At 53.6% G+C, this 113265-nt stretch carries 123 protein-coding genes and 2 pseudogenes; 51 read left to right on the forward strand and 74 right to left on the reverse strand.

The genetic code is table 11. The features are described 5' to 3' along the window. The 10 genes from DFO56_RS00005 to DFO56_RS00050 form a co-directional block, all read right to left on the reverse strand. Positions 1 to 240, reverse strand: a 240-nt coding sequence (locus DFO56_RS00005; protein WP_233500349.1) for a putative holin, incomplete at its 3' end; no start/stop codon positions are given. Positions 241 to 450: 210 nt separating this feature from the next. Then, positions 451 to 1209, reverse strand: a complete 759-nt coding sequence (locus tag DFO56_RS00010) for an antitermination protein (protein WP_045507203.1) — start codon at positions 1207 to 1209, stop codon at positions 451 to 453. A gap of 12 nt (positions 1210 to 1221) precedes the next feature. Next, on the reverse strand, positions 1222 to 2214 hold the full coding sequence (locus tag DFO56_RS00015) for a DUF968 domain-containing protein (RefSeq protein ID WP_045507201.1): 993 nt from the start codon (positions 2212 to 2214) through the stop codon (positions 1222 to 1224). Beyond that, positions 2211 to 2924, reverse strand: coding sequence for a phage antirepressor KilAC domain-containing protein (locus tag DFO56_RS00020; protein WP_114413827.1), 714 nt, complete (start codon positions 2922 to 2924; stop codon positions 2211 to 2213). The genes DFO56_RS00015 and DFO56_RS00020 overlap by 4 nt, the downstream gene beginning before the upstream one ends. A 20-nt stretch (positions 2925 to 2944) precedes the next feature. Next, complete coding sequence (locus tag DFO56_RS00025) at positions 2945 to 3334, reverse strand: RusA family crossover junction endodeoxyribonuclease (RefSeq protein ID WP_045507196.1); 390 nt, start codon at positions 3332 to 3334, stop codon at positions 2945 to 2947. Continuing rightward, positions 3331 to 3669, reverse strand: coding sequence for a hypothetical protein (locus DFO56_RS00030; protein WP_072051610.1), 339 nt, complete (start codon positions 3667 to 3669; stop codon positions 3331 to 3333). Before DFO56_RS00030 ends, DFO56_RS00025 begins: the two co-directional genes overlap by 4 nt. Positions 3670 to 3737: 68 nt before the next feature. Then, positions 3738 to 4610 carry a conserved phage C-terminal domain-containing protein gene (locus DFO56_RS00035; protein WP_045507193.1) on the reverse strand — a complete coding sequence of 291 codons (873 nt, stop codon included), beginning with the start codon at positions 4608 to 4610 and terminating at the stop codon, positions 3738 to 3740. Further along, the gene (locus DFO56_RS00040; RefSeq protein ID WP_072051609.1) at positions 4600 to 4779 is read right to left on the reverse strand and encodes a DUF4222 domain-containing protein; all 180 of its coding nucleotides are present in this window, start codon (positions 4777 to 4779) and stop codon (positions 4600 to 4602) included. The genes DFO56_RS00035 and DFO56_RS00040 overlap by 11 nt, the downstream gene beginning before the upstream one ends. 163 nt (positions 4780 to 4942) lie before the next feature. Continuing rightward, positions 4943 to 5494: a YmfL family putative regulatory protein gene (locus DFO56_RS00045; protein WP_045507268.1), complete on the reverse strand. Its 552-nt coding sequence runs from the start codon at positions 5492 to 5494 to the stop codon at positions 4943 to 4945. A gap of 40 nt (positions 5495 to 5534) precedes the next feature. Then, positions 5535 to 5720 carry a Cro/CI family transcriptional regulator gene (locus tag DFO56_RS00050; RefSeq protein WP_072051608.1) on the reverse strand — a complete coding sequence of 62 codons (186 nt, stop codon included), beginning with the start codon at positions 5718 to 5720 and terminating at the stop codon, positions 5535 to 5537. A 92-nt stretch (positions 5721 to 5812) separates the two neighbouring features. Between DFO56_RS00050 and DFO56_RS00055 the strand changes: the two genes are divergently transcribed. Then, entirely contained in the window at positions 5813 to 6472 is a 660-nt protein-coding gene (locus DFO56_RS00055; RefSeq protein ID WP_199496491.1) for a LexA family transcriptional regulator, read from the forward strand. A gap of 42 nt (positions 6473 to 6514) precedes the next feature. On the opposite strand, the gene DFO56_RS00060 is transcribed toward DFO56_RS00055, so the two are convergent. Together DFO56_RS00060 and DFO56_RS24545 are read right to left on the reverse strand one after the other, a co-directional pair. Then, a complete protein-coding gene (locus DFO56_RS00060) occupies positions 6515 to 6937 on the reverse strand; it encodes a hypothetical protein (protein WP_045507187.1) in 423 nt (140 codons plus the stop codon). A 9-nt stretch (positions 6938 to 6946) separates the two neighbouring features. Next, positions 6947 to 7423, reverse strand: a complete 477-nt coding sequence (locus tag DFO56_RS24545; protein WP_141402856.1) for a L,D-transpeptidase — start codon at positions 7421 to 7423, stop codon at positions 6947 to 6949. A 556-nt stretch (positions 7424 to 7979) separates the two neighbouring features. On the opposite strand from DFO56_RS24545, the gene DFO56_RS00070 reads away from it, so the two are divergent. The 7 genes and pseudogenes from DFO56_RS00070 (at position 7980) to DFO56_RS00100 (ending at position 11397) form a co-directional block, all read left to right on the forward strand. Continuing rightward, complete coding sequence (locus DFO56_RS00070) at positions 7980 to 8342, forward strand: hypothetical protein (RefSeq protein WP_045507184.1); 363 nt, start codon at positions 7980 to 7982, stop codon at positions 8340 to 8342. Positions 8343 to 8380: 38 nt separating this feature from the next. Next, the gene (locus tag DFO56_RS00075; protein WP_045507182.1) at positions 8381 to 9205 is read left to right on the forward strand and encodes a YfdQ family protein; all 825 of its coding nucleotides are present in this window, start codon (positions 8381 to 8383) and stop codon (positions 9203 to 9205) included. A gap of 163 nt (positions 9206 to 9368) precedes the next feature. After that, positions 9369 to 9533, forward strand: a pseudogene (locus DFO56_RS00080) (hypothetical protein); the annotation flags it as partial. After that, complete coding sequence (locus DFO56_RS00085; RefSeq protein WP_045507178.1) at positions 9523 to 9744, forward strand: TraR/DksA C4-type zinc finger protein; 222 nt, start codon at positions 9523 to 9525, stop codon at positions 9742 to 9744. The pseudogene DFO56_RS00080 and the gene DFO56_RS00085, both read left to right, overlap by 11 nt. Further along, positions 9744 to 10013, forward strand: a complete 270-nt coding sequence (locus DFO56_RS00090) for a hypothetical protein (protein ID WP_045507176.1) — start codon at positions 9744 to 9746, stop codon at positions 10011 to 10013. The genes DFO56_RS00085 and DFO56_RS00090 overlap by 1 nt, the downstream gene beginning before the upstream one ends. A 30-nt stretch (positions 10014 to 10043) precedes the next feature. Continuing rightward, a complete protein-coding gene (locus DFO56_RS00095) occupies positions 10044 to 10289 on the forward strand; it encodes an excisionase (protein WP_072051607.1) in 246 nt (81 codons plus the stop codon). Beyond that, complete coding sequence (locus DFO56_RS00100) at positions 10270 to 11397, forward strand: site-specific integrase (RefSeq protein WP_045507173.1); 1128 nt, start codon at positions 10270 to 10272, stop codon at positions 11395 to 11397. The genes DFO56_RS00095 and DFO56_RS00100 overlap by 20 nt, the downstream gene beginning before the upstream one ends. A 33-nt stretch (positions 11398 to 11430) precedes the next feature. Here DFO56_RS00100 and DFO56_RS00105 read toward each other — a convergent pair whose 3' ends face one another. Further along, positions 11431 to 12279 carry a putative phage abortive infection protein gene (locus DFO56_RS00105; protein WP_045507170.1) on the reverse strand — a complete coding sequence of 283 codons (849 nt, stop codon included), beginning with the start codon at positions 12277 to 12279 and terminating at the stop codon, positions 11431 to 11433. A gap of 123 nt (positions 12280 to 12402) precedes the next feature. After that, entirely contained in the window at positions 12403 to 13653 is a 1251-nt protein-coding gene (gene icd, locus DFO56_RS00110) for an NADP-dependent isocitrate dehydrogenase (RefSeq protein ID WP_045507167.1), read from the reverse strand. A 185-nt stretch (positions 13654 to 13838) separates the two neighbouring features. Here icd and rluE point away from each other — a divergent pair, with 185 nt between their 5' ends. The 8 genes from rluE (at position 13839) to DFO56_RS00150 (ending at position 21759) form a co-directional block, all read left to right on the forward strand. Further along, complete coding sequence (gene rluE, locus DFO56_RS00115) at positions 13839 to 14486, forward strand: 23S rRNA pseudouridine(2457) synthase RluE (protein ID WP_044489834.1); 648 nt, start codon at positions 13839 to 13841, stop codon at positions 14484 to 14486. Between the two features lie 14 nt (positions 14487 to 14500). After that, complete coding sequence (locus tag DFO56_RS00120; RefSeq protein ID WP_020457490.1) at positions 14501 to 14959, forward strand: NUDIX hydrolase; 459 nt, start codon at positions 14501 to 14503, stop codon at positions 14957 to 14959. A 55-nt stretch (positions 14960 to 15014) separates the two neighbouring features. Beyond that, the gene (mnmA, locus tag DFO56_RS00125; protein WP_020457489.1) at positions 15015 to 16121 is read left to right on the forward strand and encodes a tRNA 2-thiouridine(34) synthase MnmA; all 1107 of its coding nucleotides are present in this window, start codon (positions 15015 to 15017) and stop codon (positions 16119 to 16121) included. A gap of 72 nt (positions 16122 to 16193) precedes the next feature. Next, complete coding sequence (hflD, locus tag DFO56_RS00130; protein ID WP_045507163.1) at positions 16194 to 16823, forward strand: high frequency lysogenization protein HflD; 630 nt, start codon at positions 16194 to 16196, stop codon at positions 16821 to 16823. 19 nt (positions 16824 to 16842) lie between these two features. Next, positions 16843 to 18213, forward strand: coding sequence for an adenylosuccinate lyase (purB, locus tag DFO56_RS00135; RefSeq protein WP_020457487.1), 1371 nt, complete (start codon positions 16843 to 16845; stop codon positions 18211 to 18213). 139 nt (positions 18214 to 18352) lie between these two features. Further along, complete coding sequence (gene phoP / locus DFO56_RS00140; protein WP_017456462.1) at positions 18353 to 19027, forward strand: two-component system response regulator PhoP; 675 nt, start codon at positions 18353 to 18355, stop codon at positions 19025 to 19027. Further along, positions 19024 to 20487 (forward strand): two-component system sensor histidine kinase PhoQ, encoded by a 1464-nt coding sequence (phoQ, locus tag DFO56_RS00145; RefSeq protein ID WP_020457486.1) that lies wholly within the window; start codon positions 19024 to 19026, stop codon positions 20485 to 20487. Before phoP ends, phoQ begins: the two co-directional genes overlap by 4 nt. A gap of 150 nt (positions 20488 to 20637) precedes the next feature. Next, positions 20638 to 21759 carry a cupin domain-containing protein gene (locus tag DFO56_RS00150; protein WP_045507159.1) on the forward strand — a complete coding sequence of 374 codons (1122 nt, stop codon included), beginning with the start codon at positions 20638 to 20640 and terminating at the stop codon, positions 21757 to 21759. A gap of 48 nt (positions 21760 to 21807) precedes the next feature. Here DFO56_RS00150 and pepT read toward each other — a convergent pair whose 3' ends face one another. Then, positions 21808 to 23034, reverse strand: coding sequence for a peptidase T (gene pepT / locus DFO56_RS00155; RefSeq protein WP_045507156.1), 1227 nt, complete (start codon positions 23032 to 23034; stop codon positions 21808 to 21810). Between the two features lie 290 nt (positions 23035 to 23324). On the opposite strand from pepT, the gene potA reads away from it, so the two are divergent. The 4 genes from potA to potD all read left to right on the forward strand — a co-directional run bounded on the left by potA (position 23325) and on the right by potD (position 27252). Next, positions 23325 to 24443 (forward strand): spermidine/putrescine ABC transporter ATP-binding protein PotA, encoded by a 1119-nt coding sequence (potA, locus tag DFO56_RS00160; RefSeq protein WP_020457483.1) that lies wholly within the window; start codon positions 23325 to 23327, stop codon positions 24441 to 24443. Then, the gene (gene potB, locus DFO56_RS00165; RefSeq protein WP_045507153.1) at positions 24427 to 25284 is read left to right on the forward strand and encodes a spermidine/putrescine ABC transporter permease PotB; all 858 of its coding nucleotides are present in this window, start codon (positions 24427 to 24429) and stop codon (positions 25282 to 25284) included. The genes potA and potB overlap by 17 nt, the downstream gene beginning before the upstream one ends. Next, the gene (potC, locus tag DFO56_RS00170; protein WP_020457481.1) at positions 25281 to 26078 is read left to right on the forward strand and encodes a spermidine/putrescine ABC transporter permease PotC; all 798 of its coding nucleotides are present in this window, start codon (positions 25281 to 25283) and stop codon (positions 26076 to 26078) included. The genes potB and potC overlap by 4 nt, the downstream gene beginning before the upstream one ends. A gap of 127 nt (positions 26079 to 26205) precedes the next feature. Further along, the gene (potD, locus tag DFO56_RS00175; protein ID WP_045507150.1) at positions 26206 to 27252 is read left to right on the forward strand and encodes a spermidine/putrescine ABC transporter substrate-binding protein PotD; all 1047 of its coding nucleotides are present in this window, start codon (positions 26206 to 26208) and stop codon (positions 27250 to 27252) included. A gap of 22 nt (positions 27253 to 27274) precedes the next feature. Here potD and DFO56_RS00180 read toward each other — a convergent pair whose 3' ends face one another. The 8 genes from DFO56_RS00180 to lolC form a co-directional block, all read right to left on the reverse strand. After that, positions 27275 to 28621, reverse strand: a complete 1347-nt coding sequence (locus tag DFO56_RS00180; protein WP_045507147.1) for an ATP-binding protein — start codon at positions 28619 to 28621, stop codon at positions 27275 to 27277. After that, on the reverse strand, positions 28590 to 29276 hold the full coding sequence (locus DFO56_RS00185) for a response regulator transcription factor (RefSeq protein ID WP_045507144.1): 687 nt from the start codon (positions 29274 to 29276) through the stop codon (positions 28590 to 28592). Before DFO56_RS00185 ends, DFO56_RS00180 begins: the two co-directional genes overlap by 32 nt. Continuing rightward, the gene (locus DFO56_RS00190; RefSeq protein ID WP_045507141.1) at positions 29276 to 30037 is read right to left on the reverse strand and encodes a MipA/OmpV family protein; all 762 of its coding nucleotides are present in this window, start codon (positions 30035 to 30037) and stop codon (positions 29276 to 29278) included. The genes DFO56_RS00185 and DFO56_RS00190 overlap by 1 nt, the downstream gene beginning before the upstream one ends. 162 nt (positions 30038 to 30199) lie before the next feature. Then, on the reverse strand, positions 30200 to 31021 hold the full coding sequence (cobB, locus tag DFO56_RS00195) for a Sir2 family NAD+-dependent deacetylase (protein WP_020457476.1): 822 nt from the start codon (positions 31019 to 31021) through the stop codon (positions 30200 to 30202). 14 nt (positions 31022 to 31035) lie between these two features. Then, positions 31036 to 31947 (reverse strand): N-acetylglucosamine kinase, encoded by a 912-nt coding sequence (gene nagK, locus DFO56_RS00200; RefSeq protein ID WP_045507138.1) that lies wholly within the window; start codon positions 31945 to 31947, stop codon positions 31036 to 31038. A gap of 35 nt (positions 31948 to 31982) precedes the next feature. Next, positions 31983 to 33227, reverse strand: a complete 1245-nt coding sequence (gene lolE / locus DFO56_RS00205) for a lipoprotein-releasing ABC transporter permease subunit LolE (RefSeq protein WP_020457474.1) — start codon at positions 33225 to 33227, stop codon at positions 31983 to 31985. Then, on the reverse strand, positions 33227 to 33928 hold the full coding sequence (lolD, locus tag DFO56_RS00210) for a lipoprotein-releasing ABC transporter ATP-binding protein LolD (RefSeq protein ID WP_045507135.1): 702 nt from the start codon (positions 33926 to 33928) through the stop codon (positions 33227 to 33229). The genes lolE and lolD overlap by 1 nt, the downstream gene beginning before the upstream one ends. Beyond that, complete coding sequence (lolC, locus tag DFO56_RS00215; protein WP_020457472.1) at positions 33921 to 35120, reverse strand: lipoprotein-releasing ABC transporter permease subunit LolC; 1200 nt, start codon at positions 35118 to 35120, stop codon at positions 33921 to 33923. Before lolC ends, lolD begins: the two co-directional genes overlap by 8 nt. Positions 35121 to 35413: 293 nt before the next feature. Here lolC and DFO56_RS00220 point away from each other — a divergent pair, with 293 nt between their 5' ends. The 3 genes from DFO56_RS00220 to DFO56_RS00230 all read left to right on the forward strand — a co-directional run bounded on the left by DFO56_RS00220 (position 35414) and on the right by DFO56_RS00230 (position 41166). Then, positions 35414 to 36487 carry an acyltransferase family protein gene (locus tag DFO56_RS00220; protein ID WP_045507132.1) on the forward strand — a complete coding sequence of 358 codons (1074 nt, stop codon included), beginning with the start codon at positions 35414 to 35416 and terminating at the stop codon, positions 36485 to 36487. A 113-nt stretch (positions 36488 to 36600) separates the two neighbouring features. After that, positions 36601 to 40047, forward strand: coding sequence for a transcription-repair coupling factor (gene mfd, locus DFO56_RS00225; RefSeq protein ID WP_045507129.1), 3447 nt, complete (start codon positions 36601 to 36603; stop codon positions 40045 to 40047). 159 nt (positions 40048 to 40206) lie between these two features. Then, a complete protein-coding gene (locus DFO56_RS00230; RefSeq protein WP_045507126.1) occupies positions 40207 to 41166 on the forward strand; it encodes a L,D-transpeptidase family protein in 960 nt (319 codons plus the stop codon). A 77-nt stretch (positions 41167 to 41243) separates the two neighbouring features. Here the strand turns inward: DFO56_RS00230 and DFO56_RS00235 are convergent, their stop codons facing one another. Next, positions 41244 to 41501, reverse strand: a complete 258-nt coding sequence (locus DFO56_RS00235; RefSeq protein ID WP_045507123.1) for a DUF1471 domain-containing protein — start codon at positions 41499 to 41501, stop codon at positions 41244 to 41246. 243 nt (positions 41502 to 41744) lie between these two features. Between DFO56_RS00235 and DFO56_RS00240 the strand changes: the two genes are divergently transcribed. Next, positions 41745 to 42380 carry a TetR/AcrR family transcriptional regulator gene (locus tag DFO56_RS00240; protein WP_045507121.1) on the forward strand — a complete coding sequence of 212 codons (636 nt, stop codon included), beginning with the start codon at positions 41745 to 41747 and terminating at the stop codon, positions 42378 to 42380. 522 nt (positions 42381 to 42902) lie between these two features. Here the strand turns inward: DFO56_RS00240 and DFO56_RS00245 are convergent. The 8 genes from DFO56_RS00245 to hinT form a co-directional block, all read right to left on the reverse strand. Then, the gene (locus tag DFO56_RS00245; protein ID WP_020457466.1) at positions 42903 to 43442 is read right to left on the reverse strand and encodes a glycine zipper 2TM domain-containing protein; all 540 of its coding nucleotides are present in this window, start codon (positions 43440 to 43442) and stop codon (positions 42903 to 42905) included. A 194-nt stretch (positions 43443 to 43636) separates the two neighbouring features. After that, positions 43637 to 44941 carry an NAD(P)/FAD-dependent oxidoreductase gene (locus DFO56_RS00250; protein ID WP_045507119.1) on the reverse strand — a complete coding sequence of 435 codons (1305 nt, stop codon included), beginning with the start codon at positions 44939 to 44941 and terminating at the stop codon, positions 43637 to 43639. Positions 44942 to 45200: 259 nt separating this feature from the next. Continuing rightward, entirely contained in the window at positions 45201 to 45743 is a 543-nt protein-coding gene (gene ycfP, locus DFO56_RS00255) for an alpha/beta hydrolase YcfP (protein WP_020457464.1), read from the reverse strand. A 36-nt stretch (positions 45744 to 45779) separates the two neighbouring features. Beyond that, positions 45780 to 46805, reverse strand: coding sequence for a beta-N-acetylhexosaminidase (nagZ, locus tag DFO56_RS00260; protein ID WP_045507117.1), 1026 nt, complete (start codon positions 46803 to 46805; stop codon positions 45780 to 45782). 2 nt (positions 46806 to 46807) lie between these two features. Next, positions 46808 to 47632, reverse strand: coding sequence for a thiamine kinase (thiK, locus tag DFO56_RS00265; RefSeq protein ID WP_045507115.1), 825 nt, complete (start codon positions 47630 to 47632; stop codon positions 46808 to 46810). After that, positions 47613 to 48272, reverse strand: coding sequence for a penicillin-binding protein activator LpoB (gene lpoB, locus DFO56_RS00270; RefSeq protein ID WP_020457461.1), 660 nt, complete (start codon positions 48270 to 48272; stop codon positions 47613 to 47615). Before lpoB ends, thiK begins: the two co-directional genes overlap by 20 nt. A 10-nt stretch (positions 48273 to 48282) precedes the next feature. Next, positions 48283 to 48657, reverse strand: coding sequence for a YcfL family protein (locus DFO56_RS00275; RefSeq protein WP_045507112.1), 375 nt, complete (start codon positions 48655 to 48657; stop codon positions 48283 to 48285). Position 48658: 1 nt separating this feature from the next. Then, positions 48659 to 49018 carry a purine nucleoside phosphoramidase gene (hinT, locus tag DFO56_RS00280; RefSeq protein WP_045507109.1) on the reverse strand — a complete coding sequence of 120 codons (360 nt, stop codon included), beginning with the start codon at positions 49016 to 49018 and terminating at the stop codon, positions 48659 to 48661. 338 nt (positions 49019 to 49356) lie between these two features. On the opposite strand from hinT, the gene fhuE reads away from it, so the two are divergent. Further along, positions 49357 to 51570, forward strand: a complete 2214-nt coding sequence (gene fhuE, locus DFO56_RS00285; protein WP_045507106.1) for a ferric-rhodotorulic acid/ferric-coprogen receptor FhuE — start codon at positions 49357 to 49359, stop codon at positions 51568 to 51570. Between the two features lie 235 nt (positions 51571 to 51805). Next, positions 51806 to 52000, forward strand: a complete 195-nt coding sequence (locus tag DFO56_RS24550; protein WP_147271659.1) for a hypothetical protein — start codon at positions 51806 to 51808, stop codon at positions 51998 to 52000. A 60-nt stretch (positions 52001 to 52060) separates the two neighbouring features. Here DFO56_RS24550 and ptsG read toward each other — a convergent pair whose 3' ends face one another. The 14 genes from ptsG to yceD form a co-directional block, all read right to left on the reverse strand. Beyond that, on the reverse strand, positions 52061 to 53494 hold the full coding sequence (gene ptsG, locus DFO56_RS00290; protein WP_017456430.1) for a PTS glucose transporter subunit IIBC: 1434 nt from the start codon (positions 53492 to 53494) through the stop codon (positions 52061 to 52063). Positions 53495 to 53793: 299 nt separating this feature from the next. Beyond that, complete coding sequence (locus DFO56_RS00295) at positions 53794 to 54588, reverse strand: metal-dependent hydrolase (protein WP_045507103.1); 795 nt, start codon at positions 54586 to 54588, stop codon at positions 53794 to 53796. Positions 54589 to 54597: 9 nt separating this feature from the next. After that, entirely contained in the window at positions 54598 to 55602 is a 1005-nt protein-coding gene (holB, locus tag DFO56_RS00300) for a DNA polymerase III subunit delta' (protein WP_045507099.1), read from the reverse strand. Beyond that, positions 55599 to 56240: a dTMP kinase gene (gene tmk, locus DFO56_RS00305; protein ID WP_045507097.1), complete on the reverse strand. Its 642-nt coding sequence runs from the start codon at positions 56238 to 56240 to the stop codon at positions 55599 to 55601. The genes holB and tmk overlap by 4 nt, the downstream gene beginning before the upstream one ends. Then, complete coding sequence (yceG, locus tag DFO56_RS00310) at positions 56230 to 57252, reverse strand: cell division protein YceG (RefSeq protein ID WP_045507095.1); 1023 nt, start codon at positions 57250 to 57252, stop codon at positions 56230 to 56232. Before yceG ends, tmk begins: the two co-directional genes overlap by 11 nt. Next, positions 57249 to 58064, reverse strand: coding sequence for an aminodeoxychorismate lyase (gene pabC / locus DFO56_RS00315; RefSeq protein WP_045507093.1), 816 nt, complete (start codon positions 58062 to 58064; stop codon positions 57249 to 57251). Before pabC ends, yceG begins: the two co-directional genes overlap by 4 nt. Positions 58065 to 58180: 116 nt before the next feature. Then, positions 58181 to 59422, reverse strand: coding sequence for a beta-ketoacyl-ACP synthase II (fabF, locus tag DFO56_RS00320; protein ID WP_044489622.1), 1242 nt, complete (start codon positions 59420 to 59422; stop codon positions 58181 to 58183). Between the two features lie 91 nt (positions 59423 to 59513). Further along, entirely contained in the window at positions 59514 to 59750 is a 237-nt protein-coding gene (gene acpP, locus DFO56_RS00325) for an acyl carrier protein (protein WP_000103754.1), read from the reverse strand. 154 nt (positions 59751 to 59904) lie between these two features. After that, complete coding sequence (fabG, locus tag DFO56_RS00330; protein ID WP_020457450.1) at positions 59905 to 60639, reverse strand: 3-oxoacyl-ACP reductase FabG; 735 nt, start codon at positions 60637 to 60639, stop codon at positions 59905 to 59907. A 12-nt stretch (positions 60640 to 60651) separates the two neighbouring features. Further along, positions 60652 to 61581, reverse strand: coding sequence for an ACP S-malonyltransferase (fabD, locus tag DFO56_RS00335; RefSeq protein WP_045507087.1), 930 nt, complete (start codon positions 61579 to 61581; stop codon positions 60652 to 60654). A 16-nt stretch (positions 61582 to 61597) separates the two neighbouring features. Further along, complete coding sequence (locus DFO56_RS00340; protein WP_045507084.1) at positions 61598 to 62551, reverse strand: beta-ketoacyl-ACP synthase III; 954 nt, start codon at positions 62549 to 62551, stop codon at positions 61598 to 61600. A gap of 6 nt (positions 62552 to 62557) precedes the next feature. After that, positions 62558 to 63646: a phosphate acyltransferase PlsX gene (gene plsX, locus DFO56_RS00345; protein WP_082071750.1), complete on the reverse strand. Its 1089-nt coding sequence runs from the start codon at positions 63644 to 63646 to the stop codon at positions 62558 to 62560. 79 nt (positions 63647 to 63725) lie between these two features. Beyond that, complete coding sequence (rpmF, locus tag DFO56_RS00350; protein ID WP_020457446.1) at positions 63726 to 63899, reverse strand: 50S ribosomal protein L32; 174 nt, start codon at positions 63897 to 63899, stop codon at positions 63726 to 63728. A 16-nt stretch (positions 63900 to 63915) separates the two neighbouring features. After that, positions 63916 to 64437, reverse strand: a complete 522-nt coding sequence (gene yceD / locus DFO56_RS00355; RefSeq protein WP_045507078.1) for a 23S rRNA accumulation protein YceD — start codon at positions 64435 to 64437, stop codon at positions 63916 to 63918. Positions 64438 to 64578: 141 nt separating this feature from the next. Here yceD and DFO56_RS00360 point away from each other — a divergent pair, with 141 nt between their 5' ends. Together DFO56_RS00360 and DFO56_RS00365 are read left to right on the forward strand one after the other, a co-directional pair. Next, complete coding sequence (locus tag DFO56_RS00360; protein ID WP_020457444.1) at positions 64579 to 65163, forward strand: nucleoside triphosphate pyrophosphatase; 585 nt, start codon at positions 64579 to 64581, stop codon at positions 65161 to 65163. Between the two features lie 85 nt (positions 65164 to 65248). Beyond that, positions 65249 to 66400 carry a dienelactone hydrolase family protein gene (locus tag DFO56_RS00365; RefSeq protein WP_045507075.1) on the forward strand — a complete coding sequence of 384 codons (1152 nt, stop codon included), beginning with the start codon at positions 65249 to 65251 and terminating at the stop codon, positions 66398 to 66400. Between the two features lie 41 nt (positions 66401 to 66441). Here the strand turns inward: DFO56_RS00365 and rluC are convergent, their stop codons facing one another. Beyond that, complete coding sequence (rluC, locus tag DFO56_RS00370; RefSeq protein ID WP_045507072.1) at positions 66442 to 67395, reverse strand: 23S rRNA pseudouridine(955/2504/2580) synthase RluC; 954 nt, start codon at positions 67393 to 67395, stop codon at positions 66442 to 66444. Positions 67396 to 67965: 570 nt separating this feature from the next. Here rluC and rne point away from each other — a divergent pair. After that, positions 67966 to 71112, forward strand: coding sequence for a ribonuclease E (rne, locus tag DFO56_RS00380; protein WP_045507069.1), 3147 nt, complete (start codon positions 67966 to 67968; stop codon positions 71110 to 71112). Positions 71113 to 71152: 40 nt separating this feature from the next. On the opposite strand, the gene DFO56_RS00385 is transcribed toward rne, so the two are convergent. After that, complete coding sequence (locus DFO56_RS00385) at positions 71153 to 72055, reverse strand: LysR family transcriptional regulator (RefSeq protein WP_020457440.1); 903 nt, start codon at positions 72053 to 72055, stop codon at positions 71153 to 71155. A gap of 161 nt (positions 72056 to 72216) precedes the next feature. Here DFO56_RS00385 and DFO56_RS00390 point away from each other — a divergent pair, with 161 nt between their 5' ends. Next, entirely contained in the window at positions 72217 to 73428 is a 1212-nt protein-coding gene (locus DFO56_RS00390; RefSeq protein ID WP_020457439.1) for an MFS transporter, read from the forward strand. Between the two features lie 81 nt (positions 73429 to 73509). Here DFO56_RS00390 and flgL read toward each other — a convergent pair whose 3' ends face one another. The 11 genes from flgL to flgB all read right to left on the reverse strand — a co-directional run bounded on the left by flgL (position 73510) and on the right by flgB (position 83436). Next, entirely contained in the window at positions 73510 to 74478 is a 969-nt protein-coding gene (gene flgL / locus DFO56_RS00395) for a flagellar hook-associated protein FlgL (protein WP_045507066.1), read from the reverse strand. 14 nt (positions 74479 to 74492) lie between these two features. Then, the gene (gene flgK, locus DFO56_RS00400) at positions 74493 to 76142 is read right to left on the reverse strand and encodes a flagellar hook-associated protein FlgK (RefSeq protein ID WP_020457437.1); all 1650 of its coding nucleotides are present in this window, start codon (positions 76140 to 76142) and stop codon (positions 74493 to 74495) included. 75 nt (positions 76143 to 76217) lie between these two features. Continuing rightward, complete coding sequence (gene flgJ, locus DFO56_RS00405; RefSeq protein ID WP_017456410.1) at positions 76218 to 77174, reverse strand: flagellar assembly peptidoglycan hydrolase FlgJ; 957 nt, start codon at positions 77172 to 77174, stop codon at positions 76218 to 76220. After that, positions 77174 to 78271 (reverse strand): flagellar basal body P-ring protein FlgI, encoded by a 1098-nt coding sequence (locus DFO56_RS00410; protein WP_020457436.1) that lies wholly within the window; start codon positions 78269 to 78271, stop codon positions 77174 to 77176. Before DFO56_RS00410 ends, flgJ begins: the two co-directional genes overlap by 1 nt. 12 nt (positions 78272 to 78283) lie before the next feature. Next, the gene (flgH, locus tag DFO56_RS00415; RefSeq protein ID WP_020457435.1) at positions 78284 to 78982 is read right to left on the reverse strand and encodes a flagellar basal body L-ring protein FlgH; all 699 of its coding nucleotides are present in this window, start codon (positions 78980 to 78982) and stop codon (positions 78284 to 78286) included. A 57-nt stretch (positions 78983 to 79039) separates the two neighbouring features. Then, on the reverse strand, positions 79040 to 79822 hold the full coding sequence (gene flgG, locus DFO56_RS00420) for a flagellar basal-body rod protein FlgG (protein WP_017456407.1): 783 nt from the start codon (positions 79820 to 79822) through the stop codon (positions 79040 to 79042). A gap of 16 nt (positions 79823 to 79838) precedes the next feature. After that, entirely contained in the window at positions 79839 to 80594 is a 756-nt protein-coding gene (locus DFO56_RS00425) for a flagellar basal body rod protein FlgF (protein WP_020457433.1), read from the reverse strand. 20 nt (positions 80595 to 80614) lie between these two features. After that, the gene (flgE, locus tag DFO56_RS00430; RefSeq protein ID WP_017456405.1) at positions 80615 to 81892 is read right to left on the reverse strand and encodes a flagellar hook protein FlgE; all 1278 of its coding nucleotides are present in this window, start codon (positions 81890 to 81892) and stop codon (positions 80615 to 80617) included. 26 nt (positions 81893 to 81918) lie between these two features. Continuing rightward, positions 81919 to 82599: a flagellar hook assembly protein FlgD gene (gene flgD / locus DFO56_RS00435; protein WP_020457432.1), complete on the reverse strand. Its 681-nt coding sequence runs from the start codon at positions 82597 to 82599 to the stop codon at positions 81919 to 81921. A gap of 11 nt (positions 82600 to 82610) precedes the next feature. Next, complete coding sequence (gene flgC / locus DFO56_RS00440) at positions 82611 to 83015, reverse strand: flagellar basal body rod protein FlgC (protein WP_020457431.1); 405 nt, start codon at positions 83013 to 83015, stop codon at positions 82611 to 82613. Between the two features lie 4 nt (positions 83016 to 83019). Further along, positions 83020 to 83436: a flagellar basal body rod protein FlgB gene (gene flgB / locus DFO56_RS00445; RefSeq protein ID WP_017456402.1), complete on the reverse strand. Its 417-nt coding sequence runs from the start codon at positions 83434 to 83436 to the stop codon at positions 83020 to 83022. A 157-nt stretch (positions 83437 to 83593) separates the two neighbouring features. Between flgB and flgA the strand changes: the two genes are divergently transcribed. The 3 genes from flgA (at position 83594) to flgN (ending at position 85068) form a co-directional block, all read left to right on the forward strand. Then, positions 83594 to 84253, forward strand: coding sequence for a flagellar basal body P-ring formation chaperone FlgA (flgA, locus tag DFO56_RS00450; RefSeq protein WP_045507063.1), 660 nt, complete (start codon positions 83594 to 83596; stop codon positions 84251 to 84253). A gap of 94 nt (positions 84254 to 84347) precedes the next feature. Continuing rightward, positions 84348 to 84641, forward strand: a complete 294-nt coding sequence (gene flgM, locus DFO56_RS00455) for a flagellar biosynthesis anti-sigma factor FlgM (RefSeq protein ID WP_017456400.1) — start codon at positions 84348 to 84350, stop codon at positions 84639 to 84641. Positions 84642 to 84645: 4 nt separating this feature from the next. Then, positions 84646 to 85068: a flagella biosynthesis chaperone FlgN gene (gene flgN / locus DFO56_RS00460; protein WP_020457429.1), complete on the forward strand. Its 423-nt coding sequence runs from the start codon at positions 84646 to 84648 to the stop codon at positions 85066 to 85068. An 80-nt stretch (positions 85069 to 85148) separates the two neighbouring features. Here the strand turns inward: flgN and murJ are convergent, their stop codons facing one another. The 4 genes from murJ to rimJ form a co-directional block, all read right to left on the reverse strand. Continuing rightward, complete coding sequence (gene murJ / locus DFO56_RS00465; RefSeq protein ID WP_045507060.1) at positions 85149 to 86687, reverse strand: murein biosynthesis integral membrane protein MurJ; 1539 nt, start codon at positions 86685 to 86687, stop codon at positions 85149 to 85151. A gap of 107 nt (positions 86688 to 86794) precedes the next feature. After that, positions 86795 to 87718 carry a Gfo/Idh/MocA family protein gene (locus DFO56_RS00470; protein WP_045507057.1) on the reverse strand — a complete coding sequence of 308 codons (924 nt, stop codon included), beginning with the start codon at positions 87716 to 87718 and terminating at the stop codon, positions 86795 to 86797. Positions 87719 to 87720: 2 nt separating this feature from the next. Further along, a complete protein-coding gene (locus DFO56_RS00475) occupies positions 87721 to 88368 on the reverse strand; it encodes a YceH family protein (protein ID WP_045507054.1) in 648 nt (215 codons plus the stop codon). A gap of 9 nt (positions 88369 to 88377) precedes the next feature. After that, positions 88378 to 88962, reverse strand: a complete 585-nt coding sequence (rimJ, locus tag DFO56_RS00480; protein WP_020457425.1) for a ribosomal protein S5-alanine N-acetyltransferase — start codon at positions 88960 to 88962, stop codon at positions 88378 to 88380. A 237-nt stretch (positions 88963 to 89199) separates the two neighbouring features. Here rimJ and mdtH point away from each other — a divergent pair, with 237 nt between their 5' ends. The 10 genes from mdtH to DFO56_RS00530 all read left to right on the forward strand — a co-directional run bounded on the left by mdtH (position 89200) and on the right by DFO56_RS00530 (position 96625). Beyond that, entirely contained in the window at positions 89200 to 90408 is a 1209-nt protein-coding gene (mdtH, locus tag DFO56_RS00485) for a multidrug efflux MFS transporter MdtH (protein WP_017456394.1), read from the forward strand. A 65-nt stretch (positions 90409 to 90473) separates the two neighbouring features. Further along, positions 90474 to 91121: a glutaredoxin 2 gene (gene grxB / locus DFO56_RS00490; RefSeq protein WP_020457423.1), complete on the forward strand. Its 648-nt coding sequence runs from the start codon at positions 90474 to 90476 to the stop codon at positions 91119 to 91121. A 123-nt stretch (positions 91122 to 91244) separates the two neighbouring features. Continuing rightward, positions 91245 to 91805, forward strand: coding sequence for a lipoprotein (locus DFO56_RS00495; protein ID WP_045507051.1), 561 nt, complete (start codon positions 91245 to 91247; stop codon positions 91803 to 91805). Between the two features lie 116 nt (positions 91806 to 91921). Then, on the forward strand, positions 91922 to 92962 hold the full coding sequence (gene pyrC / locus DFO56_RS00500; RefSeq protein ID WP_045507048.1) for a dihydroorotase: 1041 nt from the start codon (positions 91922 to 91924) through the stop codon (positions 92960 to 92962). A 75-nt stretch (positions 92963 to 93037) separates the two neighbouring features. Continuing rightward, positions 93038 to 93283, forward strand: a complete 246-nt coding sequence (gene dinI / locus DFO56_RS00505) for a DNA damage-inducible protein I (RefSeq protein WP_017456390.1) — start codon at positions 93038 to 93040, stop codon at positions 93281 to 93283. A gap of 277 nt (positions 93284 to 93560) precedes the next feature. Beyond that, positions 93561 to 93815 (forward strand): biofilm formation regulator BssS, encoded by a 255-nt coding sequence (bssS, locus tag DFO56_RS00510; protein ID WP_017456389.1) that lies wholly within the window; start codon positions 93561 to 93563, stop codon positions 93813 to 93815. 120 nt (positions 93816 to 93935) lie between these two features. Continuing rightward, positions 93936 to 95054: an N-methyl-L-tryptophan oxidase gene (gene solA, locus DFO56_RS00515; protein ID WP_045507045.1), complete on the forward strand. Its 1119-nt coding sequence runs from the start codon at positions 93936 to 93938 to the stop codon at positions 95052 to 95054. Positions 95055 to 95105: 51 nt separating this feature from the next. Next, positions 95106 to 95222: a YceO family protein gene (locus DFO56_RS00520; protein ID WP_020457419.1), complete on the forward strand. Its 117-nt coding sequence runs from the start codon at positions 95106 to 95108 to the stop codon at positions 95220 to 95222. Positions 95223 to 95481: 259 nt separating this feature from the next. Continuing rightward, on the forward strand, positions 95482 to 96048 hold the full coding sequence (locus tag DFO56_RS00525; RefSeq protein WP_020457418.1) for a cytochrome b: 567 nt from the start codon (positions 95482 to 95484) through the stop codon (positions 96046 to 96048). A gap of 1 nt (position 96049) precedes the next feature. Further along, positions 96050 to 96625: a YceI family protein gene (locus tag DFO56_RS00530; protein WP_020457417.1), complete on the forward strand. Its 576-nt coding sequence runs from the start codon at positions 96050 to 96052 to the stop codon at positions 96623 to 96625. 34 nt (positions 96626 to 96659) lie between these two features. Here DFO56_RS00530 and DFO56_RS00535 read toward each other — a convergent pair whose 3' ends face one another. Next, entirely contained in the window at positions 96660 to 97709 is a 1050-nt protein-coding gene (locus DFO56_RS00535) for a rhodanese-related sulfurtransferase (protein WP_045507042.1), read from the reverse strand. Between the two features lie 217 nt (positions 97710 to 97926). On the opposite strand from DFO56_RS00535, the gene DFO56_RS00540 reads away from it, so the two are divergent. The 3 genes from DFO56_RS00540 to DFO56_RS00550 all read left to right on the forward strand — a co-directional run bounded on the left by DFO56_RS00540 (position 97927) and on the right by DFO56_RS00550 (position 100965). Further along, positions 97927 to 98847, forward strand: coding sequence for a Kdo(2)-lipid IV(A) acyltransferase (locus DFO56_RS00540; protein ID WP_020457415.1), 921 nt, complete (start codon positions 97927 to 97929; stop codon positions 98845 to 98847). Positions 98848 to 98985: 138 nt separating this feature from the next. Continuing rightward, positions 98986 to 100233, forward strand: coding sequence for a multidrug efflux MFS transporter MdtG (gene mdtG, locus DFO56_RS00545; protein ID WP_045507039.1), 1248 nt, complete (start codon positions 98986 to 98988; stop codon positions 100231 to 100233). Positions 100234 to 100575: 342 nt separating this feature from the next. Beyond that, positions 100576 to 100965, forward strand: a complete 390-nt coding sequence (locus DFO56_RS00550; protein WP_020457413.1) for a MysB family protein — start codon at positions 100576 to 100578, stop codon at positions 100963 to 100965. On the opposite strand, the gene DFO56_RS00555 is transcribed toward DFO56_RS00550, so the two are convergent. From DFO56_RS00555 to mdoG, 3 genes are all read right to left on the reverse strand, one after another. Beyond that, the gene (locus DFO56_RS00555; protein WP_071925280.1) at positions 100966 to 101193 is read right to left on the reverse strand and encodes a YceK/YidQ family lipoprotein; all 228 of its coding nucleotides are present in this window, start codon (positions 101191 to 101193) and stop codon (positions 100966 to 100968) included. A 72-nt stretch (positions 101194 to 101265) separates the two neighbouring features. Continuing rightward, positions 101266 to 103794, reverse strand: a complete 2529-nt coding sequence (gene mdoH, locus DFO56_RS00560; RefSeq protein ID WP_045507036.1) for a glucans biosynthesis glucosyltransferase MdoH — start codon at positions 103792 to 103794, stop codon at positions 101266 to 101268. Next, entirely contained in the window at positions 103787 to 105322 is a 1536-nt protein-coding gene (mdoG, locus tag DFO56_RS00565) for a glucans biosynthesis protein MdoG (RefSeq protein ID WP_020457411.1), read from the reverse strand. The genes mdoH and mdoG overlap by 8 nt, the downstream gene beginning before the upstream one ends. Before the next feature lie 273 nt (positions 105323 to 105595). Between mdoG and mdoC the strand changes: the two genes are divergently transcribed. Beyond that, positions 105596 to 106744 carry a glucans biosynthesis protein MdoC gene (gene mdoC, locus DFO56_RS00575; RefSeq protein WP_045507033.1) on the forward strand — a complete coding sequence of 383 codons (1149 nt, stop codon included), beginning with the start codon at positions 105596 to 105598 and terminating at the stop codon, positions 106742 to 106744. A 36-nt stretch (positions 106745 to 106780) separates the two neighbouring features. Here the strand turns inward: mdoC and ymdB are convergent, their stop codons facing one another. From ymdB to csgB, 5 genes and pseudogenes are all read right to left on the reverse strand, one after another. After that, positions 106781 to 107311 carry an O-acetyl-ADP-ribose deacetylase gene (gene ymdB / locus DFO56_RS00580; protein WP_044489619.1) on the reverse strand — a complete coding sequence of 177 codons (531 nt, stop codon included), beginning with the start codon at positions 107309 to 107311 and terminating at the stop codon, positions 106781 to 106783. An 80-nt stretch (positions 107312 to 107391) separates the two neighbouring features. Continuing rightward, positions 107392 to 107718 (reverse strand): hypothetical protein, encoded by a 327-nt coding sequence (locus DFO56_RS00585; protein ID WP_052679783.1) that lies wholly within the window; start codon positions 107716 to 107718, stop codon positions 107392 to 107394. A 124-nt stretch (positions 107719 to 107842) separates the two neighbouring features. Further along, a complete protein-coding gene (gene csgC, locus DFO56_RS00590; protein ID WP_020457407.1) occupies positions 107843 to 108163 on the reverse strand; it encodes a curli assembly chaperone CsgC in 321 nt (106 codons plus the stop codon). Between the two features lie 53 nt (positions 108164 to 108216). After that, positions 108217 to 108666, reverse strand: coding sequence for a curli major subunit CsgA (gene csgA, locus DFO56_RS00595; RefSeq protein ID WP_017456373.1), 450 nt, complete (start codon positions 108664 to 108666; stop codon positions 108217 to 108219). Positions 108667 to 108706: 40 nt separating this feature from the next. Further along, positions 108707 to 109162: pseudogene (gene csgB, locus DFO56_RS00600) on the reverse strand (curli minor subunit CsgB). A 591-nt stretch (positions 109163 to 109753) separates the two neighbouring features. On the opposite strand from csgB, the gene csgD reads away from it, so the two are divergent. Genes csgD through csgG form a run of 4 tightly spaced genes read left to right on the forward strand, consistent with a single transcriptional unit; the run spans position 109754 to position 112097 of the window. Continuing rightward, on the forward strand, positions 109754 to 110404 hold the full coding sequence (gene csgD, locus DFO56_RS00605) for a biofilm master transcriptional regulator CsgD (RefSeq protein WP_020457405.1): 651 nt from the start codon (positions 109754 to 109756) through the stop codon (positions 110402 to 110404). Positions 110405 to 110408: 4 nt separating this feature from the next. Further along, positions 110409 to 110798, forward strand: a complete 390-nt coding sequence (csgE, locus tag DFO56_RS00610; protein ID WP_020457404.1) for a curli production assembly/transport protein CsgE — start codon at positions 110409 to 110411, stop codon at positions 110796 to 110798. A 26-nt stretch (positions 110799 to 110824) separates the two neighbouring features. Then, positions 110825 to 111238 (forward strand): curli production assembly/transport protein CsgF, encoded by a 414-nt coding sequence (csgF, locus tag DFO56_RS00615; RefSeq protein WP_017456369.1) that lies wholly within the window; start codon positions 110825 to 110827, stop codon positions 111236 to 111238. A 25-nt stretch (positions 111239 to 111263) separates the two neighbouring features. Next, positions 111264 to 112097, forward strand: coding sequence for a curli production assembly/transport protein CsgG (gene csgG, locus DFO56_RS00620; protein WP_020457402.1), 834 nt, complete (start codon positions 111264 to 111266; stop codon positions 112095 to 112097). Between the two features lie 23 nt (positions 112098 to 112120). Here csgG and DFO56_RS00625 read toward each other — a convergent pair whose 3' ends face one another. After that, entirely contained in the window at positions 112121 to 112603 is a 483-nt protein-coding gene (locus tag DFO56_RS00625; RefSeq protein ID WP_202819292.1) for a DUF1097 domain-containing protein, read from the reverse strand. A gap of 102 nt (positions 112604 to 112705) precedes the next feature. After that, complete coding sequence (locus DFO56_RS00630; RefSeq protein WP_045507029.1) at positions 112706 to 113260, reverse strand: molecular chaperone; 555 nt, start codon at positions 113258 to 113260, stop codon at positions 112706 to 112708. Positions 113261 to 113265: the final 5 nt, after the last annotated feature.

Here is a 113265-nt window from a genome sequence, read left to right on the forward strand (position 1 = left end):
GGTGATGCTCGCAAGCATTGAACCCACCAGCCCGGAGCCGTACACGCCAGCGAAGTAAGAAACGATGAAGTAGGCAGAACGGCGGAGAATCGTCAAATCGGCAGCGGTGGCGACATAGAACACGGCGCCAGCGAACGCACCGAAAACAACACCGTAATCGGTACCAGTTAACAAGCCATACAAACTGGCACCGGTTAAAGCGCTTGCCGCCGCAGCGGAACCGGAAACAGGTTCGGACATTTAGCCCCCTCGTATATGCTGTGAGTCCTCTCAGAATGAGGGGAATAAAAAAGGCCGCCGGATGGCAGCCAAATAAAGAAAAACCCCGCCTTGGCGAGGTCTTGAATATTGTTTTTAACGGTAGACATACATTGCCCATCGTTGGGAAAATCCTAACCATTTTTTTCGAATATTGCAAGCATCATGACGGTATAAGTCGCGAAAATGTGGCTAACGTGTCACTTTTCTTAAATGCATCTCTGCGTTAGCCTCTTCTAGCCAGCATTTAGTCACCAGCGCGTTAATTACATCGGCATAACCGCTATACCATTCGTAATTGGTCAGGTCTGGCACAACCTTTTTGACCAGTGCGCGGGCAAGCGTAGTCGGAACGCGGCTGTAGCGATTGCCATTACAGCGACCGCATACCTTATTAACGGGCACACCGTGCAGTTTGGTGCGTTTTTCATCGAGCACTTCACCCTTGCCTTTGCAGCCACGGCACGCTGTTCTCACCTCTCCTTTACCGCCGCAGTGATGGCAGATCTCTTGAACCTCTTCATACCTGACCTTTGCCTCAACGCCTTTAACGCCGGGGTGCTTGACCACATCGCGCATAACATGCAATACACCAAGGCCATTACAATGCGGGCACCGCGCCTTACTTGCCGCCGATCGGGAATAATCGGCATAGGCGAACTGCACCAGCACCGGCAGAATTTCGAGGCGGGCTTTCTCGCTGAGTTTCATCAGCACCGGATTTTTGAGCGCCAGCGCATAGCTCATCAGTCCATCAATCGCCGGTGCCGGATCCTGAATCCCCATCTTTGCCAGGAACAGATTAAAACCAAGCGATGCTTTTGACTGCACCATGCCTTGTGCCGCCATTACATCGGTAATGGTTAACGCGATGCCAGCCGTCGCCGGTGTCTCGTCGTTATACTTCTGGGACTTTGGCGAATAGAATTTTGGTAATGATTCGAGGTTCATAGCGTCTCCACTTTACGCCAGCACGCCGATGGACAGCGCGCGATCTAAAAAACGAAACAGCAGCACAAGCTGGCTACCATATTTTTCTTCAAAGGCCACGGTGTCAGCGTGCAACGCGTCGTGATGCGCTCTGCAAAGCGGGATCACAAACAGGTCGTGCGCCTTTGTACCCATTCCACCATTACCGTGGCCGATAAGGTGATGGGGATCGTCTGCCGGGTTGTTGCAGCACATGCATTGCTGCGCTTTAACCCAGCGGGTGTACTTCTCGTTTTCCCAGCGGCGGCGTTTAGGGCGCAGCATGAAGGATTCCGGCGTCTCCGGATCGATACGCAGCGCCAGCACCTGCTTCGCCACTTCCTCAACAATTTCCCGCGCCTGCGGCATACCGGGCACCAGATCAAGCTCGCGCGTTACCGATTTAATGACCGGCTTAGGCATAAGGAGAACCTGCCGGGCGGCTTCCTCCGGAAGCACGTCGGCGAGGCCGTAACGCGCCAGCCACCAGCAGAACTCCGGCAGCGTCAGTGAATGGGAGTCGTCGAAGCCAAGCTCACGGCGGGCGGTCGTGAGGATGTATGCAGCGCAATTTGCGCGGGCAATACCCGCCAGTTGCTCGGTGCTGTGCTCCCGAAGGATGTTGTCGCAGTGCCAGCACAACCGGATCGCGCCCGGCGCGTGACGCATGGTAGTCATGTTCTCTGCGTGCCAGCTTTCGTGTGGCCACTGGCAGCCAGTACCGGATTCAAGCCAGCTTTCCAGGCCGTTAATGCCGCCAGCGCGGCGCAACACCGCATCATTTTCGAACACGCCAGCCAGTGCAGGATCTTCCGCCAGCGGTTGCTCTGCCGGTGGCAGTTCACCGTTCGGCATACCCGCCAGGCGCTCGGGTTCGTTCTCAAGCAACATGCGGCCGCGGCGAAAATATGGAAGCAGGGCCACGCCGGGTCGGAACATAACGAGGCCAAGCTCAGTTACTACGACGGGGTTTAACAGCGCCCTCACTCTGCGCCCTCCTTCGCGATATGTGCCGCCCACAGACCTCCAATCCACTGCACACCTTTTGCCGTAAATCGTGCCTGGCTGAATGCATGATTGTTTTCGGTGCTGGTACCGGTTTTCACTTCGAACCGACCAAGGGCGATATGACGGTGGCGCGGTGTCAGCGTGCCGCCCAGGCGATACAGAATGTCGTTATCCAGCAGGAAGCATCGAAACTCGGGCTCTTTGGCGTTAAGCAGCTTCGCCACCTGCCGGAATGACATTGAGCCTTTCGCGGAGCAATAACGGTCGACAAATTCAACTTTCGGCGCGGCGATGGCCAGTTCCTGTTTTAGCCGTTGCTGCTGCTCAGCCAGATCAGCAGCGAGGCGCAACGCTTCAGGCAATGACGTTGGTACCGGCATAGCCTGCTGGTTCTCCAGTTCCTGCCAGCGATCCACCAGGCGGGCAGTAAACTCCGGCGATAATTGCGCCACAACCACATAGCTGTCGCGCTTACCTACCAGATACACGGCGACCGCCTGCCCGAGGTGGTTTCTAACTTCCCCCATTGGAGGAAGTTGAATAACCCCGCGCTCTGCCAGACGTTCGATTGACCGTTTAACATGGTCGTGACGCGACTCAACCAGATCGGCGATTTCCTGGCTGCTCATCGTCAGTTCCTGCCCGGCCAGAAATGAGTGATGTTGTGAACAAAGCTGTGTTGCGTTCATCTGTTGCATGCGTATCTCCTTTAAGCGGCTGCAACCGCTTTTTGTTCAAACCTTGTGATCGTGATCTCCACCCTGCCGCCCTTCACTACCGGCCCCCACTCCACCAGCAGGCGTTTAACCTGGCTGTCGTCCTCCCACACTCCGGCATGCGTTAAAGAATCCAGCAGCGCCTTGTTGTAGTTGTCGATGTCCCGGTTTCGGGAGTCCGGCGGGTAAAGAAGAATTTCCACTGCAGCCGGTTGAGTAGAAGGTTTAGGCAGACGGCGTAACTGATCGATGATGGCCGCACAGGCTTCACTACGGAATTTTCGCCCGGCTTCGCTGATAAGATGGCGGCCTTTCAATGGTCCCTTATTAGGTGCGCGCCAGTAAGAATTGACGCTTGGCGGGAAAGGTAAAATCAGCTTCATGCCGTGGACCCTCTGCGTTTGAGCCATTCCTGAGCCAGATCAGCCGAGCTTTCCTCGCCCTCCAGGAGCGACCGGATAACTTGTTCGGCTTCATCGAGCGCCAGCGTGTCGTTTACACCCAGCACTTTGATTCCGCGCGCAGTGCCGCTGGCGATCGTGATGTAGCCTTTTTTCACCAGGGCGCGAAGGTGTTCAAAGGCAGCGTTGCCCGAGGTGACGCCAATCAGCGCCGCAAGCTCGGTATAGGTTGGCGGGTAGCCGTGCATGTTGTGAAAATCCACCAGCGCATTCAGAACCTGCTGCTGCCGGTCAGTCAGTGGTTTGCGTTCTTCCACGGTTCCCCCTCAGAGAATGGCCACGATATCGGTGGCGGTTTCAATGCCACTACAAACTGATCCGTATCTCATCCCCGAAACCCCGCTGGAATCGTTGTATCAGGGCGGCTAATCGCGTTGATATCTCGCCCCCGTTCCAGGTCCCATGTCTCACGGGGTGGCCTGCCCTTTTTATCCCAGGCGGTAGCACTCGACATGTACCCACTGAATTTGCCTGGAGTGAACAGCGTCTCAGGCCGCATGTACTGATACATTTTGATATTGTCGCGCCAGTGCTCATGCTTCAGGTCGATGACCCGTTTCAGATCCTCAACGCTATAACCGTCACGCAACCTGCCACGGATGTTCTCCAGCGATGTACGTGATTTCTGTCGGCGGGAACCACTGACCTGATTCAGGTAGGTAAGAACTTCAATCGCAGAATCGGTGATCACCACCTCGGGGTCGGGTTGCGCAGCAACCGGACGAGAAGGTTTTTTATCTGATGGATCTTGTTTTGAATTTACTGACGGATCCCCGCCAGATTCTGGGGGGTGAAAACTGCCGGTTTTGCTCGATTTCGACGCGTCGAATTTTGACGGGTCAGATTTTGATGCATCAGAATTTGATGCGTCAGATTTTGACGGGTCAGAATCTGACAGGTGAGAAAAGGCAGCAGCCTGGAGTTTTGCCACGTTAAGCTGGTAGACGTTTGATGCGTTACGGTTGCCGTTGCGGCGCTGTTTGCGTGACAGCCAGCCTTCATCCTCCAGCTTGCCAATGGCGGTGCGTACCGTGCTTACACCAGCACCAAGCTGGCGGGCAATCGTCTCGATGGACGGCCAGCACACGCCCTCGTCATTGCTGAAGTCGGCCAGGCGCGCCATGATCGCCACGCTGGACAGCTTCATGCCAGAAGCGGCACAGGCGTCCCAGACGTAACCAGTTAATTTAGTGCTCATGGTCGTCCTTTATTTCTCTGAATTTACGCTGGAACTGCTCAAGCGGGCTGAAGCATTCATGCTCGTAGCCTTGCCGCAGGTAGATGACGCGCTGCGTTTCCGGCTCCCATCTGATAACCCGAACAGGGATGCCGTACTGGTCTCTGAATCTGCGGTTAAGTTCGCGCATAGCTGCCTCGCCTTCCGGTAATACACCCCCACGATTGCCGCCGCCCGACTGTGGTTACATGACACCCAGCGGTTTGATAATCTGCGCTCATACCGAAACAGAGGGACGCCCGGAACGGGGATCATCCTCAGTTGCGGTAAGCGGCTTTTAGCCGTTAAACTGTTCATGCGTTGGTATCTCCACTTTGATCGACACGCCGCGACGCCGGGAGCTGCAACTCGCCGGCGTCACCCTTTTCTGGCGCGCAGAAAACACGAAACAGCAGCGTTAAATGCTCCTGCCACTTCGCCATTACCTGATAGCTGTTCTCTTCGATTTGTTCGCGTTCTGCCTGGTCAATAACCCCGTCAGCAGTTGCCTTTCTGAGATAGGTTGAGTGCTTGCCGATCCACTCGATTGATTCCATCAGGCGCTGGTTGATGTCGGCATTGTCTATGTCATCCACTGCCACCAGCGGCACGTTCACGCTGTTTGACTGGCGCGATACGGCATCAGCGATATGTTTCGTGTCGCTTGCCTGCTGAAGTACCATCGCCCAGCCCATCGGGAACACCTGATCGCCGCCGTCACGCAGGCGGTTAAACAGCGCGTCAGTTGTTACATCGAGTATTTCAGCCGCTTCCGCATAGCCGCCCGGCAACGCCGCGATAGTCTTGCGTATTGCCGCCACCAGCCACGCCGGTTGCTTTTCTACTTTCCAATGTTGGTTACCCACGGTTAACCCCTTAATTCTGTGGTTAATATTGATCGCTTTGTCAGTTACCTTTTTTATACAAGGACGGGTCATACACTAATTTGCCTTTAGTTATCCTCTCGATTACAAATGCCTGTTTTTGTGGAATTACTTCACCCCATCGGCATACTGCAGGGTGGGTAATACCTAGGATTGTTGCTGTCTTAGAAGTACCGCCAAAAAAACTAATTACGTCTTTCTTACGCATAATGTGCCCCCTCTTATTAACGACCTAAAGGTAACAAAAGGTACATCATTTAGCAAACAATAGGTACATAGAATGCAGGTAACATTAGTTACATGAAAACGGAAATGAAAGACAGAATCAGAGCCCGACGTTTACAGTTAGACGTCACACAGCAGTCCCTAGCTAAAAAGCTTGGGGTTAGCCGTGTGTCAGTTACTAAATGGGAGAACGGTACAACCAAGCCGGATGGGGAGAATCTTCATCAACTCGCTTATGCTCTGGCGACAACACCTGAGTGGATCCTCTATGGGAAGGGCGAAGAACAGAAAGACGACACGAAAGTTATTCCGTTTATCAAATCACCCATTGCTATCCCTATAATTTCTGCAGTACAAGCTGGTCACTGGACCGAATCCTATGCGAGCTCCAAACTGACAGATGTTATATCCTGGACACAAACGACCGCAGAGGTTTCTGATGAGGCTTTTGCGCTGATTGTACGGGGGGAATCAATGACAAATCCAAATGGTCTGCCATCAATCCCTGAGGGGGCAATTGTCATTGTTGAGCCGCATTTTGGGCAGCTAGACGATTTATTCGGAAAGATTGTCGTGGCAGTTCTGGACGGAACATCGGAAGCAACTGTCAAGAAACTTGTTTGGGATAGTCCTTTTTCTTATTTGATGCCTCTTAATCCAGCTTTCAAACCAATTCCAATCGATGGCAATTGCCGTATTGTTGGAAGGGTTGTGCAAATTACTCAGAATTTATAACGGTGCCAATCCATGGCACCGCACAATTTATCTTGCAGCAGTTTATTCTTCCGCTGCTTTTTTGGCGGCTACTTTGATCTCCCCACAAAGCTCTTCCTGTTTTGCAGGGCAAAAACGCTCAGCCTGATTCTGGATTTTGTCCAGATCCTTTGTATCAAGCGTCGAGTCAATATGACGAAGAACATATTTCTTTAAAGCAGGAGCTTTACGGATCTGGCTCCCTAACTCGGGTAAAGTGTCCCAGTGATCTGCCAAGAGACGTGCAACTGATTCTGAAATACCTTCCGAAATATCACCATCATCGCAATGACCAAACTTAACCCGGTTTTGGTTAACAGAAGTCCATGAGTTTAATGAATCTACTGCCATATCAGCAGCTTCGGCATCCGCGGGGGAGCATGTTTTGGCCCAAGATACATTTGCTGCCAGCAGTCCACTAAGCATCAGAAAAATTATTTGTTTCATTGCGAATATTTACCCGTAATGTCGGTTGTGAAGCGACTGATGATGATTTCTTTTTGTAGCTGCATGTGCCGCACGTCCAGTATTACCAATCACTTCGATTGTTGTAAGCGGTGAAGTACTGGCCATTTTTATTACTGCGGCTATTCCCTCATCTGACGTTCTTATGCATCCCATAGTTGCATGTTGAGGGCCTGGCGCATGGCGAGCATGCGCACGTCCAGAATGAAGGCCAATTCCTGGATGACCAGGGACTGAAAAACGGTAAATGCCATACATTCCATAAGGGCCATCTGTTGTATCAGCAGTTGCTGAATGATGACGGTGTGGATGAACTCTGTCTTGGAATATGTACGTCCCGTTTTTGATATGCGTTAAAGTAGCATGGCTATCTACATTGTTATATGCAGCCCATGAACCGATATTGTTTCCATTGCCATCAACTAAGGTAATTTGGTGTGTAGAACCATTAAATATTATTTTCGACATATGCGACTGATCTTATGGTGAAAATTTTTTCAGATGTTAACCCTACACCTTCTAAGGCATATAGGCGGAATCTGAAAAACACCCCCCATTTTTTGACAGTTTAATCTACGAGTCATTCCTTCCTTCCCACTTCTTTCGTTAAAAAAGGTACCTTTTATTTGCATTGACTGGTAACTAAAGGTACATTCATATCAAACAGTGGTAACACTTGTTCCGTTGTGATGTTCGTAAGCGCGATGCAGCGCCGGCCGACGCAAAGACCCGGAAATCGGCTGAGTAGCAGCAACTGGCTACCAATACCTAAAACAGAGCGGCGGGAAGTAAGCGGGAGTAGCGCCCCGGTGTCACAACCAAAAAAATGCCAGCTGTAATTTTGGCGGCGTCGGATCTTATTTTCCCGTGATGGCGCCGCAATTTTTTACGCAACACACAAGAGCATCACCGGGCGACGGGCTCATAACCCAATCCACCCGGGCGATTGCAGTCGCAGATGCTCTTTTGTGTTGTGTGGAGATACTAACCGGCGGTGTCTGCCGCCATTCTGAGGGTAAGACCGATGGACAAAGAACGTTTGACCAATATCCCCGACTTCTTCGGGGAACTCGACGGCGGCGTGTTCGAAACCAAAGTGGCAGCAGCACTGAATGAAGTTGCCCTTGGCGTGCTGAACAACGGCAACAAAGGCAAGGTGACACTCACTTTCGACATTTCCCGCCTCAGCAATTCGATGGAAGAAAAGCGCGTGGGCATCGTCCATAAGCTGGCATACGTTAAGCCAACGCCGCGCGGTAAAACGTCCGAAGAGGACACCACCGAAACCCCAATGTACGTCAACCGCGGCGGGAAGCTCACCGTGTTGCAGGAAGACCAGGGGCAACTGTTCACCCTTCAGGGCCAGCCGAACCAGGCACAGCGCTAACCGGCCCGGTTTCATAACCATTCACGTAAGGAAAAAACATGTCTCAACAAGTCGACTCAACCGCCATTAGTCAGATCCGCGATCTGGTTTTCAGTCAGTTGGTTGAAGAAAAGCTCGCTGGCGCTGACTGCCCGGCTGTCGCGCTGCCGAAAGACGTAAGCGTGGAAAGTCTGGAAAAGCTTTATACCACCCGTTTTCGGTTTCGCGGAAAGATGGAAACCCAGAGTATCGAAGATTTCGTCCGCTACTCCAGCGACTATGCTGCTGACGGCACCCGCTGTTTTATCAATGCCGACAACATGACAGCGGTATCGGTATTCAACCTGGGCACGCTGGAAAACCCCGGTCATGCAGATAACAAAGCTGTTCTGGCACTGAAACGCACCTCACCGTATACCGCACTGCTGAAAATTAACGGCGATCGCAACAGCCAGAAGCAATTGGCTGAGTGGCTGGAAGACTGGTCTGATTATGTCACCGGGTTCGATGCCGACGGGCAGGTTATCGAAGCCAAGCGCGCGGCGGCGGCAGTTCGCAAAATTACGATCGACGCTATCCGCAGCGCTGAATATGAAGATCAGGACTTCAGCGGCAAACGTTCTGTGATGGAAAGTGTTGAAGCCAAGAGCAAAGACATTATGCCGACGGCGTTCGAATTTAAGTGCATCCCTTATGAAGGGCTCGGCGAGTACCGCATCAAGTTACGTATGAGCATTCTTGCCAGCGACAGTCCGGTTCTTGTTCTTCGTATCACGCAACTGGAAAGCTACGAAGAAGAAATGGCCGCCGAATTCCGCGATCTGCTGGTTGAAAAATTCAAAGATAGCGCGGTGGAAACTTTTATCGGTACCTTCAACGCCTAATTTCTCTGCTGCAAATGCCCCTCCGGGGGCATTTATGGAAGCGAAATCAATTTAATTATCGCCACCCGGCGAGGGATTCCTGCATCCAAAAATCGCGCGTTGCAGCGCGCAAAGGAGATACAACGCAATGAGACAACAACTGGCATCAATGACCATTATCGAACAACCAGAAGCGCCTTCTGGTGATGGCTGGTTTGTTGGTTCCATTCACGACACGGAAGATGGTGCGGTTTGCATCTGGCTTCGCAATAAATCCGCACCATCGCCTGAAGCAGCTGCTGTCGCCCGTCAGTTTGAGCAGATGAAGGAGATGCATGATGGCGGCTGAAATCATCGATCAGGCCAACGAACTGGTAGAGCAGAACATCAGCCAGGCCATTCAGCGCATGCGTATCGACCGCAACGCTATATCAGCGGAGCAATGTAGCGAGTGCGGCGAAGATATCCCTGCACAACGCCGTGCTGCTGTTCCCGGCTGCCAGACGTGCGCAGAGTGTCAGGGAATTATCGAATTAAAGCGCAGGCAAAGGGGGATTTGATGCCCAGCAAACTAAAACTGCGGCGACAACGGAGGCTGCGTGAAGATGTCGCATGGTGGCGCGCTGAGGCAATGGACTGCAAAGCGCGGCTGCTGGAACTGGCAAAATTACTGGAGGAAGCCAGGCGCCAGCGAGTTCCAATGCCGGTGCTGGTCCCTGCCCCGATCATGAAACTGGTGGCTCCGGCCACCAGCGAACCTGAAATTTGTTTGAAATGTAACGACGGAGCCAGGCTTGGCTGCTCGTCATGTGCGTACCGATTGAAATAGCCGGTTGCAGCCGGCAGTGGAGAACCGACCATGATTCAGATGTTGACGCTTGAGGAATGGGCAGCAGATAAATATCGCAGCAATCCGCCGAGTGTTTCCACTCTTCGCCGTTATGCAAAACAAAACCTTTTTTCGCCGCCAGCGATGAAGCAAGGGAGATTGTGGCGTGTACGTGAAGACGCGGAACTGGTTGGTGAATTAGCTTCGCCCATTATCAAGAATTCTGATTCACCAAAGTTATTAAGGATCCTTAACGATGGCTGCCAGACCACGTAAAAATAATGTCAGCGTACCGAATCTATATCCGCTGTATAGCCGGAAGGTCAACAAGGTTTACTGGCGTTATAAGCACCCTATCACGGGAAAATTTCACGCCCTCGGTACTGACGAAGCAGAGGCAATAGCAATTGCTACCGAGGCGAATACTCGCCTGGCTGAACAACGCTCTCGCCAGATCATGGCGATTAGCGACAAAATCGCGACCAGCAAAGGTAAAGCTATAACCGCAAACACCTGGCTCGACCGTTACTGGAAGATCCAGGGTGAAAGACTGGATAGCGGCGATATTAAGCTGAACACCTATAAGCAAAAGGCAAAACCAGTAGCTTTGCTCCGTGAGCGAGTAGGTATGAAGCTGATTTCGTCGGTAGATGTGCGAGATATAGCTGAAATACTGGAAGCCTACATTTCAGATGGGCAACCCAGAATGGCGCAGGTCATCCGCTCAGTTTTAATCGATGTATTCAAAGAAGCTCAACATTATGGGGAGGTTCCACCCGGGTACAACCCTGCCCTTGCTACAAAGCAGCCGCGCCGGCGAATAACGCGGCAACGACTGAACCTGGAAGAATGGCAGATAATTTTCGATATTGCCGACGCAAAACACAAGTATATGGGTAACGCTATGCTTTTAGCACTTGTTACTGGTCAGCGTTTGGGGGATATCTCGAACATGAAGTTCAGCGATATTTGGGATGACCACCTTCATATTATCCAAGAGAAAACCGGAAGCAAGATCGCCATTCCCCTCGCGCTGAGGTTAAACGCAATTAACTGGAGCTTACGTGAAGTAATCGCACGGTGCCGAGATTATGCAGTAAGTCCGTATCTTGTTCATTTTTTCCGAACCACTTCTCAGGCAGAACGTGGTGCTCAGGTGAAATCGAATACCATTACAATGAATTTCAGCAAAGCGCGGGATAAAGCAGAACTTGATTGGGGAGATGGAACGGCAGCCTCTTTTCACGAACAACGTTCTTTAGCAGAACGTCTTTATGAGGCTCAGGGTATCGATACGCAGAGACTTCTGGGGCATAAATCACCAAAACAGACTGCAAGATATCACGATGATAGAGGTAAAGACTGGACTACCGTAGCTATTTAATATTAGCGGGCATTAACTTGATGCCCGTTAATATCATATCAGCCGTTTCAATTTCGCAGATTCCAATAATAAGAGAGCATCTCTATTCTCACCCCAAGCCTTAAGATCATAAAATAACACGTGCGCATCGCTAATAAGCCTATCAATTGGAAGATTATCAAAAATAGAATATTCCTCAATATAAAACTGAAACTTTAACCCATGTTTAGAAATTCCATTATAAAATAGCATCATCAATTCATTGTTTGAAATTTGCGCCCTTAATATATTAGCATACTTTTTTTTAGCATTATCATTAATAGATGACTCAGCTATGAATTTAAATAAATTATATAAATATCGATAATAATGTGAAAAATTATTAGACTTACCTTTAAAATAGTTAGCAAATCGCTCAGTAAACAAATCCCTCTCATTATTCAGTGAAAATATATTTTCATCAATATGCTTAAAATCATCAAATGCATACTCAGTTTGGCAGTGGATTTTAAATCTCAGATAATGATATGAAAATACAGAACGACCCTCTCTACCTTTTGAGTTCTTCCCTGCTGGTATTTTCATATCTTTTATTATTGTTTGCAAAATATTGAGCATGTTAAAGAATGAATTTTCGAAATCTCTCAATTTGTCAGATTCTTCTCTATTTTTTGAATCATTTTCTATGTTTCTGGTAGCATCTGTCTGCAATTTTATCGTCCATAATACCCCACAAAAACCAAGTGCTGAAAAAATTGATGTAAATGCTCCCCATGAATCTCCAAAAAGACCTTTTTGTTCAGGGGTCATACCCTTAAATAGCCATAAACTATTCGTTAAAAGGTAGCCATAGCCACAGCTAATGATTAACCCAACACTTATGAGTATCAAAGCACGAAACATGTTGCTTCCCATCCCTAGTAATTTTGATAAATTATTTTGATAAAATTTTGATAACCACTCAAATCTTTTTCAAAAAAAACGGGAACCAACCGGTTCCCGTTTTTGTTTAACCCGCGAGGCGGATTACATGTTCGCGATAATCGCGTCGCCAAACTCTGAGCATTTCAGCAGCTTAGCGCCTTCCATCAGACGTTCGAAATCGTAGGTCACGGTTTTGGCGTTAATCGCGCCGCTCATGCCTTTAACGATCAGGTCAGCCGCTTCAACCCAGCCCATGTGGCGCAGCATCATCTCTGCGGAAAGGATCACAGAACCCGGGTTCACTTTGTCCTGACCTGCGTACTTCGGCGCCGTGCCGTGAGTCGCTTCGAACAGCGCACACTCGTCGCCAATGTTCGCACCAGGAGCGATACCGATACCGCCAACCTGCGCCGCCAGGGCATCGGAGATGTAGTCACCGTTCAGGTTCATACAAGCGATAACGTCGTATTCTGCCGGGCGCAGCAGGATCTGTTGCAGGAACGCATCGGCAATCACATCTTTAATGATGATCTCTTTACCGGTTTTCGGGTTCTTGATTTTCTGCCACGGACCGCCATCGATCAGCTCGCCGCCGAACTCTTCGCGTGCCAACTGGTAACCCCAGTCTTTGAACGCGCCTTCGGTGAACTTCATGATGTTGCCTTTGTGCACCAGCGTTACAGAATCACGGTCATTAGTGATTGCGTATTCAATCGCGGCGCGCACCAGGCGCTTGGTGCCTTCTTCGGAGCACGGTTTGATGCCGATACCGCAATGTTCCGGGAAGCGAATTTTCTTCACGCCCATCTCTTCACGCAGGAATTTGATCACTTTCTCTGCCTCGGCAGAGTCGGCTTTCCACTCGATACCCGCGTAAATATCTTCTGAGTTTTCACGGAAGATGACCATGTCGGTCAGTTCCGGATGTTTTACCGGGCTCGGCGTGCCATCGTAGTAACGTACCGGGCGCAGGCAGATGTACAGATCCAGTTCCTGGCGCAGCGCAACGTTCAGAGAACGGATGCCGCCGCCAACTGGCGTAGTCAGGGGGCCTTTAATCGCAACGCGATACTCACGAATCAGATCAAGTGTTTCAGGCGGCAGCCAGACGTCCTGGCCGTAAACATGGGTAGATTTCTCACCGGTATAAATTTCCATCCAGGAAATTTTACGCTCGCCCTGATAGGCTTTCTCCACAGCGGCATCCACCACTTTCAGCATCGCCGGGGTCACGTCCACGCCGATACCGTCACCTTCAATGAACGGGATAATCGGGTTATTCGGAACGTTGAGCTTGCCATTTTGCAGGGTGATCTTTTTACCTTCCGCCGGAACAACTACTTTGCTTTCCATTCACCTCTCCTTCGAGCGCTTCTGGTTGTTTGCTCGCTGACTTCATGCCGGGGCGCTCAGACTGCGTCCGCTCACCTGTTACGTGAATCACACAGAGCAAACCGTTTTTGTTAATGAATTGTAATGAGCCCGAACATACTAACCGATACTCAGGCTCCATGAAAGGCAATCGTGATTCAGCTATAATGCGGCAATTGATAACTACTGAAAATACCATGAACAAAACTTCTTTTAGAAATCACCGCCTTAAGCGATTCAGCTCACGACAAGCCACCAGGTCTGAACCACAAAACCAACCAAAACGCGTGATTCTGTTCAATAAACCCTACGATGTTTTGCCACAATTCACCGATGAAGCCGGACGTAGCACGCTGAAAGATTTTATTCCGGTACAGGGCGTTTACGCCGCAGGCCGCCTGGATCGCGACAGTGAAGGGCTGCTGGTGTTGACAAATGATGGCGCGCTACAGGCAAGCCTGACGCAACCGGGCAAACGTACCGGCAAAATCTATTACGTGCAGGTGGAAGGCGAACCGACACCGGCTGCAATTGAAGCGCTGCGCACCGGGGTAACGCTGAACGACGGCCCGACACTGCCTGCTGGCGTTGAGCGCGTAGAGGAGCCGGGCTGGCTGTGGCCGCGTAATCCCCCCATTCGCGAGCGCAAATCGATTCCTACCGCCTGGCTGAAAATCACCCTGTATGAGGGTCGTAACCGCCAGGTGCGGCGCATGACGGCGCATGTTGGCTTCCCTACCCTGCGCCTCATCCGCTACGCTATGGGAAACTATACGCTGGATAACCTCGCCACTGGCGAATGGCGTGACGCTTAATCAGGGAGGCTATGATGTTTAAACCCCATGTAACTGTCGCTTGCGTGGTACACGCGCAGGGTAAATTTCTGGTCGTTGAAGAAACCATTCGCGGCAAGGCGCTGTGGAATCAGCCCGCAGGCCACCTCGAAGCCGACGAAACCCTGCTGCAAGCGGCAAAGCGTGAGCTGTGGGAAGAGACGGGTATTCACGCCGAACCGCAACACTTTATCCGGATGCACCAGTGGCTGGCGCCGGATCACACGCCGTTCCTGCGTTTTTTATTTGCCGTCGAGCTTAACGAAATGTGCGCCACTGAACCCCATGACAGCGATATCGATTGCTGCCACTGGGTCACCGCAGACGAGATCCTGAACGCGCGAAACCTGCGTTCGCCGCTGGTTGCGGAGAGCATTCGCTGCTACCAGACCGGCCAGCGTCTGCCGCTGGAAACCATCGCAGAATTTAACTGGCCGTTTACAGGGGATGCCTGAGCCGCCAGCCCGTGCTAGAATACGCCGCCCTGAAGTTCTTAGTCGCGAGTATTCTATGTCTGATAGCCCAAAAAAAGTGATCGTCGGCATGTCCGGCGGTGTCGACTCTTCCGTTTCCGCTTACCTGTTGCAACAACAAGGTTACAAGGTGGAAGGCCTGTTCATGAAGAACTGGGAAGAGGATGACGGCGAGGAATACTGCACTGCGGCGGCGGATCTTGCCGACGCGCAGGCCGTTTGCGACAAGCTCGGCATTGAGCTTCACACTGTCAATTTCGCCGCAGAATACTGGGACAACGTGTTCGAGCATTTCCTGGCTGAATATAAAGCTGGACGTACGCCGAACCCGGATATTCTGTGCAACAAAGAGATCAAATTTAAAGCCTTCCTTGAGTTCGCCGCCGAAGATTTGGGCGCCGACTATATTGCCACCGGCCACTACGTGCGCCGCGCCGACGTTGACGGCAAAAGCCGTCTGCTGCGCGGTCTTGATGGCAATAAGGATCAGAGCTACTTCCTGTATACGCTCGGTCACGAGCAAATCGCGCAGAGCCTGTTCCCGGTCGGCGAGCTGGAAAAACCGCAGGTGCGTAAAATCGCCGAAGAGCTGGGGTTGATTACAGCGAAGAAAAAAGACTCGACCGGTATCTGCTTTATTGGCGAGCGTAAATTCCGCGAATTCCTTGGACGCTATCTGCCCGCCCAGCCGGGTAAAATCCTTACCGTCGACGGGGAAGAGATCGGCGAGCACCAGGGTTTGATGTATCACACGCTCGGCCAGCGTAAAGGGCTGGGCATCGGCGGCACTAAAGAAGGCAGCGAAGAGCCGTGGTACGTGGTCGATAAAGATGTTGAGAACAACATTCTGATTGTCGCCCAGGGTCATGAACACCCGCGTCTGATGTCTGTCGGGCTGATCGCTCAACAGCTGCACTGGGTCGATCGCGAGCCGCTGAAAGGTACGCTGCGCTGCACGGTAAAAACGCGTTATCGTCAGGAAGATATTCCCTGCACGGTTACCGCGCTGGATGATGATCGCATTGATGTCCGCTTCGATGCACCGGTTGCCGCCGTTACACCGGGGCAATCTGCGGTGTTCTACCTGGGCGAAGTGTGCCTCGGCGGCGGTATTATTGAGCAGCGCCTGCCGCTGCCCCTTTAAAAGACCTTTTGCACAACCGGACTGGCCAACGCCCGCAGCAGTGATGTCTGGCGGGCAGATAAAGGAGTGAGTGTGGCGAAGAACTATTACGATATTACCCTGGCGCTGGCGGGGATTTGCCAGTCGGCTCGTCTGGTGCAGCAACTGGCGCACCAGGGACATTGCGACGCAGATGCGCTGCATGTCTCGTTAAATAGCGTAATCGACCTGAACCCGGACTCCACCTTAGGCGTCTTTGGCGGCAGCGAAACCAACCTGCGTACCGGGCTGGAAACGCTGCTCGGCGTGCTGAACGCCAGCAACCGCCAGGGGCTGAACGGTGAGCTGACCCGTTACACGCTCAGTATGATGGTGCTGGAGCGCAAGCTCGCCGCCAGCAAAGGCGCGATGGAGACGCTCGGTAACCTCATCGCCGGTTTGCAGCGCCAGTTAGAGCATTTTGACCTGCAGTCAGAAACGCTGCTGAGCGCAATGGCCGCCATCTATGTAGACGTTATCAGCCCGCTGGGACCGCGTATTCAGGTCACCGGCTCGCCTGCCGTGCTGCAAAGCCCGCAGGTGCAGGCGAAAGTCCGCGCCACCTTGCTGGCCGGTATCCGCGCTGCGGTGCTGTGGCACCAGGTTGGCGGCGGTCGTCTACAGTTAATGTTTTCCCGAAATCGCCTGTCGACGCAGGCCAAACAAATTCTCGCTCATTGTTAACCTCCCGGAGTTGTGACTTATGGAATTATCCTCCCTGACCGCCGTTTCCCCTGTCGATGGACGTTACGGCGATAAAGTCAGCGCACTGCGTGGCATCTTCAGCGAATTCGGTTTGCTGAAATTTCGCGTTCAGGTTGAAGTACGCTGGCTGCAAAAACTGGCGACCCACGCGGCGATCAAGGAAGTTCCTGCTTTTGCTGCCGACGCAAACGGTTACCTCGATAAAATCGTTGAAGACTTCAACGAAGAAGACGCCGCGCGCATCAAAACCATCGAACGCACCACCAACCATGACGTGAAAGCGGTGGAGTATTTCCTGAAAGAGAAAGTGGCAGGGATCCCGGCGCTGCACGCCGTTTCTGAATTTATCCACTTCGCTTGTACCTCGGAAGACATTAACAACCTGTCTCACGCGCTGATGCTGAAAACCGCGCGCGACGAAGTGATCCTGCCGTACTGGCGCAAGATCATCGAGGCGGTAAAAGATCTGGCCGTTCAGTACCGCGATATCCCGCTGCTTTCCCGTACTCACGGCCAGCCGGCAACGCCGTCGACGCTGGGTAAAGAGATGGCGAACGTGGCTTACCGCATGGAGCGCCAGTTCCGCCAGCTTAACCAGGTGGAAATTCTGGGCAAAATCAACGGTGCGGTCGGCAACTATAACGCCCATATCGCCGCTTACCCGGAAGTGGACTGGCATCAGTTCAGCGAAGAGTTTGTCACCTCGCTGGGTATTCAGTGGAACCCGTACACCACGCAGATTGAGCCGCATGACTATATTGCCGAGCTGTTTGACTGCATGGCGCGTTTCAACACGATCCTCATCGATTTCGACCGTGATATCTGGGGTTACATTGCGCTGAACCACTTCAAGCAGAAAACCATCGCCGGTGAAATTGGCTCTTCAACCATGCCGCACAAAGTTAACCCGATTGACTTTGAAAACTCAGAAGGCAACCTTGGGCTGTCCAACGCCGTGTTGCAGCATCTGGCCAGCAAATTGCCGGTTTCCCGCTGGCAGCGCGATCTGACCGATTCCACGGTGCTGCGTAACCTGGGTGTTGGTGTGGGTTATGCATTGATTGCCTACCAGTCAACGCTGAAAGGCGTGAGCAAACTGGAAGTGAACCGCGACCGCCTGCTTGATGAGCTGGATCATAACTGGGAAGTACTGGCCGAGCCGATCCAGACCGTCATGCGCCGCTACGGGATCGAAAAACCGTACGAAAAACTGAAAGAGCTGACGCGCGGTAAACGCGTTGATGCCGAAGGCATGAAGCAGTTTATCGATAGCCTGGCGCTGCCGGAAAACGAAAAAGAGCGCCTGAAAGCGATGACCCCGGCCAATTATATTGGTCGTGCCATTACTATGGTTGATGAATTGAAATAACCCCCCCGCCGTTGCTGTTAGCCCTCTTTCCGCCGCGAAAGAGGGTTTCTTTCTCCCCCGGTTTAAGAAATGTTTATCCCCTGCGCACCACAATCAGCGTTAAACTATTTATATCAAAAATATATGGAGAGTTCTGACGATGCGCGTACTCGTTGTGGAAGATAATGCTCTGTTGCGTCACCATTTAAAGGTTCAGTTGCAGGAGTTAGGACATCAGGTCGACGCCGCAGAAGATGCAAAGGAAGCGGATTACTTTCTTAACGAACATCTGCCGGACATCGCCATTGTCGATCTCGGTCTGCCGGATGAAGATGGTCTGTCGCTGATCCGCCGCTGGCGCAGCCATGACGTCACGCTGCCGGTGCTGGTGCTTACCGCACGCGAAGGCTGGCAGGATAAAGTGGAAGTGCTGAGCGCCGGTGCAGATGACTATGTCACCAAACCGTTCCACATCGAAGAAGTGGTCGCGCGTATCCAGGCGCTGATGCGCCGCAACAGCGGCCTCGCGTCTCAGTTGATCTCCATGCCGCCGTTCCAGGTCGATCTCTCCCGCCGCGAACTCTCTATTAATGACGACGTGGTAAAACTCACCGCTTTTGAATACACCATTATGGAAACGCTTATCCGCAACAGCGGCAAAGTGGTCAGCAAAGATTCGCTGATGCTGCAGCTTTACCCCGACGCTGAACTGCGCGAAAGCCACACAATCGACGTTTTGATGGGGCGGTTACGTAAGAAAATCCAGACGCTCTATCCTGACGACGTTATCACTACCGTGCGCGGCCAGGGCTACCTGTTCGAACTGCCGAAATGAGACGCCTGCTGCGGCATTTTCTGCCGCTCTCTCTGCGGGTTCGTTTTTTACTCGCCACGGCCGCCGTCGTGATGGTGCTTTCTCTGGCCTACGGTATGGTGGCGCTGGTGGGTTATAGCGTCAGCTTTGACAAAACGACCTTCCGCCTGCTGCGCGGCGAGAGCAACCTGTTTTATACCCTGGCGCACTGGGATAACAATAAACTCAGTGTGGATCTGCCTGACACCCTCAATTTGCAAAGCCCGACCGTGGCGCTGATTTACGATCAGCAGGGGAATCTTATCTGGTCGCAGAAAGACGTACCGTGGCTGCAAAATCTGATCGAGCCGGACTGGCTTACCGCTAACGGCTTTCATGAGATAGAAGCCGATGTCGATAACAGTAGTACGCTGGTTGATGACGACCACTCGATTGCCCAGAAGCTGAAAGAGATCCGCGAAGATGACAGCAGCTCAGAGATGACGCACTCGGTGGCGGTGAATATCTATCCGGCAACGGCACACATGCCGCAGTTAACCATTGTGGTGGTCGATACCATCCCCATTGAGCTTAAACGTTCTTATATGGTGTGGAGCTGGTTCGTTTACGTGCTCGCCGCCAACCTGCTGTTAGTGGTGCCGCTGTTATGGCTGGCGGCGTGGTGGAGCTTGCGGCCGATTGAAGATCTGGCGCGCGAAGTGCGCGAGCTGGAAGAGCACCATCGCGAACAGCTCAACCCGGAAACCACCCGCGAGCTCACCAGCCTGGTGAGCAACCTCAATCGGTTGTTAAAAAGTGAACGCGAGCGGTACGACAAATACCGCACTACCTTGACCGATCTGACGCACAGCCTGAAAACACCGTTAGCGGTGCTGCAAAGTACCCTGCGATCGCTGCGCGGCGAGAAAATGACCGTCAGCGACGCTGAGCCGGTGATGCTGGAGCAAATCAGCCGGATATCCCAGCAAATTGGCTACTACCTGCACCGGGCAACCATGCGCGGTTCCAGCGGTTTGCTCAGCCGTGAACTGCACCCGGTCGCGCCCCTGCTCGACAGCCTGACCTCGGCGCTGAATAAAGTGTATCAGCGCAAAGGCGTCAATATTACGCTCGATATTTCACCGGAAATCAGTTTTGTCGGCGAGAAAAACGATTTTATGGAAGTAATGGGCAACGTGCTGGATAACGCCTGCAAATACTGTCTGGAGTTTGTCGAAGTTTCTGCCCGGCAGACCGACGATACGCTGCATATTCTGGTGGAAGATGACGGGCCGGGAATTCCTGCGGCGAAACGCGAGATGGTGTTTGATCGCGGGCAGCGCGCCGACACGTTACGCCCCGGCCAGGGCGTCGGGCTTGCGGTGGCGCGAGAAATTGTTGATCAGTACGAAGGGCAGATCCTGACCGGTGAAAGCCTGCTCGGTGGCGCAAAAATGGAGGTAATTTTTGGCCGTCAGCAGACGATAACGGCCAACGATTAATCTTCCACCGTAACAACGCGGGCAAAAAGAACAAAAAGGAGCTATTACGGCTCCTTTTTACTTTTATGTCACATTGTTACGCAGACAAAATGACATATCAGCATTACTATGATCCTTTATTCAGCCACTGATTATTTGCCGGAAACGCATATGGAATATCACGTAGAGATAAACTGGCCAGACTTTATTCAACGCTACTGGCAAAAACGCCCGGTGGTGCTGAAGCGTGGCATTAAGAATTTCGTCGACCCGATAAGCCCCGATGAGCTGGCAGGGCTGGCAATGGAAAATGAAGTGGACAGCCGGCTGGTTAGCCACCTTGATGGCAAATGGCAGGTCGGGCACGGCCCTTTTGAAAGTTACGATCACCTGGGTGAGAGCAACTGGTCGCTGCTGGTACAAGCGGTGAATCACTGGCATCAACCGGCCGCCGCGTTGATGCGCCCGTTCCGGGTTCTGCCCGACTGGCGCACAGACGATCTGATGATCTCATTCTCCGTGCCCGGCGGCGGTGTTGGCCCGCATCTCGATCAGTATGATGTGTTTATCATTCAGGGAACAGGCCGTCGTCGCTGGCGTGTCGGCGAGAAAACGCCGCTCAAGCAGCACTGCCCGCATCCGGATCTGCTTCAGGTCGATCCGTTCGAGGCGATTATTGATGAAGAGATGGAGCCGGGCGATATTCTCTATATTCCGCCAGGATTTCCGCACGAAGGCTATTCGCTGGAAAACTCACTGAACTACTCGGTAGGTTTCCGTGCGCCAAGCGGTCGCGAGCTGATTAGCGGCTTCGCCGATTATGTTCTGCAATGCGAGCTGGGCAGCCAGCGTTACAGCGATCCGGACGTGCAGCTGCGCGACCATCCGGCAGATATTTTGCCGCACGAACTGGATAAACTGCGCGAAATGATGCTTGAGCTGATTAATCAACCGGAGCAGTTCAGGGAGTGGATGGGCGAATTTATCTCCCAGTCACGACACGAACTGGATGTTGCGCCGCCAGAGCCGCCTTATCAACCGGATGAGATTTATGATGCGCTGCAACAAGGCGACAAACTGGTGCGCCTTGGCGGCCTGCGCGTGTTGCGAATCGGGGAAGATGTGTTCGCCAACGGCGAGCGGATCAACTCTCCCCATCGCCCGGCGCTGGAGGCACTCGCCAGCCATATCGTGCTGACGGGAGATCTGCTCGGCGATGCGCTGGAAGATCCCTCGTTCCTCGCCATGCTTGCGGCGCTGGTTAACAGCGGTTACTGGTTCTTTGAAGATTAATGCCTGAGGTTGCCCGGTGGTGCTTGCCACCGGGCAATAGAAGAAGGTTTACTCAGCTTTGGCGGTCAGTTCGGCGATGCGTACAATCACCTGCACCGCTTTCTCCATCCCTTCCAGCGTCACAAACTCATGTTTACCGTGGTAGTTATAACCGCCGGTAAACAGGTTCGGACACGGTAATCCCATAAACGAGAGCTGCGCCCCGTCAGTGCCGCCGCGGATCGGTTTCAGATCCGGCTCAATATCGCAGTCGCGCATGGCCTGTTGCGCCACGTCCAGAATGTGCGGAAACTCGACCACTTTCTCGTGCATATTGTAGTAGCTGTCTTCAATCACCAGTTCGATATAGCAGTCCGGGTGCAGACCCTTGCCGACTTTTTTGGCGATCTCCATCATCTTACGTTTACGCGCTTCGAAGTTTTTGCGGTCAAAATCGCGGATGATGTAGTGCATGTCGGCGCGATCGACCGAGCCTTTAATGCTGGTGAGATGATAAAACCCTTCGTAGCCCTCGGTCTGTTCCGGACTCTCCTCTTCCGGCACCAGCGCGTGAATTTTGCTGGCGAGCGTCAAGGCGTTAACCATCACCCCTTTCGCCGTGCCGGGATGCACGTTGTTGCCAACAATTTTTATGTTCACCGACGCCGCGTTGAAGTTCTCAAATTCCAGCTCACCCACGCCGCCGCCATCAACGGTATAGGCCCATTTCGCGCCGAATTTCTCCACGTCGAAATGCTTCGCCCCTTTGCCCACTTCTTCATCCGGCGTGAACGCGACGCAAATATCGCCATGCGGAATATTTTTCTTTTTCAGTACCGCCAGCGCGGTCATGATTTCGGCGACGCCGGCTTTATCATCCGCGCCAAGCAACGTTTTGCCGTCGGTGGTGATCAGCGTCTGGCCCAGCATCTGGTGCAACACCGGGAACATCACCGGCGAGAGGATCTCATCGCCAATGCCCAGCGCAATATCGCCGCCGCGATAGTTTTCAACAAGTTGCGGGTTAACATTTTTGCCGCTGTAATCCGGCGAGGTGTCGACATGAGAAATAAAACCAATGGCCGGAACTGGCGTTTGCACATTCGACGGCAGTTTCGCCATCACCGTGCCTTTGTCGCTTAATGTCACATTTTCCAGCCCCATCTCTTCCAGCTGGTTCTGAAGTAAACGCAGGAGCTTCCATTGGCCGTCTGTGCTTGGCACCTGGCGGACGCCGGGCTTAGATTGAGTATCCAGAGAAACGTACTGCAAAAAACGCTCTAATAATTTGTCCATGAAGCCCCCCTACAAAATGTCACAACATTATCAGTAAGCGCGAAAAGACAAATATTGCGTCAGGTCACTTTTACCCCGTAAACGGCAATATTTTCAAAATTGCGCGCGGCGTAGTCAGTATTGTTGAGAACATGCGGTGTTGCGCGGTCAAAGGAGAACAACAATTGGCGATTTCATGGGTTTGCCGTAGAATGCCAGCCCTAAAATCGTGCACAACCCTGAAGGTGGTTCATCACAAACCCCGCATCGGATATCACTTTTGATGCGCAAACACGGGACAGAGTAAATAATTGAACACACAATCGCGTTCGCGTTCACCGCTGGTGCAACTGGCTGGTATTCGCAAAAGCTTTGATGGCAAAAATGTCATTTCTGATTTTAATCTCACCATCAATAACGGCGAATTTCTTACGCTGCTTGGCCCTTCGGGCTGCGGTAAAACGACGGTTCTTCGCCTGATCGCCGGGCTCGAAAGCGTTGATGTCGGCCATATCCATCTTGATGCCCAGGATATCACCCACGTTCCGGCAGAACACCGCCATGTGAATACCGTCTTTCAAAGTTACGCCCTCTTCCCGCATATGACCGTGTTCGAAAACGTGGCATTCGGCCTGCGGATGCAAAAAACTCCGGCGCAAGAAATTACCCCGCGCGTCACCGAAGCGCTGCGTATGGTGCAGCTTGACGAGTTCGCCCAGCGTAAACCGCACCAGCTCTCCGGCGGCCAGCAACAGCGTGTCGCCATTGCCCGCGCGGTAGTGAATAAACCGCGTTTACTGCTGCTGGATGAGTCCCTCTCCGCGCTTGACTATAAGCTGCGCAAACAGATGCAGAACGAACTGAAAGCGTTGCAGCGCAAGCTCGGTATCACGTTTGTCTTTGTGACCCACGATCAGGAAGAAGCGCTGACCATGTCAGATCGCATCGTGGTGATGCGCGACGGGCGCATCGAGCAGGACGGCACGCCGCGCGAAATTTATGAAGAGCCGAAAAACCTGTTCGTTGCCAGCTTTATTGGTGAAATCAATATTTTCAGCGCCACGGTGATTGAGCGTCTGGACGACAGCCGCGTGCGGGCAAACGTCGAAGGTCGCGAGTGCAATATCCATGTCAACTTCGCGGTGGAAAAAGGCCAGCAGCTGAACGTGCTGCTTCGCCCGGAAGATCTGCGTGTCGAAGAGATCCATGATATTGCCGAAACCGAAGGGCTGATTGGCTACGTGCGCGAACGTAACTATAAAGGGATGACGCTGGAATCGATGGTCGAGCTGGAAAACGGCAAAATGGTGATGGTCAGCGAGTTCTTTAATGAAGACGACCCGGATTTTGACCATTCGCTGGACCAGAAAATGGCCATCAACTGGGTAGAGAGCTGGGAGGTCGTGCTGGCTGATGAAGAGTACAAGTAAATTCCAGAAGGGCGTGATCGCGACCATCGTCGGTTGGCTTGTACTGTTTGTTTTTCTGCCCAACCTGATGATCATCGCCACCAGCTTTTTGACCCGCGACGACGATAACTTCGTCAAACTGGTCTTTACGCTGGATAACTACACCAGGCTGCTGGATCCGCTCTATTTCGACGTGCTACTGCATTCGCTCAACATGGCGTTTATCGCCACGCTGATGTGTCTGGCGCTGGGTTATCCGTTTGCCTGGTTTCTGGCGAAACTGCCCGCCAAGGTGCGTCCGTTACTGCTGTTCTTGCTGATTGTCCCCTTCTGGACCAACTCACTGATCCGCATCTACGGGCTGAAAATTTTCCTCAGCACGAAAGGGTATCTCAACGAGTTCCTGCTATGGCTGGGCGTTATCGATACGCCGCTGCGCATTATGTTTACCCCCGGCGCGGTGATTATCGGGCTGGTCTACATTCTGCTGCCGTTTATGGTCATGCCGCTCTACTCCAGTATTGAAAAACTCGATAAACCGCTGCTGGAAGCGGCAAAAGATCTCGGTGCCAGCAAGTTGCAAACCTTTATCCGCATCATTATTCCGCTGACGATGCCGGGGATTGTCGCCGGCTGTTTGCTGGTGATGCTGCCGGCCATGGGGCTGTTCTACGTCTCGGATTTGATGGGTGGCGCAAAAAATCTGCTGGTCGGCAACGTGATTAAGAGCCAGTTTCTGAACATCCGCGACTGGCCGTTTGGGTCAGCAACCAGCATCACGCTGACCATCGTGATGGGGCTGATGTTGCTGGTTTACTGGCGCGCCGCGCGATTGCTGAATAAAAAAGTGGAGCTCGAATGATCGGTCGACTGCTGCGCGGCGGTTTTATGACCGCGATTTACGCTTACCTTTATATCCCGATCATTATTTTGATCGTCAACTCCTTTAACAGCTCGCGCTTTGGCATCAACTGGCAGGGCTTCTCCACCCAGTGGTACAGCCTGTTGATGAATAACGACAGCCTGCTGCAGGCGGCGCAGCACTCGCTGACGATGGCGGTGCTGTCGGCAACGTTCGCGACGTTAATTGGCTCGCTGACTGCCGTGGCGCTTTACCGCTACCGTTTTCGCGGCAAACCATTTGTCAGCGGCATGCTGTTTGTGGTGATGATGTCACCGGATATCGTAATGGCAATTTCCCTGCTGGTGCTGTTTATGCTGCTCGGCGTACACCTGGGTTTCTGGTCGCTGCTGTTTTCGCATATCACCTTCTGCCTGCCGTTTGTGGTGGTCACGGTGTTCTCGCGGCTGAAAGGGTTTGATGTGCGGATGCTGGAAGCGGCCAAAGATCTGGGTGCCAGCGAGATGACCATCCTGCGCAAAATCATCCTGCCGCTGGCGATGCCTGCTGTCGCCGCAGGCTGGCTGCTGAGCTTTACCCTGTCGATGGATGACGTCGTGGTTTCCTCTTTCGTTACCGGGCCAGGATATGAAATTCTGCCGTTGAAGATCTACTCAATGGTCAAAGTCGGCGTATCGCCGGAAGTGAACGCGCTGGCGACGATCCTGCTGGTGCTGTCGCTGGTACTGGTGATTGCCAGCCAGTTGATTGCGCGTGATACGACGAAAACAAAAAGCCTGCCTCGCCAGGCGTAATGGACGCAGCCAGTTCGGGCAGACAGCACACAGAAGCCGCAGAACGTTAGGCGTTCGGGCACTGTCCGGACCCGAAATGGCAAATAAAATAGCCTGCAAGGCAGGCTCTAACTCAGGGGACGTTTGAATGAAAAAATGGTCACGCCACCTGCTCGCGGCGGGCGCACTTGCCCTCGGCATGAGCGCCGCACACGCTGACGACAACAAAACACTCTTCTTCTATAACTGGACCGAGTATGTGCCGCCGGGCCTGCTGGAGCAGTTCACCAAAGAGACCGGCATTAAGGTTATCTATTCGACGTATGAATCGAATGAAACGATGTACGCCAAGCTCAAAACCTATAAAGAAGGCGCGTACGACCTGGTCGTCCCGTCGACCTACTTCGTGGACAAAATGCGCAAAGAGGGCATGATCCAGAAGATCGACAAAACGAAGCTGACAAACTTCCACAATCTCGATCCCGAGATGCTTAACAAGCCATTCGACCCGAATAACGATTACTCCATTCCGTACATTTGGGGCGCGACGGCGATCGGCGTCAATACTGACGCCATCGATGCGAAAACCATCACCAGTTGGGCAGATCTGTGGAAACCGGAATACAAAAGCAGCCTGCTGTTAACTGATGACGCGCGCGAAGTGTTCCAGATGGCGCTGCGCAAACTCGGTTATTCCGGCAATACCACCGATGTGAAAGAGATTGAAGCGGCTTATAAAGAGCTGCAAAAACTGATGCCAAACGTGGCGGCGTTCAACTCCGATAACCCGGCGAACCCGTATATGGAAGGTGAAGTGAATCTCGGGATGGTGTGGAATGGCTCCGCCTGGGTTGCGCGCCAGGCGGGAACGCCGCTGAAGGTCGTGTGGCCGAAAGAAGGCGGTATTTTCTGGATGGACAGCTTATCGATTCCCGCAAACGCGAAAAACGTCGACGGTGCGCTGAAGTTGATTAACTTCCTGCTGCGCCCGGAAATCGCCAAACAGGTCGCGGAAACCATCGGTTACCCGACGCCAAACCTGGCGGCGCGTAAGCTGCTCAAACCTGAAGTGGCAAACGATAAATCCCTCTATCCGGATGCCGAAACCATCCAGAAAGGTGAATGGCAAAACGATGTCGGCAGCACCAGCGCCATTTATGAAGAGTACTACCAGAAGTTAAAAGCGGGCCGTTAACCGCTTTCGTCGACCGGGTCGCTCACCCGGTCGACACCGCCAGAAGCAACCCCGGTCTGGCATTTTCCGCCTGCAGCGTCCAGCCGTGTGCCAGCGCAATTTCATGGCAAATCGCCAGCCCCAGCCCCGCCCCGCTATCGCGTCGATGCGCGCCGCGCCAGAAGCGCGAAAACAGCAACGGCAATTCGCCTTCCGCCACGCCCGGCCCGACATCGCGCACCGTAAACCCATTTCCACTGACGGCAATATGCACGGACGTACCGGGCGGCGCGTGCTGGATAGCGTTCTCGATCAGGTTCTTAAGCAGGGTGAATAACGCCCCGCGATCGGCGCGCCAGCGCAGCGGATCGTCAGCCGTTGATAAGGTCAACGAAACCTGCGCATCTGAAGCGATACGCTGAAGAAACTGCACGCAATCGCGGGCAATCGCATGGACATCAACCTGAGCAAACTGGTAGCTCAGTGGTTCGCTGGCCTCAGCCAGCAGTAATAACTGCTGAACCTGACGCGCCAGATGTTCGACCTGCAACAACAGCGGCTCACGGGCCTCCTCCGTGGCCTCCATCATTTCTACTTCTGCACGAATCAGCGTCAGCGGTGTTTTTAACTCATGCGCCGCTTTCGCCAGAAAATCCTGCTGATTACGATACCCCTTCTCCAGTCGCGCCAGCGCCTGGTTGAAGCTGTCAATCAGCGGGGAGATCTCTGTCGGTACACCGCGTGTTTGCAGACGCGCATCCAGCGAGCGCGGCGAGATTAGCGCCGCCTCCGTCGACACATTGCGCAGCGGCTTGAGGGAATATTTCAGCGTCACCCACGCACAAAGCCCGAAGACCACCAGCAGCACCAGGCTGAACAACTCGATACCAAAGCGGATAAACGGTAAGGCAAAACCGCGATGCAGAAAATCGATAATCCGCGAGCTGGCAGCCATCTGGATCCACCAGGTTTTGCCTGCAAGAACATACGGTTCGGTCGCACCATCGTAAATCATGCCGTTAAGCGTGAATTTAAACTCTCGTGATACTCGCGGTGCAAGCGTCGGCCAGTGCTGCGTGCCAGGCGACATCAGCACGACTCGCCCTTCGCCATCCAGCACGCGATAAGCCACATCATCGGTGATGCTTTGGTAGATCCACAGTGGAAATTGGTCGCCGTTATTGAACCCGGTCGGCTGCCCGCGCGCGTCAAACTGCAAGTCCTGAGCCAGCCGGTGGGTGTAGTCAGAAAGATCCATCCCCGGTAAGCGCTCTTTCACCACCCGGCCAGACAGCACCAGCAACGCAATACTCAGCAGCGCCCCGGCGACAAACGCCAGCAGGATCTTCAGCGCAAGGCTATTCAGCCAACGTTTTTTCCCGGATGGCATAGCCTAATCCCCTGAGGTTAACAATCTGCAGGCGCGAACCAATCGCCGTTAACTTACGCCTTAACCGGTGCAGCGCGACGTCGAGCGCGTTCGGCGTTACCGCATCGCTTAACCCCCATCCGGCGGCTTCCATCCGGCTACGGCGCACTACGCCGCCCTGCTTTCCTACCAGCGCTAACATGATTTGCAGCTCAGCAGGTGCCAGCGCAATGTGCTGTTCGCCACACTGCATAATGCTGGCTTCCGGCGAAAGGATTAAATCGCCCCACGCCGGTTGCAGCGGCTGGCTTTGCACCGGACGGCGCAACAGGGCACGCACACGCGCCACCAGTTCCTCCATGGCAAACGGCTTGGCGAGATAGTCATCCGCGCCCGCCTCCAGCCCTTCGACGCGATCGTGCAGCGCATCGCGGGCGGTGAGGATCAAACACGGGATCGCGACCTGCGCCTGGCGCAGGCGATGCAATAGCTGGATACCGTCGCCATCGGGCAAACCGCGATCGAGCACCAGCCCCTGATAAGAGACCTGTGCTATCGCCGCCCAGGCCGCATCGCCGCGCCCGACAATATCCACAGCGATGCCCGCCGCTGCCAGCCCTTTGGCAATCAGGCGCGCCAGATGGTCGTGATCTTCAATCAGTAATATTCGGCTCATCAGAAATAGTACAGATAACTTATTAAGATGCGGTTTTCGTTAGTCCTGTTCACCAGCGGGCTGTCCTTAATTTCCGACGCCAGCAGCGTCATTTCCACGTCAACCATCAGCGTGTGATGTTCATTGAATGTGTACAGGCTGCGTACGCCCATTTCGGTGTTAATCGAGGCATCTGCACGGTATGCAGGCCGCCACGGACGTGCTTCGCTGCGGCGCACGCCGTAGTAGTAATCGACATAGCTGCTGTTATAACGGCTGACGACCAGCCGCGGCGTCAACGTAAATTGCTCACTCAGATGCCAGCGCTTTTCTGCGCCCAGGCGTAAACGCTGCCCGCGACTGTTACCGGAAAGATCGTGAGTCCAGTCGGTAAACAGATCCACCACCGGGTTTTGCCACCCGATGCCCGCTCCGCCCCAGAATCCCCCTTTGCGCTTGTCCATCCCTTTCAGGATATCGGCATCATCGGACGAATAGCCTGCGCCATCGTAACGGGCTATTAGACCGATATTGAGCTGTTGGGTTTCACTCAGATGTAGCGCGGGCAATTTGACTTCAGCCGCCGTGCCTGAAAAGCGGAAATAACGGTTTTCATAATGCAGAATCGGGATCGGGGTGTACTGACGGTCACTATCCTGGTAAGGCTTTTGCGTGCTAATGACGCCGACGCCAATTCCCCAAACCGGCGGTTCATCGGCCCGGGCGGCAAAGACAACAGACATAAGACTGGCTGCGACAACACAACGTGGCACAACACCCATGATGATGCTCCTGTTAGCGGTGGAAACGCTATCATCAGGGGGGTTGTCTTACGGGGAACTTACCAGGGATTTTCACGATAGTCACACGCTGGCGCGTGGCGAACAGGTCAGTAAAAAGCGCTAAACCGCCATCCCCTTAGCTAAAAAGGATGGCGGTCATGGTTAAAGCTTTTTCAGCAGCTTTTCAACGTATTCCGGTACGACCTGGCTTGCCAGCCCATAGTGTTTCTCTTCAAACTCGCTGCCAACCTGGCTCGGTTCGAGATTCAGCTCTACGGTGTGCGCACCCTGCAGTTTCGCTTCATGCACAAACCCGGCAGCCGGATAAACATGCCCGGAGGTGCCAATCGCGATAAACACATCCGCCATTGCCAGCGCGCTGTAAATCTCGTCCATCCCCAGCGGCATTTCGCCAAACCACACCACATGCGGGCGCAGCGGTGCCGGGAACTGGCAGCAGTGGCATTTGTCATCGTGCGTGACATCGCCCGTCCACGCCAGCACCTGCCCGCTTTGCGAACAGCGCACTTTCAGCAGCTCGCCGTGCATATGGATAATGTTTTTATTGCCCGCGCGTTCGTGCAGGTTGTCGATGTTTTGCGTGATCAGCAAAAAGCGATCGCCCAGCGCCTGCTCGAGCTTCGCCAGCGCCAGATGCGCGGCATTCGGCACAATCTCCGGCAGTTGCAGCTGCCTGCGCCGATCGTTATAGAAGGTTTGCACCAGTTGCGGGTTGCGGGCGAAGCCTTCCGGTGTCGCCACGTCTTCAACATGATGCTCTTCCCACAGCCCGTCTGCTGCGCGGAAGGTACGAATACCGGATTCAGCGGAAATGCCCGCTCCCGTCAGAACGACGACTCTTGGTTTTTCCATTACGCCTGGCACCATTGTGTCTCTGAAAAAAATTCGCTGACGCAAGCGCTCGCGCAAACGGCGCTTGTTACGGCGAAAACGGCTGAGACGATGTGAACGTCGCGATTGCATAGCATCCTCTCAGATTAGTCAGTGAGGTGAAGAAAGGCCGCGCCGCGCATCCCGCCCGCATCGCCATGGCGTGCGCGTTCGATACGTGGTACATCGCCTGCCGGTAACAGATGCGGCGCAATACGCGCTGGCAACCGCCGGGTCAGCGCGCTGAAATTTGATAAACCGCCGCCAATTACCAGCAGATCCGGGTCGACAATGGTCAGAATATTACCCAGACACACCGCCAGCAAATCCACATAACGTTCCACATGCGCCAGCGCCTTCGCCTCGCCCTGTTCCCAGCGCGTAATGATTTCCGGCGCTGACAAGGATTGATGATAGAAGTGTCGGTACAGCCAGGCAAAACCGCGCCCGGAGAGATAGTTTTCAATACAACCGATCTTTCCGCAGCCGCATCGGGTAAGCGGGAAATCAAAACCCATCAGCCCCAGCGCATCCACCGGCAGGCGGATATGACCGAACTCACCGGTGATAAAGCGACGGCCAGAGATGGATTTGCCATTCACCACCAGCCCACCGCCAACGCCGGTGCCGAGGATTAACCCCATCACCAGCGGATACTGGCGGAATTCGTCATCCCAGGCTTCGGAGAGCGTAAAGCAGTTGGCGTCGTTGTCGATACGCACATTTCGCTCAAGCAACGCAGTAAGGTCGGCGCGCAGCGGTTGACCGCTGGCGGCGGGGAGATTAGCGGCATACAGCGTGCCGTCGGCGGTTTCCGGCATGCCGGGAATACCAACGCCGACGCTGCCTTTGACACCGAAATGCGCATCCGCTTCGGCAACCAGATCGGCAATGGCGCGCAGAAACGCCTGATAGCTGTTGTGCGGGGTGGCGACGCGCTTTTCCCACTGTAAGCGCCGGTTGGCGTCAAAGACGCCCAACGCGATTTTACTGCCGCCGATATCAAATCCGTAATTCATTGCCACTCCTTCGTTGTGGCCCGTTCCACGCGGAATTACTGCCCGCTCAGCACTCGTGCAGGATCAATATTGCTCGCCCGGCGCGCCGGATACCAGCTTGCCAGCAGGCTTAGCGCCAACGCCGTCACCAGCACATAGACGACATCCAGCGGGTGCAGCTCCGATGGCAGGAAATCGATAAAGTAGATATCTCCCGACAGGAACTGATGGCCGATCAACTTTTCAATCACGTTAATGATTGGCGTTAATTGCAATGATACGACAACGCCGATCACCACACCGCTGATGCTGCCAAGCAGGCCTGCCAGCAGACCGTACCAGACGAAAATGGCGCGGATAAGCCCATCTTTCGCCCCGAGCGTACGCAGCACGGCAATATCACCACTCTTGTCTTTTACCGCCATGACCAGCGTCGAGACAATGTTAAAACAGGCCACGCCAATCACTAAGACCATCGCCAGATACATTATGGCGCGGATCATCTGAATGTCGCGATACATGTAGCCGTACTTACCAATCCAGCTTTTGATATAGACGTAGCTGTTGGTCACTTCACCCGCGTCGCGCACCAGTTTATTGGCGTTAAACACATCATTTACCTTGATGTCGATGCCGGTGACGCTGCCGCCCATATCCAGATATTGCTGCGCGTCCTGCATCGGGATCATCGCATAGCTGTGATCAAGCTGGCCGCTCAGTTGCAGAATGCCCGTGACATGCAAACGCACGCGTTTGGGTTGCAGCAGTTTATGCGCGTCATCGGAGTTGGGGATCATGATGGAAACCCAGTCGCCCTGCTTCACTTTTAGCGCATCGGCCACGCCTTTACCCAGAATGATCTGTTGCTCACCGGCACGGAAATTTTGCCAGGCGTCGCCCTGCACAAATTTCGGCAAGGCGCTAAGCTGCGTTTCCTGCGCCGGGTCAACGCCTTTCACCTGAATCGCGCGCAGGTTGGCACCGCTTTCCACCAGCCCGGTAAAATTAATATAGGGCGCAGCGGCGGCAATGCCCGGCACTTTTTTCACTTTTTCCAGCGCTGTGTCCCAGTTCGTCCACGGCTGATTCACCGGCTCGATTTCACCGTGCGGCACCACCGCCAGAATGCGGTTGTTCAGTTCACGTTCGAAACCATTCATCGCGCTTAAACCAACAATCAGCACCGCCACGCCCAGCGCGATGCCAACGGTGGAGATCACCGAAATCAGCGACACCATGCCGCCACGACGGCGACCACGACTAAAACGCAGCGCAATCAGTAAAGAGAGGGGTGAGGCCATTACTCGGCCCCCATCAGGGTGACTTCAGTGTTCAGACGACCATCGCGCATTTCTAACTGGCGATTCATACGCTTCGCCAGTTGTAAATCATGGGTCACCACGAGGAAAGCCGTGCCCTGCATTTTGTTCAGTTCGCCCAGCAGTTCGAAAATGCTGTCCGCGTTACGCGCATCGAGGTTCCCTGTCGGTTCATCTGCCAGCACCAGGCGCGGATTGTTGACCAGCGCGCGGGCAATCGCCACACGCTGGCGTTCGCCGCCGGAAAGCTCGGAAGGACGGTGGCTGGCGCGATGTTCAAGCCCAACCGCGCGCAGCATTTCCCGGGCACGCTCATTAATTTCCGCTGGTTTCTTTTTGCCAATCAACAGCGGCATTGCCACGTTTTCCAGCGCGGTGAAGTCCGGCAACAAATGATGGAACTGGTAGATAAAGCCTAATTCCCGGTTACGCAGCTCCGCTTTGGCGGTCGAGGTGAGTTTGCTCATTGGCTGGTCACGGAAAATCACATCGCCAGAGGTTGGCGTATCCAGCCCGCCTAACAGGTGCAACAGCGTACTTTTACCGGAGCCGGAGCTGCCGACAATCGCCATTAACTCCCCTTCCGCCATGCTAAAGCTGACATCATGCAGTACGTCGGTTTGCACACTGCCTTCCTGATAGCGTTTGCACAGGTTGTCGCATTGCAACAGGATCTTATTCATAACGTAAAGCCTCAGCGGGTTGAGTGGCGGCGGCGCGCCAGGAAGGATAAAGCGTAGAGAGCAGCGCGATGGCCATCGCCACCAGCGCAATACCAATCACCTGCAGCGGTTCAATCGCCACCGGCAGGGCTGCGCCATCAAGGAAGGCGCCGATAATCGGCATCAGGTTATTTAACTGGCTGGCGAGCAGTGCGCCCAGCCCGGCACCCAGCAACGCGCCAATAATCCCGGCGCTGGCCCCCTGCACCATAAACACGGCCATGATTTGACGTGGGGTTAAGCCCTGGGTTTGTAAAATCGCTACCTCGCCCTGCTTTTCCATCACCATCAGACCCAGCGAGGTAATAATGTTGAATGCCGCAACGGCGATGATCAGGCTCAGCAGCAGCCCCATCATGTTTTTTTCCATCCGCACGGCCTGGAACAGCTCGCCTTTACGATCGCGCCAGTCCTGCCATTTGGTGCCTTCCGGCAATGTCTGCTGGCTGAGCACATCGACTTTCAGCGGCTCATTCAACCATAAACGCCAGCCAGTGATATTCCCCGCCGGGTAGCGCATCAGGCGTGAAGCGTCATCAATATTGACCAGCATCTGGTATTCGTCGACTTCACTGTTCGCCGCAAATGTACCCACCACGGTGAACAGACGCTGGCTCGGCAAACGGCCCATCGGCGTAAACTGGCTGGCAGAGGGCACCATCACGCGAATTTGATCGCCACGGTTCACGCCCAACTGACCGGCCAGTTGCTCACCGAGGATAATGTTGTATTTGCCCGCTTGCAGATCGCTTTGTTTGACATTCACCAGATATGGCGTCAGTGGATCGTTTTGCGCCGGATCGATGCCCATCATCACCCCCACCGCCACGCTGCGCGCGCTCTGGAGCACTACATCGCCAGTGGTGAGCGGCGCAATTCGCGTCACGCCCTGTAATTTGATCTGGCTTGCCGGCAGCTGCGCTGGATTCAGTGAGCCGTTTTGCGTGGTAAGAGTGGCCTGTGGCATCAGCCCCAGAATGTTGTTTTGCAGCTCGCGCTCAAAGCCATTCATCACCGATAACACCGTTACCAGCGCCATAACACCGAGGGTGATGCCAATGGTTGACAGCCAGGAGACAAAGCGACCGAAGCGGTCCGCTGCGCGCCCGCGCATATAGCGCAGGCCTATGAAAAGAGTGACAGGCTGGTACATGAAATCCGTCTGGTTGCTGATAGCAGAGTGAGGAGTATATAAGCGAAAGCACAGAGCGTAAATGAGTGAAACGGTAAGTATTCGTCAGACAGATAAGGAAAAATTCCGTGAAATCAAACCAATAAACAACTGTCAGCCAGTTTGCATTTCCGTTTGTTTGTACGGCTGTTGACCGTTAACGCCCTCTCGCCTTAATCCGAAAATGAACAAATACAGACACTTCCCCAATACATCCCTCTCCCGTCAGCCCAGGATCAACGCCCAGGATTTTGGCAAAACAGGCAACAGTGTGAATGAAGCAGAAAACATTATGGATTAATCAAATCAAGGGGTTATGTATTTGTCTGGTTGTGGTTTATCACTCCGTCATCACGTTTTACCCGCACCTGTCCACTTTCCAGCATCCGTGGTCGCAAACGCTCACTAAATGCTGGATTTATTTCAACCTTTACCTCGCGCCGTTTCGTATGCCGGTGTTCTTTTTTATCTCCGGCTACCTCATTCGCCGATATATAGACGATGTGCCGTGGAAAGAAACGCTCGATAAGCGTATCTGGAGCATCGTCTATGTGCTGGCGCTGTGGGGCCTCCTGCAATGGGCTGGGTTACGCCAGATAAATGACTGGCTCGCGCCGCAGCGCGATCTGAGTGATGCCGCCAACGCGGCTTATGCGGAGAACTGGCGCGAGTTCGCGCAGGGCATGCTCACCGCCAGTACCAGCTTGTGGTATCTCTATGCGCTGGTGGTCTATTTCACGCTTTGTAAGCTGCTCAGTAACTGGAAAGTGCCACTATTAGCGCTAATGATCCTGGCAAGCCTGGCGATTAATTACCTGCCACTGCCGTGGTGGGGGATGAACAGCGTGGTGCGTAATATGATTTTCTATTCGCTCGGCGCCTGGTATGGGGCAAGCGTAATGGAGTGGGTCAAAACCGTGTCGCTCCGCCGCTACGGATTACTGTTTGCGCTGGCGGCCGTGGTGGCTTTCGGGCTGTGGATGTTGAATATGCCACTGCCGCTGTGCCTGCTTTCTATTGTGGGCATTATGCGTTTGTTCCAGGTGCTGGAGCAGCGTTTTCCCCCCAACGAAAAGAGTCTGCTGAACGTAGTCGGCTCCAATACGCTGGCGATTTATACCACTCACCGCATTCTGATTGAGGCCATCAGCCTTGCGCTGCTCAAACCGATGAACGCAGGCGCATGGCCGCAAACGGTCGAACTGGCGCTGCTGTTAGTCTATCCGTTCGCCACGTTGCTGATTTGTACGCTGGCTGGACTGATGGTGAGAAAATTGTCGTCGGCACTGTTCGCCGATCTCTTTTTCACGCCACCGACGAAACATCTCACGGCGGTGCAAGCGCGTTAATCCTGCGCGTCGTATTGGCTAAACCCGCTTAATCACAGATAATAATGGTATTGCGTATCAGGGATATGCCCCCATAACGGGGGGTATATCCATAACGAGATCTTGATATCCCCATGCCTGAACAATACCGTTATTCCCTGCCTGTCAAAGCAGGCGACCAGCGCCAGTTTGGCGAACTGACAGGTGCTGCCTGCGCCACCGAAGTTGCGGAAATCATTGAGCGCCATCCGGGCCCGGTTGTGCTGATTGCGCCGGATATGCAAAACGCGCTGCGCTTGCAGGATGAGATTGGGCAGTTTACCGATAACCTGGTCATGAACCTCGCCGACTGGGAAACGCTGCCGTATGACAGCTTCTCACCACATCAGGAAATTATCTCTTCCCGCCTGTCGACCTTATATCAGCTCCCCTCCATGCAGCGCGGCGTGCTGATTGTTCCGGTAAATACGCTGATGCAACGCGTTTGCCCGCATAGCTACCTGCATGGCCATGCGCTGGTGATGAAAAAAGGGCAACGCTTGTCGCGCGATGAGCTGCGCAGCCAACTCGATAGCGCGGGTTATCGTCATGTTGATCAGGTTATGGAACATGGGGAGTACGCCACACGCGGCGCGCTGCTTGATCTTTTCCCGATGGGCAGCGAGCAGCCTTTCCGCCTCGATTTTTTCGATGACGAAATCGACAGTTTGCGTCTTTTCGACGCCGATACCCAGCGAACGCTGGAAGAAGTCGAAGCAATTAACTTACTGCCCGCGCACGAATTCCCGACCGATAAAAACGCCATTGAGCTGTTCCGCAGCCAGTGGCGCGATAAATTTGAGGTCAAACGCGACGCCGAGCATATTTACCAGCAAGTCAGCAAAGGTACGTTGCCTACCGGGATTGAATACTGGCAACCGCTGTTTTTCAGCGAACCGCTGCCGCCGCTGTTCAGCTATTTCCCGGCAAACACCTTGCTGGTTAACACCGGCAATCTGGAAAGCAGCGCCGAGCGCTTCCAGCAGGAGACGCAGGCGCGTTTTGAGAACCGCGGTGTTGACCCGATGCGCCCTTTACTGCCGCCGGAGACGCTGTGGCTTCGCGTTGATGAGCTCTACAGCGAGCTGAAGAAATGGCCGCGCATCCAGTTAAAAACCGAACAACTGGCCGATAAAGCCGCGCATGTTAACCTGGGTTACCGGTCGTTGCCGGATCTGGCGGTACAGGCGCAGCAGAAATCACCGCTGGATAACCTGCGTAAGTTCCTCGAATCGTTCGCCGGGCCGGTGGTGTTCTCCGTCGAGAGTGAAGGTCGTCGCGAGGCGTTAATTGAGCTGCTGGCACGCATCAAAGTTGCGCCTAAGCGTATTATGCGTCTCGATGAAGCCGAAGCGCCTGGCACATACCTGATGATCGGTGCCGCAGAACACGGCTTTATCGATACGTTACGCAGCCGGGCGCTAATTTGTGAAAGCGATCTGCTCGGTGAGCGCGTCGCGCGTCGTCGCCAAGATACACGGCGCACCATCAACCCGGATACTTTGATCCGTAACCTGGCCGAACTGCATGATGGCCAGCCGGTGGTGCACCTGGAACACGGCGTGGGCCGTTATGCCGGAATGACCACGCTGGAAGCGGGCGGCATCAAAGGCGAATATCTGATGCTGACCTACGCCGGTGACGCCAAACTGTACGTGCCCGTCTCGTCGCTGCATTTAATCAGCCGCTATGCAGGCGGTGCGGAAGAGAACGCGCCGCTGCATAAACTGGGGAGCGATGCCTGGTCGCGCGCGCGGCAAAAAGCGGCGGAAAAAGTGCGCGATGTCGCCGCAGAACTGCTGGATATTTACGCGCAGCGCGCCGCCAAAGCGGGCTTCGCCTTTAAACATGACAAAGAGCAGTATCAACTTTTCTGCGACAGTTTCCCGTTTGAAACCACGCCGGATCAGGCGCAGGCTATTAATGCGGTGCTCAGCGATATGTACCAGCCGCTGGCAATGGACCGGCTGGTGTGCGGCGATGTCGGCTTCGGTAAAACCGAAGTAGCGATGCGCGCCGCGTTTCTTGCGGTTGAAAACAATAAGCAGGTGGCGGTGCTGGTGCCAACCACCCTGCTCGCCCAACAGCATTTCGATAACTTCCGCGATCGCTTCGCCAACTGGCCGGTGCGCATCGAAATGCTTTCACGTTTTCGCAGCGCCAAAGAGCAGGCGCAGATCCTGGAGCAGGCCGCCGAAGGAAAAATCGATATTCTGATTGGCACACACAAGCTGTTGCAAAGCGATGTCAAACTGAAGGATCTCGGCCTGTTAATTGTCGATGAAGAGCACCGTTTCGGTGTGCGCCACAAAGAGCGTATTAAAGCGATGCGCGCCGATGTGGATATCCTGACGCTGACCGCCACGCCGATCCCCCGTACGCTGAATATGGCGATGAGCGGGATGCGCGATCTGTCGATTATCGCCACTCCGCCCGCGCGCCGCCTGGCGGTAAAAACCTTTGTACGCGAGTACGACAACCTGGTGGTTCGCGAGGCAATACTGCGCGAGATCCTGCGCGGTGGGCAGGTCTACTATCTCTACAATGATGTGGAAAATATCCAGAAAGCCGCCGACCGGCTGGCGGAACTGGTGCCGGAAGCGCGCATCGCCATCGGTCACGGCCAGATGCGTGAACGCGAGCTGGAGCGGGTGATGAATGATTTCCACCATCAACGTTTCAACGTGCTGGTGTGCACCACCATTATTGAAACCGGGATCGATATTCCGACCGCCAACACCATCATTATTGAACGCGCCGATCACTTCGGCCTTGCCCAGCTCCACCAGCTGCGCGGGCGAGTCGGGCGCTCGCACCACCAGGCCTACGCCTGGCTGCTGACGCCGCATCCCAAAGCGATGACTACCGATGCGCAAAAACGCCTGGAGGCCATCGCCTCGCTGGAAGATTTAGGCGCGGGCTTCGCGCTGGCAACGCATGACCTGGAGATCCGCGGCGCGGGAGAACTGCTGGGCGAAGACCAGAGTGGTCAGATGGAAACCATCGGCTTTTCGCTCTATATGGAACTGCTGGAAAATGCGGTCGATGCGCTGAAAGCGGGCCGCGAGCCGTCGCTGGAAGATCTCACCAGCCAGCAAACCGAAGTGGAATTACGTATGCCGTCGCTGCTGCCGGATGACTTTATTCCTGACGTCAACACGCGCTTGTCATTCTATAAACGCATCGCCAGCGCTAAAGATGAGAATGCGCTGGAGGAGATTAAAGTTGAGCTGATTGACCGTTTCGGCCTGTTGCCGGATGCAGCGCGTAACCTGCTGGATATTGCCCGCTTGCGCCAGCAGGCGCAAAAACTGGGGATCCGCAAGCTGGAAGGCAACGAAAAAGGCGGCATGATTGAGTTCAACGCGAAAAATCATGTCAATCCGGCGTGGCTGATTGGCTTGCTGCAGAAACAACCGCAGCATTTCCGCCTCGATGGCCCAACGCGGCTGAAATTTATGCAGGATCTCAGCGAGCGCAAAGTGCGGATGGATTGGGTTCGTAACTTTATGCAGCAGCTCGCCGAAAACGCGGTAGCCTGAAAAAATGCGTTACGCCGGGTCGCATGGCCCGGCACCTTTACTTTCCTCAACATTTACAAATATTTTGCAATACTCCAGGATTTCCCTACACGCTGACCTACCATAATTCCATCACACAGCTTTATAGCAATAACATTATGATTTACATGGATTATGGTAATGATAAAAATGTCGCGTTTCGTTCACTGGCTCGCGCTGCTGGCCGCCGCCGCCACTGTCGCTCTCCCCGCACACGCTAACACCTGGCCTTTACCCCCTTCCGGCAGTAACCTCGTTGGCGAGAACCGTTTTCATGTCGTGCAGAACGACGGCGGTTCACTGGAGGCGATTGCCAAGAAATACAATGTAGGATTTCTTGCGCTTTTGCAGGCCAACCCCGGTATCGATCCGTATGTCCCGCGCGCGGGCAGTGTACTGACCATTCCGCTGCAAACGCTGCTGCCCGATGTGCCGCGCAAAGGCATTGTGATCAACCTCGCCGAACTGCGCCTCTATTACTATCCGCCGGGTAAAAACGAAGTCACGGTTTACCCGATCGGCATTGGCCAACTGGGTGGCGACACGCTGACGCCCACCATGGTCACCACGGTTTCCGATAAACGCGCGAACCCCACCTGGACACCGACCGCGAATATTCGTGCGCGCTATAAAGCGCAGGGAATAGATCTGCCAGCGGTGATGCCTGCCGGGCCAGATAACCCGATGGGCCACCATGCCATTCGCCTTGCCGCGTTTGGTGGCGTCTATTTGCTGCACGGTACTAACGCCGATTTCGGTATCGGTATGCGCGTTAGCTCCGGCTGCATTCGTCTGCGGGATAAAGACATCTCTAACCTGTTCGCCCAGGTTTCCCCGGGTACGCCAGTGAATATCATCAATACGCCGATCAAAGCGTCAGTTGAACCTGATGGCAGACGGCTGGTGGAAGTGCATCAGCCGCTATCGAAATCGATTAACGATGATCCCAAAACCTTACCCATCGTGTTGAACGCTGCGATGCAAGCGTTCAAAGATGATGCGCGCAGCGATGCAGCAGTGATGAGCCATGCGATGGAAGTGCGTTCAGGGATGCCGGTCGATGTCACCCGCCACATTGAAAACGACCCGCAGGTGATGTAACTGCCCTGCTGGCGTAAAAAAAGGCCCTGCGATAATTCGCGGGGCCTTTTTTATCACCGTGGCGTAATGTGTTGCGCTTATTTGTAAAGAACAGCAGTGCCGTGCAGGTTGTCAGAGCCGGTTACCGAGGTGATGCGAAACGACTTTGCGCCCATCTCATCGGCTTTCTGAGCCAGCTGATCTTCTACGGAGGCAAGGTTGGAGTTCGCACGTACTCCAACGGTCGCCACTTCCTGCTGGCCTGTCGGAGCAGATTGCACTTCAACAGCAGCGACGCTGGCAAAAGAGAGAGAACTCAGTACAGCAGCAGTAAACAGCGCAGTGATATTTTTCATGATGTCATTCCTGGATGCAGATGAAGGATGCCGTTAAACATTTAATTAACGATCGATACACAAATCGTAGATGTGATCTGCATCAGGCGTTAATGTTTTTTATAACGATCATTAAATAAAATGAAATTTATTTAAAATTCATAACGATATGATTTATCGATATGTGCTAATTTGCTGCTGGTTATCTGTCGGGAATATTTTTATAATGGTCATTCAACAAACTAACAAAGGTTAGGCGGCGATATGACCAGTGAAGTCAGCAGTTGCACCAAAAAAAGCCGTGGCCGACCGAAAGTGTTCGACAGGGAAGCGGCGCTCGACAAAGCCATGACGCTATTTTGGCAACATGGTTACGAAGCCACATCATTATCCGATCTCGTCGAAGCGACCGGGGCGAAAGCGCCGACGCTGTATGCCGAGTTCACTAACAAAGAGGGGCTGTTTCGCGCCGTCCTCGATCGTTACATCACCCGTTTCGCGCGCCAGCACGAAGCGCAGTTGTTGTGCGAAGAAAAATCTGTGGAAAGTGCGCTGCGGGATTACTTCACCGCCGTGGCGAAGTGCTTTACCAGTACGGATACGCCCGCCGGGTGCTTTATGATCAACACCTCGGCGACGCTGGCGGCATCGTCACAGGCCATTGCGAACACCATAAAATCGCGACACGCACAGCAGGAAGAGACGCTGCGTCAGTTTCTCACCGCTCGCCAGCTGCGCGGCGAAATTCCGCAGACGGTTGACACGCTCTCACTAGCGCAGTTTTTAGGATGTATCTTGCAGGGCATGTCGATCAGCGCGCGTGAAGGCGCGAGTTGTGAAAAACTGCTGCAAATCATTCAAACCACTCTGCGGTTGTGGCCGGATTTGATCAAAGCCTGAAAAAAAATGAGACGGGAAACCGTCTCATCTCGCCTCTGTGATTGAGATATCACATTTCAATAATAGGTAAAATCTATCAGCGTTTTCCCCCGCTTTGCTATTCTTAATTGTGATTATTGCGCGGCTAATGATTAGTCTGGATGATACAAATAATGAGCATCATGATGATGCAGCTATGTACTTGCTTTCCTTTGCTCTCACCCTAAGTGCTGTATTGAACGACTTCCGAGGATAAAGGGTATTTACCTTTACTTAACACATGCAGAAGGAAAATGGAGATGATTTTGCTATTACCATTCATTAAAGTGTTAATAGTAATAACATTATTATTTGGTCTGTGGGTTTTGTTGGGTGGTTCAGTACTGTTTGCATTTATTTCAATTGTGATAACAGGCCTGCTGCTGGTTCGCCAACACGACTTTATTTGACTTATTAAAGCCTTGCAGAAATGTGAGGCTTTTTTAATGAAAAAAGGCTCCTCAGCCTGAGCGATGAGGAGCCAACATGCAGAGTACTTCTGTTTTACGCTTTGTTATTCAAAACGAGTTGACCATTGCCATCCAGCGGAATTTGCGTACCGGGATCTTTATCCATACGGATTTTTCCCTGCTGGTCACCAATTTTATACGTCACGTCATAGCCGAGCATTTTTTCTGACTTGTCATACACAGTGCTGCAACGTTGCTGGGTCGTGGTGTAGGTATCCCTTTCTTGCATCCCACCCTGAATCTGATTACCGGCGTAACCGCCGCCTAATGCACCAACGACTGTGGCGACATCTTTACCGCGACCGCCACCAAACTGGTGCCCCAGCACGCCACCCGCTACCGCACCGAGTACAGAACCGGTAATACGGTTTTCATCTTGTACGGGACGACGATGCGTCACTGTCACATTTCGACACTCCTGACGTGGCGTTTTAACCGTTTCCTTGATTGGCGTCGCAGAAACCACTTGCGCGTACTGAGGACCGCGCTCAAACACGTTCAGGCTGGCAACTGCGGCAACGCCCAGTGCAGCGGCCACGCCAATACCGATACCCGCTAACATTGATTTGTTCATCAGGATTCTCTCCCTGTTTGCTATTGGTAACAATTTTGCAACTTCGCAAGCAAGGAAGCCAATCAGAAAGAACGTAAAAAGAGGGATAGTGGGCAGGAAAATGACGACATTCAGAGTTATCCGAGCGGTTTGACGCCATCACCAGAGGGATATGCTGCTCCCCGGGCAGATAAAGCGCAGGGAGCAGAACAGCGTTAGTGCAATTTGAGACGCGGGCGGATCACCCGGTTAATACTGCCGACCAGCATCATCAGGCCGGTTTTGAAATAACCATGCAGCGCGACCTGATGCATACGGTACAGCGAGATGTACACAAAGCGTGCAATACGGCCTTCAACCATCATCGAACCGCGCATCAGGTTGCCCATCAGGCTGCCAACGGTTGAGAAATTGGACAGAGAAACCAGTGAGCCATGATCTTTATAGACATACGGTTTCAGCGGCTTACCTTTGATCTGCGCCAGAATGTTATGCAAGGCAAGGCTTGCCATCTGGTGAGCGGCCTGCGCACGCGGCGGTACAAAGCCACCTTCCGGTCGGGCACACGACGCGCAATCGCCAATCGCGTAAATATCCGCATCGCGGGTGGTTTGCAATGTTGGTTCGACCACCAGCTGGTTAATACGGTTGGTTTCCAGACCGCCAATCTCTTTCATAAAGTCTGGCGCTTTGATACCCGCCGCCCACACCATCAGATCGGCGTTGATGTATTCGCCCTCTTTCGTGTGCAGACCACCTTCATCGGCGCTGGTCACCATCGTTTGGGTCAGTACGCGCACGCCCATTTTGGTCAACTCGTTATGCGCAGCACCGGAAATCCGTGGCGGCAGCGCAGGCAGAATGCGTTCGCCGGCTTCCACCAGCGTCACGTTCAGCGCTTCATTTGTCAGACCTTTATAACCATAACTGTGCAGCTGTTTCACCGCGTTGTGCAGCTCCGCAGAGAGTTCAACACCGGTTGCCCCACCGCCAACAATCGCAATATTGACTTTGCCGTTAGCGCCAAGGTTCGCTGAATATTTCAGGAACAGATTGAGCATTTCCTGGTGGAAACGGCGCGCCTGGTGTGGGTTGTCGAGGAAAATGCAGTGCTCTTTCACGCCAGGCGTGTTGAAGTCGTTCGACGTGCTGCCGAGCGCCATCACCAGCGTGTCATAGGCCAGTTTACGTTCCGGAACCAGCAATTCGCCCTTCTCATCGCGCAGTTCAGCAAGCGTAATGATTTTGTTTTCGCGATTAATATCAACGACAGAACCGAGCTGGAACTGAAAATGGTGATTACGCGCGTGCGCCAGGTAGCTCAGCGCATCAACCCCTTCATCCAGCGAACCCGTCGCTACTTCATGCAGCAACGGTTTCCACAAATGGCTGTGGTTACGATCGACAAGCGTGATTTTCGCTTTTTTGCCGCGGCCAAGCTTTTTACCTAACTGCGTCGCCAGTTCCAGACCACCAGCACCACCGCCTACAATCACAATTTTCTTCAATGGTGTAGTCAACGTGACCCCCTAAAATATTAACCAATTGTTAATTAAAAGTTATAAAAATAGCCTTTATTTAACAACAAGTTACGCACTTACGACCAGATATTGACGCTGAGAATAACACGAACGGTTCAATGGTCATACCAAAATTGATATGCATCAAGTTTTGATGCTTAAAAGATGAGCAAGTGTAGTCGACAGGCAAAATAATGCCCGGCGAAACGCAGAAATAAAAATAACGCCGGCAGGTTAGATAACCTGCCGGAATGGGGAATTAACCGAGGGTTTTAAAGGCCTTAATGCGCTGGAGATGCGGAGAGATATTCTTGAATTTATGCGACTGTTCTTCGTCCCAGACAATTTCGTAATAGGGGTGCAACTCCTCGGCTGAGCGCTGGCTGTTCAGTGCTTCATCCTGGCGCGAGAGGATCACCAGGCAGCGATCGCGATTTTTCTCACGAAAGTTGGAAACGCATTTGGTGGCAATATCCTGGTACTCTTCCGGGCGATCAATTTTCCCTTCCATGTTCTCGTAAGGAAACAGGTTAGGATTGAGGATCACCTGACGGATATCGCACAGGAAACCGATGCGCTCGGCCCAGTAACCGCCAAGGCCGACACCGCAAATCAGTGGACGCTCGTCGATATTGAGCTGCAACATTTTATCCACTTCTTTCAGCAGATGCTGCATATCATGCTTCGGGTGGCGCGTACTGTAGCTTATCAGACGCACATCCGGATCAATAAACTGCAGCTGCAACACTTTTTCATGGTTGCCGGGGCTGTTTGAGTCAAAACCGTGTAAATAGATAATCATGGTATCCTCACCACTTCGACATCGCGTCCGCAGGAATTAACGGGCCTCTTTGTGCTCCTGCCAGCGCGCATGCAGCTGCTCCAGTTCGTTATGAGCCGCCTTCCAGCGCGCTGAACTCATCAACTCCTGACGAGAATATGAACCTTTATGATACAAATGCGTAACACGTTGCGCATTGATCGGCGACAGGTTATCCAACACGCTTACTGCGCCTTTACGATTATTACAGACCAGGATCATATCGCAACCGGCATCCAGCGATGCCTGGCCACGTTCAGCATAACTTCCCATGATAGCTGCGCCTTCCATTGACAAATCATCCGAAAAAATCACGCCGTCAAAACCCAGCTCGCCGCGTAATATTGTTTTCAGCCAATATGGCGAGCCGCTGGCCGGACGCGGATCGGCGTCAGGATAGATAACGTGCGCGGGCATAATCGCATCGAGTTTGTTTTGCTCAATCAGGTTGCGGAAAATCATCATATCATGCGCGCGGATCTCGCCTTGTGGCCGCGGGTCGCGTGGTGTTTCTTTATGGGAATCGGCCGTAACCGCCCCGTGACCGGGAAAGTGTTTACCGGTGGTTTTCATCCCTGCGCTGTGCATCCCGTCGATAAAGCGCGTCGCCATAGCCAGCGCTTTCACCGGGTCTTCATGATACGAACGCTCGCCAATCGCCGCGCTGATATGCCCAATATCCAGCACCGGGGCAAAACTGATGTCGATATCCATGGCGATCATTTCGCTGGCCATTAGCCAACCCGCCTCCTGAGCCAGGCGTCCGCCCTCTTCCAGCCCATGCAAAGCAGCAAAAGATTGTGCGGCGGGTAAGCGAGTAAAGCCGTCGCGAAAACGCTGTACGCGCCCGCCTTCCTGATCAACTGCCACCACCAGACGATGATGCGAAGCGCTGCGGATCTGGCGCACCAGCTCCCGTAATTGCTCGGGATCGTGATAATTACGGGTAAAGAGGATCAGGCCACCAACCAGCGGGTGTGCCACAATCTCGCGCTCTTCCGCATCCAGTTCGTACCCTTCCACATCCAACATCACTGGGCCCACATTTACCTCTCTTGTTCTTTTTTCGCTAGCTGACGCCATATTTCATTCGCCAGCGTAATAAATTGTTGATCGCCCGTTTGCTGCCAGCGGCACTCATACCAGCCAGCCATCAGCATCAAAACCCACGGACGCCAGCGCCGGACCTGGCGCCACAGCAAAGCGGGATTAATGGCAGACTGATGCGCATAGCGATTCACCAGTTCCTGCCGCTCTGCCTCGTTTTTCGTCCATATCGCCGCCAATTCCAGCGCGACATCCCCATCGCCCGCATATTCCCAGTCGATCAGCCGCAACCCCCTGGCACTCTGCACCAGGTTTCCGGCGTGGACATCCATATGTAACGGTGCCAGCCGTAGCGGTACTGGCTCTTTTTGCTGGCGCAACTGCTTTAACTGGCGCAGCCAAAACGGCGTCCGCCGCGAACGCGCACTCTGCTGCCAGTAACCTTCAAACAGCGGCAATAATGTTATCCGCCAGCCAAACAGCGGCTGGCGGTGTAAATCGTACAGTAACGGCACCAGCACACTGGCCTGCGGCAGCACAGCGCAGACCTCGCCGGGTAGATAATCGACCGCCATCCACTCGCCGGTGAATAAGCGCGGGCGTGGAGCAATAGAATCCGGCAAGCGGCGGAGTAAGCGATACTGACGCACAAAAGGCGATGATGTCGCCTGGTGCCGTTTTCGCAGCACCAGCGTATGCCGTCCATCGCTAATAAGACAACTCCCGCCGCTGAGGCCGGTATTCTGGCTGGCGACGGGAGTATAGGTCGGAAAGTAGCGTGACAACACCTCGTCACGCGTCTGTTTATTGTTGCTGAACTGCACCTTTACCCGACCAGATAATTTCGCCGGTCTGTACCAGCATCAATTGCATTTGCAGCGCCGGTGCGTTGACATTCCCGGTCGCGTTGGAATAGAGCACATACTGCGCCCCGACGTTACGGGCAATACCGATGGCTTTACTGCGTGTACCGAGGCTGTCCTGTGGAGAGAGCCCCAGTTGTTGCTTCGCGACCGCCAGTTGCTGCTCGGTAACAAGCGTAAATTTACCGTTATTCGCTAACGCGTTGCGTACCACGCCCGTTGCTTCGCTCGTGTTAATGGAACCGTTGGTTCGGTTATTGACGCTATCCACTAACAGCACGCTGCCTGCGTTGGCGCCGCTGGCCTGCAACATTTTACCGACCATCGGCTGAACGGCGCCATTCCAGTCAAAATGACGCTCGCGCGGCGCGGGCTGCCCCGTTTGATCCTGATGCTCAATTGGCCCCGGTTGCTGCTGCGGCAGCGTCGGGACAGAAGGCACTTCCGGCACCGGTTGTTGCGGCTGTACCGGCGTGGGTTGTTGCGGCGTGCCTGCACCACCCGCCTGATCAACCGGCGCGGGTTGCTGATCGCTAATACAACCCGCAAGCAGCACGGCCAGGGTTGTCAGTAGCGCGTAGCGTCCAATAGTTTTAATCAAGAGTCACCCCTTACAGGTAAAGATAAAGTCTGACGCTGTGCGCACCCAAATAGTTGGCGCTGCCATACACCGTCACGCCCGAATTTCCCGGGATCGTGACGGTTCGCGGCGCTTCCAGCGGGTGCATTTCCAGACCTCTGGCGTCATACCAGAAAAAACGATAATGCACGGTAACGGGCTGCTGTCGTTCATTAAACAACCGTGAAGACGCGGAAGGCTGGAGTTCATGCGTACTTAACGTCGGCGGCTGCGCAATAATCCCGGAGGCCAGAATACTCGATTCCATCACTAACGTCTGGTCGTCGGCGACCGGGATCGTAGGACGTGAACTGCACCCCATCAGTACCAGCGCTGCCAGCCATAACGCGACACGCCCGTTCGTCATATTAAAGACCTTTATGAGCCAGCATCGGCCCCAGTGCGCGCCCGCCGAGCAGGTGCATATGAATATGATAAACCTCCTGCCCGCCATGACGATTACAGTTCATGATCAAACGGTAACCGTCTTCAGCAATCCCTTCATCGCGAGCAATTTTCGCCGCAACCGTCACCATGCGCCCCAGCGCCTGCTCGTGCGCTTCGGTCACCTCGTTGACGGTTGGGATCAGAATGTTTGGCACAATCAGAACATGGGTTGGAGCTTGCGGAGAGATATCGCGAAAAGCGGTAACCAGTTCATCCTGGTAAACAATATCCGAGGGAATTTCGCGGCGAATGATTTTACTGAAAATGGTTTCTTCGGCCATGACGTTTTCCTTTTATGTTCGCGGAGCCAGCCCGCAGCCGTCGTCAATTACGTGCCCTAGAGTATGATCGAGATTCTCTTGTTGTTTCAACCAAAACGCTGTTTTTCTTTCACCTTTCCGGCTTTGCTGGCACGCAATCGCCCGCGTTTAAGGCGCGCTGCGGTGAAATGGTATTTCAATGGTGAATATTACATCTGTTTACATTCATATGGTGAATGCGTATATTTCGCATTTGCATTTTCATGCGCGATTATTATCAGACGAATTACAAAACCCGCCTGACGCGACAACGTATCGCTGTAAGGCTTTCCCTCTAACGCACCATTAAGGGTTTATGCATGTCTTTCACTCATCACGCCAGGGACGAAGTGCGTCCGTTAGCCGCCACACCGTCTCTGCTTGCCGCCTGTATTGCAATGGCTTTAGTCCCTTCTGCTGCGTTTGCGGCAGAGATCGCCGCAGCATCTGAAGATACGATTGTGGTTGATGGCGCAGCATTAAGCACCTCTGACAGCCAGGCGCAAGACTACAGCGTAAAAACCACCACCACAGGCACCAAGCTGTTACTGGTCCCGCGAGACATTCCACAATCTGTGAGTGTAGTCAGCCAGCAGCGTATGCAGGATCAGCAGCTAAATACGATCGAACAAGTGCTGGATAACACGATTGGCGTCAGCGCATCGCGCATTGACAGCCACCGTACGAACTTTTTCGCCCGCGGCTTTTTCGTCAGTAACTTTGCTTATGAAGATATGCCGACATTCCTTGATAACCGCTGGAATTTTGGCGATACCGCAGGCGACACGGCAATTTATGACAAGATTGAAGTGGTGCGCGGCGCGGCCGGTCTGATGAGTGGAACAGGTAATCCCTCTGCTTATGTCAACATGGTGCGTAAACATGCCGACAGCAAAGAATTCAAAGGAACCGCCACCGCGACTTACGGTAGCTGGAACGATCAGCGCTATGTGCTGGATCTGCAAGCACCGCTGAGCGAATCGGGCAACGTGCGCGGCCGGGTTATCACTGGTTACCAGGATAAAGATTCCTGGGTTGAACGTAACCACTACCGCAAAAAATTCATTACCGGTGTAGTGGATGCAGATATCACTGATTCCACTACCCTTTCTCTCGGCTATGACTATCAGGAAAGTGAAGAAGACAGCCCGACCTGGGGCGGTTTCCCGTCGCTATACAGTGATGGCAGCCGCACGCATTTCCGCCGCGGTTTCAATACCGCTGCTGACTGGGCTTACTCCAATGTCGACTCTTCAAAAATTTTCGCCAACCTGACCCAGCGTTTTGACAACGGCTGGGAAGCGAAAGTTAACGCCATGCATGCGGAAACCAACTTCGACAGCAAGCTGATGTATATCGACGGTTACCCGGATAAGACCACCGGTCTGTATGATGCCTCACAGTGGCAAGGCGCATGGGGCGGCTGGAACCGTGGCGAGCGTAAACAAGACGCTATCGATGCGTTTGTTCGTGGTGGTTACGATTTGTTTGGTCGCCAGCACGAAGTGATGTTCGGTGGTAGCTACAGCCGCCAGCGCAACAATTATGACAACTCATACCCGGTGAATGATAATTCCGGCCTGATGGATGTCGGCAATATTCATAAATATAACGGCAACACGCTGGCCGACCCGAGCTGGTCTGACTGGACGCTCTACCAGCGCGATGTGATCCGCCAGAAATCGCTGTATGCGGCAACCCGTATCTCTTTGGCCGATCCGCTGCACTTGATCCTCGGCGCGCGTTATACCGAATGGCGTGCAAAATATAATCTGGAGCGTAAGCCGGACGAGATTCGTAACAGCAAGTCCGATGACGTCACGCCATACGCAGGCCTGATTTATGACATTGATGACACCTGGTCTGTTTATGGCAGTTACACCTCTATTTTCGAGCCGTCCAGTCAGCGCGATATCAACAGCGAATTTCTTGAACCTACCACCGGTAAAAGCTATGAAGCTGGCATCAAAGGTGACTGGTATAACACACGTCTGACGGCGACCCTGGCGGTATTCCGTACCGAGCAGGATCACGTTGCCGTATCGACCGGCGAGTACATTCCAAATTCCGGCGGCCAGACCGCGTATAAATCCGTCAACGGCACGGTAAGCAAAGGCGTCGAATTTGAGCTCAACGGGGCTCTCACCGACAACTTGCAGCTCACCTTTGGTGCCAGCCGTTTTATGGCTGAAGATGGTGACGGTGTAGCCGTTAACCCGGAACAGGCGCGCACCACGATGAAATTATTCACGCGCTACCAGTTGCCGATGCTGCCAGAGCTTTCCGTTGGCGGCGGTGCGCGCTGGCAGAATAAAACCTGGCAGGAGATCAAAGGCCCGAATGGAGACATGCGCATTACGCAAAGCGGTTATACTGTGGTGGATCTGTTCACCCGTTACCAGGCAACTAAAAACTTCGCTATCCAGGCCAATCTGAACAATGTGTTCGATAAAGACTATTACGACTATCTGGGCACTTACGGTGTGTACGATGCGCCGCGTAACTTCTCTGTAAGCGCCAGCTACAGCTTCTGATAATCGCAGCCGCGTGCCACTAAGCCCGCCGTCCTCCAGGCGGGCTTTTTTATTCTGTTTTCTTGCTCCCGAAAAACGGCCATTACCGATAACTGCCCGCCCCCAGTTCTCCCGCGATCGCTTATAGCAGACGTTTCCGCTGCACTTATCCTTGCGCATTTAACGCTGAATGTAGTGTGAGTGTGAGGCGCGTCTGTGAGTCACATGACAGCCAGCTTACCGGAGCGGAGTGGGAATGGCACACGGTCTGTGGGCAGCGACGGGTTTTGTCACTCTTTCTTTTCAGTACAGTAAAAATTCAGCGTTAGAAAAGGCGGCATTGATTGCGTCTGGCAGGGCATACCGACCTTCTGCAAAAGAAGGCTCTGCCTGCCCAGTGAAATTTAAATCAAGAGGCAAACCTGTTGCTGACCAGATCCACAGCACATAGTTTTCAGTGGACAATAAAAAAGGGAGCCATCAGGCTCCCTCAGTCTCCCCAGACTATGGCTTAGTTGTTACGGATGTACTCATCCATTTCGGTTTTCAGGTTATCGGATTTAGTACCGAAAATTGCCTGCACACCGGAACCAGCAACAACCACACCCGCAGCACCCAGTTTCTTCAGGCCAGCCTGATCCACTTTCGCTACGTCAGCCACGCTGACACGCAGACGCGTGATGCACGCATCCAGGTTGGTGATGTTCTCTTTACCGCCGAACGCCGTAACCAGAGCCGGAGCCATTTCGCTGGTAACGCCAGCTTTGCTCTCTTCAGTGGTGTCTTCACGACCCGGGGTTTTCAGATCCAGCGCTTTGATCAGCACGCGGAAGATGGTGTAGTAAACCACCGCGTAGCATGCACCGATAACCGGGAACAGCCACAGTTTGCTGCTGTTGCCGCTCAGCACGATGAAGTCAATCAGACCGTGAGAGAACGACGTACCGTCACGCATACCCAGCAGGATACAGATCGGGAATGCCAGGCCAGCCAGAATCGCGTGGATAACGTACAGGATCGGTGCAACGAACATGAAGGAGAACTCGATCGGCTCGGTGATACCGGTCAGGAACGAGGTCAGCGCTGCGGAGATCATGATACCGCCCACTTTCGCGCGGTTTTCCGGTTTTGCAGAGTGCCAGATAGCGATAGCAGCAGCCGGCAGACCGTACATTTTGAACAGGAAGCCGCCAGACAGTTTACCCGCAGTCGGGTCACCCGCCATATAACGCGGGATATCGCCGTGGAACACCTGACCTGCTGCGTTGGTGAACTCGCCAATCTGCATCTGGAAAGGTACGTTCCAGATATGGTGCAGACCAAACGGCACCAGGCAACGTTCAATGAAACCGTAGATACCGAACGCCACAACCGGGTTCTGGTAAGCGGCCCACTGGGAGAAGGTCTGAATCGCAGTACCGATCGGCGGCCAAATGAAGGAGAGGATCACGCCGGTGAAAATCGCAGCCAGACCGGAGATGATCGGCACGAAACGTTTACCAGCGAAGAAGCCCAGATACTCAGGCAGCTTGATGCGATAGAAGCGGTTAAACATATACGCGGCAATCGCGCCGGAGATAATACCGCCAAGCACACCGGTATCAGCCAGGTGTTTTGCGGCAATTTCTTCAGCAGGTAAATGCAGAACCAGAGGTGCAACCACTGCCATGGTTTTCACCATGATGCCGTAGGCAACAACGGAGGCCAGAGCCGAAACGCCGTCGTTATTGGTGAAGCCAAGCGCAACACCGATAGCGAAGATCAACGGCATGTTAGCAAAAACGGAACCGCCCGCTTCGGCCATAACGTGGGAAACCACTTCTGGCAGCCAGCTGAAGTTTGCAGAACCGACGCCCAGCAGGATACCTGCGATAGGCAGTACGGATACTGGCAGCATCAGCGATTTACCGACCTTCTGCAGGTTAGCAAATGCATTCTTAAACATAATTGAGAGTGCTCCTGAGTATTAGTGCTTTTTTCTACGCTTTCACGCATTGGCGAGGGGGGAGAACCGCGCCGTGGGAAGGGCATCTAAGCGCCCTTTATTTATTACACAGAGTAAAATAAATCAGTAAAAGTTTGTTTGACGGCTATCACGTTTCAGCTAGCGCCAGTTACGAAACTCACACTGATTTACAAAAGGTATCGGCTTCCGTATGAAAAACGACCGCCACCGCCTTTTTTATGGCGGTGAACTTTACTCCGATCGTTTATTAATTACGAGTACTAAAATAAGCTGACAGATCAGGCAGATTGCAGGCGGGATGGGTCAACATGGAACAAACGGGCAAAGTTCTGTGTCGTTTGTTGCGCAAGCTCTTCGACAGAAACGCCTTTCAGCACCGCCATATATTCCGCCACATCGCGCGTCATTGCTGGCTGGTTCTCTTTGCCACGATGCGGCACCGGGGCGAGATAAGGCGAATCGGTTTCGACCAGTAAGCGATCGAGCGGAATGTAACGTGCCGCATCACGCAACTGCTCCGCGTTGCGGAAGGTGACGATACCAGAAAACGAGATGTAAAAGCCCATATCCAGCAGCTTACCTGCCGTTTCGCGATCTTCAGTAAAGCAGTGCAACACACCACCGCAATCCGTCACGCGCTCTTCCTGCAAAATCGCAAGCGTGTCTTCTCGCGCATCGCGCGTATGGACAATCACCGGCTTGTTCAGTTCACGGCCAATACGGATGTGGTTACGGAAGGATTCCTGCTGGTGCGGCTTCGTTTCCGGCGTATAAAAATAGTCCAGCCCGGTTTCTCCCATCGCCACGACGCCCTCTTCCGCCGCCAGTTGGCGCAGCGTGTCGACATCGTACTCTTCATCCTGATTCAACGGGTGCACTCCGCAGGAAAAGACCACATTCGGGCGCTCCCCCACCAGCTCACGCATTGCGCGGTAACCCGGTAACGTCGTAGCCACCGCCAGACAAAACTTCACGTCGCGCGCGGCAGCTTTCGCCAGCACGTCATCAACGTCTTTGTGCAAAGAGTGGTAATCCAGGCCATCAAGATGGCAGTGCGAATCAACTAAAAACATAATCTTCTCTTACAGATGGGAGACAGGAAGCGTTACGCCTGTTTGCTGGTAACGTTCCAGCGTTAACAATAGATCGGTCAGCAGCAACTCGCGGTTAACCCCGACCACACTAAGCAACTGTTCACGACAGGTAAAAATAGCATGCAGTAACGCGTGCAGCGTTGGCGCTTGCACCTGGCGCGCCAGCTTTTCGACCAGCGCTAAGGCATCAACATTGCTGAGCAATGTCGCTCCTTGCTGCATTTTTAATGCATCAAGCAGCAACGCAGAGAGCCATTGCAAGCGCTCAGCCACCTTGTCGTGGTTCAGTGTCGGGAGCATCGCCAGCCAGTCACCGCTATTCAGCGCTGCGTCTGTCGCCTGGCAAAGCGTCTGCCGTTGCGTCCAGACATCGTTCTGAAGCAACGCTTCTGCCGCGCCAGGCGAACCGGCGCACAAACGTAGTGCGGTCAGAATCGTCTCTTGCGAGGCGGTAACTTCCCGAGCAAGCCAGCTACAGGCGTAGTTTTCTGCGGGAGGCGCAAGGTGGTGCAAGCGGCAGCGGCTGCGCAAAGTCGCTAATAATCTTGCCGGCTCCCGACAGCCGAGGAAGAACCAGGTGCGCGCGGGCGGCTCTTCCAGCGTCTTCAGCAACGCGTTGGCGGCGGCGTCGGTCAATAACGCGGCATCCTGGATCCATACCACTTTCGCGCCGCCCAGCCGCGCATGTTCGTAAAGCTTTTCACTGACTTCACGCACCGCATCAATGCCCAGCACGGATTTTCCTTTTTCCGGTGCCAGTGCATAGTAATCAGGATGCGTTCCAGCCTGCATAAGCTGACAGCCGCGGCAGTGGCCGCAGCTTTTATGGCCTTCAGGTGTCTGGCATAGCAAGAAACGGCTGATGGCGTAAATCAACGCATCTTCGCCCATCCCCGGCAGGGCGTGGATCAGCAACGCGTGGTGCCCACGACCGCTCTGATAACTGGCAACCAGTTGCTCAAAATCGGGACGCAGCCACGGATACCATTTCATGCGCCCTGCTCCTGCACCCAGGCTGTTACCGTCTGGCGGATGTCGGCAATCACCTTGTCCAGCGGTTGAGTAGCATCAACGGTGCGAATGCGGTCATCTTGCGCAGCCAGTTCAAGGTAGCGCGCGCGGGTACGATTAAAGAAATCCAGCGACTCTTGCTCAATACGATCCAGCTCGCCACGCGCACGCGCACGTTTCAGGCCAACTTCCGGCGTAACATCCAGATAGAGCGTCAAGTCCGGGCGAAAATCGCCCAGTACGACATCGCGCAGCGTGGCCAGCATGGTCTGATCGATGCCTCGTCCGCCGCCCTGGTACGCCTGCGTTGAGAGATCATGGCGATCGCCGATCACCCAGCAACCACGCGCCAGTGCGGGTTTAATGACGGTTTCGACCAGTTGAACCCGGGCTGCGTAAAACATCAGAACTTCGGCTTTATCGGTAATAAGTTCATCACCAACGGAACGAATATCCAGCACCAGGCTACGCAATTTTTCCGCCAGCAGCGTACCGCCCGGTTCCCGCGTAAACACCATTTCACCGACGCCAAGCTCTTTCAGCGTCTCAACGATGACATCGCGCGCCGTGGTTTTCCCTGCGCCTTCAAGCCCTTCGATAACGATGTATTTACTGCCCATTTTTTTCCTTAAGTACTTTCAGGTAGTCCTGCACTGCCCGGTTATGGCTGGCGAGATTGGTATTAAATGTATGTCCGCCTTTACCATCCGCGACAAAATAGAGATACGGCGTCTTCGCCGGATGCGCCGCCGCTTTCAGCGAGGCCTCACCGGGTGTAGCAATAGGGCCCGGCGGCAAACCGCTAATTACATAGGTGTTATAGTCGGTCGGCGTTTCCAGATCGGCGCGCGACAGCTTACCATTATAACGCGCGCCCATCCCGTAGATAACCGTCGGATCGGTCTGCAGCCGCATCCCGATGCGCAGGCGGTTAATAAAGACAGAGGCCACCTGATCGCGCTCGCTGGCAACAGCCGTCTCTTTTTCGACAATCGACGCCATGGTTACCAGCTGGTTCTGATCTTTATACGGTAGTCCCTCCATACGCCCTTCCCAGGCTTGCTCCACCGCACGCGACATTTTCTGATGCGCACGCTTGAGCAACGCAACGTCCGTGGTGTTAGCGGTGTACATCCAGGTATCGGGCCAGAACCAGCCTTCCACCCACTGCGGATGCTCCAGTTTCAGGGCTTGCGCCACCGTCGCGTAGTCGTCGTCTTTCAGGGTGTGTTTGATGTAGGGAGCGTCGCGCAGCTGTTTGAGGTAATCACTCAGGCGCATACCTTCGACCAGTCGTAGCGGAAACTGCGCTTCTTTACCGCTCTCCAGTAACTGCAACATCTCGCGCACGGTCATCTTCGGTGTAAAACGGTAGGTACCGGCTTTGAAATGTGAAAGATCCGGTTCCAGTCGCAGCAGCCACTGAAACACGCGCGGGCGATTAATTACCTTTTCGCGATACAGCAATTCACCCAACGCCACACGGCCGGTTCCGGCGGGCAGCGTGAAAATGGTTTCATCTTTAATCAGGATCTGGCTGTCCGCTAACTGGCGAACCTTCCAGACGCCGGCTCCCGCCGCGATAACCAGCAAAGCCAACAGGAGGAGAACTACGCGTAACATTTTCTTCATGACGGATTTATGCGCTCACACAAGGGGGCTAAAAAGTGGTACAAATCGCGCGCTGACCAGTGCTGTTCCGCCCACTGGCGAACCGGGACAACTGGCATCAACGCGTTACAAATAATGACTTCGTCGGCCAGCATCAGCACATCATGCCGCGCATTGACTTCGACAACCTCAAAAGCGGAAGTTTTCAGCTGGCGCAAACAATATTGACGCATGATGCCATCAACACCGGCCTGATCAACGCGCGGCGTGAAGACCGTCGAACCCTGCCGCCAGAAGATATTGGCGGCACAACATTCAACCAGCCAGCCTTCGCTATCCAGCACCAGCGCTTCATCAGCAGAGGTCTGCTCAAGCCCGGTGCGAATCAATACCTGCTCCAGGCGGTTAAGGTGTTTGATCCCGGCGAGCATTGGGTTACGCCCGAGACGAATATCACTCAACGCCAGGGTTACCCCTTCCTGCCGCCACCGAGCGTAATGGGCAGGGCTTGCTGATAGCGACACTATCCGCGTCGGCGTATCACAACCCGCTGCGCTATAGCCTCGTCCGCCAGTGCCACGGCTGAGAATAACTTTCACCACACCCTCTTCTTTCTCTTTCGCGAGGTGTGCCATTTCCCGCGCCAGTATGTCCCAGTCGAGATAAGGGATCCGGAGCCGTTTACAGGCAAGACGCAGGCGCTGGAGATGCGCGTCGGGAAACTGGATTTGCCCGTCAAGGACACGCGCGGTGGTAAAACAGCCATCGCCGAATTGCGTCGCCCGATCATTCGCGGCAAGCCATTGCTGCTCTTTACCATTAATCAAGAACATAGAGGGCTCCTTATGCGTCTGGGCGGACAGTTTGGCAGGATGAAAAGCGCAGGACAAGGGGATAAACCCGAATAGAAAAGGCCCGACAAGCGGGCCTCCAGCACACAGCGAAATGATCAGACTTTCTTGAAGATCAACGAGCCGTTGGTGCCACCGAAACCGAAGGAGTTACACAGGGTGTACTCCATACCGCTCACCTGGCGTGCAACATGCGGCACAAAATCCAGATCGCACCCTTCATCCGGGTTATCCAGGTTGATGGTCGGCGGAACAGCCTGATCGCGCAGGGCGAGGATCGAGTAGATAGATTCTACTGCGCCTGCCGCACCCAGCAGGTGGCCGGTCATCGATTTTGTCGAACTGACCATTACTGTGCGAGCCGCGTCGCCAAAGACCGATTTCACGGCCTGCGCTTCTGCCATATCACCCGCCGGCGTAGACGTACCGTGCGCATTAACATAGCCAATCTGGCCCGGGGTGATGCCGGCATCACGCAGTGCATTAACCATCGCCTTCGCGGCACCCGCACCATTTTCCGGCGGAGAGGTCATATGGTAAGCATCGCTGCTCATACCAAAGCCGACGATTTCAGCATAAATTTTCGCACCGCGCTTTTTCGCATGCTCATACTCTTCCAGCATGATGATGCCAGCGCCATCGCCGAGAACAAAGCCGTCACGCTCTTTGTCCCACGGACGGCTTGCCGCCTGCGGGTTATCGTTGCGGGTAGACAGCGCGCGCGCTGCGCCAAAGCCACCGACGCCTAACGGCGTACTGGCTTTTTCCGCGCCGCCTGCCAGCATGGCGTCGGCGTCGCCGTAGGCGATGATACGTGCCGCATGACCGATGTTATGCACACCTGAGGTACACGCTGTCGCGATGGAAATACTCGGGCCTTGCAGACCGAACATGATAGTCAGATGACCTGCCACCATGTTGACAATCGTTGAAGGTACAAAGAACGGGCTGATTTTACGCGGCCCACCCTTGACGAGGGAGCTATGGTTTTCTTCGATCAGACCGAGACCGCCGATACCAGAACCAATCGCTGCGCCAATACGGGATGCGTTCTCTTCTGTGACTTCAAGGCCGGAATCCTGCATGGCCTGAACGCCAGCCACAATTCCATATTGAATGAAGTCATCCATCTTGCGCTGTTCTTTACGCGAGATGATGTCTTCACAGTTAAAATCCTTTACTAAGCCAGCAAATTTGGTTGCATAGGCGCTAGTATCGAAATGGTCGATCAGGCTGATGCCACTCTGACCGGCAAGGAGAGCTTTCCAGGTAGACTCTACGGTATTGCCGACAGGAGACAACATGCCAAGTCCGGTCACAACTACACGACGCTTAGACACGTTTGTCCTCCAGGGAGGGTATAAAAAAGAGATTCGTGGGATAACTACAGATAAAACTCAGGCGGTCGAGTGACCGCCTGGAGATGTTCACTTACGCCTGGTGGCCGTTGATGTAATCAATGGCAGCCTGAACGGTGGTGATCTTCTCAGCTTCTTCGTCCGGAATCTCAGTATCAAACTCTTCTTCCAGAGCCATTACCAGCTCAACGGTGTCAAGAGAATCAGCGCCCAGGTCTTCAACGAAGGAAGCATTGTTGGTAACTTCTTCCTGCTTAACGCCCAGCTGTTCGCCGATAATTTTCTTAACGCGTTCTTCGATAGTGCTCATACTCTTAAATTTCCTATCAAAACTCGCTTTCGCGATGGTTTTCGTAGTGTATAAAATGTTGAAAAATTTGCAACTAAATCCCGGCAGTTCTTACCACGATTTTACGCTATTTTGAGGCCTTTCGCCCTAATAACGCAAATAATTTTCATCGTGGTTAAACCATATACATTCCGCCATTGACGTGCAGGGTTTCACCAGTGATGTAACCCGCCTCGTCAGAGGCTAAAAATGCAACCGCACTGGCGATTTCCTGAGCACCGCCAAGGCGACCCGCAGGAACCTGCGCCAGAATACCCGCACGCTGATCATCAGACAGCGCACGCGTCATGTCCGTTTCAATAAAACCCGGAGCAACAACGTTTACAGTAATACCGCGGGACGCAACTTCACGCGCCAGCGATTTACTGAAACCGATAAGACCCGCTTTCGCCGCAGCGTAGTTGGCCTGACCAGCATTTCCCATGGTACCAACCACAGAACCGATAGTGATAATACGCCCATGACGCTTTTTCATCATAGCGCGCATTACCGCTTTTGACAGACGGAAAACAGATGAAAGATTGGTGTCGAGAATATCGTTCCACTCATCCTCTTTCATGCGCATCAACAGGTTATCACGGGTGATCCCGGCATTATTTACCAGAATATCAACCTCGCCAAATTCTGCGCGAATGTTTTCCAGAACAGATTCGATAGATGCAGCATCGGTCACATTCAACACCAGACCTTTGCCGTTCGCACCTAAATAGTCGCTAATCGCCTGCGCGCCACTCTCGCTGGTCGCCGTACCGATAACTTTCGCGCCACGGGCAACGAGGGTTTCAGCAATAGCGCGACCAATACCGCGGCTTGCACCGGTTACCAGTGCGATTTTTCCTTCAAAACTCATGGTCTTCCTCTTTTATTGCGCAAGTGCCTCTGACACGGCAACCGGCTCGTTGAGCGCAGATGCAGTCAGGGTGTCAACAATACGTTTAGTCAGGCCGGTGAGGACTTTACCCGGGCCAACTTCATACAGATGTTCAATGCCCTGCGATGCCATCAATTCAACGCTCTTCGTCCATTGCACGGGGCTGTACAGCTGGCGCACCAGCGCATCACGAATCGCTTCTGGCGTCGTTTCGCACTTCACATCCACGTTATTTACAACCGGGATCTGCGGCGCGTTAAAAGTAATGTTCTTTAATTCAGCGGCCAGTTTTTCTGCGGCAGGCTTCATCAGCGCACAGTGCGACGGTACGCTAACCGGCAGCGGCAGCGCACGCTTGGCACCTGCAGCCTTGCAAGCAGCACCTGCACGTTCAACGGCTTCTTTATGACCAGCAATAACCACCTGGCCTGGCGAATTATAGTTCACCGGAGAGACAACTTGCCCTAGTGCCGATTCTTCACATGCTTTGGCAATGGAAGCATCATCCAGGCCGATAATGGCAGACATCGCGCCAGTACCCGCCGGCACGGCTTCCTGCATGAATTTCCCACGTAGTTCAACCAAACGAACCGCATCAGCAAACGCGATAACACCCGCACACACTAATGCGGAGTATTCGCCCAGGCTATGCCCCGCCATCAGCGCAGGGGTTTTACCACCCTGCTGCTGCCAGACGCGCCACAGCGCGACAGAAGCGGCCAGCAGCGCCGGTTGTGTCTGCCAGGTTTTGTTCAGTTCTTCCGTCGGGCCTTGTTGCACCAGAGACCAGAGATCATAACCCAGAACAGCTGATGCCTCTGCGAATGTCTCTTCAATCACCGGATAAGCCGCAGCCATATCAGCTAACATACCGACGGTTTGGGAGCCTTGTCCCGGGAACACAAAAGCAAATTGCGTCATTTTTTTATCCTTATACTCAGAAACGAACCAGCGCCGAGCCCCAGGTGAACCCGCCACCAAACGCTTCCAGCAGGACAAGTTGCCCCGGCTTAATGCGTCCGTCGCGTACCGCTTCATCAAGCGCGCTGGGAACGGAAGCTGCGGAGGTGTTGCCATGGCGATCCAGCGTAACAACAACGCTATCCATCGACATGCCGAGCTTCTTCGCTGTCGCGCTGATGATACGCAAGTTAGCCTGATGCGGCACCAGCCAGTCCAGCTCGCTGCGCTCAAGATTATTGGCTGTTAATGTTTCATCAACAATACGCGCCAGCTCTGTCACCGCAACTTTGAATACTTCGTTACCCTCCATCGTCAGATAGGTCGGGTTCTCCGGATGCACACGATCAAGGTTAGGCAGCGTCAGCAGCTCGCCGTAGCTCCCGTCTGCATGCATATGTGTGGAGATGATGCCTGGCTCTTCGGAAGTGCCCAGCACAACAGCGCCTGCACCATCACCAAACAGAATAATCGTACCGCGGTCGTCCGGATCTAATGTCCGCGCGAGCGCATCAGAACCAATGACCAACGCATGTTTCACCGCACCAGATTTAACATACTGATCGGCGATGCTCAGCGCATAGGTGAAGCCCGCACACGCAGCAGCAACGTCAAACGCCGGGCAACCTTTGATTTCCAGCATGTTCTGGATTTGGCAGGCTGCACTCGGGAAGGCATGCGTTGCAGAAGTAGTCGCAACAATGATCAAGCCAATCTGATCGTTATTGATGCCCGCCATCTCAAGCGCACGCTTAGCGGCTTCATAGCCCATGGTCGAAACCGTTTCGTTTGCAGCGGCGATGCGGCGCTCACGGATCCCTGTACGGCTGACAATCCACTCGTCAGAGGTTTCCACCATTTTTTCTAAATCGGCGTTTGTCCGAACCTGCTCAGGCAGATAACTGCCGGTACCAATAATCTTCGTATACATGTACGCTCAGTCACTCTTGGGTAATATACACACGCTCTGGTTTTCGCCATCCATTGCAGACGAAGACGAGTGTGCATACACAGATTCCAGGCGAGCGGCGATCCGTTGTGGAACCTGCCGCTGCACCGCCTGCACTGCCTGCTCAATTGCCACGCAAAATGCGCGCTGATTCGCCGCACCATGACTCTTAATCACAGTGCCGCGCAATCCTAACAGACAGGCGCCATTATACTGGTCGGGGTTGAGGTGACTGAATCGCCTTGTCAGGCTTTTTTGTAACCAACGCTTTAATAAAATCAGCCACCACGACCTTTTTTTCCCTTCACCCTGCGATTTCAGCAGTGAAAGAAACATTCTGACAACACCTTCCATTGTTTTTAATGTGACGTTTCCGGTAAAACCGTCACACACCAGCACATCCGTTTTGCCGGTCAATAATTCGTTCGCTTCAAGATAACCAATGTAGTTCATTGAGGGCATGGAGCGTAATAATGCCGCAGCATCGCGGATGCTATCGTGCCCTTTGGTCTCTTCTTCACCAATATTTAGTAGCGCCACACGTGGGTTGGCAATACCGAGGATCTCTTCGGCCATCACCGCGCCCATCACGGCAAATTGCGCCAGCATCGTGCTGTCACAATCGACGTTTGCGCCCAGATCCAGTACAACGGTCTTACCTTTCTGTTGATGAGGCAACACGGTCACCAGCGCCGGACGCTCAATTCCGTCAAGCGGTTTGAGCAGCATTTTCGCTAGCCCCATTAGCGCACCGGTATTTCCCGCACTCACGCAGGCCTGGGCACGACCTTCTTTGACTAACTCCAGCGCCGTGCGCATAGAAGTACCACGGCTGCTACGAATAGCCTGCGCTGCGCGCGCATCACTGGCAATAACTGACTGGGCAGGAACAATAAGCAAGCGCGAGCGTTGCTCGAAATCAGCTTTGGCAAGTAATGGCGTGATAGCGTCGGGATCGCCGACTAAAAGAAGGTTGAGTTGAGAATTAGAGTTCAGTGCCTGCAAAGCTGCAGGCACTGTCACGGATGGGCCAAAATCTCCCCCCATGACATCTAACGCCAGGGTTAGACGTGTCAAGGTATCGTCGCAGCCTGGTTCGGTCTATCCCCGCTTACGCGGGGAAATCCTCACTAAGCTTCATCACGCTTGCGCGTGATTACTTAGTGATAACCTTGCGACCGCGGTAGAAACCGTCGGCGGTAACGTGGTGACGCAGGTGGGTTTCACCAGAAGTTTTGTCTACAGACAGGCTGGTGACTGCGGTCAGCGCGTCATGGGAACGACGCATGCCACGTTTGGAACGGGTTGGTTTATTCTGTTGTACGGCCATGGACCTTACTCCTTAATTACTTACGCTTTAAGCTGGCTAATACGGCAAATGGATTTGGTTTCTGCGCTTCATCAGGCAGTTCCCCAAAGACCATGTCCGCCTCGGACACTTCACAGTGTTCAGAATCATGCACCGGAACTACCGGCAGGGAGAGAATGATTTCATCCTCGACCAGCGCCAGCAGATCGATTTCACCGAATTCGTTAACCTCAATCGGCTCATACGCTTCCGGCAGTGCTTCAGCCTGTTCGTCTGAACGCACAGGACTAAAACAATACGTGGTGTAGACCTGATGAGTGAACGGTTTCCCGCAACGCTGGCATTCGAGCGATACCGTTACCTTTGCATCACCGTTTAACACGGCAAGACGCTGGTTATCGATAACGAACGACATGGAGCATTCCACATCACTGTCTACGCTGACTACAGATTCAGCGACGCGCTCCGCCTGGTCGGGAGTATAGATACCCTCGTAATCAAGGCGTTTTTGAGCCGTGCGAACCGGATCAAGAGTCAGGGGTAATTTTACCTTTTGCATAGGGCGCGCATATTAACTTTGTAACGTCATAGAGTCAAAGAAAAAGGCAGCCTGCGGTTGCCTTTTGCCAATAATTCGCACACATTGCGGCCTACAGTTTAAAATGCCTGTCATTGTTAAGCCATATTTGGTGAAAAAAATATGTCGCAAATTATCCTCGCTTCCACTTCGCCCTACCGCCGCGCCCTGCTCGAAAAACTCGGTTTACCCTTCGAATGCGCCGCGCCGCAGACAGACGAAACACCGCGTGCAGGCGAAGCGCCTCGCCATTTAGTGCTAAGACTGGCGCAGGAAAAGGCGCAATCACTGGCGCAAAAATACCCTCAACATTTGATTATTGGTTCCGATCAGGTGTGCGTACTTGATGGCGAAATTACCGGCAAACCGCACACAGAAGAGAATGCTCGCCAGCAATTGATGAAAGCCAGCGGCAATATTGTGACTTTTTATACTGGTCTGGCGCTGTTTAATTCCGCAACCGGTCATGTGCAAACGGAATGTGAGCCTTTCGACGTCCATTTTCGCCGCTTAAGTGAACAGGAAATCGACGACTATGTCCGCAAAGAGCGCCCGTTGAACTGTGCCGGTAGCTTCAAAAGCGAAGGACTGGGTATTGCATTGTTTGAACGTCTGGAAGGACGTGACCCTAATACATTAGTGGGTTTGCCGCTAATTGCGCTGTGCCAGATGCTACGGCGTGAACATTGTAACCCGTTGTTAAGCTAATGCTTTCGCGATCACAGTTTCTTTTTTAGGCAAAAGTTACATTCATCACCAATATTAAAACGTCGTTTTAATTTAAGGAGAGGTGATGAAGATTTTACGTACGTTGCCGCTGATGTTTGCCCTGCTGGCGTCTGGCAATGTTTATGCGCAAGATAAGTGGCAAACAGAGGGCGTCGTTGAAGGCAATCTTCCGGCAAGCTGGCAAACGCTGAAAGCGCAGATGCGTTATCCCGATTCGTGGTTATCAGGCAATTTTAAAGATTTCCATCAGTGGCAATCGCATAGCCGCCAGCTATTTCGCCGCGCCCTGCTCACCCCGGATGCCACGAAACCCTTTTCTCCTCACTCGATAGCGAAAGAAGATCGCGGCAGCTATACCGCTGAAAAATTATCGCTGAACATTACGGACGATAACCGCATTTCCGCCCTGTTATTGATGCCGAAAACACCCGGCCCGCACCCTGCCATCGTTCTGTTGCACGATCATGGCTCGAAGTTTGATATCGGCAAAGAGAAGCTGATCCGCCCGTGGGGTAACGCGGAGCAACTCGCCAGTGCGCAAGCATGGGCTGATAAATTTTTCAGCGGTAAATTTATTGGCGATGAACTGGCGAGCCGGGGCTACGCGGTTATCGCTATCGACAGCCCCGGATGGGGCGATCGCGGCCCGATGGTTTATGAACAACAACAGGCGCTGGCCAGCAACTACTACAATCTGGGACGCTCGCTGGCAGGCGAAGTAGCCTATGAGGATATGCGCACGGTCGATTTTATCGCCACGCATCCCGGAGTGGACAGTAAACGCGTTGGCGTACTGGGTTTCTCAATGGGTGGTTTTCGCGCCTGGCAACTGGCGGCGCTGAGCGAAAAAGTGGCTGCTACAGCGGTGATTTCGTGGTTTGGAACCTATAACAGCCTGATGCAACCCGGCAATAACGTGTTACGCGGTCAATCCGCGTTCTATATGTTGCATCCGGGGATGCCCGCCCGCATGGACATTCCGGATATCGCCAGCATTGCCGCGCCGAAACCGATGTTGATTTTCAGCGGTAGCAAAGACAAACTTTTTCCGGCAGAGGCGGTAAAAGACGCTTTCGACAAAGTGCATCGGGTTTGGTCTTCGCAGCAGGCAGACGACAAACTGGTGACGAAAAGCTGGCCTGAGCTGGGACATGTCTTTTATCAGGAACAGCAAAATGAAGTGTTTCCGTGGCTGGACAAATGGCTGAAGCCGTAAGCCAACCCCGTTTTCCCCTCGCAGACGCGAGGGGGAAAAGATCACTTAGCGTTGCGTAACACTTGCAGACAATGTTTGAGTGCCTCATCAAGTGGCGCTTCTATACGCAATGTTTCGCCCGTATGGGGATGCGTGAACTTGAGTGCCGCAGCGTGCAGGAACAGTCGTGACAGCCCGGTTGGAGCCAGTTGCTTATCAAACTCGCGATCGCCATAGCGATCGTCAAAAGCAATCGGGTGGCCGGCATGTTGAGTATGTACACGAATCTGATGCGTACGTCCGGTCACCGGGCTGCAACGCACCAGCGTCGCGAATTCGTAGCGCTCTTCAACTTTAAAACGTGTTTCTGAAGGCTTGCCTTCGCTGTTCACCCGCACTATCCGCTCGCCACTTTGCAGAATATTTTTCAGCAAAGGTGCCTGCACCACTTTGACATGCGACTGCCACTGGCCGCGGACCAGCGCCAGATAATCTTTCTGCATATCTTTACCGCGCAGCTGCTCATGCAGCGAACGCAGCGCGGAACGTTTTTTTGCCACCAGCAAAACGCCGGAGGTGTCACGATCTAAACGGTGAACCAGTTCAAGAAAGCGGGCTTCCGGGCGCAACGCGCGCAAACCTTCAATCACGCCAAAACTCAGCCCGCTACCGCCATGTACCGCCGTGCCCGAGGGTTTGTTCAGCACCAGGATATGATCGTCTTCATAGAGAATAACGTCGGTTAGCTGGGCAACTTTTTGCAAATGCGGAGAAACCGCCTCTTCTTCTTTTTCTGCCACGCGTACCGGCGGAATGCGGATTTCATCCCCCGCTTCCAGTTTATATTCCGGTTTTACACGTTTTTTATTTACCCGCACTTCACCCTTACGCAGGATGCGGTAAATCATGCTTTTAGGTACCCCTTTGAGTTGGGTACGCAGAAAATTATCGATACGTTGCCCCGCATCATCAGCGGTAATAGCAACAAATTTTACGGATGGTGTCTCAGTTTTCATGGGAGGCGATTCTAAATAGCCACGCTGAATAGCGCCACTCATTTTTCTATGCTTATATTTACAATTGACTCGGTGACTTCGTTTTACTCAGTTGATTCGGCGGTTATTAAACCAATCTCCGGGCAAAGGTGAAAAAACTGTGAGTAACCGGGTGATAAATGGTAAAAGTCAGCTTGCTATAACAGGGTTCGCAAGGAATAATGTTGCGGTTTTCCGTGTTGAATCTTGTTAAAACAAGTAAATGAGCGGAATGACCAGTTTTGCCTGTCCGATCATACACGCAGCAATGGCGTAAGACGTATTGAACTTTCAGGCAGTTAGCGGGCTGCGGGTTGCAGTCCTTACCGGTAGATGGAATCTTCTCTGGAGAGTTTTTCCCAGGCTGTTCCCCTGATAATTGCGCTGTGTTTTCCACAGGAAACACAGGCAACCGACACACTGCGCCTCTTTAGCGAGCGACAACCGTGAGGTTGGCGACGCGAATAGTCTCGAGGCCATCGGTTCTCCCCCGGAAAGGCGTTATCTTGCCCGCAGCTTAGTCGTCAATGTAAGAATAATGAGTAAGTTACGATGAAAAGAATGTTAATAAACGCAACTCAGCAAGAAGAGTTGCGTGTCGCACTTGTTGATGGACAACGCCTGTACGACCTGGATATCGAAAGCCCGGGACACGAGCAGAAAAAAGCGAACATCTACAAAGGTAAAATCACCCGCATTGAACCCAGCCTTGAAGCCGCATTTGTTGATTACGGTGCCGAGCGTCACGGTTTCCTCCCCCTCAAAGAGATCGCCCGCGAATACTTCCCAGCTAATTACAACGCACATGGACGTCCGAACATCAAAGACGTACTGCGTGAAGGTCAGGAAGTCATCGTTCAGATTGATAAAGAAGAGCGCGGCAACAAAGGCGCGGCACTGACCACTTTTATCAGCCTTGCAGGCAGCTACCTGGTGCTGATGCCGAACAACCCGCGCGCGGGCGGCATTTCTCGCCGTATTGAAGGCGACGATCGCACCGAGCTGAAAGAAGCACTCTCCAGCCTGGAATTACCGGATGGTATGGGTCTTATCGTACGCACCGCAGGCGTGGGCAAATCCGCCGAAGCGCTGCAGTGGGATTTGAGCTTCCGTCTGAAACACTGGGAAGCTATCCAGAAAGCCGCCGAAAGCCGCCCTGCTCCGTTCCTGATCCATCAGGAAAGCAACGTGATTGTGCGCGCCTTCCGTGACTATCTGCGTCAGGATATCGGCGAAATCCTCATCGATAACCCGAAAGTGCTTGAGCTGGCTCGCCAGCATATCGCTGCGCTGGGTCGCCCCGATTTCAGCAGCAAAATTAAACTGTACACCGGGGAAATCCCGCTGTTCAGCCATTACCAGATTGAGTCGCAGATTGAATCCGCATTCCAGCGTGAAGTCCGTCTGCCGTCCGGTGGCTCTATCGTTATTGACTCCACCGAAGCGCTGACCGCCATCGATATCAACTCCGCACGCGCAACGCGCGGTGGCGATATTGAAGAGACCGCCTTTAACACAAACCTGGAAGCGGCGGATGAGATCGCTCGCCAGTTGCGTCTGCGTGACCTGGGTGGCCTGATCGTTATCGACTTTATTGATATGACGCCGGTGCGCCACCAGCGCGCGGTGGAAAACCGCCTGCGTGAAGCAGTACGTCAGGATCGTGCGCGTATTCAGATTAGCCATATTTCCCGCTTCGGCCTGCTGGAGATGTCCCGCCAGCGCCTGAGCCCGTCGTTGGGCGAGTCCAGTCATCATGTCTGCCCGCGTTGTAGCGGTACCGGCACCATTCGTGATAACGAATCCCTGTCGCTGTCAATTCTGCGTCTGATTGAAGAAGAAGCGCTGAAAGAAAACACCCAGGAAGTGCATGCGATTGTACCGGTTCCGGTCGCGTCATACCTGTTAAACGAAAAACGCGCCGCGGTAAGCGCTATCGAAGCCCGTCAGGGCGGCGTACGCTGCGTGATCGTGCCAAACGACCAGATGGAAACGCCGCACTACTCCGTACTGCGCGTGCGTAAAGGCGAAGAGACGCCAACGCTGAGCTACCTGCTGCCGAAACTGCACGAAGAAGAGATGGCCCTGCCGTCTGAAGAAGAGTACGCCGAACGTAAGTTACCTGAACAACCTGCATTGGCTACCTTTGTTATGCCGGACGTTCCGCCAGCACCACAAGCGCCAGCCGCAGCAGCAAGCCAGGCGCAACCTGCCGCAACACCAGTTGCCGCCCCAGGTTTGCTGGGTCGTTTCTTCTCAGCCCTGAAAGGCTTGTTCGCGGGTGAAGCTGCCCCGGCGCCGGTTGAAGTGAAAGAAGAGAAAAAAGGCGAGAAACAAGAGCGTCAGCAGGATCGTCGTAAATCACGCCAGAGCAACCGTCGCGATCGTAATGACCGCCGTGACAACCGCAGCGAAGGCAACGAAGCGCGCGAAAGCCGTGATAACCGCGAAGGTCGCGAAGAGAATCGTCGTAACCGCCGCGAAAAATCGCAGCAAAACGCCGAAGCCCGTGAATCTCGCCAGCCAGTCGCTGTTGATGAAACAGAGAAAGCGAAATCTCGTGACGAGCAGCAGCAACCTCGCCGTGAGCGCAACCGTCGCCGTAATGATGATAAACGCCAGGCGCAGCAGGATGTCAAAGAGCTGAACCGCGATGAGCAACCTGCTCAGGAAACTGAACAGGAAGAGCGCGTACAGGTCATGCCGCGTCGTAAACAGCGTCAACTCAGCCAGAAAGTCCGTATTGGCGGTGACAACAACGTAGAAAACCGCGTTGAAGAAATCACTGTCCAGGACACCGCAGCGCAAAACACGCAGCTGGCGAAAGTCGACCTGCCAGCGGTGGTTGAAACCGCACCAGTACAGGAACAGGATGAAAACGCTGAAGCACGCGAAAACGCGATGCCGCGCCGTTCACGTCGTTCCCCGCGCCACCTGCGCGTGAGTGGTCAGCGTCGCCGTCGCTATCGTGATGAACGTTACCCGCTGCAATCTCCAATGCCGTTGACCGTAGCCTGTGCCTCACCGGAAATGGCGTCCGGTAAAGTGTGGATCCGTTATCCGGTGCCGCGCGCGCAGGAAGAGCAGCAGACTCAGGAACTGGCTGTTGAAAACAATGCAGCCCCTGAGCAGGAAATCGCTCCGGCTATGGCTGAAGCGCAACTGGTTGCGCATCCGCAAGCGGAAGTTGTTGAGCCGCAGGCGACGGTTGAAAATGCCGAGCCGGTAGTGGTTGAACCGCAAGCCGTCGTTGAAGCACCGCAGACGGTTGCCGTTGAAACCACCCACCCGGAAGTGATCGACACGCCGGTGGATGAACAACCGCAGCTGATTGCTGAGGAAGATCGTCCCGTTGCGCAGGAAGTGGCAGAAGAAGCCGAACCCGCACAGCAGGAAGTCGCACCGGTAGCAGAAACGCCAGCGTCGGAAGCTGTACAGGACGCGTCCGAAGAAGCGGCTGCGCCAGTTGTTGCCGAGCCGGTGAAAGCGCCGGTGGTAGCACATGTTGCTCCCGCGGCTAAAAAAGTGGCTACCGCGCCAATGACCAAAGCGCCAGCGCCTGCCTATGTGCCGGAAGCGCCGCGTCACAGTGACTGGGTACGCCCGAACTTCGTCTTCGAAGGTAAAGGTTCTGCGGGTGGTCACAGCGCCACACACGCGGCAACCGCTCCGGCGACGAAACCGCCAGCTGCTGAGTAATTCCCTGGCAGTCAAAAGCCGACCCCCGGGTCGGCTTTTTTTATGCCTGTCGCACCGGATGGCGCATACCGCCAAGCCCCGGCATCACTTCACGCATCAGTTGTAAAAATTTCCGCAACCGCGCGGGATAATAGCGCGCCCACGGATAAACCAGATGAACCGGCAGCGGCGCGGCCTGCCACTGCGGCAACAGCGCTACCAGCTTGCCACTGCGCAACTCCTCTTCCACCGCCCAACTGGAAATCAGCGTCACGCCAAGCCCGCCAATGGCGGTATTGCGGGCCGCATACAGGCTGTCGGTATAAAGCCGGGGTGCAATCGCCACCTGTTCTGTATCGCCACTTTGCAGATGACTCAGATGAATTTCATGCTGGTAGAACGTGCTGAGCGCAATCCACGGCAGCGCGGAGAGCTGCTGCGGTGTGTCGACAGCAGGAAAACGCGCCAGCAACGCGGGTGACGCCACGATAGATCGGGGTACTTCTGCCAGCAGTACCGATACCGTTGCCGGGTCCACTTCTGCCCCAACGCGAATAGCGCAATCGATATTGGCACTGAGAAAATCGACATTCTTGTCATTGAGCATCCATTCAACAGAGAGTTGCTGGTGACGTTCAAGAAACTGAGTCAGCGGACCGAGCAGTTGTTCCTGACCAAAGGCATGCGGTGCGCGTACGCGCAAAATCCCGACCGGCTCGTCGTCGGACTGGCTCAGCTCATCTTCCAGCGCTACCCAGGCATCCGCAACGCGCTTTGCATGCTGATAGCAGCGTTCGCCATCATCCGTCAGCTTCATCGCATGGGTGGTGCGCAAGAGCAGCTTGACGCCAAGCAGCGATTCCAGCGACTGCAACCGGCGGCTGACCGTCGCCTGCGTCGTCTCCAGCTGGCGCGCCGCCGCCGACAGCGACCCGGCCTCCACGATACGGATATACGTCCGCATCAAATCCACCCTATCTATACGCTCTTGCCGTTTCATTATTATTTTACCTATACGTTTCACGTATAACCGTTTTACCACTCCGCTGGCTACCGCGCCATGCGCTGCTGCGTAAAAATGGCCTCACTTCGTTATTTACACCTAACGTTCCTGGGGAACCTGCTATGAACCGTCATTCTCTTTCGTCCGATGTTGTTGGCTGGGTCATTTTTGCCCTCGCGCTCGGCGCCGGATTCAGCGTCGCGGCTATCTATTATTCACAACCGCTGCTGCCATTAATGGGCAGCGACCTGCACTTAACCGTCAACGGTATGGGGCTGGTGCCGACGCTCACACAGGCCGGTTATGCACTGGGTATTTTGTTCCTGCTGCCGCTGGGCGACCGCCACGACCGCCGCCGTCTGATCCTGGTTAAAAGTGCTGCACTGGCGCTGCTGTTACTGGCCTGTAGCCTGACCAGCCATCTGCCTTCATTACTGGTCGTCAGCCTGTTACTGGGCATGGCCGCAACAATGGCGCAGGATATTGTCCCGGCGGCAGCAATTCTCGCGCCGGAAGGCAAACAGGGGAAAATGGTCGGCACGGTAATGACCGGTTTACTGCTCGGGATCCTGCTTTCCCGTACCGTCAGCGGCTTTGTCGGCGCGGCATTCGGCTGGCGTATCATGTATCAGCTTGCCGCAGTCAGCATTGCGTTGATTGGCGTGCTGATGTGGTCGGTGCTGCCGCGTTTCGCAACCCACTCCACGCTGAGCTACCCGGCGCTGATGAAATCGATGGCGCACCTGTGGCAACGCTATCCGGCGCTGCGCCGCGCCGCTTTCGCGCAGGGTTTTTTATCCATCGCTTTTAGCGCATTCTGGTCAACCCTTGCGTTAATGCTGCTGGAAAAATATCAATTAGGCAGCGCGGTGGCGGGTACGTTCGGCATCGCCGGTGCGGCGGGTGCGTTAGCGGCACCGCTGGCGGGTGGTCTGGCGGATAAAGTTGGCGCAGAAAAAGTTACACAGTTAGGTGCGGGTCTGGTGACGGTATCCTTCGCCCTGATGTTCCTGCTGCCAGTACTGCCGCCGCATGGCCAGCTGGCACTGATTGCCCTCTCGGCGGTGGGTTTCGACCTGGGTCTGCAATCCAGTCTGGTTGCTCACCAGAACCTGGTGTACGGTCTTGAACCGCAAGCGCGTGGTCGTCTGAATGCGCTGCTGTTTACTGGTGTGTTCATTGGTATGGCGCTGGGCTCTGCGCTGGGCAGCAAACTATACTCCGTCGCGTCCTGGCAGGGTGTAGTGGTGCTGGCAACGGTTTCCGGTCTGGTTGCTCTGCTGATCCGTCTGTTCGACGCCCGTCAAATCCAGCAAGCGGCGCAGAAAGCGTAGGATAAAAAAAAGCCCGCTCCGGGGTGATGGAGCGGGCATAGCGAACATGCCCAGTTTCCAGACATGCTCAAAATGAAAACATTACTTATTCATCTGGAACAACGACAGACCCTGCATATCGGTGAACGCTTTGTAAGACGCCTGCAGCGCGGCTTGTTGCATGGTGTAAGACGAAATCACCGAGTTCCAGTCCACGTCAATCAAATCACTCTTCTGCTGTTTCAGCGCCACAGTACGGTCATCGCCCAGCGCGTCGAGGGTGTCCAGTTCGTTCAACTGCGTACCCAGTTCAGCACGGACAGTCGACACGTTGTTCAGGGAGTTACCCAGACCACGGCTGGTTTTATCCACTACTGCCTGCGCTGCCGCCTTGGCGGTTTCATCGCCCGCTACCGGGGTTTTCAGTGCGGTAATCGCCGTATCGAGCATTTTGAACAGATCGGTTTCCGATGTGCCCGGCAGGCCGGTGGCCGGATCAACCGGTTCTGGCGTGGCGTTGCTGCTGATATGGTTGAATACTTCATTGCCCGTATGCGCAATAACCATGGTACGCGAGGCGTCAACCTGCTGGGAAATTGCCTGGTTACCACCGCTATATGTTCCCGTGGCATCATACGGCGCGCTTTCTGTTTTATAGCCACCAAAGATATAGCGACCGTTACCGTCGGTACTGTTCGCCAGGTTCAGCAGCTGATCACGGTAGCCCTGCAGTTCAGTTGCCAGCGAAGCACGGTCATCATCACTCAGCGAACCGTTGCCCGCTTTCACAATGGTGCCCTGTGCGCCAGTGATCGCCGTCGTCACCTGCTGCAATACGCTCTCTTCCAGCGACACTTTCTGCTTGGCGAAAGTACGCGCCGTCTCATACTGAGTGTTTTGCGCCTGCGCCTGCGAAATCACCACTGCCTGCGAAGCGGCAATCGGATCGTCCGACGGGCGGTTAACTTTCTGCCCGGTCGCCATTTGCTCGCCGTAACCCAACCACGCGCTCTGCGAGTTGGTCACGCCGCGCATGCTTTGTTCGTACATCATTTGAGTACTGATACGCATTTTTCACCCCTTACTTAGCGAATGCCGAGCAGCGCATCAAACAGCGTGCTTGCAGTTTGTAAAACCTGGGCGTTCGCCAGGTAATATTGTTGATAACGCTGCAGGTTACCGTACTCTTCGTCGAGGTTAACCCCGGAGATCGACTGCTGCTGCTTGGTCAACTGCGTCACCACGTTCGTCTGCGTGGTGGAGCTGGTTTTCAGCGTCGAGGTTTTGTTACCCACATCGCTGACCAGCGTGGCATACGCGTCGTTAAACGTTTTGTTGCCGCCGACGACTTTCGCGCTTTGCAGATTCAGCATCGCCTGGCCGTTGCGGTTATCGCTCGCACCAGAACCGGCGACGGAAGCCATGGCGATTTTCGACTCATCGGTAATCGCCACGCTCATATTCACAATCGCATTGCTCACCGGGCGAACGGTAAAACTGTCGTTGGCTTTAGGGCCAGTGGTGGCGCTGATGCTAACTTTCAGACCGTCGAAATTCAGCGTGCCATCGGAGGGATCTGGCGTCACGGTGGTCGTGGTATTGTTGGACAGTCGGGTAACTTTCCAGTTAGTCCCGTCGTAGGCCACTTTATAATCCGTCGCCTGTACCGCCGAGCTGTCGCTAACCGCTGCGGTCAGTACCGCATCACCGGTGTTTTTTGAATTACTGGTGGTTGATGGCGCGCCAATGGTAAAGAACTGGCCACCCTGATTACCACTCGCATCGTAACCCTGCGTGTGTTGCTTGTTGAATGAATCAGCAAACGACAGCGCCAGTTGTCCAAGCGTATTACGCGCCTGGTCAAGATCCTGCGAACGGAACGACAGCAAACCGCCCAGCGAACCGGTGGTGATCAGTTTTTCCGGGATCTCAATATTGCCTGCGGTTTTGTCAACATACGCCACGGCAGTACGTGCCGGATCGGCGCTGGACTGGACGGCCGCCAACTGGCGCGCATCGCTGCCCTGCACCAGAGAGTAGCCATCACCCATGCTGATGTTGTAGGTGTTGCCATCCTGGACGCTGACTTCAACACCGACAATTTTGTTCAGTTCGCTAACCAGCTGGTCGCGCTGATCGAGCAGATCGTTCGGCGACGCACCGCCGCCAACCGCGGTCAGACGAGAAATCTGATCGTTAAGTTTGGCAATCTGCGTGGAGTAGTTGTTGATCTGATCAACGCTTGAAGAGATAGACAGGTTTACCTGTTTATCCTGGTCGCGCAGGTACTGGTCGGCCACTTTGAACTGGTTAACCAGACCGTCCGCTTTACCCAGCATCGCCTGACGGGATGACGGGTCAGAAGCGTTACTTACCAGTGTTTGCAAGCTGGAAAAGAAGCTCTGCAGGCTGGTCGACAGCGAGTTAGTGGTATCCGACAGTACATCGTCAATTTTTGACATCTGCTGGTAACGCGTGGTCAAACCGCTGTTCTGGTTTTCCGCTGCACGCAGCTGATTAGTAATAAAGGCGTCATACTCACGCTGAACACCGGTAACGAGTACACCGTTACCCACCCAGCCGCCACCGGTCAGGGTACTGTTGCCTGAGGTGAGCACCGTCGTCTGACGGGTATAACCCGCTACGTTATAACTGGCAATGTTATTACTGGCGGTATTAAGCGCGGCCTGGGCTGCGTTGAGCCCACTCATGGCGCTGTTAATCAAACTGGACATGGAGGTTCCTTATACACTTTCAGACATGAGTCCTGTTGACGATTATCGGCAACCCAGGGCAAAACTTGAGATATTTCAGAACAGATTTTGGATATCCGTGCTGTAGGCTTTACTGACCTTTTCACCCATCGATTTAAGCTGTTGGATCATGCTGGTCAGCTTACGGGCGTAGTTTGGATCGGTCGCATAACCGGCGTTCTGCAACGCCTGCGCGCCCTGCTCCGCCGTCGCCGCCGTGGTCACCGCCGAGTAGCGTTTATTACGCGTCAGCATGCCCACATAATCGGAGAGCGCTTCAAGGTACGAGCTGTAGACGCGGAACTTGGCTTTCACCTTCACCGCTTCTCCGTTTTCATATTCTGTCGTCGTGATTTCTGTGGTCGGCCCTTTCCAGCCTGGCGTGGCTTTAACACCAAAAATGTTAAAGCTCGGCTCACCGTTTTCACGCGGGATCTGGCGCTGGCCCCAGCCGGATTCCAGCGCGGCCTGCGCGAGGATCAGGTGATGCGGAACACCGCTCTGCTCACTGGCAAGACGCGCCGGCAGTGAAAGCTGGGCAAGGAAGTCTTTGCTGTCACCGGTTAACGGCTCGTCGCCGTCTTCCGGCACTTTTGGCATCGCTTTGCGCACCAGTTGTGTCAGCGCCTGGTTTTGATAGGACGTCACGGTTTCCAGCGGGAACTTCATCGGCACCTGCTGCATCTGATCGGCAGGCTCAACCGGTGCCTGATCGCCAGCCATCTGTTTAACCATCATATCGGCCAGGCCAAGTCCTTTGCCTGCGGTCATCTGTTGGGCAATTTGTTGGTCATACATGCTGGTGTACAGCCGCGTTGAATCACTGCTGAAAATCCCGTCTTTCGGTAACGCTTCGCGCATGCTTTTCAGCATCATCTGCACGAACATCCCTTCCATCTGGCGGGCAACCGGGCGCAGGTTCGCGCCAGGATCCTGACGGGTTTGCGCCTTCAGTTCATTCAGTGATTGCGCGTCCCATGCCGCGCTTGTCAACAACCGGCTGTCAGTCAACATTAGATGATCTCCAGTTTCGCACGCAGGCAGCCTGCGCTTTGCATCGCCTGAAGGATGGACATCAGCTCCATCGGGGAAGCACCGAGCGCGTTAAGCGCACGGACCACGCTGTTCAGGTTGGCGCTGGAACGGACGCTTTGCAGCGAACCGCCACTCTGGCGCATATCAATTTGTGTTTGCGGTGTCACCACCGTCTGACCGCCGCCAAATGGCGTATTCGGCTGGCTCACGTTGGCCTGCTGATTGACCGTCACCGAGAGGTTGCCCTGCGCGACAGCACAGTTATCCAGCGCCACTTCGCGGTTCATCACCACCGAGCCGGTACGGGAGTTAATAATGACTTTCGCGTCCTGCTGCGTAACGCCGACTTCCATATTCTGGATGTCTGCCAGCAAACGGACTTGCGAGCTGCCGCCGTTAGAGACGCGGATCTGCACGGTACGCGCATCCAGCGCGGTGGCGCTGCCGTAACCACGGTTACGGTTGATGGTGTCGGCAATTTGCTGCGCCATGCTGAAATCTTCCTGGTTCAGCTGCAGGTTAATGGTGTTACCTGCGCCAAACTGGGTCGGCAGTTCACGTTCGATGACCGCGCCGTTAGTAATACGCCCGCCGTTAAGCTGGTTGACCTGCACACTGCTGCCACCTGCGGAAGCACCTGCACCGCCGACCAGAATGTTACCCTGCGCCAGCGCATAAACCTGGCTGTCAACGCCCTTCAGCGGCGTCATCAGCAGCGTACCGCCGCGCAGGCTTTTTGCGTTACCCATTGAGGAGACCACGACATCAATGGTCTGTCCCTGGCGTGCAAACGCCGGGAACTGGGCGGTGACCATCACCGCCGCCACGTTTTTCAGCTGCATGTTGGTGCCGGCAGGAACCGTGATCCCCATCTGCGACAACATGTTGTTTAAGGTTTGGGTGGTAAATGGCGTCTGGGTCGTCTGGTCACCTGTACCATCGAGCCCCACGACCAGGCCATAACCAATTAAGGAGTTTTCACGTACGCCCTGTACACTGGTGAGATCCCGGATACGGTCAGCCTGGGCGAAGGTCGCCACCAGCGCTAACACGATACCAGTCAAATACTTAAACATAATTCACCCCGGTTACATCGGCGATAAGTTGAGGAAGAAACGTTGCAGCCAGCCCATGTTCTGCGCTTCGTTGATATAGCCGTTGCCGACATACTCGATGCGCGCGTCCGCCACCTGTGTGGACGGAACCGTGTTGCTGCCGCTGATGGTGCGTGGGTTCACGACACCCGAGAAGCGGATGAATTCAGTGCCCTGGTTGATGGCTATCTGTTTTTCACCCACCACATGTAAATTGCCATTGATCAGCACCTGATCGACCGTCACGGTCAGCGTGCCGCTAAAGGTATTGCTGGCATTGGCGCCACCTTTGCCGTTAAAGGTATTACCGCCGGAAGCAGAGAGATCGGCGCGGGCATTACCAAACAGACCTTCCAGGTAGCGCGGCGTGGTATCCATGCCGAAACTGGCCTTGCTGTCACGGCTGGCATTTGCCGACGAGCTCTTACTGGCACTGACGTTCTCTTGCAGTACGATCGTCAATGTATCGCCCACGTTACGCGGACGGCGGTCTTCAAACAGTGGCTGATAGCCGTAGTTTATCGGCTGCGCAGTCTGATAAATCGATCCATTTACCATCGGCACCGGTCCCGGAACCGGTTGAGCGGTGGTCGCCCCCTGAACCAACGGCGTTGATGGAACCCAGGCACATCCCGTCAGGGTTAATGCCACTAAAGCCATAATCGGATAGCTGCGCACGGCGTATTTTTGCATTGCATTCATCTTCAAAATCAGGGTTCCGGTGCGGCAGTTACCGCACCGGATAACGCCTTAGAGTTGCGTCAGTTTTTGCAGCATCTGATCGGTGGTCGATACTGCCTTACTGTTTATTTCGTAAGCGCGCTGAACCTGGATCATATTCACCAGCTCTTCCGCCACGTTTACGTTCGAGGTTTCCACAAACCCCTGATACAGCATCCCCGCACCGTTCAGCCCCGGCGTCGTGGAGTTTGGCGCGCCAGACGACTGCGTTTCTGCGTACAGGTTTTCACCAAGACTTTCCAGACCGGTGTCGTTCATAAAGGTGGTCAGGTTTAACTGGCCAACCTGAACCGGCGCGGCGTTACCCTGCTGCGTCACGCTAACCACGCCGTCGCGGCCAATGGTGATGCTCAGGGTGTTCGCCGGAATGGTGATCGCAGGCTGCACCTGGAAACCACCCGCCGTTACCAGTTGACCGTTCTGGTCGACCTGGAAGGAACCATCGCGGGTATACGCCGAGGTACCGTCCGGCAGCAGCACTTCAAAGAAGCCCTGCCCCTTGATCGCCACATCTTTACTGTTGTTGGTCTGAGACAGGTTGCCCTGGCTGTGCAGACGCTCGGTGGCCACCGGACGAACACCGGTACCGATCTGCAAACCCGAAGGTAGCGTTGTCTGCGCTGAAGACTGTGCGCCAGGCTGACGAATCGTCTGGTACAGCAGATCTTCAAATACCGCGCGCTGGCGCTTAAAACCATTGGTACTGACGTTCGCCAGGTTGTTGGCGATGACATCCATATTGGTTTGTTGGGCGTCGAGGCCGGTTTTTGCGATCCATAATGAACTGATCATAAGTAGTCCTGTTTAATTAGCCCATTGACAGCAATTGGTTCGCGCGCTGGGCGTTATCGTCGACGCTGCTGATAATTTTCATCTGCATCTCGAAACGACGGGCGCTGGCGATCATGTCGGTCATTGCGGCAACCGGCTTGACGTTACTGCCCTCCAGCACACCTGACATCACGCGAATAGACGGGTCGTCCTGCAATGTCGTACCACGGGTCGCTTGTGCGTTCTGGCTCAGACGGAACAGCCCGTCATCACCGCGCACCACTTCCTGCGCGTTCGCTTTCACCAGCTTCAGCTTGCCGACCGGCGCGATAGTATTCGCCGGATCGCCAGGGTTCAGCGATGAAATCGTACCGTCAGCCGCGATACTAATTTGCGAACCTTCCGGTACCGAAATCGGGCCGCCGTCGCCAATCACCGGATGCCCCTGAATGGTCAACTGGCCGGTAGAACTCACCTGGATATTACCGTTACGGGTATACCCTTCAGAGCCGTCCGCCGTCTGTACTGCCAGCCAACCGTCCTGCTGCAACGCCACGTCCAGCGGACGCGAGGTGTAGTCAAGTTGCCCTGGCGTCATATCGGCACCAGGCGTAGAAGCCACTACCAGCGTACGGGTAGGCAGTGAAAGCCCTTCTACCGGTACCGCGCGCAGCGCATTGAGCTGCGCGCGAAAGCCTGGCGTGGACGCATTCGCGAGGTTGCTGGCGGTGACAGCCTGCTGATTCAGCGTCTGGCTGGCGGCGCCCATCGCGGTGTATATTGCGTGATCCATTAAGCCATCCCGTCAGACGATTAACGCAGGTTAACCAGCGTGTTAAGGATCTGATCCTGGGTTTTGATGGTCTGCGCGTTCGACTGATAGTTACGCTGCGCGACAATCATGTTCACCAGTTCTTTACTCAGATTCACGTTTGAGGCTTCCAGTGCGCCGTTGGTCAGCTTACCGAAGTTGCCGGAACCCGCTGTACCCACGATAGCAACGCCGGAAGCGGTGGTCGCAGACCAGACGTTATCCCCTTCGGATTTCAGGCCTTCGTTGTTAGCAAAGTTCGCCAGCACGATCTGACCCAGTACCTGAGTTTTCTCGTTGGAGTAGCTGCCCACCACGGTGCCGTCATCGTTGATGGCGTAGCTCACCAGCGATCCTGGCGGGTAACCATCCTGATCAACAGAGGCTGCGCCGCTGCTGCCGGTGTTCTGCTGCATGGAGTTCAGGAAGCTCAGCGAGTAAGTGCTTGCAGCAGAACCATTGAGGCTGGCCAGCGCGATATTGATCTGCGGCTGTGCGTTCGGCGCGGCGTTCAGGTTCCAGGTACGCGGCGTGGTGGCCGGCAGCACTTCGGTGTAGTTAGTCACGGAAGTGAGCGTACCGTTGGAGCTGAACGACATCTGCGCGGCTTTTTCATAAGAAGAGCCGGAAATGCTGGAGTCTTTGGTGTAGACATCCCAGGTATTAGCGGCGGTTTTAACGAAATAGCAGTCAACCGCATGTTCGTTACCCAGGCTGTCGTAAGACGTTACCGTGGTTTTTTTGTTGTAGGTATCCGAGTTAGTCGGATCGAACGGTGTCGTCGTCGGAATGGTCGCCGTCGAGTTCAGGTTCATCGGCATCGTCGCCGTGGTGGTGGCACGCGCCGACATCACGGTCGTTGGGATGTTAATGGTCGTCGGGTTGGCACCGGTCTGTACTACCGGCGGGGTACCCGCAACCGGATAACCCGTCAGTTGCATACCCTGCATGTTGACCAGGTTGCGGTTCTCGTCCAGCTTGAACTGGCCGTTACGGCTGTAATAAACAGAACCGTTGGTATCTACCATGCGGAAGAAACCGTTCTGGCTAATCGCAACGTCCAGACCACGACCGGTGTTGGTCGTTGTACCGTCGGTAAAGTCCTGAGTGATACCGGCAACTTTTACGCCCAGACCCACTTTAGAACCGGCAAACATATCGGCGAAGGACGCAGAGCCGGATTTAAAGCCATAGGTGGCGGAGTTGGCAATGTTGTTACCAATGACATCGAGGTTGGTGGCCGCAGCATCTAGGCCGCTGACCGCTTGTGAAAAGGCCATGACTTACTCCTGATAAGTGTTTTGGCTTAGATAATCTGCCGTACTTCGTCGAGTGTGGTGGTACCGTAAGTACCTAAATCCAGTGTGCTACCGTTGCTGCCGCGGGTAACACCTTGCACCAGTGCAAACTGCAGCGGCTGGGCAACCAGCTGTGTTGCGCCAGAGCTGGCGGCGATAGAGACTTTATAAGAGCCATCAGGTGCCGCTGTTCCATCCGTCATCTTGCCGTCCCAACTGAAGGTGTGGACACCGGCAGTCAGCGAGCCAATATCAATAGTGCGCACCACGGTACCGTCTTTGCTGGTCACGGTAGCGGTCACTTTATCGGCGGCTTGCGTCAGTTCCACGCCAAACGGCGTTGAGGTTTCTTTGCCCACCAGAACGGTCTGTCCCGGGATCATCACGCCATGGCCAATCAGGTTTGTCGCCTGCAGCGACTGGCTGTTGTCGATCTGTCCGGAAATCGAACCGAGGGTGGTGTTCAGTTTTTCAATCCCGCTCACGGTGCTGATTTGCGCCAGCTGAGTGGTCAGTTCGTTGTTCTGCAGCGGGTTAGTCGGGTCCTGGTTTTTCAGTTGCGCGACCAGCAGCGTTAAAAAGCTGCCTTGCAGGTCGGATGCACTGTTTGTTCCGGTTGCGCTGGTGTTGTTACTGGTCGAGGAGACACCGTTATTTGTCGGGTCATCCACTCTTACGGCGATAGACATGCGCGTCTCCTTTACTGTCCGAGCGTGAGGGTTTTGAGCATCATGCTCTTAACGGTATTAAGCACTTCAACGTTCGCCTGGTAGCTGCGGGACGCAGACATGGTGTTCACCATTTCGCCGACCACATCAACATTGGGCATTTTGACGTAGCCATTCGCATCAGCCAGCGGGTTACCTGGTTCGTAAACCAGTTTGTCCGGTGCCTGGCTCTCAATCACATCAGCAACTTTTACACCGCCGGTCGCTTGCCCGGGCGCAGCATCCACCTGGAACACAACCTGCTTAGCGCGATACGGCTGACCATCGGGCCCGGTCACGCTGTCGGCGTTCGCCATGTTACTGGCGGCCACGTTCAAACGTTTGGACTGCGCGGTCAGCGCGGAGCCTGCGACATCAAAGATATTCAGTAATGCCATTTAATTAGTTCCCCTGTTGCAGAACACTCATCATGCTTTTGATCTGCCCACCCAGCACGGTCAAGCCGGTCTGGTATTTAACGCTGTTGTCAGCGAACTGCGTACGTTCACGATCCATATCCACGGTGTTGCCATCCAGCGAAGGCTGATCCGGAATGCGGTACAGCAAATCGGTAGACGGTCCGCTCATCGCCTGCGCCGGGATATGGCGCGAAGAGGTCATGGTCAACGCAACGCCGCTGCCTTCAGCACGCCCACGCTCCATGACTTTTTTCAATTCGCTGGCGAAATCAATATCGCGCGCCTGAAACCCCGGGGTATCGGCGTTGGCGATGTTTGCCGCCAGAATTTCCTGACGCTGGGCGCTCAGGTTCAGCGCTTCTTGCTGGAAACGAAGTGCGGCATCAAGTTTATCGAGCATGGCTCCCCCACTGATGACAATTATTTAGCCAACAGCTTAAATCTCCGCTGACAAACTTATCGCTGGAATAAGGGCAAAATGCGTCGCTATTTATTGCGTTGATAGGTTGACCATGCGGTTAAAATCCCCTCAACCACTCAACAGGCAGGAGTCTGCGATGAACACGTTGAAAGGCGGTTTAGCCGCGACCTTACTGTTTTTAAGCGCCTTTGCTCAGGCCGCTGACTTGCAATCACAGCTGACGTCATTTTTTGCTCAACGTCTTGCTGGCTTTAGCGACGAGGTAGTGGTAAATATACGCACCCCGCAAAATCTGTTACCCAGTTGCGAGCAGCCAGCGCTGAGCGTGCTCGGGAACGCTAAACTGTGGGGGAACCTGAACGTGCTGGCGAATTGCGCAGGTGTTAAGCGCTATTTGCAGGTGGAGGTTCAGGCGACCGGTAACTATGTGGTGGCAGCGCAGTCCGTTGCCCGTGGCAGCCTGTTGCAGCCCGGCAGCGTGACGCTAAAACGCGGCCGCCTCGATCAGTTGCCGCCGAGAACGATGCTGGATATTACCCAGGCGCAGGATGCGGTCAGTTTGCGTGATCTTACTCCAGGCCAGGCGATTCAACTGTCAATGTTGCGCCAGGCGTGGCGGGTTAAAGCGGGTCAGCGTGTACAGGTCGTGGCGTCGGGCGATGGCTTTAGTGTGAACGGCGAAGGTCAGGCACTGAACAATGCGGCGGTGGCGCAAAACGCCCGTGTGCGCATGGCTTCAGGGCAGATTGTCAGCGGTACAGTGAACGCTGATGGGAATATTCTGATTAACCTATAATCTTTTTAAAGAATTCATGTCGCCTGCCGATAATTAAGCAACGACTAAAGATATCAGGCCCGAAACGCCGGGATACCTCGATGAGGACAACACTATGAGCATTGATCGCACATCGTCTTTAAAACCGGTTAGTTCCGTTCAACAGCGCGAAACTAACGAGACCCAAACGCAGAAAACGCGTCTGGAAAAAGCGGCTACGGCAAACAGCACCAGCGTGACCCTCAGCGGCGCGCAGACCAAGCTGATGCAGGCTGGCGCGAATGACATCAATATGGAACGCGTGGAACAGCTGAAAACCGCGATCCGTAATGGTGAACTGAAGATGGACACCGGCAAAATCGCCGATGCCCTGATTGATGAAGCGAAGAGTTACTTGCAGAGTAAATAACAGTATGAATCGACTGTCAGACATTCTTGATCAAATGACAGTTATCCTGAGCGCTCTTAAAGACGTGATGGATGCTGAGCAAAAACAGCTTTCCGTAGGTAACATTCAAAGCAGCGCACTGCAGCGTATCACGGAAGAAAAAAGCTCATTGCTCGCGACACTGGATTACCTGGAGCAACAGCGTCGTTCGGCACAAAAAGCGCAGCATAGCGCGAACGACGACATCGCCGATCGCTGGCAAACCATTACGCAGAAAACACAGCATTTGCGCGACCTTAACCAGCACAATGGATGGCTGCTGGAAGGACAAATTGCGCGTAACCAGCAAGCGCTGGAACTGCTAAAGCCGCATCAGGAACCGAGCCTGTACGGCGCGAATGGCTATACCGCTTCCGCCAGCCGTGGCGGAAAGAAAATCTCGATTTAATAAGACCCGTCTTCTTTGCCAGGGATAATTCCCTGGCAATTTGCTTTTCTGTTTTCCCGCTTTCACTTCGCTGAACAGACTTACACCGTAGTCCGCCGCGCGAACTCTTTCACTTTAAAGCCCAGCAGCGCAAGCGTGGCGAAATAGGCCATCACCCCGACCAGCACGACAGCCATCAACCGCAGCAGGCGATAAGGCATAGTGCCAGTTGACCACTCCGGCATGACATACAGCATGCCCATTAATGCCGCTGCCATCACCAGCACCGCAACCACCAGACGCAGCAGGAAACTTGCCCAGCCCGGCTGCGGCGTAAAGATCTGCTGCTTACGCAGTTGCCAGTAGAGTAGCCCGGCGTTCAGACAGGCAGCCAGACCAATCGACAGCGACAACCCGGCGTGTTTCAGTGGCCCGATAAACGCAAGGTTCATTAATTGCGTCATCACCAGTGTGACAATGGCAATCTTCACCGGCGTTTTAATGTTCTGTCGCGAGTAGAAGCCCGGCGCCAGCACTTTGACTACGATAAGCCCCATCAGCCCCACCGAGTAGGCGATCAGCGCGCGCTGGGTCATTGATGCATCAAACGCGGTGAATTTACCGTACTGGAACAGCGAAACGGTCAACGGTTTCGCCAGAATGCCGAGCGCTACGGCGCTCGGCAACGCCAGCAGAAAGCAGAGCCGCAGCCCCCAATCCATCAGGCGGCAATATTCGTCGTGGTTCCCGCTGGCGAAACTTTTTGACAACGACGGTAACAGGATAGTGCCAAGCGCCACGCCAAGCACGCCGGAAGGAAACTCCATCAGGCGGTCAGCGTAATACATCCACGACACGGAGCCGGAAACCAGAAACGAGGCGAAAATGGTGTTGATGATAAGTGAGATCTGGCTGACCGAAACCCCCAGAATGGCCGGCCCCATCTGTTTGATAACCCGCATCGCCCCGGCATCGTGGAAGCTGATGCGCGGCAGCACCAGCATGCCGATCTTCTTCAGGTGCGGCAGCTGATACACCAGTTGCAGCACACCGCCGACCGTAACAGCCCAGGCCAGCGCCAGTACCGGCGGGTGGAAATAGGGAGCAGCAAACAGCGCAAAGCCAATCATGCTGATGTTTAAGAATGTCGGCGCAAACGCCGGCACCGAAAAGCGATTCCAGGTATTGAGGATCGCCCCGGCCAGCGACGCCAGCGAGATCAGCAGAATGTAAGGGAAGGTAATGCGCAGCAGTTGCGAGGTTAAGTTGAATTTATCCGCCGTATCGGCAAAACCCGGTGCGGTGACGAGGATCACCCACGGTGCCGCCAGCATCCCGGCCACGGTGACGATGGCCAGCGCCAGCGTCAGCAACCCGCAGACATCGGAGACAAACACCCGCGTCGCATCTTCACCCTGTTTGCTTTTGTACTCGGCGAGGATCGGCACAAAGGCCTGAGAAAACGCCCCCTCTGCAAAAATGCGGCGCAATAAATTCGGCAGTTTGAACGCCACGAAAAAGGCGTCGGTCGCCATTCCCGCACCAAACACCCTTGCCACAATGGCGTCGCGCGCAAAACCCAGCACGCGGGAAAACATTGTCATGGAGCTGACAGCCGCCAGCGATTTTAATAGGTTCATTCTGGTTTCCATAAGACACAACGCCTGCAATGCAGGCGTTGATGTACAGCGAAGCGCTTAGTCTACAGGGAAAAAGGCGAATTACTATCGCCAGATGTTACCGGGCATTATTCACTCATCGCCTCGCGCCAGAGCTTGTCTACCACGCGCTGGGCGAGGATCGCTTGCTCACCTGCGGTTTCCGGAACTGTCTGATTTTGCACGCATTCAATGAAATGGCGGGCGCATCCGGCGAAACCGCGCTGCTCCAGCACACTCTGCCAGCCCGCCACCGGACGGGCGACAACGCCCTGCCCGCGCTCTTCGCGCCACTCGCGCATGTCGGTTATGTCGAATAAGCCGCCGTCCGTCACCGCCTGAACCCATTCCCGCTGGCTGCCCGCCCGGCGATGCATGCTGGTGGTAATTTGCAGGTGTTCAACACTGAAATGGTGCTCGGCATAAATCATAGCGCCATCGTCATTGGTCAGCAGCGTCCCGCTTTTTAATTGCGCGGTACCGCCCGCCAGCCATAGCGCGGTATCCACAACGTGCAGGTAGTCATCCAGCAGGGTGAAGCGTAAATCATGCGGCCCGACGCTGTCGGTACGGTGTTTATCCATACGCAACGAAGCGGCCTGCGGCATCTGCTGTTTTAGCTCGCGGTAAAGCGGGGAGTAACGGCGGTTAAACCCGACCATCAGCGTCAGTTTTTTACGTGCGGCCAGCTCAATAAGCCGCTCCGCATCCTGTAAGTTTTCCGCCAGCGGTTTATCCACACAAACGTGTACACCGAGATTGAGCAACTCACTGACGACCGCATAGTGTGAAGCCGTGGAAGTGTGGACAAAAACCGCATCGCATTGTGCCGCCAGGGAAGCCAGCGAGTCGGCATACGGAATGCGCCAGGTTTCGCACACGCGCAGCGCCTTTTCCCGCGTTGGCGACCAGGCCGCCGCCAGCGTCCAGTCAGTTGCTGCGCCTAACACCGGCAACCAGGCCTTTTGCGCAATGCCGCCAAGCCCTACCACACCGATACGTAAAGTTGTCACTGTTAATCTCCCAGATGTGCGAGCAGCGAATCGAGACGCTGCTTCAGTTCAGCCACTTCCGCTTCCAGCGCATCGACACGCGCTGCCAGAGACGCATCCGGCGGGCTGACGGCTTCCACAACATTCACCAGCGTCTGCACATCGCCGCTGAAAAGATGCATAAAGCGGCTTTCGCGTTTGCCCGGCTCTCTCGGCAGACGCACCACATACGGCCCGTCTTCACGCGTCGCCAGATGTTCTAACGCATTTTCCACTTCAGCCATATCGCTGAACTGATGCATCCGTTCGCCGCGGGTGCGCAACTCGCCCGGCGTTTGCGGCCCGCGCAGTAACAGCGTAGTGATCAGCGCCACTTCGGCAGAACTAAGTTTGAGATCGCCAAATTCCGAATTACAAAAACGCTGCTCATATTTTGTCACCCGGTTACCAAAACCGCTTACCGTGCGCAGATAATGGCGCTTGACCAGTTCATCCAGCACCGTTTGCACCTCGTGTTCAGCAAGGTTCATCACCGGTTCACGGTTGGTTTTTTGATTACAGGCAGTGACAACACCATTAATGGAGAGCGGGTATTGCTCCGGCGTCGTCACCTGTTTTTCCAGTAAACAACCAATCACCCTCGCCTCGACGGCGGTTAATTGATACTTCATCAAAACTCCTTAGCGACCGGGGGTCCATTCCTGCGTGGTTAATGCGGTAAGCACGTGATCGCGCCATTGCCCGTCAATTAACAGATACGATTTGGCATAGCCCTCTTTTTCAAAGCCAAGCCTCGCCAGCAAATCACCGCTGCGTTTATTGTGCGGCATGTAGTTCGCCATAATACGATGCATATGTTGCGTGCGTTGCATATAGCGAATGGCGGTGGTGAGCGCTTCGAACATCAGCCCCTGCCCCTGCCATTTCTGGCCGACGGAATACCCCAGATAACAGGCATGAAAAGAGCCGCGCACCACATTTGAGAAATTCGCCACGCCAATTATCTCTTTCTCTTCCGGATCGAGCAGCGCAAAGTAGAATGCGGAACCCTGTTTATGAAATTCATTGATCATGCTCAGGCGCGCCTGCCAACCGGAAGGATAACAATGGCTTTCATCGCGCACGGGTTCCCAGGGTTTTAAAAACTGACGGTTTTCGGCGTAATAATCCGCCAGCCGCCAGGCGTCGCGCTCATGCACCAGGCGAACCACCAGGCGGTCTGTTACTAAGCGTACTTTCGGCACGTTACTGCGATAGCCAAACATGCATTACCACTCCTTCCGTTTTACGACTCTTTTAACCCCTTCCCTTTACTATACAGTTGCTCCGGGGCTGTGGGAAAACAGCAACATGGCATTTTCTGCGTCAAACACCATTTTCGATGAAAAGTCTCAATCAAAGGCAGACGTTGATAAAAAAATATTGTCACCACGAAGATGGGAAAAGGCCCGGCGAAACCGCAGAATAAGAAGGTCTTATCTTTCTTATTTCCCGGAGGGGAAATGGCGCGCATATCGCAGGCAAGGAGCCTGGGTAAATATTTCCTGCTTGTCGATAATATGCTGGTTGTTCTCGGCTTTTTCGTTGTCTTCCCACTGATTTCTATCCGCTTTGTTGACCAGCTTGGCTGGGCGGCGTTAATGGTCGGCATTGCGCTCGGTTTGCGTCAGTTTATTCAACAAGGGTTGGGGATTTTTGGCGGTGCGATTGCCGACCGCTTCGGCGCCAAGCCGTTGATTGTCACCGGCATGCTGATGCGCGCGGGTGGTTTTGCCGCGATGGCGGTGGCGCATGAACCCTGGCTGCTGTGGCTTTCCTGTATTCTTTCCGGGCTGGGCGGCACGCTGTTTGATCCGCCGCGCTCCGCGCTGGTGGTGAAACTGGTGCGCCCTAATCAGCGCAGCCGTTTTTTCTCGCTATTAATGATGCAGGACAGCGCGGGCGCCGTTATTGGCGCGCTGCTTGGCAGCTGGTTGCTGCAATATGACTTTCGTCTGGTATGTGCGGCCGGTGCGCTGATGTTTATTTTATGTGCCGCATTTAACGCCTGGCTGCTACCTGCCTGGAAACTCTCAACGGTGAAAGCACCGGTGCGCGAAGGTCTGACGCGTGTGCTGCGTGACAAGCGCTTTGTGACTTACGTGCTGACCCTTACCGGTTATTACATGCTGGCGGTGCAGGTCATGTTGATGCTGCCGATTATGGTTAACGACATTGCCGGCTCACCGGCGGCAGTGAAGTGGATGTATGCCATTGAAGCCTGTCTGTCGCTGACGCTGCTCTACCCTATTGCTCGCTGGAGTGAAAAACGCTTTCGTCTTGAGCATCGACTGATGGCGGGTCTGCTGGTGATGTCCTTCAGCCTGCTGCCGGTGGGGATGGTCGGTACGCTGCAGCAGCTCTTCACGCTGATTTGCACCTTCTATATTGGCTCCATAATTGCCGAACCCGCGCGGGAAACGTTAAGCGCACAGCTGGCCGATGCCCGTGCACGCGGCAGCTATATGGGGTTCAGCCGTCTTGGGCTGGCCTTCGGTGGCGCGCTTGGTTATGCCGGTGGCGGCTGGCTGTTTGACGCAGGGAAAGCATTTAACCAGCCAGAGTTGCCGTGGATGATGCTTGGCGTTATCGGGATGATCACCTCCATGGCGCTACTGTGGCAATTTAGCCACAAACGTATTCGCCCGACCATGCTCGAGCCCGGCGCCTGATTTGCACGCCGGTTTTCCCTCTTCCATACTGGTAAATGATGGATAAGCCAGTATGGAGGAGAAACGTGAAACTCTACATTTACGATCACTGCCCGTTCTGCATTAAAGCCCGCATGATTTTCGGCCTCAAGAACATCCCCGTCGAACTCAAGATCCTGCTCAATGATGACGAAGCCACACCGACGAAAATGATTGGCCAGAAAATGGTGCCGATCCTGCAAAAGGACGACAGCCGCTATCTGCCGGAAAGCATGGATATTGTTCACTATGTCGATAAGCTCGATGGCAAACCGCTGCTTACCGGCACGCAAAACCCGAAAATTGAAGAGTGGCTGCGCAAGGTTAATGGTTACGTTAATAAGTTATTGATCCCCCGCTTTGCGAAATCGGCGTTTGACGAATTTTCTACGCCGCAGGCGCGCGCCGGATTTGTGGCCAAAAAAGAGGCCGCCATTGGCGATTTCGCCGAACATCTCAGCCATTCGGCTGGGTTAGCGAAAAATATCAGCGACGATTTACGTGTGCTGGATAAATTGATTGTTCAGCCCAACGCGGTGAACGGAGAACTCTCCGATGATGATATTCATCTCTTCCCGCTGCTGCGTAATCTGACGCTGGTAAGCGGTATCAACTGGCCAAGCCGCGTTGCAGCGTACCGCGACAATATGGCGAAACAGACACAAATTAACTTGCTGTCATCAATGGCTATTTAACCGCCCATGACGGAAGCGCGCCCGCTTCCGTCATGCCTTTCAGCTTTTTCCGCTGGCCTTTATTTAGTGTGTGTCGCATGCTACGCCCCTGCGTCGTAGCATGGCGATCACGTTGAGGAATTCATGAAGAGAATTATTTTTGCCGCAGCATTACTGTTGAGCGGCGTGCTGGTGGGGTGCAATCAACTGACCCAATATTCTATCAGCGAACAGGAGATTAACCAGGCGCTACAGAAGCGCAACGACTTCGCCAAAGACATTGGCGTGCCCGGCGTTGCGGATGCCCATATTGTGCTGAATAACCTGGCCAGTGAAATCGGTCGCGAAGAACCCAATAAAATCACGCTGACCGGTGATGCGAATCTGGATATGACCTCGCTATTTGGCAACCAGAAAGCCATCATCAAATTGAAACTCAAAGCGTTGCCGGTGTTTGATAAAGAAAAAGGCGCGATTTACCTGCAAGAGATGGAAGTGGTTAACGCCACCGTGACACCGGAAAAAATGCAGACCATGTTACAAACGTTGATGCCTTATCTTAATCAGTCGCTGCGCAATTACTTTAACCAACGCCCTGCTTATGTGCTGAAAGAAGACAACAGCAAAGGCGAGGCGCTGGCGAAAAAATATGCCAAAGGGATTGAGGTGAAACCGGGCGAAATTATTATCCCCCTCACCGACTAAATAACAGGGCGCCGCGAGCGCCCTTTTTTTCAGGAAAAGGATGCAAACGAAAACGTTTCCGCTTATTCTTAGTGCCCGGCAAAAAACACCTGTTTCTCACCAGCCGGAGCACTCCAATGACCCAACCCCAGGTTTTGAAAATCCGCCGTCCTGACGACTGGCATGTCCATTTACGTGATGGCGAAATGCTAAAAACCGTGGTGCCGTGGACCAGCGAAACTTACGCCCGCGCCATTGTCATGCCGAACCTTGCTCCTCCTGTCACCACTGTGGATGCGGCTATCGCCTACCGCCAGCGTATTCTTGACGCCGTACCCGCCGGGCATGATTTTACGCCATTAATGACCTGCTATCTGACCGACAGCCTGAGCGCCGATGAAGTCGAACGCGGCTTTAACGAGCAGGTATTTACGGCAGCGAAACTCTATCCGGCGAATGCCACGACCAACTCCAGCCATGGTGTTACCAGCATAGATGCGATTATGCCGGTTCTGGAACGGATGGAGAAACTGGGCATGCCGCTGCTGGTGCATGGTGAAGTGACGCACGCGGATATTGATATTTTCGATCGCGAAGCGCGGTTTATCGAAACGGTCATGGAACCGTTACGCCAGCGCCTGCCGGGGCTGAAAGTGGTGTTTGAGCATATTACGACCAAAGATGCCGCAGACTATGTGCGCGATGGCAATGAGCTGCTGGCCGCGACCATTACCCCTCAGCACCTGATGTTTAACCGTAATCATATGCTGGTCGGTGGCGTGCGCCCGCATCTTTATTGCCTGCCGATCCTGAAGCGTAATATTCACCAGCAGGCGCTGCGCGAACTGGTTGCCAGCGGCTTTACGCGCGCGTTTCTCGGTACGGACTCTGCGCCGCATGCGCGTCATCGTAAAGAGGCCAGCTGCGGCTGCGCCGGTTGTTTCAACGCCCCCACCGCGCTTGGCAGTTATGCAACCGTGTTCGAAGAGATGAACGCCCTCCAGCATTTTGAAGCGTTCTGTTCCGTCAACGGGCCACGTTTCTATGGCTTACCGGTGAACGAAACGTTTGTTGAGCTGGTGCGTGAAGAGAGCCAGGTGCCAGAGACGATTGCGCTGCCGGAAGATTCACTGGTGCCGTTCCTCGCCGGTGAAACCGTGCGCTGGCGCGTTAAATAAAAAAATTATCGCTCCCTGTTGTAATATTTTTCGCTTAACTGTATAAACATACAGTAAATTACACAGGGGGCTATTATGCGCATTGAAGTGACTATCGCCAAAACCACACCCTTACCGCCTGGTGCTGTTGATGCACTGGCGGGCGAGTTATCTCGTCGTCTGAACAATTGTTACCCCGATCGCGAAAACAAAATTACGGTTCGCTATGCCGCAGCAAATAATCTTTCGGTTTTAGGCGGCGCAAAAGAAGATAAAGATCGCATAACTGAAATTTTGCAGGAAACCTGGGAAAGCGCCGACGACTGGTTTATCACCGACTAATTTCTCTTTAAGTTTGTGCTTATTGCCGGGTCGCCCCGGCTTTTTTTGTTGTGTTTTTAAGCGCAATCCTGGTGCAGATCTTTTTTAATAAAAATATATGGTTAAGAGCCCGTTTTCTTATTCAAAAAAATCTAACGGCCGAAAAAACATGTTGCAGAGTGTTTAATTATTCGATCTACAACCCCACTTGTTGGTATACTGAAAAAGCTTCAAATAAAACACGCATTGAACCTCAAGAGTCGTTGTCGAATTAAACACGCCAATAAAGGGGGTTATGATGGTAAAGAATAATGAAGTCATCCAGACCCATCCACTGGTCGGATGGGACATCAGCACCGTGGATAGCTACGACGCACTGATGCTCCGGTTGCACTACCAGACCCCAAACAGAGCCGCTCAGGAAGAGACCGAAGTCGGCCAGACGTTGTGGTTAACGACCGATGTTGCCCGCCAGTTTATATCGATACTCGAAGCGGGCATTGCCAAGATTGAATCGGGCGACTACCAGGAAGATGAGTATCGCAGGCATTAGTGATAATGCGCTATATAGACTCAACAGGCACCCTTGTGGTGCCTTTCTTATTTCTGTCCTTGTATAACGTTCCCAGGTTAATTACCCTCCTGAACACGCATTTGCCTGGAGAACACCACCATGAAATACGATCTCATTATTATTGGCAGCGGCTCTGTCGGCGCAGCGGCAGGCTATTACGCCACGCAAAGCGGGCTGAATGTGCTGATGACCGACGCTCACCTGCCGCCCCATCAGGAAGGCAGCCACCACGGTGATACGCGTTTAATTCGCCACGCTTACGGCGAAGGCGAGAAATATGTTCCGCTGGTGTTGCGCGCGCAGCAGTTGTGGGAGCAACTAGCGGCGGAAAGCGGCGAAGCGGTATTTGACCGTACAGGCGTTATCAATATTGGTCCGGCTGATTCCACTTTTTTGGCTAACGTCGCGCAAAGCGCAGCGCAGTGGCAGCTGGCCGTCGAAAAACTCGATGCCCCGTCACTGATGGCTCGCTGGCCGGAAATCCGGGTACCCGACGATTACATCGGCCTGTTTGAAGCCGACTCCGGTGTGCTGCGTAGCGAACTGGCGGTAAAGACCTGGATCCGTCTTGCCAAAGAGGCGGGCTGCGCTCAGCTCTTCAATTGCCCGGTCACCGCGCTACATCATCATGAAGACGGTATCAGCATCGATACCCGGGAAGGGACATTCCACGGCAAAAAAGTTCTTGTCAGCGCGGGGACGTGGGTGCAAAAACTGCTGCCTGAATTGCCGATACAACCGGTCCGCAAAGTTTTTGCATGGTTCCAGGCCGATGGCCGTTACAGCACCAAAAACAAATTCCCGGCGTTTACCGGTGAAATGCCCAATGGCGACCAGTATTACGGCTTCCCGGCGGAAGACAATGAATTAAAAATTGGTCGTCACAACGGCGGGCAGCTTATCAGCGACGCGCAGCAGCGTAAGCCGTTTGGCGAAGAGCGGGGAGATGGCTCCGAATGTTTCGCTTTCCTGCGCCAGTTTCTGCCCGGCATCGGTGGGTGCTTGTACGGTGCATCCTGCACCTACGATAACTCACCGGATGAAGACTTTATTATTGATACGCTGCCGGGATCCCCGGACACGCTGATTGTCACTGGTCTTAGCGGACACGGTTTCAAATTTGCGCCAGTGCTGGGCGAAATTGCCTGTGAATTTGCCCACGGCAAACGTTCGCATTTTGATTTACAACCTTTCTCACTTTCCCGTTTTACCGGGTAACCTTTCAGCGGCCTCGTTCGGGGTCGCTTATTGCATTTTTACGGAGAGAATATGCGCCGTCTGTTTCATTACTTAATAAATAACGTGCGTGAACATTTGATGCTTTATATTGCGCTGTGGTTACTGATCGCACTGATCGATATTATCTATATCGTATGGGCATCTTGATAAACACTGACAAAAATTGACATATACTTATAAAAATATATTGTCAGGGCAGAATATTTAAACATCATCTCCGCAGCAAAACCTCAATAAATTGAGGACTTACACCACAGTCCACCTAATGTGCTGAATGTTATCCAGCAAAGTCATTCAAAAACGATGATATAGAAAAAATAACGATTCAATAGCGTAATTTTGAGTTGCAATATTGTTTCTCTCCCGCCATTTTAATTTAACCAGTTATTAACTCAGATTAACAATTATGCCATTACGCAATTCACCTGAGCGCTACGGCGCCGTTTCTATTGTTCTGCACTGGCTGGTGGCCATTGTGGTTTATGGTATGTTCGCGTTGGGTCTGTGGATGGTGACGCTGAGCTATTACGACGGCTGGTATCATAAAGCGCCTGAGCTCCATAAGAGCATCGGCATTTTGCTCATGCTCGGCCTCGTGTTCCGGGTAGTGTGGCGTTTTCTTTCCCCGCCGCCAAAGCCGCTCGCCAGCTATTCACGTCTGACGCATATCAGCGCCGTGCTTGTTCATATCGCGCTCTATTTGCTGTTGTTCGGCATTCTTTTCAGCGGCTATCTGATCTCCACGGCCGACGGTAAACCCATCAACGTTTTCGGCCTGTTCGAGATCCCCGCAACGCTTGCCGATGCCGGATCACAAGCCGATCTTGCCGGAAATATTCACCTCTGGCTGGCATGGACAGTGGTTGTGCTGTCCGTATTACATGGCCTTGCCGCGATTAAACACCATTTCATCGATAAAGACGTCACTCTCAAGCGCATGCTGGGAAAATCGTCGCCTGACTCTGGAGCATAATATGAAGAAAATCCTGCCGGGACTCGCTCTCGCTTCGCTGCTGTTCACCACGGGTTCTGCTATCGCTGCGGACTACAAAATTGATAAAGAGGGTCAACACGCCTTCGTTAATTTTCGTATCCAGCACCTCGGCTATAGCTGGCTCTATGGCACGTTTAAAGATTTCGACGGGACGTTTAGCTTCGACGAAGCCAACCCGGCCTCAGACAAAGTGAACGTGACCATTAACACCAACAGTGTCGATACCAACCACGCCGAGCGTGATAAACACTTACGCAGTGCTGAATTCCTGAATGTCGCCAAATTCCCGCAGGCAACCTTTACTTCAACCGAGGTGAAAAAAGCGGGTGACGGGCTGGATATTACCGGCAATCTGACGCTGAATGGCGTCACCAAACCGGTAGTGCTGGCGGCGAAACTGATGGGCCAGGGCGATGATCCGTGGGGCGGCGTGCGCGCAGGCTTTGAAGCTTCCGGCAAAATTAAGCTGAAAGATTTTAACATCACCACCGATCTGGGTCCGGCGTCACAGGACGTTGAACTGATTATTTCCGTGGAAGGCGTGCGTCAGAAGTAAGATTGCGGGAGAGGGGCAACCCTCTCCCCAGGGTTTATTCCGGATCCGGAATGCCCAGTTTGGTATTCAGACGACCACGGGATTTGTTAAAGATTTTGTTGCCATTCTCTCGCCCGGCGCGACGTTTACGCTGCTCTTCTTCCGGCAGTTCGCTCTCTTCTTTGCACAGCTCACTGCAGCAACCATTAAATTTCTCAGCGCAGGCCGGACACTGAATAAACAGCAAATGGCAGCCGTCATTGCGACAATTGGTATGGGAATCGCAGGGAGTGCCGCACTGATGGCAATGAGCAATAACGTCATCGGAAATGCGCTCGCCCATACGCTCATCAAATACAAAGTTTTTACCGATAAAACGCACCGGTAAGCCCTGTTCGCGCGCGCGGCGCGCATATTCGATAATGCCGCCTTCGATATGCCACACTTTAGTGAAGCCGTTATGCTTCATCCAGGCACTCGCTTTCTCGCAGCGAATACCGCCGGTGCAGTACATAACGATTTTCTTATCTTTATGTTCCTGCATCATTTCGACCGCTTTCGGTAGCTGCTCGCGGAACGTATCCGCCGGGATCTCCAGCGCACCAGCGAAATGTCCGACTTCGTATTCGTAGTGATTGCGCATATCAATGAACACCGCATCAGGATCGTCGAGCATGGCATTCACTTCCGCCGCTTTCAGATAATCCCCCACATCGCTGGCGTCAAAACTCTCATCTTCGATACCGTCGGCAACAATCCTGTCGCGGACTTTCATGCGCAGCACCCAGAAGGATTTACCGTCATCATCAATCGCGATATTTAAACGCAGGCCGTCGAGCGCCGGATCGAACGCATAAAGCGTCTGGCGAAAGGTATCGAATTTACTTTGTGGCACGCTGATTTGCGCATTGATGCCTTCATGGGCAAGGTAAATACGGCCAAACACGTTCAACTGGCTAAAAGCCTGGTAGAGCGCGTCGCGCGTGGCTTGCGGATTAATAATCGAGAAATATTTATAGAACGAGACGGTAACGCGCGGTTCCGTTTCCGCGAGCATCCGCGCCTTCAGTTCATCATTGGAGATGCGGTTGTGTAACACTGGCATGGTGTACGTGTCCTGCAAAGTTAGGGGTGAAAAAACGGCGGCATCATAAAGCAAATACTGATAATTTACATCCACACATTTTGCGCTACATTTTCTCTCATTCTAACGATTACGACGCAACAATTCCTGACAAAACAGGCATTCTGTGCGCCATGGTTTTGGTTAATTCCGAAAAAATGCGAGAATACAGGGAATTGTTGCTTCAAACAGGACAGTCATGACGCATTTACCCAAGTTTACGGCATCGCTGCTGCACCCGCGCTACTGGGCTCTCTGGTTCGGGGTCGGCATGCTGTGGTTAGTTGTTCAACTCCCCTATCCCGTGATTTACCGCCTCGGCTGCGGCATTGGCCACCTGGCTCAGCGCCTGATGAAACGTCGCGCGCGTATTGCGCAGCGCAATCTCGAACTCTGCTTTCCGCACATGAGCGAAACAGAGCGGCAGAAAATGGTCGCGAAAAATTTTGAGTCGGTTGGCATGGGTTTGATGGAAACCGGCATGGCCTGGTTCTGGTCCGATCGCCGAATGTCACGCTGGATGGACGTTATCGATTTTGAACATGTCAGAAGTGTGCAGGCGCAGGGGCGAGGAATTTTGCTGATCGGCGTCCATTTTTTGACGCTGGAGATCGGTGCCCGCATGTTTGGTCTGAACGAGCCAGGTATTGGTGTCTATCGCCCGAACGACAACCCGGTTATTGATCTGCTGCAAACCTGGGGCCGCATGCGTTCCAATAAAAGCATGATCGACCGTAAAGATCTCAAAGGCATGATCCGCGCCCTGAAAGCGGGTGATGTCGTTTGGTATGCGCCCGATCATGACTACGGCCCGCGCGCCAGCGTTTTCGCCCCTTTCTTTGCCGTTAAAGATGCGGCTTCCACGTCAGGAACCTGGATGCTGGCCCGCATGTCCCAGGCCTGTATCGTACCTTTTGTTCCACGCCGTAAACCGGACGGTAAAGGGTATGAACTGATTATTCTCGAACCGGAATGCTCTCCTCCGCTCGATGACGCAGAAACCACCGCAGCATGGATGAACAAAGTGGTTGAGCGCTGCATTATGATGGCGCCAGAGCAATATATGTGGCTGCATCGCCGCTTCAAAACGCGCCCGGAAGGCGTCCCCTCTCGCTACTGAATCGATAAAGAGCCTGCAAATGCAGGCTCTTTTTTTGTCATACAAACCTGCGTCAGCGCATTGCGGCAATCATAACCCGGGCGCATAATTAGCATGCTTACTATCGACTATTCTTAATGTGTGCTGTTATGGACGGTTATGTCTCACTCTGATGCCCCAATAAACTGGAAGCGCAATCTCACCGTTGCCTGGTTTGGCTGTTTTCTCACTGGCGCAGCGTTTAGCCTGGTGATGCCCTTTATCCCCCTCTATGTCGAGCAGCTTGGCATCACCGATCCCGGTGCGCTCAATATGTGGTCCGGTTTAGTCTTTAGCATCACCTTCCTGTTCTCTGCCATCGCTTCTCCCTTCTGGGGTGGTCTTGCCGACCGTAAAGGACGCAAAATCATGCTACTGCGTTCCGCGCTCGGCATGGCGATTGTTATGGCGTTAATGGGCATCGCACAAAATGTCTGGCAGCTCCTTGTGCTGCGGGCGTTGCTCGGTTTGCTGGGCGGTTTTATCCCCAACGCAAATGCCCTGATCGCCACGCAAATGCCGCGCAATAAAAGCGGCTGGGCGCTGGGGACGCTCTCAACGGGAGGCGTCAGCGGCGCGCTGCTTGGCCCGCTGGCCGGTGGTTTGCTGGCCGATAGCTGGGGTTTGCGGATGGTCTTTTTTATTACCGCTTCTGTGCTTTTTATCTGCTTTCTGCTCACGCTACTTTGCATCCGCGAAAATTTCACCCCGGTGGCAAAACGCGAGATGTTGCACTTCAAAGAGGTTTTCGCCTCGCTAAAAAGCCCCAAACTGGTGTTGAGCCTGTTCATCACCACCATGATTATCCAGGTAGCGACGGGCTCTATTGCGCCGATTCTGACACTCTATGTGCGCGATCTTGCCGGTAATGTCAGCAACATTGCCTTTATCAGCGGCATGATTGCCTCCGTGCCTGGCGTCGCGGCACTGCTTAGCGCACCTCGTCTGGGTAAATTGGGCGACAAAATCGGCCCGGAGAAAATCCTCGTCGCGGCATTGATAATCTCCGTCTTGCTACTGCTGCCAATGTCAATGGTGCAAACGCCATGGCAACTGGGCATTTTGCGCTTCCTGCTCGGCGCTGCAGACGGCGCCTTGCTCCCTGCGGTGCAAACGTTGCTGGTCTACAACTCCACCAGTCAAATTGCCGGACGTATATTCAGTTACAACCAGTCATTTCGCGATATTGGTAATGTTACCGGCCCGCTGATGGGTGCGGCGGTCTCGGCCAGCTACGGTTTTCGTGCGGTGTTTTGCGTGACGGCGGGCGTCGTTCTGTTTAATGCCATTTATTCATGGTGCAGTTTGCAGCGCCCTGCCCGCCGGGCCAGGACCGAGGCAACCCGCAGCGTTCAACGCCAGCAGTAGCGTAAAGCGTGATCGCCCACCCGATATAATAGATATTTACCTCACATCCATGCTGACTCGCACATAAAAAGCGACGCTGTTTCGTGCGTATTTCCCGAATTAATCAAAACCGAAAAGCGGAATAACTGGCATGACTGACCATCTTTATCTTGCAACACGTTAAACATAAAACGCAGTCACAAACATTCGTCACGGCTCCCGCAGATGTACTGTTATTCAGCACGACACCTTTCTCGTTATGCCATGAAATCGCTGATTTATTTATGACAAATTTGACGCTCGCAAAGCCAGCGTCTATAGGTTTGTGCATACCTTTTTTACTGTTATCTCAGGAGCGATGATATGGCCGAAACTGAACTGGAGTATTACTCAACACTGTCGGAAGCAATTGATGCCGCGCGGGAATTATTTATTGCCGACAACCCGGATCTTGATGAAGAAGAAATCAGCGTGCAGCAATTCAATGTGCAAAAGTATGTTCTTCAGGATGGCGATATCGCGTGGCGCGCTGAGTTTTTTGCGGATGAAGAAGAGCCTGGCGAATGCTTGCCTCTTTTCAGCGGTGAAGCCGCACAAAGTGTCTTTGACGGCGATTTCGATGAGATCGAGATAAGCCAGGAGTGGCAGGAAGAGAATACGCTGCATGAATGGGACGAGGGTGAATTCCAGCTGGAACCACCGCTGGATACCGAAGAGGGACAGACAGCCGCTGACGAGTGGGACGAGCGCTGATTACTCGTAAGGGCCGTGATGAGCATCCAGCGGTAACAAAAGTGTGTCAAACACCAGTGAGAAAGGTAAATCAAGTACGGTAATGTAGCGCCACGCGGAGTCGCGGACATCCCACTTAACGCCGGGGTAATACTGATTACCGTGTCCCTGGCCAGGAATTGTCCGACTGACGATGCTGCCGCAACCGCTTAGCAGACACGCCATGACGACTACCAAAATTACTCTCACAGACAACCTCTTCTTATCTGATACAGATAAAAAAATACCGGCTCTCAGGCCGGTATTTTCCTTAATGTCGGCTTACTTTGCCTTCAACGCCAGCGGGTTAAGCTTCAGCGTTTCATAGTAGCTCGCCCACGACAGATATTTCTCCGGCGCCGCCCACAAGCGATAGTGCATACGCGCTAGTGTGACCGGGTCGCTCAGCAGCACCAGGCGACGGTCGCGGTTCAGCTTCTCTGGTGTTTCATTCAGCGCCTGCTCAACATGGCGATCGCGGGCAATTTCCAGCACGTGGCTTGCGCGGTGGCGAGCCGTTGCCATCGCCGTTGCCAGCGCGTTGAATGACGGGTTAAACACCGCATGCATAAAGCCATCATCCAGGCTGCGCGAGCGGTTCAGCTCCAGATATTTATCCGTGTTCACCAGTACCTGCGGCGGAGAGTACTCTTCCGGGATCAGGAACAGTTTCCAGCGTTTGGTACGCAGTCCGACGGTAGACCGGCTGGAGATAACCGACACGAACGGCGACAGGATCAGCGAGAAGACAATCGGTGCCAGCCAGAACAGGAAGCGGAGATCAAGCCATGCCATCCCTACTGCCCATACCAGCCCCAGCAGCAGCTGAGAACCGTGGCGCATAAAGGCTTCACCCCACGGCGTGGAGTCATCGTCACGCTGCGGCGAGTTCCATACCACTTCCCAGCCAAGGAACGCGCTGACCACAAACACGGTGTGGAACAGCATACGCACCGGCGCAAGCAGCACCGAGAACAGCACTTCCAGCAGCAGGGAAATCGTTACGCGAATGAAACCACCGTACTCTTTCGGCCCCTTGCACCACACCAGGATGATACTCAGTAGCTTCGGCAGGAACAGCAGGACCATTGTCGAAGCGAAAAGCGCAATAGCCAGCTCCGGACGCCACTGCGGCCACACCGGGAACAACTGGCGCGGCTGCAGGAAATATTGCGGCTCCGTCAGCGCATGCACCACCTGCAAGGCCGTGGAAAGCGCAAGGAACATAAACCACAGCGGCGCCGAGAGATAGGACATCACACCGGTGAGGAACACTGCGCGGTGAACCGGGTGCATACCTTTTACCAGGAACAGGCGGAAGTTCATCAGGTTGCCGTGACACCAGCGGCGGTCGCGCTTCAGCTCATCGAGCAGGTTCGGCGGCAGCTCTTCATATGAGCCTGGCAGATCGTAAGCAATCCACACCCCCCAACCGGCACGGCGCATCAGCGCGGCTTCGACAAAGTCGTGGGACAGAATCGAACCGGCAAACGAACCTTCACCCGGCAGCGGTGCCAGCGCGCAGTGCTCAATAAACGGTTTCACGCGGATAATCGCGTTATGCCCCCAGTAGTGGGATTCACCCAACTGCCAGAAGTGCAAGCCCGCAGTGAACAACGGCCCGTAAACGCGGGTCGCAAACTGCTGACAACGCGCATAGAGCGTATCCATCCCGGACGCTTTCGGAGACGACTGGATGATCCCGGCATTCGGGTTCGCTTCCATCAGGCGTACCAGCCCGGTCAGACACTCGCCGCTCATCACGGAGTCCGCATCCAGCACCACCATGTAGCTGTACTGGCTGCCCCAGCGGCGGCAGAAGTCATCGATATTACCGCTTTTGCGTTTTACGCGACGGCGGCGGCGACGGTAGAAAATCTGCCCTTCGCCCTGCACTTCCGCAATCAGTTCCATCCAGGCTTTCTGCTCGGCTACGCAGATATCCGGGTTGTAGCTGTCGCTCAGAATATAGACGTCGAAGTGCGCCGCGTTGCCAGTGGCTTTCACAGATTCCCAGGTTGCGCGCAAGCCCGCGAACACTCGATCCACGTCTTCGTTACAGATAGGCATAATCAGCGCCGTGCGATGTTCCGGGTTTAGCGGTTCATCGCCCACCGTCGAGGCCGAAATGCTGTATTTATCGCGGCCAATCAACAGTTGCAGGAAGCCCATCAACGCAGTCCAGAACCCGGCGGAAACCCAGCAGAACAGCACCGCGAACAGGATCAAGATACCGGTTTGCAGCACATACGGCAGGAGCTGCATAAAGGAAACCCACAGATCCTGGCCCGCCATATCCGTTGGGTTGATAAGCGCCCAGCCCTGATAAGGCAGAATGGTTTTCATATACCAGGTGGCGACGACGGTTTGCGCCAGCGTCAGCACCAGCAGGATGTAGCGGCGGATAGAACCAACGGTACGCCATTTCTGCTCGTGTGCTTGCTCCTCTTTGGTCAAACGCGCAAGGTAACGGGGCGCAACTTCGCGCCCGCGCAGACGATCCCAAAAACGGCCAATCGGGTTCGTGCGCCACGGATCGGGGAACATCGAAGAGCGTTTGGCTTTCGGCATCGCCTGAAGCTGTGCACGCCCTTCATCGTCTTTGATCAATTGCCCTTCAGCGAGCGAATCCGGCCAGCTATGTTCCAGACGTGCTTTCACAGAACCCAGCGGCGTATCATCTTCACGCGTCCAGCTCGTATGCTCTTTATCCAGCGCCTCATGCACGCTGCGAATGCTCTCTGTCGGCAGCGCCGCTTTTTCCGATGCGGAAAGCGGCAGCATGTCGATATACTCAGTTGTCTTATTCATTGGCAGGTAGCTGATAGCTCCAGGTTTCACTCAGGTTCTGGTCGGCGTTGACCAGCGCCGCGCGCATATCCGTGGTTTTCTTCGGATCTTTGACTTTCACGCGCAACATCAAACGCCAACCTTGCGTAACCGGATTATAGCGAACGGTGTTTTCCACAATCTCACCGTTATCGCCAATGCTGGCTTGCGCGGTTACTGGGGTATCCTTCGGCAGTTTTTTCATATCCTGGCCGGTGAAATCCACCACAAACGCGATAGTTCCGTCAGGTTGACGGATAAGATTTGACTGTTTCACATCCCCTGTGGAGCGACGCGTCTGCAATACCCACGCATTGTCTGGCGCATGCAGCTTGTCTTCGTCACGGCTAAAGGTGATGGTGTATTTGAAGTTCATCTCTTTACCCGGATCCGGCAGTTGATCCGGGGTCCAGTAAGCGACGATGTTATCGTTAGTTTCATCGTTGGTCGGGATTTCAACCAGTTCGACTTTGCCTTTGCCCCACTCGCCTTTCGGCGTTACCCACGCGCTCGGGCGCAGATCGTAGCGGTCATCGATATCTTCAAAACGGGAGAACTGACGACCACGCTGCAGCAGACCAAAGCCCTGCGGGTTTTCCATCGCATAGCTGCTCACAGCAAGATGTTTCGGGTTATTCAGTGGACGCCAAATCCACTCGCCGTTGCCTGCCAGCATCGATAACCCGTTAGAATCATGCAATTCCGGGCGATAGTTGGTCGCAGGAGAGGGTTGCGTCGGCCCAAACAGGAACATACTGGTCAGCGGCGCAACACCGAGTTTGCCCACTTTGTCGCGCAGGTAAACTTTGGACTGCACATCCACTACGGTGTCGCGGCCTGGAATAATCACAAAACGGTATGCGCCGGTTGCACGCGGTGAGTCTAGCAGCGCGTAAATGGTCAGGCGTTTGTCAGTTGGTTTTGGACGCTCAATCCAGAACTCACGAAAACGCGGGAACTCTTCGCCAGATGGCAGTGCGGTGTCAATGGCGAGACCGCGAGCGGAAAGGCCATACACCTGCCCCGCACCAATCACGCGGAAGTAGCTTGCGCCCAGCATGCTGACGATTTCATCGTTTTTATCTTTATTATTGATGGGGTACAGAACTTTGAAACCGGCGAAACCGAGGTCTTTGACCGTGTCTTTATCGTGCTGGACGTTGCCGAAATTGAAGTAATCCGGGCTGTATTTGATTTTACGTACGGCAGTGGTAGTCACTTCGTTGATGGTCACTGGCGTGTCGAAGTACATACCCTGGTGATAAAACTCAAGCTTAAATGGGGTGTTGATCGCGTTCCAGTAGGCTTTGTCATGGTTAAACTGGATCTGCTGATAGTCCGCGTATTTCATCTCACGGAACACAGAGGGCAAATTGGTCTTGGGTGCTTCGTAGCCTTTACCGGCCAGTGATTGTGCCTGTTTTGCGACATCATCAATAGAAAAGGCCCAGCCTGATGACGTATAAAGTGACAACAGAACAGCAGCACCTACCCAACGCATTTTCATCATTCGTAATTTAGGTTTCATAATAACTAAGCACTTCCCCCTTTGTGTGCTTAAATCGATCCGATCCATTTTAATGGAAACTCAGGCTATCCGACAACTGAATCCCCGCATTGTTCTCCATGCAGGCTCATTGAATAAGCAAATGAAACTAACCCTTTATCGTTTTGCAGGCTTATCCTGGAGACAGGTTATCGGTCATAGTGTAGGGTTGGTTGCGAATGTAATCATTATTTGTCTTATGGATAAGACGAAAAGTCTGAGAATGTACGGAGTGATATGACCAAAACCCCCGCACAACGAGAATATTTCCTTGATTCCATACGCGCGTGGTTGATGCTGCTTGGGATCCCATTTCATATTTCGCTGATCTACTCCAGCCATATGTGGCACGTGAACAGCGCCTATCCTTCATGGTGGCTAACGCTGTTCAATGACGCCATACATGCGTTCCGTATGCAGGTGTTTTTTGTCATTTCCGGTTATTTTTCATACATGTTGTATTTGCGCTATCCGCTTAAGCGCTGGTGGAAGCTGCGCGTTGAGCGCGTCGGCATTCCAATGCTCACCGCGATCCCGCTGCTGACGCTGCCGCAATTTATTATGTTGCAATATGTGAAAGATAAAACAGCCGAATGGCACACCCTATCGACTTATGACAAATTCAACACGCTGTCATGGGAACTCATCTCCCATTTATGGTTTTTATTAGTCCTTGTGGTATTAACAACGATCAGCATGGTGCTGTTTAAAAAACTAAAAAATAGCGCTAACCGGCTGGCTGGCAATATTTCGTTGGCGAAACTGTCGCTTTGGTTCCTGCTGTTAGGTATCGCATGGGCTGCGTTGCGTCGAATTGTGTTGATGATCTATCCGGATATATTACGTGACGCGCTGTTTAATTTTGCGGTCATGCAGACGTTGTTCTACATTCCGTTCTTCATTCTTGGTGCGCTGGCATTCATTAACTCGCGCCTGAAATCACTTTTCACCACGCCTTCGCCATGGTGCATGCTCGGCTCAGCGCTGGCCTTTGGTGCTTATTTGCTTAACCAGCGCTATGGCAGTGGTGATGGCTGGATGTACGAAACCGAGGCGGTTATCACCATGCCGCTGGGGCTGTGGATGGTCAATGTCGTCTTTTCATTGGGCCATAAATTGCTGAACTTCCAGTCAGCGCGTGTGAGTTATTTCGTGAACGCATCCCTATTTATCTATTTGGTACACCATCCGCTAACGTTGCTATTTGGCGCGTGGATCACACCGCATATCCAGTCCAATCTCCTTGGTTTTCTTGCCGGACTGGTCTTCGTCATTGGCATTGCGGTGCTGCTGTATGAAATCCATCTGCGCATTCCGCTGCTACGCTTCCTTTTTTCCGGCAAGCCGCAGCAAAACGACGCGAAGCGTCATGCTCACGCCAGATAAGGTTTCCGGCTGCCCTGCCCGCAGAGCAGCCGCGCCTTATTGGATGTGCTGAGTCAGTAAGCGCTGGTAAAGCTGCGTCATTTCGTCATCGAAACAAACAAAGATCACCTGCTGGAGTTGAGGCCGGCGTATAAGGTGCGCAGCGACGGTATTAACGGCGATTTCGGCCGCCGCGGCTTTTGGGTAACCATACACGCCGGTACTGATAGCGGGAAAAGCAATGCTCGTGTAACTATTGGCTTCCGCCAGTTGAAGGCTATTGCGGTATGCATCCTCCAGTAAGCGCGCTTCATTCTCTTCTCCGCCACGCCAGACCGGCCCAACGGTATGGATCACCGCTTTCGCCTTTAAATTTCCTGCCGCCGTGATCACCGCATGGCCTGGCGGACACTCGCCCTGCTGCTGACGTACCTGCCGGCACGCATCGAGCAAAGCAGGCCCGGCGGCACGATGAATCGCGCCATCCACACCGCCGCCGCCAAGCAATGATGAGTTTGCTGCATTCACAATCACATCCACTTCAAGCGTGGTGATATCCCCCTGAAGCACCTGCATACGTGGTTGCATTTTTGCCCCCTATCCGGCCAGTAACCCGTTAACACCGTTAAGTGTATCCGGAAATAGCAAGGGCAACATATTCAAAATCATCAGTTATAGGTGATGGTAACCTCGGCGCGGGATTGCTGCTCATCGAGATAGCGCATCTGGACTTGCGCAACCGGCGAAGAGAGTGATTGCCCGGTTGCCTCGTTGACATGGATTTGCCGGGTCTGCATTTGATTGTTTTGCAAACACGAAAGCTGCAGATTTTGGTTCTGAGCGCGAGTTTCGCAGCCGCCTTCAACGATGGCACCACGAAAATGGATCGCCCCTCCTCCCTGCTGGGTTCCGGCATAGGCGGATGACATCATAAAAAAGCAGGCAACAGGGAACACGAACGCTTGAAACAGACGCATAAACACCTCGTAAATCACTCATCCCTGGCGGTTGAGCTTCGGCTATTGGTAAGTTAAATATCGGCACCGTTAGCGCGTTCCTTAATTAAAATTAGCATTCAGATGAGGAATATGTTCGCCGTATCCTGGATTAAGTAAATTATTATTCGGCGGGCCACTGCCGGGAGAGATGGAGCGACTGACCATCAGATACCGTGACGAGAATTTTGACGTTATCGTGCGCGGAAATATTCAAATGAATGCGCGAAATTGCGGTTGTTTGATTCGCCGGGAGAGTCATTGTGTTTCGTTGCCGGCTTTGGCTCACCCCCGCAGCACCTTCGCGCTCGGTAATAATCTGCACCTGGCAAACACAATCCTGCGTAACCTGCACCAGCGGAGTAATGGTGTAATTGTCGCCCTCGCGGGTGGTATTGAACGTGATCTGGCTGGATAATGCCGCCAGCAATAATAAGGTATGCATAGCGCCTCCCAAAAAAAACAGGGCCGCAGCCCTGTTTATTCCTGCCCGGGGGATCAGTACTGATTCGCGGTAGCGTGGTTACCGTAACCGGTTTGCTGAACAGTGACACTCGAGCCCGATGCAGTCTGGTTAACCAGCGCGCCGTTACCCACACCATACTGGCTCACAGAAATATCAGAGTTGCGGCCATTCCACTGATCGATAGTGGCATTGTTTTGCGCCCCGTTCTGGACCAGATCGATAGAGCTGGCATCTGAACCCTGGCCCACATCGGCGGCGTTGGCGGAACCATACTGATGGATAGTCAGGTCAGATTCACGTGCATCGCTTTGCAGAGCAAGGGCGGCGTTGGCGCTGCCATATTGATAAATGCTCAGTTCAGAATTTGGACCATTGCTGCCACCGCCATGACCGCCGCCATTGCCATACTGCGGGACACTACCTGCAAATGCGCCTGCTGAAACAACGATCGCTGCGAATGCTGCCACTTGGAAAAGTTTCATGGTAAACCCCCGTTGGATTGAGATTAAAGCCGCAGGACTTTCAACGTTGAATAACGCGAATAGCCATTTGCGACTGTCGTTGCACCACTACTGCCGTTTTTTGCGTACCGTACTGCGTGATATTTGCCCGGTTGCCCGAGCCTTTCTGAATAATAACCGCGCTATTACCATAAGCCCCCTGCGTAATACTCGCATCATTGGCACTACCGGCCTGATCGATATAAGCAAGGTTATAACTTCCGGACTGATTAATTTGCGCTGAATTGTTTCCGCCATTTTGCGAAATAACACCTAATAATTTCGAACCTCGTTGATCAATATGCGCATTATTACTCGCACCATGTTGATCAATATTGGCTGATTGATTATAAGGCGCCTAGCTTAACTCATTAATCGCCAGATTATATTCCGGGTTTGCCAGGTCATATCCGGCTGCTGTTACAAGGCACGGAATTCCCAGCAGGGTTAACATCATAAAGGCTATTTTGTTCTTCATGCTGTCACCGCCAAACTTATTTGTTAATACCTGGTTGCAAAACTGAGTATGCCGTGGATAAAAAGAAAATATCTCACCAGCAAGTTGGATTTTCATTAGCCCTGTCATTCTAAAGCATGAAGAATAATTATCTCCCGTTTGCAGCAGAGGCGGCATCAGATGATTTTTCTTAAATAATTACCCCGGCGTTATAAGCGTCAATGCCCAGGATACGTGGCCAGAGCAAAACGTGAAAATAAGGCGAACCTGAAGCCAACAAAAGTCAGGTCATTGTTCTTAATATAAATTCTCGCACCATATTCTTTTGTAACCCGCCCTGCTTTTGCCTTTGCATATCTACTTCCCTGAACATCAAAATAACATTTCAATATTTAATTTTACATTCTGTTACATGATTCACACTTGCTTTAAGGTTTGCAAGCGTTAGATTGAATTCGCAGCACTCATTACTTTGTATTATTTCTCCCTTGCACGGGCTGATCACTTATTCCTGAACACAGCATAGCGCATCCGATAGTACATCTGGTTTCCCCGGTGAATAACCGGGGGGTTGAAGTTGATGAACAAAAAACAAATACGCGGGGTTTCATCATGTTTAGTGAAGTCCATAGTTCAGCTATTTCAGTCTTATTATTAATAACCAAACCTTCATTACAGGCAACGGCGCTTCTCCAGCATTTAAAATTTGCGCTCTCTTTGCCCGGAAAGCTCCATAATATTCAACGGCCTCTCGATGATATTCCCGCATTGAGCATCGTCTTATTCGACATGATGGATGCGGATAAAAAACTGATTCAGCAATGGCAGAATATCCTGTCACAACGAAATGGTGATATTAAGCTATTGCTGATGAATACCCCTCTTGATTACCCATTCCAGGATGTAGAAAACTGGCCAAATATTACGGGTGTCTTTTACATTTCCGAGGACAGAAGTCAGCTGGTCGATGGCTTACAAGGCGTACAACGTGGTGAGTGCTATTTCTCGCAAAAACTGGCGAGTTATCTCATCACTCATGCCGGGAATTATCGTTACTACAGCACTGAATCTGCACTGCTCACCCACCGGGAAAAAGAGATCCTTAATAAGCTGCGTATCGGCGCATCAAATATTGAAATAGCCCGTTCGCTGTTCATTAGTGAAAACACAGTTAAAACGCATCTTTATAATCTTTTCAGGAAGATAGCGGTAAAAAACCGCACGCAAGCCGTCTCCTGGGCTAACGATAATCTCAGGCGTTAATGCTATGAAACGCTATGGGTATCGTCTGGCAACCGCCACTTTGCTGATCGCCTGCGTAAACGTATCGGCTGTTGAAGTCGAAGTTCCCGGGCTGTTAGCCGATCACACTGTATCGTCTGTCGGACACGATTTTTATCGTGCATTTAGTGATAAATGGGAAAGTAACTGGAAAGGGAATTTAACTATCAATGAACGACCTAGCGCCCGTTGGGGAAGCTGGATAACGATTATCGTCAATCAGAGTGTCGTATACCAGACGTTTCTTTTCCCGACGCACCGCGACTTTGAAAAAAATGTTGAAATCGCGTTGGCGCAAACCCAGCAAGCGATCGATCACCTGCAAATAAACCAGGCGCTGCTGAGCGTTGGCGATATGGCGAGTGATGAATTCTAAAATACGTTAAATCTCCGGAGGCTATTATGCGAAGCATATATACCCTGCTTGCGCTGTTGCTTGTCGCGCCTGCATGCTGGGCGGGAACCATGACATTCCAGTTTCGTAATCCTAATTTCGGCGGTAATCCTAATAACGGTGCATTTTTATTAAATAGCGCCCAGGCACAAAATTCTTATACCGATCCCAGCTATAAGGATTACGGCGTGGAAACCACTTCCGCGCTGGATAATTTCACCCAGGCAATACAATCACAAATATTGGGCGGATTACTTACCAATATTAATACCGGTAAACCCGGGCGAATGGTGACCAGCGATTTTATCGTGGATATTTCCAACAAAGACGGACAACTGCAATTAAACGTCACCGACAGAAAAACCGGCAAGACATCTACGATTCAGGTGTCGGGATTGCAAAGCGGTTCAACGGACTTTTAAGCCACTGTCTAACAGGACAACAACTATGTCGCGTCTATTTATTTTATTCGCCGTGTGTTTATTAAGCGGTTGCCTCACTGCGCCGCCAAAACAAGCCGCTAAGCCGACGCTGTTGCCGCGGGCGCAAAGTTACCAGGACCTGACGCATCTGCCGATGCCAAGCGGGAAAATTTTCGTCTCGGTGTATAACATCCAGGATGAAACCGGGCAATTTAAACCCTACCCGGCAAGTAACTTTTCTACCGCCGTCCCGCAAAGCGCGACCGCAATGCTGGTGACGGCGCTGAAAGATTCGCGCTGGTTTGTCCCGCTGGAACGCCAGGGTTTGCAGAATCTGCTAAATGAACGAAAAATCATTCGCGCCGCGCAAGAAAACGGGACTGTTGCCATCAACAATCGCGTTCCTCTTCCCTCGCTGACTGCCGCGAATATCATGATTGAAGGGTCCATTATTGGCTACGAGAGCAATGTAAAATCCGGCGGCATTGGTGCGCGTTATTTCGGCATCGGCGGAGACACACAATATCAGTTGGATCAAATTGCGGTGAATTTGCGGGTGATTAATGTCACGACCGGGGAAATTCTCTCGTCGGTCAACACCAGCAAAACCATCCTCTCCTATGAAGTACAGGCTGGGGTATTTCGCTTTATCGACTACCAGCGGTTGCTGGAAGGAGAAGTTGGCTATACCGCCAACGAACCGGTCATGCTCTGCCTGATGTCAGCGATTGAAACGGGGGTGATTTTGCTGATCAATGACGGGATTGATCGGGGACTGTGGGATTTGCAACAAGGCGCCGATCGCCATAATCCTGTGCTGGCTAAATACCGCGAAATGGCGGTGCCGCCGGAGTCCTGAAAAAAGAAAGGCGTGACTTGCGGTCACGCTTTTTCTTGCTCTTTGAGCAGCGGCTGCGCGCGGCGGGAAGCCAGCCACAGCCCGCTGTTTTTCATGGCATAGCCAAACACTAACCCCACCGCCAGCGACGGGATAACCAGCCGCCAGTCGCCCTGCCCGGCAAACGTCGCGCAGGCGCCAATGAATGTCCCCGGTACAAAAGAAAGCAGCACGTTCCGGGCCTGCAGACACATCAAAAACGCCACCACCCCGGTCATCAGATAGCCGACGATCTCCAGATGCGGAGCCAGGGCTGCGCCATGAATCATGACCTGCGCCCAGGCCACGCCACTCATCACCGTACAGGCGGAAATAAGCAGCCCTTTCACACCGCCCTGCGGACACGCGAAATAGGCGGTGCAGCCGAGAAAACCGGCCCAGCTTAATAAACCGAAAGCGACAGCCACCCAGCCCCAGATACCGGAGAGAATGCCTGTCGTAATTGCGATAGAAAGGAGAATGTTCATGGCGCGCATCATAGCAGATGCACGCCCCGGATATGCGACAATACGCACACTATTTGAAAACCAGCTATCTCAGTTGCATTTTAATTGTGATTAAAATCACAATTAATCTTCTGGCTCTTCCTGCAACTCATCCCACATCGCGGCAATTGCATCGCGTGTCAGTGGCGCCATGGTGCGCCAGAACGGCGTTGTCGCATGGGCTTCAACTTTGCCAAAGAAGGTGCCGCACCAGGGCAGGATATAATCGGCGAATAAGGTCTCCTGCGCTTCGCTTTCATCTTCTGCGGCCTGATCTTCCAGCCATGATGCCGCCAGCAGCAACGTGCCGATGTGATCGGCTGGCGCATCGGTTAACGGCATGCCGCGACTGGACAAAAATGAACGCACTTCCGCTTCCGTAGCACCTTCCACCCAGGCACTGCGATAAGGCGAGACGCGGCACTCTTCCCCGACAAACAGCGCGTTGTAATCGGCCGCCAGTGCCTGCGCATCACAGTTTTTCTGCAACCGTTCAAGCAGCTCATCCTGCTCCAGCGGCCAGCTTTCCGCCAGTTTCCCCTCCCGGATCATGGTATAGAGCGGCACCAGTAGAGGATCTTGCGGCTGGCGGTAAAACAGCGAGCCCAGTACACGGCAGAGAATTGAAAATTCGTTCATTCAGT

The sequence above is a fragment of the Kosakonia sp. AG348 genome (assembly GCF_003337365.1).
In the GTDB taxonomy this organism is placed as follows: Bacteria; Pseudomonadota; Gammaproteobacteria; order Enterobacterales; family Enterobacteriaceae; genus Kosakonia.

Coding starts and splice junctions, on each gene's coding strand:
- DFO56_RS00010 (WP_045507203.1), bottom strand. CDS start 1,209: ATGAACCTCGAATCATTACCAAAATTCTATTCGCCAAAGTCCCAGAAG.
- DFO56_RS00020 (WP_114413827.1), bottom strand. CDS start 2,924: ATGAACGCAACACAGCTTTGTTCACAACATCACTCATTTCTGGCCGGG.
- DFO56_RS00025 (WP_045507196.1), bottom strand. CDS start 3,334: ATGAAGCTGATTTTACCTTTCCCGCCAAGCGTCAATTCTTACTGGCGC.
- DFO56_RS00035 (WP_045507193.1), bottom strand. CDS start 4,610: ATGAGCACTAAATTAACTGGTTACGTCTGGGACGCCTGTGCCGCTTCT.
- DFO56_RS00040 (WP_072051609.1), bottom strand. CDS start 4,779: ATGCGCGAACTTAACCGCAGATTCAGAGACCAGTACGGCATCCCTGTT.
- DFO56_RS00050 (WP_072051608.1), bottom strand. CDS start 5,720: ATGCGTAAGAAAGACGTAATTAGTTTTTTTGGCGGTACTTCTAAGACA.
- DFO56_RS00055 (WP_199496491.1), top strand. CDS start 5,813: ATGAAAACGGAAATGAAAGACAGAATCAGAGCCCGACGTTTACAGTTA.
- DFO56_RS00060 (WP_045507187.1), bottom strand. CDS start 6,937: ATGAAACAAATAATTTTTCTGATGCTTAGTGGACTGCTGGCAGCAAAT.
- DFO56_RS24545 (WP_141402856.1), bottom strand. CDS start 7,423: ATGTCGAAAATAATATTTAATGGTTCTACACACCAAATTACCTTAGTT.
- DFO56_RS00070 (WP_045507184.1), top strand. CDS start 7,980: ATGGACAAAGAACGTTTGACCAATATCCCCGACTTCTTCGGGGAACTC.
- DFO56_RS00075 (WP_045507182.1), top strand. CDS start 8,381: ATGTCTCAACAAGTCGACTCAACCGCCATTAGTCAGATCCGCGATCTG.
- DFO56_RS00085 (WP_045507178.1), top strand. CDS start 9,523: ATGGCGGCTGAAATCATCGATCAGGCCAACGAACTGGTAGAGCAGAAC.
- DFO56_RS00090 (WP_045507176.1), top strand. CDS start 9,744: ATGCCCAGCAAACTAAAACTGCGGCGACAACGGAGGCTGCGTGAAGAT.
- DFO56_RS00095 (WP_072051607.1), top strand. CDS start 10,044: ATGATTCAGATGTTGACGCTTGAGGAATGGGCAGCAGATAAATATCGC.
- DFO56_RS00100 (WP_045507173.1), top strand. CDS start 10,270: ATGGCTGCCAGACCACGTAAAAATAATGTCAGCGTACCGAATCTATAT.
- DFO56_RS00105 (WP_045507170.1), bottom strand. CDS start 12,279: ATGTTTCGTGCTTTGATACTCATAAGTGTTGGGTTAATCATTAGCTGT.
- icd (WP_045507167.1), bottom strand. CDS start 13,653: ATGGAAAGCAAAGTAGTTGTTCCGGCGGAAGGTAAAAAGATCACCCTG.
- rluE (WP_044489834.1), top strand. CDS start 13,839: ATGCGGCAATTGATAACTACTGAAAATACCATGAACAAAACTTCTTTT.
- DFO56_RS00120 (WP_020457490.1), top strand. CDS start 14,501: ATGTTTAAACCCCATGTAACTGTCGCTTGCGTGGTACACGCGCAGGGT.
- mnmA (WP_020457489.1), top strand. CDS start 15,015: ATGTCTGATAGCCCAAAAAAAGTGATCGTCGGCATGTCCGGCGGTGTC.
- purB (WP_020457487.1), top strand. CDS start 16,843: ATGGAATTATCCTCCCTGACCGCCGTTTCCCCTGTCGATGGACGTTAC.
- phoP (WP_017456462.1), top strand. CDS start 18,353: ATGCGCGTACTCGTTGTGGAAGATAATGCTCTGTTGCGTCACCATTTA.
- phoQ (WP_020457486.1), top strand. CDS start 19,024: ATGAGACGCCTGCTGCGGCATTTTCTGCCGCTCTCTCTGCGGGTTCGT.
- DFO56_RS00150 (WP_045507159.1), top strand. CDS start 20,638: ATGGAATATCACGTAGAGATAAACTGGCCAGACTTTATTCAACGCTAC.
- pepT (WP_045507156.1), bottom strand. CDS start 23,034: ATGGACAAATTATTAGAGCGTTTTTTGCAGTACGTTTCTCTGGATACT.
- potB (WP_045507153.1), top strand. CDS start 24,427: ATGAAGAGTACAAGTAAATTCCAGAAGGGCGTGATCGCGACCATCGTC.
- potC (WP_020457481.1), top strand. CDS start 25,281: ATGATCGGTCGACTGCTGCGCGGCGGTTTTATGACCGCGATTTACGCT.
- potD (WP_045507150.1), top strand. CDS start 26,206: ATGAAAAAATGGTCACGCCACCTGCTCGCGGCGGGCGCACTTGCCCTC.
- DFO56_RS00180 (WP_045507147.1), bottom strand. CDS start 28,621: ATGCCATCCGGGAAAAAACGTTGGCTGAATAGCCTTGCGCTGAAGATC.
- DFO56_RS00185 (WP_045507144.1), bottom strand. CDS start 29,276: ATGAGCCGAATATTACTGATTGAAGATCACGACCATCTGGCGCGCCTG.
- DFO56_RS00190 (WP_045507141.1), bottom strand. CDS start 30,037: ATGGGTGTTGTGCCACGTTGTGTTGTCGCAGCCAGTCTTATGTCTGTT.
- cobB (WP_020457476.1), bottom strand. CDS start 31,021: ATGCAATCGCGACGTTCACATCGTCTCAGCCGTTTTCGCCGTAACAAG.
- nagK (WP_045507138.1), bottom strand. CDS start 31,947: ATGAATTACGGATTTGATATCGGCGGCAGTAAAATCGCGTTGGGCGTC.
- lolE (WP_020457474.1), bottom strand. CDS start 33,227: ATGGCCTCACCCCTCTCTTTACTGATTGCGCTGCGTTTTAGTCGTGGT.
- lolD (WP_045507135.1), bottom strand. CDS start 33,928: ATGAATAAGATCCTGTTGCAATGCGACAACCTGTGCAAACGCTATCAG.
- lolC (WP_020457472.1), bottom strand. CDS start 35,120: ATGTACCAGCCTGTCACTCTTTTCATAGGCCTGCGCTATATGCGCGGG.
- DFO56_RS00220 (WP_045507132.1), top strand. CDS start 35,414: ATGAAGCAGAAAACATTATGGATTAATCAAATCAAGGGGTTATGTATT.
- mfd (WP_045507129.1), top strand. CDS start 36,601: ATGCCTGAACAATACCGTTATTCCCTGCCTGTCAAAGCAGGCGACCAG.
- DFO56_RS00230 (WP_045507126.1), top strand. CDS start 40,207: ATGATAAAAATGTCGCGTTTCGTTCACTGGCTCGCGCTGCTGGCCGCC.
- DFO56_RS00235 (WP_045507123.1), bottom strand. CDS start 41,501: ATGAAAAATATCACTGCGCTGTTTACTGCTGCTGTACTGAGTTCTCTC.
- DFO56_RS00240 (WP_045507121.1), top strand. CDS start 41,745: ATGACCAGTGAAGTCAGCAGTTGCACCAAAAAAAGCCGTGGCCGACCG.
- DFO56_RS00245 (WP_020457466.1), bottom strand. CDS start 43,442: ATGAACAAATCAATGTTAGCGGGTATCGGTATTGGCGTGGCCGCTGCA.
- ycfP (WP_020457464.1), bottom strand. CDS start 45,743: ATGATTATCTATTTACACGGTTTTGACTCAAACAGCCCCGGCAACCAT.
- DFO56_RS00275 (WP_045507112.1), bottom strand. CDS start 48,657: ATGACGAACGGGCGTGTCGCGTTATGGCTGGCAGCGCTGGTACTGATG.
- hinT (WP_045507109.1), bottom strand. CDS start 49,018: ATGGCCGAAGAAACCATTTTCAGTAAAATCATTCGCCGCGAAATTCCC.
- fhuE (WP_045507106.1), top strand. CDS start 49,357: ATGTCTTTCACTCATCACGCCAGGGACGAAGTGCGTCCGTTAGCCGCC.
- DFO56_RS24550 (WP_147271659.1), top strand. CDS start 51,806: ATGGCACACGGTCTGTGGGCAGCGACGGGTTTTGTCACTCTTTCTTTT.
- ptsG (WP_017456430.1), bottom strand. CDS start 53,494: ATGTTTAAGAATGCATTTGCTAACCTGCAGAAGGTCGGTAAATCGCTG.
- DFO56_RS00295 (WP_045507103.1), bottom strand. CDS start 54,588: ATGTTTTTAGTTGATTCGCACTGCCATCTTGATGGCCTGGATTACCAC.
- holB (WP_045507099.1), bottom strand. CDS start 55,602: ATGAAATGGTATCCGTGGCTGCGTCCCGATTTTGAGCAACTGGTTGCC.
- tmk (WP_045507097.1), bottom strand. CDS start 56,240: ATGGGCAGTAAATACATCGTTATCGAAGGGCTTGAAGGCGCAGGGAAA.
- yceG (WP_045507095.1), bottom strand. CDS start 57,252: ATGAAGAAAATGTTACGCGTAGTTCTCCTCCTGTTGGCTTTGCTGGTT.
- pabC (WP_045507093.1), bottom strand. CDS start 58,064: ATGTTCTTGATTAATGGTAAAGAGCAGCAATGGCTTGCCGCGAATGAT.
- acpP (WP_000103754.1), bottom strand. CDS start 59,750: ATGAGCACTATCGAAGAACGCGTTAAGAAAATTATCGGCGAACAGCTG.
- fabG (WP_020457450.1), bottom strand. CDS start 60,639: ATGAGTTTTGAAGGAAAAATCGCACTGGTAACCGGTGCAAGCCGCGGT.
- fabD (WP_045507087.1), bottom strand. CDS start 61,581: ATGACGCAATTTGCTTTTGTGTTCCCGGGACAAGGCTCCCAAACCGTC.
- DFO56_RS00340 (WP_045507084.1), bottom strand. CDS start 62,551: ATGTATACGAAGATTATTGGTACCGGCAGTTATCTGCCTGAGCAGGTT.
- rpmF (WP_020457446.1), bottom strand. CDS start 63,899: ATGGCCGTACAACAGAATAAACCAACCCGTTCCAAACGTGGCATGCGT.
- yceD (WP_045507078.1), bottom strand. CDS start 64,437: ATGCAAAAGGTAAAATTACCCCTGACTCTTGATCCGGTTCGCACGGCT.
- DFO56_RS00360 (WP_020457444.1), top strand. CDS start 64,579: ATGTCGCAAATTATCCTCGCTTCCACTTCGCCCTACCGCCGCGCCCTG.
- DFO56_RS00365 (WP_045507075.1), top strand. CDS start 65,249: ATGAAGATTTTACGTACGTTGCCGCTGATGTTTGCCCTGCTGGCGTCT.
- rluC (WP_045507072.1), bottom strand. CDS start 67,395: ATGAAAACTGAGACACCATCCGTAAAATTTGTTGCTATTACCGCTGAT.
- rne (WP_045507069.1), top strand. CDS start 67,966: ATGAAAAGAATGTTAATAAACGCAACTCAGCAAGAAGAGTTGCGTGTC.
- DFO56_RS00385 (WP_020457440.1), bottom strand. CDS start 72,055: ATGCGGACGTATATCCGTATCGTGGAGGCCGGGTCGCTGTCGGCGGCG.
- DFO56_RS00390 (WP_020457439.1), top strand. CDS start 72,217: ATGAACCGTCATTCTCTTTCGTCCGATGTTGTTGGCTGGGTCATTTTT.
- flgL (WP_045507066.1), bottom strand. CDS start 74,478: ATGCGTATCAGTACTCAAATGATGTACGAACAAAGCATGCGCGGCGTG.
- flgK (WP_020457437.1), bottom strand. CDS start 76,142: ATGTCCAGTTTGATTAACAGCGCCATGAGTGGGCTCAACGCAGCCCAG.
- flgJ (WP_017456410.1), bottom strand. CDS start 77,174: ATGTTGACTGACAGCCGGTTGTTGACAAGCGCGGCATGGGACGCGCAA.
- DFO56_RS00410 (WP_020457436.1), bottom strand. CDS start 78,271: ATGTTTAAGTATTTGACTGGTATCGTGTTAGCGCTGGTGGCGACCTTC.
- flgH (WP_020457435.1), bottom strand. CDS start 78,982: ATGCAAAAATACGCCGTGCGCAGCTATCCGATTATGGCTTTAGTGGCA.
- flgG (WP_017456407.1), bottom strand. CDS start 79,822: ATGATCAGTTCATTATGGATCGCAAAAACCGGCCTCGACGCCCAACAA.
- DFO56_RS00425 (WP_020457433.1), bottom strand. CDS start 80,594: ATGGATCACGCAATATACACCGCGATGGGCGCCGCCAGCCAGACGCTG.
- flgE (WP_017456405.1), bottom strand. CDS start 81,892: ATGGCCTTTTCACAAGCGGTCAGCGGCCTAGATGCTGCGGCCACCAAC.
- flgD (WP_020457432.1), bottom strand. CDS start 82,599: ATGTCTATCGCCGTAAGAGTGGATGACCCGACAAATAACGGTGTCTCC.
- flgC (WP_020457431.1), bottom strand. CDS start 83,015: ATGGCATTACTGAATATCTTTGATGTCGCAGGCTCCGCGCTGACCGCG.
- flgB (WP_017456402.1), bottom strand. CDS start 83,436: ATGCTCGATAAACTTGATGCCGCACTTCGTTTCCAGCAAGAAGCGCTG.
- flgA (WP_045507063.1), top strand. CDS start 83,594: ATGAACACGTTGAAAGGCGGTTTAGCCGCGACCTTACTGTTTTTAAGC.
- flgM (WP_017456400.1), top strand. CDS start 84,348: ATGAGCATTGATCGCACATCGTCTTTAAAACCGGTTAGTTCCGTTCAA.
- flgN (WP_020457429.1), top strand. CDS start 84,646: ATGAATCGACTGTCAGACATTCTTGATCAAATGACAGTTATCCTGAGC.
- murJ (WP_045507060.1), bottom strand. CDS start 86,687: ATGAACCTATTAAAATCGCTGGCGGCTGTCAGCTCCATGACAATGTTT.
- DFO56_RS00475 (WP_045507054.1), bottom strand. CDS start 88,368: ATGAAGTATCAATTAACCGCCGTCGAGGCGAGGGTGATTGGTTGTTTA.
- rimJ (WP_020457425.1), bottom strand. CDS start 88,962: ATGTTTGGCTATCGCAGTAACGTGCCGAAAGTACGCTTAGTAACAGAC.
- mdtH (WP_017456394.1), top strand. CDS start 89,200: ATGGCGCGCATATCGCAGGCAAGGAGCCTGGGTAAATATTTCCTGCTT.
- DFO56_RS00495 (WP_045507051.1), top strand. CDS start 91,245: ATGAAGAGAATTATTTTTGCCGCAGCATTACTGTTGAGCGGCGTGCTG.
- pyrC (WP_045507048.1), top strand. CDS start 91,922: ATGACCCAACCCCAGGTTTTGAAAATCCGCCGTCCTGACGACTGGCAT.
- dinI (WP_017456390.1), top strand. CDS start 93,038: ATGCGCATTGAAGTGACTATCGCCAAAACCACACCCTTACCGCCTGGT.
- bssS (WP_017456389.1), top strand. CDS start 93,561: ATGGTAAAGAATAATGAAGTCATCCAGACCCATCCACTGGTCGGATGG.
- solA (WP_045507045.1), top strand. CDS start 93,936: ATGAAATACGATCTCATTATTATTGGCAGCGGCTCTGTCGGCGCAGCG.
- DFO56_RS00520 (WP_020457419.1), top strand. CDS start 95,106: ATGCGCCGTCTGTTTCATTACTTAATAAATAACGTGCGTGAACATTTG.
- DFO56_RS00525 (WP_020457418.1), top strand. CDS start 95,482: ATGCCATTACGCAATTCACCTGAGCGCTACGGCGCCGTTTCTATTGTT.
- DFO56_RS00530 (WP_020457417.1), top strand. CDS start 96,050: ATGAAGAAAATCCTGCCGGGACTCGCTCTCGCTTCGCTGCTGTTCACC.
- DFO56_RS00535 (WP_045507042.1), bottom strand. CDS start 97,709: ATGCCAGTGTTACACAACCGCATCTCCAATGATGAACTGAAGGCGCGG.
- DFO56_RS00540 (WP_020457415.1), top strand. CDS start 97,927: ATGACGCATTTACCCAAGTTTACGGCATCGCTGCTGCACCCGCGCTAC.
- mdtG (WP_045507039.1), top strand. CDS start 98,986: ATGTCTCACTCTGATGCCCCAATAAACTGGAAGCGCAATCTCACCGTT.
- DFO56_RS00550 (WP_020457413.1), top strand. CDS start 100,576: ATGGCCGAAACTGAACTGGAGTATTACTCAACACTGTCGGAAGCAATT.
- mdoH (WP_045507036.1), bottom strand. CDS start 103,794: ATGAATAAGACAACTGAGTATATCGACATGCTGCCGCTTTCCGCATCG.
- mdoG (WP_020457411.1), bottom strand. CDS start 105,322: ATGATGAAAATGCGTTGGGTAGGTGCTGCTGTTCTGTTGTCACTTTAT.
- mdoC (WP_045507033.1), top strand. CDS start 105,596: ATGACCAAAACCCCCGCACAACGAGAATATTTCCTTGATTCCATACGC.
- ymdB (WP_044489619.1), bottom strand. CDS start 107,311: ATGCAACCACGTATGCAGGTGCTTCAGGGGGATATCACCACGCTTGAA.
- csgC (WP_020457407.1), bottom strand. CDS start 108,163: ATGCATACCTTATTATTGCTGGCGGCATTATCCAGCCAGATCACGTTC.
- csgA (WP_017456373.1), bottom strand. CDS start 108,666: ATGAAACTTTTCCAAGTGGCAGCATTCGCAGCGATCGTTGTTTCAGCA.
- csgD (WP_020457405.1), top strand. CDS start 109,754: ATGTTTAGTGAAGTCCATAGTTCAGCTATTTCAGTCTTATTATTAATA.
- csgE (WP_020457404.1), top strand. CDS start 110,409: ATGAAACGCTATGGGTATCGTCTGGCAACCGCCACTTTGCTGATCGCC.
- csgF (WP_017456369.1), top strand. CDS start 110,825: ATGCGAAGCATATATACCCTGCTTGCGCTGTTGCTTGTCGCGCCTGCA.
- csgG (WP_020457402.1), top strand. CDS start 111,264: ATGTCGCGTCTATTTATTTTATTCGCCGTGTGTTTATTAAGCGGTTGC.
- DFO56_RS00625 (WP_202819292.1), bottom strand. CDS start 112,603: ATGAACATTCTCCTTTCTATCGCAATTACGACAGGCATTCTCTCCGGT.
- DFO56_RS00630 (WP_045507029.1), bottom strand. CDS start 113,260: ATGAACGAATTTTCAATTCTCTGCCGTGTACTGGGCTCGCTGTTTTAC.